Source organism: Actinocorallia populi (genome assembly GCF_002995495.1).
GTDB classification, from domain to species: Bacteria; Actinomycetota; Actinomycetes; order Streptosporangiales; family Streptosporangiaceae; genus Actinocorallia; species Actinocorallia populi.
The window spans coordinates 109916-220841 of record NZ_PVZV01000012.1 but is presented as its reverse complement, the minus strand read 5'-3'; the positions used below and the strand labels follow the sequence as shown (position 1 = coordinate 220841).

Below are 110926 nucleotides of genomic sequence, written 5' to 3'. Positions count from 1 at the left end.
TCGGCCGCCCTCACCACCCGCCGCCCCCTGCACGAGAGCGGAGCCCGCTGATGCTCATCGCCCTGCGCGTCACCGCCGTCGTCCACGCCCTCGCCTACGCGCTCCAGCCGGTCCTCGCCGGGATGTTCCTGTCCGGTCGAGACAACGCCATCGGCAGCCACGGCGACAACGCCGCCATCGTCTCCACCATCGCGCTCGTCCTCACCGCCATGGCCGCCGTCGCCCGCCGCAAGCGCCTCGTCGGGCCTCGTGCCGTGCCGCTCATGGCCGCGATCTTCGTCCTGGAGATCGTCCAGCTGACCGCCGGCATGGACCACCGCATGTGGCTCCACGTCCCCCTCGGCGTCGGCCTGTTCGCCGCCGTCATCGCCACGCTGCCGCTGCTCTTCGCCGCCCCGCCCGCCCAGGAGAACCCCGCATGACCGGCCCCACCCGCCGCGACCTGTTCAAGCTCGCCGGCCTCGCCCTGGCCCCCGCCGCGCTCACCGCATGCGCGGGCGGCGGCACGGTCGGGCCCGGCACCCTCACCAGCGCCGCACGACTCCCCCAGCCCTACACGCTGCCCCTGCCGATCCCCGTCCCCGCCAAGCCCGCCCGCTCCGGACCCGACGGCGACCACTACGACATGGCCCTCAGGGAAGGCACCGCCGAGATCCTGCCCGGCTACTCCACGAAGATCTGGGGCTATGACGGCGCCTTCCCCGGCACCTATCTGGAGGCCCGGTCCGGCACTCCGATGATCCTGCGCCAGACCAACCTGCTGCCCGTCCCCATCGCCACCCACCTGCACGGCGGGATCGCCCCGCCGTCACAGGACGGCTTCCCCACCGACCTGCTCTACCCCCGGAGCCTCGCCCGCCTCGCCGACGGCCACGCCTCCCACGGCAGCCACGGCAGCCACGGCGGGCACGGCGGGCACGGCGGGCACGGCGGGCACGGCATGATGCACGATCCGCACGCCCAGGTGAGCACCCACCAGCGCACCTACGCCTTCCCCATGCGGCAGCGCGCCGCCACCCTCTGGTACCACGACCACCGCATGGACTTCACCGGAGCCCAGGTCTGGAAAGGCCTCGTCGGCATGTGCGTCGTCCGCGACGACGAAGACGACGCGCTTCCGCTGCCGCGCGGCGACCGCGAGATCCCCCTGCTCATCTGCGACCGGGCCTTCGACACCGACGGCCAGCTCGCCTACCCCGCCACCGACCCCAGCCTGCTCGGCGCCCCGGGCATGGACGAGTCCATCATGGGCGGCGCCCAGGGCGACGTCATCCTCGTCAACGGCACACCCTGGCCCTACCTGGAAGTCGACGCCGCCCGCTACCGGCTCCGCCTCGTCAACGGCTCGAACGCCCGCAGATACGAACTCCGCCTCGACGGCCCGGCCGTCAGCGAGTTCACGCAGATCGGAGGGGACGGGGGCCTTCTGGCAGCGCCCGTCCGCCACACCACCCTGCGCATGTCACCGGCCGAACGCTTCGACGTCGTCGTCGACTTCTCCCGCTACCCCGTCGGCTCCACCGCCACCCTCGTCAACCTCGCCGACACCGGCGGGGCCGGACAGATCATGCGTTTCCACATCACCCGCAAAGCGGCCGACGACACGAAAATCCCCGATCGGCTGTCCGACATCCCCGCGCTCACCCCCGACGGCGCCCACCGGCAACTCGTCTTCTCCCGCAACGGCTCCCAATGGCAGATCAACGGCAAGCCCTTCAACCCGGCCGTCCCCCACCTGCGCCCCGCCTTCGGCGTCACCGAACGCTGGACCGTCCTCAGCGTCGAACGACACCCCTTCCACCTGCACGGAGCGTTCTTCCAGGTACTCGGCCGCGGCTCAGCCGGCCCAGGCCCCTACGACGCCGGATGGAAGGACACCGTCGAGCTCCCTCCAGGCGCCGAAATCCACCTCGCCGTCCGCTTCGACGCCTACCGCGGCCGGTACCTCGCCCACTGCCACAACCTCGAACACGAGGACATGGCCATGATGGCCACCCTCCAGGTCGGCTGACTCCGCACGACGGACACCAGCCGTCCCGAAGGTTCCGGACGTATGGATGGTCCTTCGCGTGGGTGTCAGCCCTCCAGGAGGCCCTTGAGAACGGCGCGGGCTGTGGAGACGCTGGACTGGGGGTTCTGTCCGGTGACGAGGTTGCCGTCGCGCACGACGGTGTCGCTCCAGGCCGCGCCGGTCTGGAGCACGGCTCCCCTCTCGCGCAGCAGGCTCTCCACGAAGTAGGGCGAGTCGTCGCCGAGTCCGCCCTGACGTTCTTCCTCGTCGGTGAAAGACGTCACCGTGCGGCCGGCGAAGGTGAAGGCCCCATCCTGACCGGTGGCGCTCAGCAGCGCCGCGACCCCGTGGCACAGCGCCGCCACGGTCTTGCCCTCGGCCTGCGCGGCGTTCAGCAGTCGGCCGAGATCGGCATCACCGACGAGGTCGGCCATCGGTCCGTGCCCGCCGGGCAGGTAGATCGCGTCGTAGTCGTCGCCGTTCAGCTGCGCCAGGGGCAGCGGGTGCGCGAGCCCGTCGGCGAGGCCGTCGAGGTAGGCGCGAAACGTCTGCGCGTCCTCGGAGGAGACCCCGCCGCGCTCGTCCAGGCTGAGTGCGTCGACGGTCGGCCGGACGCCGCCCGGCGTCGCGAGGACCACCTCGACCCCGGCCTCGGTGAAGACCCGGTGGGAGGCGGCGACCTCTTCGGCCCAATACCCGGTCGGGTGGACGGAACCGTCGGCCAGCGTCAGGCTGTCCGCGCCCGAGATGACCATCAAGACCTTCGACATGAGTGCTCTCCTCACAAGGGAAACTGCGGCGCCTGGCGCCCGGGTCGCGCGGCAGTCCTGCCGCGCTGCCCGTGACAACTTCCGGAGCTATGAGAAAAGTTCGCCACCATCCCGACCCGCCATAATTTTCCTTATGGCCAGGCGGTGGACACGCGGGACAGACCGGTGCGGGACGGCAGGAGAGGAAGGGCTGGGGACGATCGGCGTGGTGTACCGCCTGCACGTCGGCATCGGGAAAGCCAGCGGTGAAACCGTTACAGGCTGCCCCAGTCGCGCGCCGCCTGCTGGAGGTGGTCACGCAGAACGGTGACGGCACGGTTCGCCGGGGCGCCACGCCGTACGGCCAGGTAGAGGGTGTTCAGCGGCGCCGCTTCCGGCCGGTGCAGCTCGACCGCCGAGCCGGAGCGAAGCGAGGGCGCCGCAACGTAGCGGGGAAGGACCGAGATCCCGGCGCCCGCCACGACCGCCTCCAGGATCGCCCGGAGGTCGGCCACGACCATCATCACCCGATTCGGGGGCCGCCGACCGAATTCGCTGCGCCAGTAACGGCGCACGATCGACAGTTGTGCGTCGTAGGCGACCAGCGGCAGGTGCGCCAGCGCGGCCACCGGTTCGGCCGCGAGCCGTCCGGAGTCGATGGTGTGGGCCAGCGAGGGAGGGGCGATGAGGACGAACTCCTCGTCGATGAACGGCTCCGCCAGTACAGCGGCTTGCGTGGGGCGGACCGCCGAGACGACCAGGTCCAGCCGGTCCTCGGCCAGCGCGGACAGCAGGTCCCCGGCCAGACCGTGGGTGGCGTGCACGCGCACGCCCCTCCTGGCCAGGTCGGCCAGCACCGGGGCGAGGCGCAGGGCCGTGAGCTCGGCCGCGGCGCCGACCCGCACCGTGCCTCCCAGCGCAGGCCCGTCCGCGGAAAGGGCCGCCCGCAGCCCGTCGACGTGCGCCCCGACGTGGGAGGCCAGGACCACCGCGCGCTGCGTCGGCGTCACCCCTTGGGGCGTGCGCACGAACAGCGGCTCGCCGATCTGCTCCTCCAGGCGTGCGATCTGCCCGCTCACCGCGGGCTGCGTCACCTTCAGCCTCTGCGCCGCGGCCGACAGCGACCCGGCCCGGTAGATCTCCAGGAAGGTCACCAGGAGATCGAGGCTCGGCACCCCGCCACGTCTGTCATGCGCCACCGGCACAGCAAAGCATGCCCGGCACCCGCGTCGCACCCGGCGGACCGGGCCCCGGCCCCGTAAGGATCGGCATCGGGGCGGGTGGACGAGCCGGCACTTTTGCGAGGGGGGCCGAAGGCGTGCGGCCGACCGAGCCGGACCGCACGCCTTCCCGAGAGGGTCCGCTCTCCGAGATGGCCTCCGAAAACTACAGCGTCACGGAGTCAGGGTGTTGAGCGTGCCTCCCTCGACCTTGAGCGCCGCGCCGGTGGTGGCCGAAGCCAGGTCGGAGCTGGTGAACAGGATGAGATCGGCGACCTCGGACGGCCGGATGAGCCGCTGGATCAGCGAGGTGGGGCGGAAGCGGGCGATGAACTCTCGCTGTGCCGCGTCGAAGGACTCCGCCTCGGGGATGAGAGCGGTCACGTACTCCTCGATGCCCTCGGTGTGCGTCGGGCCGGGCAGGACGGAGTTGACCGTGACGCCGGTGCCGGCCGCGGCCTTGGCCAGGCCGCTGGCCACTGCCAGCAGGGCGGTCTTGGTGACCCCGTAGTGGACCATGTCCAGGGGCGTGTCGATCGCCGTCTCGCTGGAGACGAACACGACCCGGCCGAAGCCGCGCTCCATCATGCCGGGCAGGTACTGGCGGGCCAGCCGCACCCCGCTCAGCACGTTGACCTCGAAGAAGCGGCGCCACTCCTCGTCCTCGATCTCCAGGACCGGCGCGGAGGCGAAGACACCGGTGTTGTTGACCAGGACGTCCACCTCCGGCACCGCCTCCAGCAGCGCCTGCGCGCCCTCGGCGGTGGAGACGTCCGCGGCGACGGTCACGACGTCGGCTCCGGGCACCCGCTCCCGGATGCCCTCGGCCGCCGCCTTGAGCCGTGTCTCGTCACGGCCGTTGAGGACCGTGCGCGCCCCGGCGCGGGCGAACCCCTCGGCCGTGGCCAGGCCGATGCCCAGGGTCGAGCCGGTGACCAGGGCGGTACGCCCGGTGAAATCGATCTGCATGATCATCCTTGATGCCTGGAAGGGCGTCCGCCTGATGTGACGGAACGTTCTCGCACATGTTGTGACGGAACGTTCTCTCTGTCAAATTTGCAGAAGAGAACGTTCCGTCACATAATGGGGAGGGCGGGAAGTGACCGCGCAAGGAGGGGAGGCGCCGTGGCCAGGCGCTCGGCCGAGGAGACCCGACGGCACATCCTGGACGTCGCGGGAGACCTGTTCTACTCCCGGGGCGTACGCGCCGTCGGCATGGACCTGGTCATCAACACCGCCCAGGTGGCCAACGCCACGCTCTACCGCCAGTTCTCCACCAAGGACGAACTGGTCGCCGCCTACCTGGTGGACCGCAACACGGCATGGTGGGAACGCCTGAACCAGGCGACGTCGGCGCTTCCCGGTGCCCGCGAGCGCATCCTCGCCCTGTTCGACATGACCGTCACCGCCATGGGCCAGCCGGGCTATCGCGGCTGCGCGACGCTCAACGTCACCAACGAGTTCCCCGACGAGACCCACCCCGCCCACCGAGCGGCGTCGGCCCACAAGCGGGAAGTGCTCCACTGGCTGCGCGAACAGGCCGGCCAGGCCGGGTCCGCGGATCCCGACGCCCTGGCCGACCAGCTGTTGATCATTCTGGACGGCGCGCAGGTCCTCGCGGCGGCCATGGGCCCGGAAGGCCCCTCCCGCCGGATGATGCTGCTCGTCGAAAGCCTGCTGCCCGGCAACGGGAACGCGAGCCCCGAAACGGATGCGGCACGCCTCGAAGCACACACGCGCTGAGGGCAGCCACCCCTGTGCGTCCGGTGACGTCAAGGCAGGCCCGCCAGGCTCCTCGACGTCACCGGCCGTTCGGTCGACGCTCAACGGCTACGCGCCGGAGGAGGGGACTTCCTTGAGCTCGTCGACGGCCTGGCGGAGGGTGACGGCCTCGGTGTGGAGGACGGTGCCGGGCTCGATGAGGCCGGAGTCGCCTCCGTTGGGGCGGACCTGGATGGTGCGCTCGCCGAGGTAGGTGTAGGTCTCGGCGTCGAAGATCCATTCTGTGCGGGCGCCGGAGGTCTCGTCCAGGCGGGCGACGGCCACGCCGTGGCGGCCGGCGGCGTCGACGGCGTCCTTGACCTTGACGACTCCGGGGATCTCAGCGGCCGCTGAGTACAGAGCGGTGTACAGCTCGGCGGGCGGCAGGGATTCGTTCAGCAGGTCGCCGATGGTGGTGAAGGCCTGCTGGTCGCGGTTGTTCCCCATGCCCTCGGTCTCCCTGTAGATCTTCGCCAGGAGGGCGTCGGGGTCGGTCGGCAGGGTGGCGAGGTAGTCGTAGGTGGGCGCGTTGAGGTAGGCCGGTTCGCTCTCGCCCTTTTCGTTGGTCCGGTCGAGCCTCTCACCGCCGGGCGGGGAGACCGCCGGGTCGATCAGCCATCCCTCGGCGCCGTCGGGGGAGCTCCACACCTGGCGACGGTGGATCCCATCGCTGACCAGGGTGGTCTTGTCGTCGACCGTCTTCTCGTAGGTGGTGCCGACCTTGCTCTCGATGTACACGTACTGGTCCGCGCCGACGTGCACGCGGGGGCTCTTGGCCGAGGCGAGGGAGATCCGCTCCAGGAGCTGCGGAACGCCCGCGGGGGTGCTCGCACCGACCGGAGCGGTGAGCGCCGGTCCGGCGGCCGCCTCCTTGACGGTGTCGCCTCCGGTGACGGCGAGGAAGCCCGCGGCTGCAAGGGCCAGCGAGCACACGGCGGCGGGCAGGATGATCAGGGCGCGCGGAAGCCTGCGGCGCCCCGGCGGCGCGGCCGGAGAGGCGGCGGTCTGGGTGTCCTGCTGGATGCGGGTCATGAGTGCGTCCTTGTGGAAGGCATGGCGGCCTGCGGGAAGGTCGGCTTCCTCGACGGCGAGCAGGTGCTCGCCCTCGGGCCATTCATCAGGCGTGAGGCTGTGGTCGCTGAGCGGACGGGGCTGACGCATGTTCACCGGATTCCTTCCTGTGCGGGCCGGGCCGCGGTCGCGCGGTCCCCTCTTACCTGCTGGTTCGCCGGTCGGGGTTCCCGAAATGAGGCGGGAGTTTCTGCGTCGGCGAGTTTTGCCAGCTTCTTGCGGGCGCGGGAGAGCCGGGAGCGCACCGTGCCCACCGGGATCTCGAGGACCTGTGCGGCCGCCGCGTAGTCCAGGCCCTGCCACAGGCACAGGCTGAGCACTTCCCGTTCGGTGCGGCGCAGTCCTGCGAGCGCTCTCACGGTGGCGGCCAGGCGATGGCGGTCGTCCAGGCGGCCGACGACCTCATCGGCGTGATCGGTCACCGTCGCCTCTCCCCTGGCGCTCGCAGCGCGGGCGGCCGCCTTGTAGCGCCGGTTGCTGCGCGACTGGGCGCGTACGAGGTTGGTGGCGATGCCCAGCAGCCACGGGCGTACGCTCCCGCCTTCCGCCTCCAGGCGCCCTCGGCTTCGCCACGCTTCCAGAAAAGTCGCCGCAACGATGTCCTCTGCGGCCGACCAGTCGGCGGTCAGCCGGTAGGCATGGTTGTAGATGGTTTTCGCGTACTGGTCGAAGAGCTCCGCGAAGGCCTGCGGATCCCCCGCTCGAATACGCGCACGCAAGGTTGTCGTCACCTCAGTCAGCTGTCGATCCATGGACCGGGGTTCCCGAGACGTGCGTCACACCGTGCAACAGGCCGGTTGTCTCGGCGGCGTCACGCATACCGCTCCAAGGCGGCGTTCCCTCCCCCGCGTGTGTGAGTCGAGGGAGGGAGTCGCGTCCGCAAAGCGTCAGATCGCAGGCCGCCAGGCGCCCGGTGCACCGGGAGCCTCCGTTGGGGCGGCAGGAGTCTCGTCCGGCACTGGAGGACTCGGTGCCGGTATCCGTCTACTTCAGCTTGTCGTCGTACTCCGTCAGCCCGGCGTCGAGGAGCGGGGGCTGGTGGGTGCCGGCGGCCTTGGAGAGCCAGTGGAGGCAGTGGTAGCCGGTGAGCACCAGGAGGGTGCCGAGGGCGATGCCGTTGAGCTCGAAGTCGTCGGTGATCTTCAGGCTCACGCCGCCGATGCCGACGATGACGCCGGCGGCGGCCGGGATCAGGTTGATCGGGCGGCCGAAGTCGACATCGTTGCGGATCCAGATCTGGGCGCCGAGCAGGCCGATCATGCCGTAGAGGATGACGGTGATGCCGCCGAGGACACCGCCCGGGATCGCGACGACGAACGCGCCGACCTTCGGGCAGAGTCCGAAGAGCAGGGCGAAGAACGCGGCGCACATGTAGGCGGCGGTCGAGTAGACGCGGGTGGCGGCCATGACGCCGATGTTCTCGGCGTACGTGGTGGTGGCCGGGCCGCCGACCGCCGTCGAGACCATGGTGGCCGCGCCGTCCGCCGCGATGGCGACGCCCAGCTCGTCGTCCAGCGGGTCGCCGGTCATCTCGCCGACCGCCTTGATGTGCCCGGTGTTCTCGGCGACCAGGGCGATCAGGACCGGAAGGGCCACGATGATCGCCGACGCGTTGAACGAGGGGGCGTGCATGTCGGGAAGGCCGATCCAGGCGGCCTCCCTGACCGAGGTCAGGTCCAGGCGCCAGTGGTCGACGACGGCGCCGCTGCCGTCGGCGGAGTGGATCTTCCCCGTGGTGATGTCGAGGATCCAGGAGAGCGCGTAGCCGAAGACCAGGCCGAGGAAGATGGCGATGCGGGACCAGAAGCCGCGCAGGACGACCAGTGCCAGGCCGGTGAACAACATCGTGGCGAGCGCGGTCCACTGGTCCTGCGGCCAGTAGGTGCCCGCGGCCACCGGGGCGAGGTTGAAGCCGATCAGCATGACGACGGCGCCCGTGACCACCGGCGGGAGCACGGCGTGGATGAGCCTGGCGCCCATGAGCTTCACCACGACGCCGACGACGGCGAGGGCGAGGCCCACGACGAACAGCGCACCGGTCACCTCCGCCGGCCCGCCGCCCTGGCTGCCGATGACCGCCGCGACGCCGACGAAGGACAGCGACGAGCCCAGGTAGCTGGGCACCCGGCCACGTGTGATCACCAGGAACAGCAGGGTCGCGACGCCCGAGGCCATGAGGCCGAGGCTCGGATCCAGGCCCATCAGCACGGGGGCGACGAAACAGGCGCCGATCATCGAGACGACGTGCTGGGCGCCGAGCCCCATCGTCCGCACCCAGGTGAGCCGTTCGTCCGGCCGGACGACCTCGCCCGGCTCCAGATGCCGCCCGTCTCCGTGCAGCTTCCACCCAAAACCTGACATATCACACTCTCTATGAGGGAGATTCCCAACCGGGGGCGCAGAACGCCGGACCCCTGACGGCAAGGGTCGGCCGCCCCGCCCGACCGGCCGGACGGGACACACCGATGGTCGAGGAACCCGGACCTCCGGCAGAAGCGGTCTTGCCGGGACCGGCTTCGCGGCCGGAGACCCGTGCGCCCGCCGGTGCCGCCCGTACGGCACAGGGCGGAAGCGTAGCCCACCCGCCGCCACCACCACGGACGCGCTTCGCGCGGACACCTCGGTCGAGGCGCGTCCCCCGATCCTGCGCGGGGCGTGACGTGAAGAATCCGAGGGCCCGGCCGCCGACCGATCGATCGATCGAGGCGACCGTGCCCCTCATGGCGATCTCGCGCCACTCGAAACGCAGGGCCGCCGCCGGGCGTCCGGGCGCTTCGACTCGGTCGAAGCGGCGAAAAACCCGGCCGGTGGAGAGCTCGCCCGAAGGCGAAAAAGACCGGCGGCTCTCCACCGCGGAAAACGCCGTTCCAGGTGACAGAAATCCTTCTTCAGGCCACGGGTTCGAAACCGTTCGGCATCGTTCGACGCGGTTCGATGCCGTGCGTTCGCGCTGCTCGTGACGGATTTTCGAACCGTCCCGAACCCGGTCGAACTGCGCCGGACTTTTCCGGACGACCCCTGACAGGCAGCGCCTTCTTTCCAGATCATCACCGGTGCGACAATGAGGAACCCGTTCCGGCCGGTCCCTCCGGACCCCCTTGGAAAGCCCGTTTGATATGACTGATGAGTCACCCATGAATCCGCTGGAGTCGTTCGCGGCCGAATTGCGCGATTTTCGGGTGGTATGTGGTCGTCCGAGCACCCAGGCGTTGAACCTGATCATCAGGGACGTGCTGCCGGGCAGGCACCGCGACGCCCGGTACCGGTGGACGGCGCTGCCCAAGTCGAGCGTGTCGGAGATGCTCAACTGCAAGCGGAAGAAGACTCCGCCGCTGGACCGGCTGCGGACCTTCGTGCTGGCCTGCGAGTGGTACGCATGGCGCAACGGCGTACTGCAGCAGTACGCGACCACCGAACTGCGCAGCGGCCCCCCGGTCCTGGACCAGGTGATGGACTACTGGTTGCGGCGCAGGACCGAGGTCGACCGCGCGCTGCAGGCGCGGAAGAAGAACGGCGCCCATGACACCGGCGCTGCTCCCGCGACACGGATTCCCCCGGGCCCCGCCCCGGCGATTACGGGCGACGGGGCGGGTTCGTCTCCGGACCCCGCGCGGCCGAAGCCGTACCATCTGGAGCCGAAGCCTCCCCCGGCTCAGACGATGTCCCCCGAGTCGGTGTTCGCGCTGATCCCGGATGTGGTGCCCTCGCCCGGGTCGGGCGGCCCCGTTCTTCCCACCCTGGAGGAACTGGCCAAGATCGCCCGGCAGGACGCCGACCTGAAACTCGACAGCCCCGGGCCCGCCGCGATCAGGCTCACCACGGCCAGGACCACGGTCCCGCGGCCCGCGATCGGGGCGGGGTGGTCCACCTCCCAGGCGCGCATGTACGGCATCTTCGGCCTGGCCGGAGTGGAGCTGTACAACCGCGCGGAGAACGACGACTTCGACGCGGCCTACCGGCTGGGCGTGCTGCTGTGCACCGACGGCCGGCTGGCGGAAGCCGAGTACTACCTGGACAAGGCGTCCCAGAACCGCAACGGGGACGCCACGTCCCTGCTGAAGACCGCTCCCCACAAACGGCGACACCAGGCCATGACCTATGCCCGCGTCCTGGGTCAGGAGGCCGCTTCCGAGGCCGACCTCCCCAACGCCATCATGTACCTGACCGCCGCCGCGCGTTGCGACGACAGCCTTGCCGCCCTGCAGCTGGCCACCCTCCTGCGCCCCGGCCAGTCCGACAAGGCCGACCACTGGCTCCACGAGGCCACCGACGCCCACAACATCCGCGCCATCGCCCCCTTCGCCGCCTCCGGAAGACGCAGGGCGGCCCCCGAGGAGAACGACCAGGCCTGTACCGCCACCCAGCCCATCGACATGTGTCAGCTCATGCGGGCCCAGGACGGAATCGACGGCATGCAGGACGCCGGATAGCAGCCCGCGGCAAGGAGACCTCCGCGGCGGTCGCCGGTGCCGGCCGTTCCTTTTTATCTATAAATCCTACGGGTCCAGTGTGGGATATTTCACTTCAGGCGTTTTACAGCAGCCTGTCTGATTCAACCGCCTGGCTCCTGGTGCACGGAACGGTACGGAACAGCACCTCAACTGCCTATACGTCCATAGATCCCTAGATGAGTGCGATCATGTACTACGTGGTGTTGGGGCAACGTTGCCGCAGTTACGGGTATTTCTTGGGATTTGTATGAGTAGGCGTTCACATTTCGATCCGGTAAGGCTGCACGCTCTTATCACGGACCTCAATCAGTTGCGCATTGATTGCAATAACCCCTCGTACGGGGATCTGGAGCGCATCTCCCGGGAAATCCGTTCGGAGGTGGAAAGGAAGCAGGGCAAGGAGGCGGCCAAGGCCATCCGGGGCCTTCCCAAGGGGACCCTGCAGCCGGTGCTGACCCACCAGCGCCGGGTGCCCCCGAAATGGGACCTGGTGTCGAGCTTCGTGCGGGCGTGCCGGAGGTACTGCCTCCAGTCCCCCGATGCGCAGCTCACGGGACTCGGTGAGCGCACGATCGCCGAGTGGGCTCAGTTGTGGAAGGAGGTCTTCCGGGTCACCGAGGAGACCTTGGAGGGCACCGCGGAGCCTTGGGGTGAGGTCGGTGAAGACGTCTCGGCCTTCGAGGAGACCATGGTGCTCTCGGCACCGGACTCCGAGGAGACCTCTCCGCCGGAGCCCTCCGGCCCGTCCTGGGAGGGAGGGCTGTCGCTCTCCGAGGAGCGGTTCTCGATGCTGTACGGGGAACCGGGCCTCAGACTGTTCCGCAAGGCGGAGGGAGGCGACGGGGAGGAGTGCCGACGGCTGGGCGTCCTGCTGATCGTGGACGAGTACCTGGTGGAAGGCAGGGAGTGGGTCCGCAAGGCCCGGCTCCTGGGAGACGAACACGCACGCGTTCTCCTCGAGCAGGAGGATCTGCACGGAGCCGCCGTCGAGCTGGCGGTCAGGCTGGGGAGGGCGGAGTGCGGCCTGGCCATCACCGCGGCGGAGGAGTTCAAGCCGCTGAGCGCCCGCCATCACGGGGAACGGGCCGAGCTGTATCTGCAGCCTGCCGCGTACCGCGGGAGGGCTGACGCCGCATGGTTGATGGCCCACAACGCGCTGGGACGCGACGACTACCACAGCGCCCACTGGTGGTTCCTGAAAGCGATGCACCTGGACTACGGCGGAGACGGCAGGCTCGCCGAGGAATGGGTGCACAGAACCCACCAGGTCCTGCTCAGCAACGCTCCGGCCGACCCTCAGAACACTTCGCGGCCTCTTCTGCCCTCCCTGGAAGAACTGTGCGAAAAGGCATCAAAAGACATATACAACATTGAAGACGACGTCTAGGCATTCGGGATCGTTCGGAGTCCGGCGTAAGCGCAGATCGGCGCGGCTCCATAGGTCATCGTTGCAGTCTGCTCCCCGCGGGCAGACCGAACCGACTCCCCCCACCTCTGGAAACCGCGCCATGAAGAACCTTCGTTTCCTGACCGTCTGCGCAGTCGCCCTCGGGCTGGTGTCCCTGACGGTACTGCTGCTGCGATCCCCCCATCTGGCCCCCATCATCGGAGCGCTGGGAGCCATCACCGGAGCCGTGGCGGCCGTAGTGGCCGTGCTGCTCTCCCTGCGCTCCCAGCCGCAGACCGACACCCGGTCGGCCGGCGACCGGGAGGCCCCGCCCACGGCGACTCTCGCGCACACCGGCGAGCCCGGCGACCACGGCGAGGAGGGTGATGTACGTGAGGCAGGCGGCGGCCCCGGCGAAGGACCCCGGTAGCAGCCGCGCGGGGAGGCCGGCAGGGATTCCTCTCCGCGTGGCACGTCCGGGAATTCCGCCGCCCCCAAGATCGTTTGATCGGCATGCCACAGCGACAGAACGCCGGTTCCGTGCGTCCCATCACCGACGCCGACGTCCCCCTCGCCGTCGACACCCTCACCCGGGCCTTCGCCGACTACCCCTACATGCGGCACGTGATCGCCGAAGACGACCATGAGGGCCGGATCCGGCGCTTCCAGGAGGTGTGCCTGACCCGCATCGCCATGGTGTACGGCCGTGTGTGGGTCGCCGACGCGGGCCTCGCCGTCGCCGCCTGGGCCACTCCCGACCAGGACCCCTCACCCGCCTTCGCCGAGATCGGACCGCTGCTCGGCGACCTCGCCGGTGATCGGGCGTTCGCCTACGAGTCCGCGGACCAGGCCGTCGCCCCTCACCGGCCGAAGGAACCCGCCTGGTTCCTCAACACGGTGGCTGTCGCCCCCGAAGCCCAGGGGCGGGGTCTCGGCAGCGCGGTGCTCGCCCCCGGCATCGAGGCGGCGGCCCGCGCCGGGCACCCGGCGTTCCTCGAGACCTCCGGCGAACGGAACGTGGCCTTCTACGAGCGCCTGGGCTTCAAGGTCGTGGCCGACGTCCGGCTCCCCCACGACGGTCCCCGCACATGGTCTATGCGCAGGGATCCTCATTAGGACCCCGCGACACGAGCGCCGCCATCGCGGCGAGCGGCAGTGAGGCGTTGGCGGCCGCCGCTTCCGCCGTCCGCCAGTCGTCGTCGGTGAGCAGTTCGGTCATCGCGGAGATCGGCAGGGCCGGATGGCCGGCGGCGATGGGTCTTGCCTGTCGGTCGGACAGACACGCGAGCAGCGCCGCGCCGGTGGCGTTCGGATGGCGGGCGATCTCGCGGAAGGACTTCCGCACCGGCGGCCGGTGGCGGGCCAGGTCCTCCAGCAACTCCGGTGTGGCATCGGGATTCGTCGCCACTTTGGCAATGACCTGCGCTCCGTGCCGGTCGACCATGGACCGCAGCCCGGCTTCGGACAGACCCGGATGCGGGGCGATGGACTTGGCCACCTTCGCGTCGGCGTCGGCGGCGAGCGCGTCACGTACTTCGGGCGGCAGATCCCGCCGTCGGGCCACGAGCATGCGCAGGAGCGGCTCCGGCGACTCGGCGAGTTCCCGGACCTCGGTGGGAGAGGCGGCGACGATCCGCGGCAGGAGCGGTGAACCGAGCCTGGTGCCGCGCGCCAGCTCGGCGAGTACGTCAAGCGGCACGTCGGGATGGTGGGCGAGCGCGCGCCGCACGTCACGGTCCTGGTCCGCGGCCAGAGTGAGGAGCAAGGCGACGTCGACCGCCGGGTTCGCGGCGAGTTCGGATCGTACGCCGGGAATCGGATCATCGGCGAGGCGCTGGTACGCCCACGGCGGCAGATCCTCACGGGCGGCGAGTTGCCGACGCAGCGGCATGGACGGATGGCTGACGAACCCGACAGCGGTTTCGGCGGGCAGGGCCGGGTTGCGCAGCGCCCTCAGGCGCATCTCGTGAACAGTGGACTCGTGGGAGCCGTCGCAGGCGGCACCAGGCAGAAGATCACAGCCGATTCGCGAACAGTGCGGATCGTGGACGAACGGGATCTTCTCTCGGTCGCAGACCCGGCACCGCCGTGCCGGAGGGAGGCCCTCCCCGGAGACCAGCGCCGCCAGTACGGCCGGGGGCGTCGCCTCGTTGGCCGCCACCGCGCTTCGCACATCGGCGTGCGGATGCCCTGCGAGCCGGGCCGCCGTATCCGGAGTCGCCCACAACGCGAGCTCCTCGACGACTCGGACGTCGGGGTCCGCGGCGAGTGTCTCCGCCACGTCCTCGGGAAGGCCGTGGCAGGCGGCCAGCTTCTCCCTGCGTTCGACGGAGGGGTCCTTCGCGAGGATCCGCCCCCACTCCGGCCGTCATGCCGTCTCGGCGGGTGGTGGCCGGATGAGCCCGCCGGGTGCGGCTCGGCGGGCTCTTGGAGGGGTCGGCGGACGGCGGCCTCGGGCTCTGGTGAAGGCCGGGGCCGGGTCCGTCAGGGGCTGGTGATGGTCTGGGCGGGGCTCAGGACGTAGCCGGCGGTGTAGGAGACGGGGTCGCCGGAGCGCAGGAGGCCGAAGCAGCCGGAGACGTTCCAGACGTGGAGGTTGCCTCCGGTGACGGACAGGGTGTGCGTGGCGTTGTCGTAGGTGCCGTTCACCGAGCCGGGGCTGGAGGCGGTGGCGCCGCCGACGGAGGCGGTGCAGAACGGGCCGCTGAGGGTGGCGCTGATGTTGTCGAGCGTACCGGTGGTGACGCCCGCGCTGTGGGAGACGGCGTTGAGCTGGTACGCCACGTCGGTGGCGGCGACGTCGAACTTCAGGCCGAGCGGGCCGGAGCACTTGGTGAACGACGCCGACGTCACGGTCGCGATGGCCGTGCCGGACAGCCCGCTGCCGCCTTGGACGGTCGCGGCGGTGGTGGACGACGCGCAGGTCAGGGTCGCGCCGCTGCGGGTGTCCTTGAGGGTCGTGGTGCCGGCCGTGCCGGTGACGGCGCCGCCGGGTGTGACCGTCCAGGTGGCCGCGAGGGCGGGGGCCTCCAGGCCGACGACGAGGGATGCCGCGGTGGCGGCGAGACAGATGGCGGAACGCTTGCGCATGGTGTTCTCCTCCTCGAGGAGCGGTACGGGACCGCGCACCGCCGTATGGCCGGTGCGTCGGGAAAAGATGTGCGCGCGCGCTGATCGGGCCCTTGCCTTGCTATCGGCAGATTAAAGACGGAACGCGTTCGGCACAAGAAGCGGAAAGTCCGCCGCAGCCTTCTTGGAACGTTTTCGGATCAAGGATTCTCCAGGTGGGGGCGAGCACCGAAGAAATACCTATAATTCTCCGAGAAACTGTCCGAGGTCAATCATGTCGAAAGCGTCAATTTGTGAGTTGAATCGATAAACGAATCACTTGGAACGGGCCCGGACGGGGATTTGGTGTGCCCGGCTCCAGGGCGGCGTGCCCCGCCGGGCGCCGGCCTCGACCGGCGGCGGGATCACAACCAGTCGTGTTCGCGGGCGTAACGGGCCGCTTCGTGGCGGGTGCGGGTCTGGGTCTTCTGCATGGCGCTGGAGAGGTAGTTGCGGACGGTGCCTTCGGCGAGGTGGAGGCGGGCGGCGATGTCGGCGGCGGAGTAGCCGTCGCGGGTGGCGCGCAGGACGTCGAGCTCGCGGTCGGTGAGCGGGCAGTCGTCGATGACGGCGAGGGCGGAGACGTCGGGATCGATCCACCGCTTGCCCGCGTGCAGGGTCTGGATGACCGAGGTGATGTGGGCGGGTTCAGCGGATTTGCTGACGAAGCCCTGGACACCGAGTTTGAGCGCCCTGCGGAGCACGCCGGGTCTGGCGTGGCGGGTCAGCATGAGGATCACCTGGTCGGGGCGTGTCCGGCGGATCTCCGCCACGGCGCCGAGCCCGTCCGTCCCGGGCATCTCCAGGTCGATGACGAGCACGTCGGGCCCGTGCCGCAGCGTGGCCTGGACGGCCGCTTCACCGTCCTCGGCCTCGGCGAGCACGGTGATGTCGCCTTCGAGCGGCAGCAGCGCCGCGAGGGCCTTGCGCAGGAGGGCCTCGTCGTCGGCGAGCACCACGGTCGTCATGGTCTTCCCTTCCTGTTCCGCGGGCGGTGTACGGATGATCGTGCGGAGGCCCACGCGGCGTCGGCGTCCCAGTATTCTCGGCGTTCCCCCGAAGCCACCAGTGACGCTGCGTCATGGATTCCCCCACGGAAACGTCACGGTGAAGTGATGACGCAGCGGCACTGACCGGCGGGCGCGGAGCCGGATGGAATCGACGGCATGTCCACCACACCAGTGCTCGACGTCGACCGCCTCAACGTCGCCTACGACGGCTTCCACGCCGTGCAGAACCTGTCCTTTCAGGTGCGGCGCGGAGAGCTCTACGCGCTGCTCGGCACGAACGGGGCGGGGAAGACCTCCGCCCTGGAGGTCATCGAGGGCCACCGCAAGGCCGCCTCGGGCACCGTCCGGATCTTCGGACGCAGCCCGCGTGACCGGAGAGCCGTCCGGCCCCGGATGGGGATCATGCTCCAGGAGAGCGGTTTCGTCCCCGACATGACGGTGCAGGAGACCGTCCGGCTCATCGGGAGGCTCTCCGGACGCGCGGACACCGCCGAACGCGTCCTGGGCGTCGTCGGCCTCACCCGCAAGGCCGGGACCAGGGTGTCCCAGCTGTCCGGCGGTGAGAAGCGGCGCCTGGACTTCGCCACCGCGGCATACGGGACCCCCGAGCTGATGATCCTCGACGAGCCGACCACCGGCCTGGACGTCCGGTCCCGGGACGACCTGTGGGCGACCGTGGACCGGCTGCGCGAGGACGGGGTCACCATCGTCCTCACCACGCACTACCTCGAGGAGGCCCAGGAGCGCGCCGACCGGATCGGGCTCATGCACCGGGGCTCCCTCCACAGGGAGGGCACCGTCGCCGAGCTGACGCGGGCCCTTCCGGCCGAGATCCGCTTCCGCCTCCCCGCCCTCTCCCCCGCCCCGCCGCCCCCGGCGGCGCGGGACGGCGACGGGCGCTTCCTCATCGAGACCTTCGACCTGCCGCAGGACCTCTACTCCCTGCTCCGGTGGGCGCGGACCGCCGGAGTCGAGCCGCTCGACCTGGAGGCCGGGCCGACCCGGCTCGACGACGTCTTCCGCTCCCTCACCGGCCGCTAGAACACGGAAAGGCCCTCCACCATGTCGCCCATCGCCCGCGGCGAGCTGACCCAGATCCTCCGGAACCGGCTCGTGCTGGTCACCGGCTTCCTTCTGCCGTCCGTCTCCGCCGCCTTCCTCATCCACCAGCGCGAGCTCTTCGCCGGGATCGGCGGCGCCGGATACATCGCCGCGGTCCTGGTGTTCACCGTGGGAGCGCTCGGGCTCTACTCTTCAGCCGTGGTCACCCTGGCGTCCCGCAGGCAGAACCTCTTCCTCAAGCGGCTGCGCTCCACCGCGACGAGCGACGCCGGCATCCTGACGGGGCTGCTGCTGCCGATCACCGCCGTCTCGCTGATCCAGATCTCCGTCCTGCTCGCCGTCCTGGCCGTCGTCGCCGACGCTCCGGCCCACCTTCCGCTGCTGGCGGCGGCGGTCCTGGCCGTGATGGCCATGATGCTCGGCCTCGGCCTGGCGACGGCCGGGCTCACCGACTCCCCGGAGCACGCCCAGATCACCACCCTGCCCGTCGTCCTCGGCACCATCGCCGTGGCCGTCTGGGTCGGGACCACCGGCACCGGGGAGCTCACCGCGCTCAAGCTGCTGCTCCCCGGCGGAGCGGCCGCCGACCTGGCCGTCCGCGCCTGGAGCGGCGAGGCGGCCGCGGCCGACGTCCTGGTCCGGCTGGCGCCGACGCTGGCCTGGATCGCCCTCGCCCTCACGCTGGCCGTCCGGCTCTTCCGCTGGGAACCGCGCCGCTGACCGAACGGGGAAAAGGGTTACGCGCGGCGAACGCGGACACGAGCCCGGAAGGAGGCAGGGATGACATCCGAGTACACCGCGGAGGCGCAGAGCCGGTTGCGCCTCCTCAACCACGGCATCGTGTCCGGCACGATCGCGGCCGTCGGCGCGCTGCTGGTGGCGACCGACGCCGGCTCCTGGAAGGACGCCCTCCTGACGGGCGTGGGTCTGGTCGCGACCCTCGTGGTCGTCAACCGGTGGAACGCGAGCCGGTTCTCCCGCGCCGACCTCATCGGCCTCGCCGTCACCGGGGCGGTCTGGGTCTGCGGTGTGCTGGTCGCGGACTCCGTGACCGCGTCCTACGGCTTCGCCGTCATGGCGACCATCACCTTCTTCGAGCTGCCGCGTCACCGGCGGGCCGTGATCGCGGGGATCGCCGCGTTCGTCATCGCCGTGTTCGCGGTGAAGCTCATGACGTCGCCCGAGGGCACGGTCGACGTCCTGGTCCGGTACGTCCTGGTCTCCCTGTGCGTCGGCACGGGAGGCGCGGTCCTCATGATCCTGGCCTACGCGGTCCACGACCTCATCGGGGATCTGGAGAAGGCACGGGAGCGGGAAGCGGAGATGGCCGTCATGCGCGAGCGGGTGCGTTTCGCCGGCGACCTGCACGACATCCAGGGCCACACCCTCCACGTGGTGAAGCTCAAGGTCGCGCTGGCGAAACGGCTGCTGCACGCCGACATCGCACGCGCCGAACACGAACTCGACGAGGTGCACGACCTCGTCGGCGCGACCATCGCCCAGACCAAGGATCTCGCCTACGCCCAACGGCGGCTGAACCTGTCCGCCGAGCTGGAGAACGCCAAGAACCTCTTCGAGGCCGCGGGCATCCGCGTGCGCGTCGAACGGCAGGGCGAGGTCGACCCCCGGGTGAGCGAACCGCTGGGTCAGGTCCTCCGCGAGACGACGACCAACATCCTGCGCCACGCCGACGCCGCACAGGTGTGGATCACCCTGACCGAGACGGGCATCTCCGTCGCCAACGACGGCGTCCGCGCCGACCGCGCCCCCGAGCTCAGCGGCCTCGCCGTCCTCCACGACCGCCTCGCCGCCCAGGGCGGCGAACTGACGGTGGAACAGAACAACGGGATCTTCCGCACGAGTGCCGCCTTCCCCCGCTGACGCCGCAGCGGTACGGGCGTCCCGCCGAGGCCCTGCGGGGCTCGGAAGATCCGCGGTTCGACCCCGGTCCGTCAGCCGGAGGGCCAGTACATAAAGCCGTGCGATTCACGGTGGTCTGTGTTTGCATGAGGCCCATGGTGTCTGCTGACCGTCTCCTTGCCTTCGCTGCCATGTCGTTCCTCCTGATCGTGGTTCCGGGCCCCAGCGTGCTGTTCGTGATCGGGAGGGCGCTGGCACACGGGCGCCGTGCCGCGCTGACCACGGTCCTGGGGAACACGCTCGGCGCGTACGCGCTGGTCGTGGCTGTGGCCCTGGGGGTCGGGTCCATCGTGGAACGTTCTGTGCTCGTCTTCACGGTGCTCAAGTTCGCGGGCGCCGCCTACCTGGTGTACCTCGGTGTCAAGGCGTGGCGGGGACGTGGTTCGCTGCACGCCTCGGTCGCCGATGGCACGGCGGCGCAGGGAGGTCTCCGCACGTTCTGGGAGGGGTTCGTCGTCGGCGTGTCGAACCCCAAGACCATCGTGTTCTTCGCCGCCGTGCTGCCGCAGTTCGTCGACCGCGCCCAGGGCCACGTCGTGGTGCAGATGCTCGTGCTCGGCCTGGTCTTCAACGCCATCGCGATCGCCTCGGACGGCGTATGGGGTTTCGCCGCCGCCACCGCACGGAACTGGTTCACCCGCTCGCCCCGGCGCCTCTCCCTGGTCGGCGGGATCGGCGGCGTCACCATGATCGGCCTCGGCGTCACGGTGGCCGCCACCGGCCGCAAGGACTGATACCGCGACGCGAGGGTCTCGGCTACCGGCGTCCGCCGCTCCCTTCCTCCTCGAGGACCGGGACGAAGGCTCCGGCGAGGGCCGCGGCGAGGGCGACGCGGGCGGCCTGGTCGGCGGTGGCCTCGTCGACCGGATCGCCGGTGAGGAGGAGGCGCAGGTAGACGGGGGCGGCCAGCGTCTGCAGGAGGGCGACCGGATCGGTGCCGACGGGCAGTTCACCGCGTTCGACGGCTCGGGTGATCACGGGCGCGGCACGGGCGAAGCGGTCCTGGAAGACGTGGTGCCGGGCGGCGGCGAGCTCGGGGAGCCGGGCCGCGCCGGTGGACATGGCGGCCAGGATCGCCTGACCGGTGGGGCTGGTGAGCGACTTGACCAGCGCGCGGGCGAGGGCGCGCAGGTCCGTCTCGACGGCTCCGGTGTCCGGGGAGGGGATGTCCAGCGCCATGTGTCCGGCGAGGGCGTCGCCGATCAGGGCGTCGCGGTCCCCCCAGCGGCGGTACACGGTCGTCTTGTGCACGCCGGCGCGCTGCGCGACGGCCTCGACGGTGAGGGCGGCGTAGCCCTTGTCGACGAGTTCGGCGAGCGCGGCCGCGTGCACCGCGGCGCGTACTTTCGCGCCCCGGCCGACCGGGCGGGCGGGGGAACGTTCCGACTCCATTGCAACTCCAAGTTGCGATATCGCGGGGCGGGTGGCACGATCATCATATCGCAACTTGGAGTTGCGATATTTCTGCACGCGTCCCCCGAGGCGGTACACATGCGCGACCCATCCCCCTGGACCCTCGACACGATCCCGGACCAGTCCGGACGCCTGGCCGTGGTGACCGGCGCCAACAGCGGCATCGGCTTCATCACCGCCCGGGAGCTCGCCCGCCGCGGCGCGCACGTCGTCCTGGCCTGCCGGGACCCCGAACGCGGCCGCGCCGCCGTCACCCGGCTCCGCAGCGAGGTGCCCGCCGCACGGCTGGAACTGCGCCGCGTCGACCTCTCCAGCCTCGCTTCCATCCGGGAGTTCGCCGCCCGTTGGGACCACGACCGGCTCGATCTGCTCGTCAACAACGCGGGCATCGCGATGGTCCCCTTCGCCCGCACCCGGGACGGCTTCGAATCGCAGTTCGGGGTCAACCATCTGGGCACCTTCGCCCTCACCGGCCTGCTCCTGCCCGCTCTGCTGGCCGCGCCCGACCCGCGCGTCGTCACCGTCAGCAGCGAGGGTCAGCGCTTCGCCCGCTTCGACCTCGGCAACCTCAACGCCGAACGCTCCTACCGCACCGCCTTCGCCTACGTGCAGTCCAAGCGCGCCAACCTCTACTTCGCCGTCGAGCTCCAACGCCGGGCCGATGCCGCCGGTGTCCGCCTGGGCAGCATGGCCGTCGCTCCCGGCCTCACCCGCACCAACGTCCTCACCGGCGGCGCCAACGGCTCCCGAGGCGCCCTCTACGCCAAGGCCGTCGACCTCCTCGTCCGGGCCGCCTTCCGTCCCGCCCCCGAAGGCGCCAAGACCTCCCTCTACGCCGCGACCGTCCCCGACCTCCCGGGAGGCTCCTTCGTGGTCCCCGACGGCCCCTTCCAACTCCGCGGCGAACCCGTCCTCCGTCCCCGTGACCGAGCCCTCCACGACCTGCACACCCCCGCCCGCCTCTGGCGCCTCTCCGAGCAGCTCACCGGCGTCACCTACGCCCTCCCCGCTTCGCCCCCTCCCGCGGCGGCTCCGGACGACGCCGCGGGCAGAACACCGTGCAGGCCTTCGTAGCCGCGGGACGGGCGACGCGTCGGCTCCTGTTTCCGAAAGCGACCGGCTGACGACGCGCGCGGAGGCCGGAGGGCTCGAGCGGGCCGTCTGCCTCAGGCGGACGCGGTCTGCCACACGAACCCGTCGGGGTCGGTGAAGGGTCCGGCGTCGCCGCTGATCATGATCCGGTGGGATCCGGTGCCCTCCTGGGGGACGCCGGTGTCCTTGGCGAGGGCGCGGCGCGGGTAGAGCGCCAGCGTGACGGCCGACGACGGGGTGTCGAACTCGACGTACTTGCCGCCGAAGCTCTTCGCCACGGCCAGGCCGCGGTCGACGTAGAACCGCTTGCTCGCCTTGACGTCCGCCACGCCCAGCAGGAGCGCGACCTGGTCGAAGCGCGGGGCGGCGGGGCCGGTGTCCTTCTTCTTCGAGGACGCGATCTTGCAGATCGTCCCGTCCGGGGCGCGTACGACGCCGCCGTACCCCCAGAAGCTCTTCGTGGCCGGCTTCAGCGTCTCGGCGCCGGCGTCGAGGGCCGCGCCGATGACGGCGTCGACGTCGCCCGGCTGCGACGCCACGAGGGACAGCGCGAATCCGCGGAAGCCGCTCGTCGGCGCGTCCGAGGCGCGCACGTCCAGGTGGGCGTCCAGGCCGAAGGCCTTGTAGAAGGCCTCCGCGGCCGCGGTGTCGGGAACTTCCAGGGTGATGGACGTGAAGGGGGTCATGGCGGATCCTTTGGGTGAGATGGTTCGGCGGGTGGGGCGGGTCAGCGGTCCTGCAGGAGCCCGAGGACGTTGCCGTCGGGGTCGGTCACGGTGGCCACCACGCGGCCGCCGCCGACCTCGTGCGCGGCCTCCTTCACCGTGGCGCCCGCGGCGGTCAGCTCGGCGAGCTTGGCCTCGATGTCCGTGACGTGCCAGTAGGCCACCGGCGAGGTCATGCCCTGCGGCCCGCCGTCCGGCACCAGCCCGATGTGCTGGTCACCGGCCACGAAGCCGACGTAGTAGGCGGTGTCGGTCTGCGGCGGGACGCCGAGCAGGGCCGCGTACACCGCCTTGGCCCTGGCCAGGTCGGACACGGGGTGCAGCACGGTCTTGATCCCCGCGGGGGGAGAACCGGTCATGGTCGCTCCTGGAGTCGTGGGTCGCATCGACCCGCTGTGTTCGTGCCCTCAGCCTTCCGTCCGGCCCGTCCGTCCCACATCCGTGGTGACCACGGAACGGCGACACGGACCGGCGATACGGACCGTGCACGGGGCCGCTGCGCAGGGGATACGGCAAACTGGGACAGTGGTGACAGGAGTTGACATCTCACCTCGGGAAGCCGAGGTGCTGGAACTGGTCGGTGCCCATCTCAGCAACGCCGAGATCGCGGCCCGGCTGTTCATCTCGGTGCGCACCGTGGAGAGCCACGTCTCCTCGCTGCTGCGCAAGCTGGAGGTGCCCGACCGGCGGACGCTCGCCCGGCGCGCGCCCGCGCCGGGCGGCGCGGGCCCGTCCCGTCCGGCGCCGGTCCTGCCGGCCCCGCTGACCTCGTTCGTCGGCCGGGCGCGGGAGCGCGCCGAGCTGACCGGGATGATCGGGCGGCACCGGCAGGTGACCGCGGTGGGCCCCGGCGGGGTGGGCAAGACCCGGCTCGCGCTGGCGGTGGCCGCGGACGCGGCAGGCGAGTACTCCGACGGGGTGTGGTTCGTCGACCTCGTCCCGGTCACCGACGCGGCCCTGGTCGCGGCCGCGGTCGCCGGGGCGCTCGGCCTCGGTGAGCAGCCCGGCCGCGACATGACCGAGTCCGTGACCGCCGCGCTGGCCGACCGCCACGCGCTGCTGGTCCTGGACAACTGCGAGCAGGCGGTGGACGGGGTGGCGCTGTTCCTGGAGCGGCTGCTCGCCGCGTGCCCCCGGGTGACGGTGCTGGCGACCAGCAGGGCCCGGCTGATGGTGCCGTTCGAACGGGTGTATCCCGTCCCGCCGCTGTCGCTGGCCGCCGATGCCGGGTCGGACGCGGTCGCCCTGTTCATGGAACGGGCGGCGGCGGTCGGCTGGCCGCTGGATCCCCCGCTGTTCGCCCAGGTCTCCGCGATCTGCGAGCGGCTGGACGGAATGGCGCTGGCCATCGAGCTGGCCGCCGCCCGGTATCCCACGCTCGGGCTCGACGGCATCACCGCCGCCCTGTCCCACCCGCTCCGCATGCTCACCGGCGGCTCCCGTGCCGACGACCGGCACCGCTCGGTGCGGGCGGCGCTGGACTGGAGCCACGCCCTGCTGGAGCCGGCCGACCAGGCGCTGCTGCGCCAGGTGTCGGTGTTCGCGGCGCCGTTCACCGCCGCCGCGGCGGCGGAGGTGGCCGGGGCCGAGGAGGGCGTCGTCGTCGAGGGGTTGGCCCGCCTCGCCGAACAGAGCCTGCTGGTCGTGACGGCGTCTCCTCGCGGCACGGAATACCGGGCGCTGGAGACCATCCGCCAGTACGCGACGGAGCGGCTCGCCGAAGCCGGTGAGCTGACCGCCGTCCGGTCCCGGCACCTTCGCTGGTGCCTGGAGCAGGCCGCCGGTCTGGCGGTGGTGGGCCAGGACTGGCGGGCCCGGTTCGACGTGGTGGCCGACGACCTCCGCGCGGCGCTGGGGTGGGCGGCCGAACGGCCGGAGCAGCGCGCGGACGCGTACCACCTCGCCCGGCACCTGGCGGAGCTGGCCTTCACCCGCAATCTGATCGGCGAGTCCCAGCAGCGTTACGAGCAGGCGGCCGCGCTCGCCGAGGATCCGCGCTCCGCCGCGTCGGCGCTCGCACACGCCGCGGCCGTGGCGGGCTGCCGGATGCGCGGTGACGACATGTACCGCCTCCACCTCGCGGCCGCCGAAGCGGCCCGGCGTGCCGGGGACACCGCCGACGCCGCCCGCATCCTGGCGGCCGTCGCCACCAACGCGTACCGGTTCCTGGGCAAGTTCGCGCGGCGGCTGCCGCCGGAGGAGATCGCCGCGCTCATCACCCAGGCGCGGGAACTGGCCGGTGGTGACCCGGCGGCGCAGGCCGCGGTGGCGTCGGCGGAGGCCGGGCGGGCGCTCGGCGACGCGGTCGGCGCCGCCCAGGGCCAGCCCGACGGCTCCGTGCCGGAGACGATCGCGCGCGCTGAAAAGGCCGTCGAGCTGACCCGCCGCACGGGTGACCCCCTCGCCGAGTCCGCCGCGCTCGACGTGCTGACCGGCACCCTGAGCTGGGCCGGTGACGCCTTCGCCGCCGCCGCGACGACCCGGCGCCGGATCACGCTGCTGTCGTCCGCGCCGAGCACTCCGGCCGCCACCCACGAGTTGATCGAGGCGCTCGGCGAGGGCGCCGAGGCCGGTCTCGGCACCGGTGACCTGCCGGGGGCCCGCCGGTGGGCGCGGCGCCTCGCGGATCACCCGCTGCTGGCCGAGGTCGGGCACCGCGCCGTGAACTGGCTGCTGGTCGCCGACGCGTTGGCGGGTGACGTCGACCAGGTGCTCACCGGCGGCGTCCGGTTCCTCGACGCGTGGCGGCGGGCCGGCAGCCCCGTCAGCTCGGCCCTCGGCCCGGCGGTGGCCGCGGTGGCGATGGTCCACGGCCTCCGCGACGACCACGATGCCCGGCGCGAATGGGAAGCGGTCCTGGACCGGTTCGGCACCCCGCCGGAGCGCACCTACGGCTACGGGGCGGTCTTCGACACGATGCTTCTGCTGCACCGCGGGCAGGCGGCGGAGGCGTTGGAGCGGACGGCTCCCGAGCCCGGCGAGGTGTGGAAGTGGGTCACCTGGATCTGGCTCCACTGGTACGTGGCGCTACGCGCGGAGGCCGGTGTGCTCGCCGGGAGCCCCGACGCCCGCGACCGCCTGGCCGAGGCCCGGACCGTCACGGCCGGGAACCCGGTCGCCGGCGCCATCGTGGAGCGGGCCGAAGCCCTGCTCGACGGCGACCGGGAGCGGTTGCTCGCCACGGTGGACGCCTTCGACGCGGCGGGCTGCCGCTACCAGTCGGCGCGCACGCTGGTGCTCGCCGGGGGAGGTCACGCCGCCGCGGGCGCGGCCGCCCTCGCCGATCTCGGCCTCGCGCCCGTCCGGTAGCCGGGCGGGGCCGGCTCCGGCCCCGCCGTCCCGGCGTGCGCCTCAGCTCACCGCCTGCTTCACCAGCGCGGCGATCTTCGCCTCGACCTCGGCCGTCACCTCGGTCAGCGCGAAAGCGGTCGCCCACATCGTGCCGCCGTCCAGCTTCGCCGGGTCGTTGAACCCGAGCGTCGCGTAGCGCGCCTTGAACTTCGCCGCGCTCTGGAAGAAGCAGACGACCTTGCCGTCCAGCGCGTAGGCCGGCATTCCGTACCAGAGCTTCGGCTCGAGGACCGGGGCGCCGGCCCTGATGACGGCGTGGACGCGCTCGGCCATGATCCGGTCGGAGTCCTGCATCTCGGCGATCTTCGCGAGCACGTCCCGCTCCGCCGCGGCGGCCTTGTCCGCGCGCGAGCCGCGGCGCGCCGCCTTCTTCTGCTCCTGGGCGTGCTCCTTCATCGCGGCCCGCTCCTCGGCCGAGAATCCCTTGTACGTGGTGTCGGCGGTGCCGGTCATGGTCGCTCCTCAAGTCCTGGGTCATGATCACCCGGTGTGTGCCTCCGGGCCGATCGCCGTGGTCACAGCCTCTCCCGGCAGGGGTGCGGGCCGCCTCCGTGCTCACCACGGAACCCGCCACGGACCGCGGGTCGGTGCCGGCACCCGTACGGCCGCGTCGCTCGGCGGCTTGACCTTGACACAGTGACAAGGCCTTCACTGGAGCCCAGGAGGTGATCCTGATGGCCATACCGGACCAGGACACGAAGACGGACCAGGTGATCCAGGGGCTGGCGGGGAGCAGTTCGTCAGTGCGGCTGAAGGCGGCGCTGGCGGCCGGCACGGACCCCGACCCCCGGTTCGTCGACGAGATCATCGAACGGTGCGCGGTCGAACCCGACTTCTACGTGCGCGACATGCTCACGTGGGCGCTCACCCGCCACTCACCGTCGATGACGGTCCCGAGGCTCCTCGACGAGGTGCGCTCGGAACGCGCGCAGGCACGAAGCCAGGCGCTGCACACGCTGTCCAAGATCGGGGACCGGCGGGCGTGGCCGGCGATCACACGGGAGCTGCTGACCGACGCCGACGACGAGGTGGCGCGGAGCGCCTGGCGGGCGGCGGTCGTGCTCGTGCCCGAAGGCGAAGAGCCCGGGTTGGCCGCGGTGCTGGCGACACAGCTCGGACGCGGCGGGCGTGAGATGCAACTGAGCCTCAGCCGTGCTCTGATCGAGCTGGGTGAGATGATCGTTCCGGCCCTGCGCGCCGCGATGACCGATCCCGACCCCGGCGTACGCCGGCACGCGATCGCCACGGAACGACTGCTGCAGGACCCGGAAGCCGGCTTCGAGTTCGCGGTCGAGGAGGCGAAGCGCATCATGGTCCTCGGCACGAGCGGCCAGGAGGAGTGACGGACGGTGTTGATCGGTGATGTGGCGCGGCGGTCCGGGGTCAGCGCCCGCATGCTCAGGCATTACGACGCGCTCGGCCTGGTGCGGCCGACGGGCCGCACCGCCGCGGGCTACCGGGAGTACTCCGGCGAGGACATCCGGCGGATCTTCCACATCGAGAGCCTGCGGTCCCTGGGGTTGTCGCTGCGCGAGGTGGGGCGCGCGCTCGACGACCCCGGCTTCAGGCCCTCGGAGCTCGTCGACGACCTCATCCGCCGGACGCGGGAACGCATCGTGAGCGAGACGGAGCTGCTCACCAGGCTCCGCCGTATCGACGCCGCCGAACCCGCCGACTGGGAGGACGTCCTCCAGATCGTCGCGCTCCTGCACGCCCTGGGGTCGCAGAGCGCCGGCAAGCGCCAGCGGGCCGCGCTGTCCTCGGTCGAAGAGGACCCGGTGCCGGTGGAGGCGCTGGTCAAGGCGGCGTTGAGCGAGACCGACACGAACGTCGCCGGAGCCCTTCGATGGGCTCTGGCGCAGTCGGGCGGGGGCGCGCTGGCGCTGCTGGCGGAGGGCCTCGGCTCACCGGCGGCCGAGGTGCGCGAACGTGCCGTCCGGTCCATCGCCGAGATCCCGGACGGCGAGGCGACCGCCCTGCTGCGGGACGCCCTCGCCGACCCCGACGCCGCGGTCCGCAGGCGCGCGGCGCTGGCACTCGGGGCACGCGGAGTGCCCGACGCCGTCCCGGCGCTCATCGACATGATCGTCGAGGGGGCGAACGACGTCGACGCGGCCGACGCGCTGAGCGCGCTGGCGAACGATCCCGCGCTGGGAGACCGGATCGCCACCGGGCTCGTCGACCACCTGGCCCGCGGCGTCACCGCGGCGTCCGCACGGCGGCGGCTGGCACAGGCGCTCGCGGACATCCCTGGGACCACGGCGTCACGTGCCCTCGCGGACCTGTCACAGGACGAAGACCGCGCCGTCGCACTCACCGCGGCCTACATCCTCAAGCTGCGCGACGCGCGCTAGCGGAAATCCGGCGGCGGCCCTCCGCGGCCTCAGTCCGTGGACGGCTCCACGGTCATCCCGTCGGCGAGAAGCCTGCGGTGGGCCTGCACGGCCTTCTCGGCCTCGTTCTGAGCACGGTGCCAGGACGCCCCGACCTCCAGGGACCACTTCTCGACGTCCTCGGGACGGGTCAGCAGGCGGGCCGCTTGCGAACCGGAACGCGTGATGACCTCGACGAACAGCCGCGGGGACAGGCTCATCGACAACACGGCGGGCTGCGCGGCGACGACCTGTTCCGCGTACTCCTGCTCCAGATCGCGGTACCGGCGGGGCCTGACTCCCGACTGCGCGTCGCCGTCCATCCGGCCGAGCGCGTCGACGATGGAGCAGAACTCCGCCAGGTCCGCCAACCGTGCCGCGACGTGGTCCAGGCGCAGGAACTTCCATTCGCTCTCGGGGTCCACCCGATGGAACACGCAGTGCAGCACGGTGCTGTCGACCGGTCGCTTCGTCGTCATGAAATCGAACGTATCCCCCCTTGTCCTCGGCGGTGAAGGGTCGTCCGCGCGGTCTGGCGATCAGCGCGGGCGGCTGAGGGCGGCCTCGGCCAGGTCCGTCCATTCCCCGGCCGAGGAGTGGGGCACGACCACCCAGTCCTTGATCTCCCTGCCCCGCCCCGAGGGGTCGAACAGGGACGCCCCGGGCAGCTCGAGCGCGGCCGTGTGCTCGGGAGTGCCCTCGACCAGCCGGAACACCATCGCGTGGTCGCGCTGCAGGCTCGCGAACACCCTGCCCTCGCGATCTTTGAGCGCGGGCCTCCCCATCATGCCGGAGACCCATACGCCCAGGTCGGCCAGCTCGGCGCCGACCTGCTTGAAATCCTCTTCCGCGCCCAACGTCAGTCCCCCTTCCGTGGCGGCGTGGTCGAGCAGCTCGTCGCAACCCGGACACCGGCCGCAAAACGATCAGGCTAGCCATTCCGACGGCACCGATCAAAGCCGGATACGGAGGCGCCGACCATGCCGGATCCCCCGCCGTTCCTCAGTCCTGCGCGTCAGCCCCCCCGCACCGGCATCCGGGGCCACCGGCGCCGCGCCGGACGCGGCGAGCGAGTGGCCGGGGTCTTCGGCGGAGGATCCGGCCCCAATGGCCGACCAAGCGGTTGCTTGCGTAAGGTGGCGGCATGGGACTTCTGGACGGCCTGCGGGTGCTGGATCTGACGATGTGGCGGCCGGGGCCGTACGCGACGCAGCTGCTCGGACGGTTCGGTGCGGACATCGTCAAGGTCGAGCCGCCCGGCGGGGAGCCGATGCGCGTCTTCCGCGACCACTTCGACGTGCTGAACCGGCACAAGCGCAGCGTCGAACTCGACCTGAAGACGGAGGCGGGGCTCGCACGCTGCCTGGAACTGGCGGCGGACGCCGAGGTGTTCGTCGAGGGCTTCCGGCCGGGCGTCGCCGACCGGCTCGGCGTCGGGTACGCCCGGCTCCGGGAGGCCGCGCCCGCGCTCGTCTACTGCTCGATCTCCGGCTACGGCGCCGAGGGGCCGCTGGCCGACGTGCCGGGGCACGACGTGAACTACCGCGCCTACGCGGGCGCCCTCCCCCAGGACACCACGGCGGCGGGCGCAGAGCTGGCCGTCGCCGACATGGCGGCGGCGACGATGGCGGCGTTCGCGATCACGGCCGCCGTGCTGAAGGCCCGGGAGACCGGCGTCGGCGAGCGGATCGACCTCGGCATGGCGGACGTCCTGGCCGACTGGGTCGAGACGTCGCCCGTCATGACCGATGCCGACGCGCCCGTCCCGGGATACGGCATCTACCCGACGAAGGACGGCCGCACGCTCACCCTCGGCGTCGTCTCCGAGCAGGCGCTGTGGGCCGCGACCTGCCGGGCGCTCGGACTCGAACGCCACGCGGACGTCCCGTTCCTGCAGCGGTTCGAGCGGCTGAAGGAGCTCGACGGGGAGATCGCCGACGCGATCGCGGCCCTCCCCCGGGACGAGGCGGTCGCGCGCCTGTCACGGGAGGGCGCGCCCGTGGCGCCCGTCCTGACGCGGGAGGAGATGCTCGAGCACGAGCACTTCCGCGCGAGGGGCATCGGGACAGGACCGGTGCGGATGACGAACCGGCCGAACCCCACACGGGGAACGGCTCCCGAGCTGGACGAGCACCGGGGCGAGGACTGGCGCCGCGCGGACTGAAATCCGGACGCCCGGCCCCTGCGGCACACGTTCAAACCGGACCGTCGGCGACGACGGTGATGCGGTGGTCGGGCCGGTCGAGAACGACACGCCCCCCGAGGCAGTCGTCCGGGGTACCGGCGGGATGGGCTTCGATGCGCGGCCGGGGCCGGAAGCGGGGACCGTCGTTCCAGCGGCGCACCAGGGCTACGAGCCGGTCGGCGAGCTCCCCGCTTTCGGACCCGTGGGCGATGAAGGCGAGTTCCAACGGGGAACCGGCCGTGGCGTCGGAGGCGGCGGCACGGTTGGTGAGGTAGGCGAAGGAACCTCCGCAGTGGACGGCGAGCCCGCCCCACTCCATCGGGACTCGTGCTGCTCTCTCCTCCTGGCCGCGTGGGGTGAGGTTGAACTTGCACAGTCCCTGGTCGCCGATCTCGGCCATCAGCCACAGGTACAGGTGGTTCCAGCCGGGTTCGTCCTCGACCACGACCTCCGTCCAGCGCAGGACGGGCGGGTACTCCAGAGCGTCCCTCAGCGCGGCACCGTCGGCTTTCGCATCGTGCAGGCGAAGCAGCGGCTCCTCAAGGCCGATGCATGCGGTGCCGCCGGTCGGCGCACCCGCTCCCGCCAGCGGGATGAACCCCGCGGTGGCCGTGTCCACGCTCCGCAGCACCCCGTCGTCTTCCCGTTCGAAAGCGACCGTCATGTGCCAGGGCAGACATTGCAACGGCACCACGATCCGCCCGCCGGGCGCCAGCTGCTCCACCCACGCGCGGTGCACGTCATAAGCCCCTGCCGTCACGGTGATCATGTCGTAGGGAGCATGCGGGGCGTACCCGTACGCTCCGTCCCCGTGGACCACGGCGACCCGGCCGTGACCCGCCAGTGCCCGCCTGGCGCGGTCGACGACCTCGGGGTCGTGGTCGATCGTGGTCACCGAGCCGGTCGGACCGACGAGTTCGGCCAGCAGTGCCGCGTTGTAACCCGTCCCTGCACCCACCTCGAGGACACGGGCGCCGGGGGCGGGCAGAGCCTGGTGGAGCATGCGTGCGACGACCCAGGGAGCCGAGGCCGAGCTGAGTGCGGCGCCCTCGGCGGAGCGTTTGATGACGACCGCCTCGAACGGAGCGTAGGCGGCGGCCGGTTCCACTTCGGGCACGTAGGCGTGGCGCGGGACTTCGAGCATCGCCGTAGCGACCCGCTCGGAGAGGAACCCGCTCCCGCGGAGCCGTTCGACCATCGCGGTACGGAGATCTTCAGCGGAGGCGGAGCGGGCCCCGCCGGTAGTGGCGTCCATCCCGCCAGCCTTTCAAGGAGAGACGAGGCTCTCAGCCCGCTCCCGTGCGCGCCACGGTGAGATTCCCCTAACGGGCCGCCCGTCCTGAGGGAAAGCGCCGCCCTGTGACCCCGCAGGTGGGCTTGGTCGTCCAGGAGATCTGCGCCTCCTGGGCGTCCCCTGCGCGAACACGATCGCGCCGCCGCCCCGGGCATGACCCCCTTCTTCGCCACAGCGTTTCCGTCGTTCCGGATGCCGGGGCGCACCGGGGGTTCTCGGCCGGTACGGCATCGTTCCGGGGATCTACGATCCAGCGCATGGGGAAGGTGATCGAGTTCTGCGGAAGTCTGGACACCGGTGAAGAGGAGCCGGTGGCGGAGGTGCTAGGCGTCTGGCTGGGGGTGGGGCTGCGACTGCGACTGCGGATCCGGCTGCTGGGGTGGGAGGTCCACCACGAGGACAGGACGGTCGAGGTGTACGCGCAGGAGGCGCTGGGCCTCTCCCGTCCTTGCGCGCTGGTGTCGGGGACGGCGGCGGTCGGGCCGGAGGAGGCGCACGCCCTCTTCGGCGCGCTGCACGCGCTCTGCGTCGAACGGGGTCTCGGGCACACCCTGGAGTACCAGTGGACGGACGAGCGCGGGGCGCCGCTCGACGACGAGGTCCACGTCCTGACGCACCCCTGACGGGCGGAAGGGGTCCGCGCCCGGGGCCGGGATCGCGGTCGCGCGCCGTGCGGAGAGGAAGGACGCCGCACGCGCCGGGGCGACCAGACCAGAACGCTATTCTAGAATAATCCCGGCAAAGCGTATGTCGTCCCCCCTCACGGCGCGACCGTCACCAGGAGGTTCCGCTGGTCTCCGCACGCGACAACACCGCCGCGCCGACGGCCTCCGGCACCTGGCAGATCGTGGCGACGGTGAGCCTGGGGACGACGATGCTCGTGCTCAGCGGCACCGTCCTCAACATCGCTCTTCCGCTCATCGCCGGGCACTACGAGGCCGGGCCGCTGGCGGCGACCTGGGTCGTGCTGGGGTTCATGCTGGTCCAGACGTCCCTGCTGGTCGTGTGCGGCAGGCTCGCCGACCGCTTCGACCGGCGCAAGGTGTACCTGTCGGGGATCGCCCTGTTCACCCTGGCGAGCCTGGCGGCGGCCTCGGCGCCGACCATCGAGGTGCTCATCGCCCTGCGGACGCTGCAGGGGATCGCCGCGGCCATGGCCATGGCCAACGGCACGGCTCTCATCGCCGCCGCCGTGCCGAGGGAGCGCCTGAGCCAGAGCATGGGCGTGTACCTGGGCGCGCTGGCGGTGGCCCCGCTCCTCGGCCCGTCCCTGGGCGGCTACCTCGCCGACACGTTCGGCTGGCAGTGGGTGTTCCTCCTGGACGTCCCGGTCGGCGTCGCGGCCCTCGCGTGGGGCGCGTACTGCCTGCCCCGCGCCGCGGCCTCCTCCCGCGACCCGATCGACACGGCCGGCGCAGCGCTGCTGACCGGCTGGCTCGCCCTCCTCGTCCTGGTCGTCTCGCAGGCCGGTTCCGGGAGCTGGCTCGACGCGCCGCGGCTGGTGCCGCTGGTGCTCTGCCCGCTGCTGTTCGTCGTCTTCGCCGCGCACCAGCGGCGGTCCCGGTCCCCGCTGATCGACCCGGGCCTGTTCTCGACGCGCGCGTTCGTGCTCGGCAACCTCGCCGCGCCGCTGAGCGCCGTCGGCTCGGTCGGCATGGCGTTCCTCCTGGCGCTGTACCTGCAGAACGTGCAGGGCATGTCCACCGTCCAGGCGGGGCTCGCCGTCCTCGCCGGACCCCTGGCCGGGATGATCGCCCCGCCCGTCAGCGGCAGGCTGGGGTCGCGCTTCCCTCCCCACCGCATCGCGGTGTGGGGCACCGCCGCGGCCGCGGCGGGCCTGGCCCTCCTGGCGGTCTCCCTGGCCGAGGACACGCCCTACTGGCTGATCGCCACCGCGATGGTGCTGGTGTCCGCAGGCGGCGGCGTCTTCTACACCGCCAACACCACGATGCTCATCATGGGCGTCCCCGCCGAAAGGCTCGGCGTGGTCAACGGCGTGCGCCTCACCGTCCACTTCCTCGGAGTCTCGCTCAGCCCCGCCATCTGCCTCGCCGTCGTCTCCTCCCGCCTGGCCCCGGGCGACGGGCACGTCCTCTACGCGAGCGCGGATGACCGGCCATCGGCGGCGGTCCGCGACGCCCTCCTGTCGGGCTACCGGCTCAGCTTCTGGATCTTCGCCCTCGCCGCCCTGGCCTGCGCGTTCCTCGTGGCCCGCATCCCCGGCCGGACGGACCGGCGCCCGGCACCGGACGTGCCGGGCGTCGACGGCCCCTAGAACGTGGCGGAGCGTCCGGGGTTGACTTCAACCTTGCTTGAAGTTGCAGACTCGGAGGCGACGACGGAGGGAGAACGACATGGCGGTACTGCTCGACCACATCATCATCCCCGCGCGGGACAAGAAGAGCTCCGCGGAGTTCCTCGCCCGCATGCTCGGCGTGGAGGCGGGCGCACAGACGGGGCCGTTCGTGCCGGTCACGACCGGCAACGGCGTCACGCTCGACTACATGGACTCCCAGGACTTCCGGTGGCACCACTGCGCGTTCCTGGTGTCGGAGGAGGAGTTCGACGCCATCTTCGCCCGGATCAGGCAGGAGGCGGTCGCGTACCATGCCAACCCCGACGGCAGCGGAGCCGGTGAGATCAACCGCCGCGACGGCGGCCGGGGTCTGTACTTCAACGACCCCAACGGTCACAGCATGGAGATCCTCACCGTCCCCTATGGAGGATGGAGGTAGCGGACGGCGTCAGAGGGTGCGCAGGACCGACACGACGACGCCCAGCACGGCCGCCCGATCGCCGTCGATCACCTCATAGGCGGGGTTGCGGGGCTCGAGCAGGACGTGGCCGTCGCGGCGCCGGTACACCTTGACCGTGGCCTCCCCGTCGATCATCGCGGCCACGATCTGCCCCGAGTGGGCCTCCTGCTGCCGGCGCACCACGACGGTGTCGCCGTCGCAGATCGCCGCGTCGATCATCGAGTCCCCGCGCACCCGCAGCCCGAACACCGTTCCGCGGCCGGTCAGCCCGCGGGGCAGCCTCAGCAGGTCGTCGACGTGCTCGTCCGCCGCGATCGGGACGCCCGCGGCGATGTCGCCGACCATCGGCACGACCACCGAGTCGCCGTCCGGCTCCGACGGCCGGGCGGCCGGCAGGAACGCCCGCACGTCGATCGGCCGCGACACGCTCGCGCCGCGCCGCAGGAAGCCCCGCTCCTCCAGGCTCGCCAGATGCCGCGACACCGAGGACGACGACCGCAGCCCCACCGCGTCGCCGATCTGCCGCAGGCTCGGCGCGTACCCGTGCCGGGCGGCCCAGTCCCGGATCACGACCAGGATCTGCTGCTGCCGCACCGGCAGACCCGCCGCGTCCAGGTGTTCGAACAGGTCGGACTCGTCGTAGGCGCTCACCGGCCGATCATAGGCCCTGACCCGCGGGACGACCCGGAAGAACAGCAGGCGCCGGCGACCCTGACCCCGGGACCGGGATCCCGCATGTCCTGTCCCGGCCTCGGGCGGGCCGTGCTCTTACGTGCCTCCTGAGGCTACGTTGTACTCCCCCCAACGGAGGTAGTGACATGTCTGTTGCGTCGAAGGTCATCCTGGCGGGAACCCTCGCATCCGCGTCGGTCGTGGCGGCCTCCCCCGCCGAGGCCGCGAAGTCCTGCGTACTCGGCAAGTGGAAGAGCACCTCCTACACCATGCTCATCCAGGGAGCGGGCGCGGAGACCCACGGGAGCGGGTTGAAGGGGGTGCGGCTGACGGTCAGCCGAACGTCGCTCGCTTACGACTTCAACAAGTCCACGAAGGAAGAGCTCATCGGTTACAACCTCGGTGACCCCAGCTTCAGGAGCCAGGTGAAGTACGCCAAGAAGCTCAGCGTCAAGGCGACGGTGCGGGGAGCCAAGAAGGGTTCCGTCGTCCTGAAGCCCAGGACCGCGACCGGCGACGCCACCGGCGCCAACACCCGGACGTGGCCGGAACACGAGAACCTGAGCAAGTGGAAACTGGCCAAGAGCCTGCGCACCGGCACGCCGGAGTCCTTCGTCCCGGTGAAGTCCTCCTTCAGCTGCTCCGGCAAGACCCTCAAGTTCTTCTCGTCCTACAAGCACCGGGGCTACACCGTCTCCATCGGCCGTGTCTTCACCCGCGCCTGAAGCCGGGCCGCGCCGGCGGCTCGAGGGCTTCGCCTAAGCGGATGTGCGGTTCGTCAGGGTGCGGGCGAGGAGGGCGGTGGTGACGCCGGCCAGGACGACGGACAGCAGGCCGATGCGCAGGCTGGTGAGGTCGGAGACGAATCCGACGAGGGGCGGGGAGAGCAGGAAACCTCCGCGCAGCAGCCAGCTGACGATGGTCAGGCCGGTGCCCGGGGGTAGTCCGGGCAGCTCGTCGGCGGCGTGCATGGCCGCGGGGACGAGGGTGGCGACGCCGAGACCCGCCAGGGCGAACCCGGCCAGCGCGGTCCCCACGGACGGCACGGCCAGGGCGGCGCCCATGCCGAGAGCGGCGAGGAGCCCGCCGGCGCGGGTGACGGCGCGCGGGCCGAAGCGGTCCACGACGCGGTCGCCGGTGAGGCGTCCGACGGTCATGGCGGTCTGGAGCGCCACGACGGCCAGGCCCGCGGTGGCGGCGTCGGCGTGCAGGTCGTCGCTGAGGTAGATGGCGCCCCAGGACGCTCCTGCGTCCTCGACGAGCGCGCCGCAGGCGGCCAGCACGCCGAGCGCCGCGAGCATCCGCACCGCCGCGCCGGTGAAGGCGCGACGGCCTTCGCCGCGGGCGGGCGGGGCCGCCGCGTGTCCGTCGGCGGCGGCGAGGTTCTGGGCTTCGGCGGGGCGTTCGGCGTCTTCGGGGCCGGGCAGCAGGAACCGGTAGGCGACGAGGGCGATGAGGCTGAACAGGGCCGCGGAGACGCCCAGGTGGACCGCGAGGGGAATGCGCAGACCGGCGGCGGCCGCGCCCATCAGGCCGCCCAGGACCGCGCCGATGCTCCACACGCCGTGCAGCGAGTTGAGGATGGAGCGCCCGTAGAGGCGCTGCACCCGCAGGCCGTGCGCGTTCTGGGCGACGTCGATGATCGAGTCGAGGGCGCCCACGACGAACAGCACGGCGGCGAACACGATCCAGTTCGGCGCGACGGGGATGGCCAGTGTCGTGGCGGCGAGCAGCACGATCCCGAGCGCCGCCACGCGCGAGGAGCGGAACCGGCGGATCGCGGCGGCCGCGAGGAGCCCGGCCAGCAGCGCGCCGAGCGGGAACGCGGCGAGCGCGACACCCAGGGTGGCGTTGCTCAGGTCGAGGTCCGCCTTGATCTGCGGGTAACGCGGGACCACGTTGAAGAACACGGCGCCGTTGGTGAGGAACAGCGCGGCCACGGCGGCGCGGGCCAGGCGCGCCTGGCGGGTGGGCGCGTTGAGGGGGACGTCGACGGGCATCGGCTTCCGATCACGTGGTGCGGGAGGGGTCAGCGCAGGTGGCGGTGGATGGCGTGGCGGATCTGCTCGGGCGTCATCGGGTCGGTCGACAGGGCGCTGTGCAGGACGAGGCCTTCGATGAGCGCGTCCAGCTCGCGGGCGGTGGTGGCGTCGAAGTGGCGTTCCAGCGCCTGGCGGCTGCGCGCCATCCACGCCTGCGTGACGGCTCGCAGAGCCGGCTCGCGCGCCGCGGCCACGTACAGCTCCACGGTGAGGACGAGGTCGTGCCGGGAGCCGAGCAGGTCGTCGGCCACCAGCGCGATGACGGCCTCCGCGGCCGCCTCACGGTCCTTCGCGGCGCTCAGGCGCTCGTCGAAGACGCGGGCCACCGACTCGGCGTGCCGGGTGAACGCCTCGGTGAGGACCTCCTCCAGGGAGGTGAAGTGGTAGGTCATCGACCCCAGCGGCACGTCCGCGGCGCGGGCGATCTCCCGGTGCGTCGTCGCGGCGACGCCGCGCTCGGCGATGACGGTGAGCGCGGCGTCGATCAGCCGGTCCCGCCTTCCGGGGTCGTGCCGGCGGGGCCTTCGGGAGGCGGGCGGCGGGGCCGAGCCGCTCATGCCGTGTCCGGCCCGATCGTGCGGATCACACGGGCGGGGCTCCCGACCGCGACGACGTTCGCCGGCAGGTCGCGGGTGACCACCGCGCCTGCGCCGACGACGGTGTTCTCCCCGATCGTGACCCCGGCCAGGACGATCACCCCTCCGCCCAGCCACACGTTGTCGGCGATGGTGATCGGCCGGGCCGCCTCCCACTTGTCACGGCGGGGTCCGGGTTCGATCGGGTGCGTGGGGGTGAGCAGCTGGACGTTCGGCCCGATCTGCACGTCGTCGCCGATGGTGATCGGCGCGACGTCCAGGGCGGTGAGGCCGAAGTTGGCGAACGACCGGGCGCCGATGCGGATGTTGCCGCCGTAGTCGACGCGCAGCGGCGGCCGGATCTCCGTGCCCTCGCCGATCGCGCCGAGCAGCTCGGTGAGCAGCCTGCGCCGTTCCCGCCGGTCGCGGGCCGGCGTCGTGTTGAAGGCGTCCGCCAGGTCCATGGCCCGCAGGCAGTGCTCGGTCAGCTCCGGGTCGTCGGCGAGGTACAGGTCACCGGCGAGCATCCGCTCGCGCATCGAGCGGTCGTCCACGTCAGCCATACGTACAAGTGTACATACCGGGCGTACGCTTGTACGTAACGAAAGCGGAGGTCATCCGGCGGGGCCGGAGCGGCCGGTGGCGATGCGCCAGGCGTCCACGGTCAGCGGCCACCACCGGGCGGGACCGGTCAGGTCCGCGGCGGGCGCCCGGTCGGCGGAGACGTAGGCCCTCCACGTAGACCAGGCCACCCCGGCGCGCCGTGCCGCCTCGGGTCCGGCCAGCGCGCTCTGGCCGACGTTGACGTGCTGCTCGTCGATGGCCCGGGTGATTTCGGACCGCGAATTCAGATAGGCCTGGGCGACCTCTCTCCAGGAGCCCAACCGGCGAGACTGGACGTAGCCGAAGCGCGGCTGGTGCGGGTCGCCCTCCAGCAGCCAGGTGTACTCCTCCCACAACCGGCGCGTGACGTTCGGGGAGAAGTTGCGGGGCAGGACGGCGGCGTCCTTGAGCAGGCGTCCGGCCGCCTGCACGAGGGTCTCCTCGCTGGCCCACTCCATTCCGTGGCCGAGCTGGAGCGCCAGCGCCATGGCGGCGACCGGCTCCAGTTCCCGTACCGCCTCCTGCCGTCCGCGCAGGCCCCCGAGAAAGTTGTAGGCCCCGAAGAGCAGGTGCCGGAACACGGGAGTGGGATCATCCCCGTCGGCCACGACGAGGCAGTCCTCCTGCGCCGCCGAGGCAGCGTGCTCTTCCAGGAGGCCGACGCGCCGCCAGGGATGGACCACACCCGCTCTGACGACCTCATAGACGGCCTGGCCGTCGACCACGTTCTCCCGGAAGTCGGCCAGAACGGCCTCGGCCACCGGCCGAACCTGCTCGATGAGCACTTCCAGCGTCTTCTGCTCCTTGTGGACCTGCTTGTCCAGCTCATGAAGCGGCCCGGTGAGTTTCTCCATACCACCAAATTACAGCACATCTGCTGCAAGTACAGCAGATGTGCTGCATGCGATGAAGTCCGCCACCGGCCAGCGCACTTCGCCGCTAACCGAGGGCTCCGGCGGGCCGGGCAACCTTTTCCCGGTGCTCGGCTGTCTTAGTCGCGGAACCTTGAGGAAGGCGGCTGACAGATGCGGGAACCCCCCGAATACGCGACCTACGTACGGGAGCGCTCACCACGGCTGCTGCACACCGCCTACCTGCTCTGCCGGGACCGGGCGATGGCCGAGGACCTGCTCCAGACCGCGTTGGCGAAGGCCTGGACGGCCTGGCGGCGGATCGAGAAGGACCCCGACCCGATGGGCGCATGGACCCTCAAGGTCTACGAATGACCCGGCCCCCGGCGCCGTCCGGCTCCTGGGTCAGCATGCCGTCCATGGTCAGTGCCACGAGCCGTTCCGCCTGCTCGGGGGACATGTGCTCGCGGACCCAGGCGGCGGCGTTCATCAGGGCGAAGATGTCGGCACCGGTCACGTCCCGGCGGAGGGCTCCGGCCGTTCGGGCGTCGGCGAGCAGCCGGTCGCTGATGTCGGTCATGCGCGTGCAGGAGGCGTGGAGTTCGGAATCCCGATCGCCCAGGCCGTCGGCCAGCACGGCGGCCAGCCCCTGGTAGGCGGCGGCGTGCTCGACCACCAGCCGCACCCACCGGGTGAGCGCCCGCGCGGGCTCGGAGCCGGCGAGCAGTTCCCGCCCCTGCTCGAAAAGGGCCTCGTTGCGTTCGCTCAGCAGCGCACCGATGAGGGCGCGGCGGTTGGGGAAATGTCCGTACAGCGTGCCGATCGCGACACCCGCCCGCCGGGCGACGCTCTCCAGGGACGCGTCGGTGCCCTCTCGGCGGAAGACCGCGTCGGCCTCCGCCAGCAGGCGTTCGCGGTTGCGCCGCGCGTCGGCACGCGGTCTGCGCCGCGGGGTTTCTGCCATCTTCACTCCGCTCGGCAATAAGTCGAGGTACCCTCAGATTGAATTACCCGAGGGCCCCTCAGGTTATCCCCTCGAGGCCCATGACACCGAAGGATGAACATGATCTTGGTGACGGGTGCCACCGGCTCCATCGGCAGGTCTCTGGTGCACCGGTTGCGCCGGGACGGCGCGGCGTTCCGGGCGCTGGTCCGCGACGAGGCGAAGGGACAGGCGCTCGGCTGCGACTTCGCCGTCGGCGACTTCGACGACCCGGACTCGATCGCCGCGGCTCTCCACGGCGTGGACCGCCTGTTCCTCAACGGCTCCGGCGCCCAGCCGCTGGACGGGGAGCAGCCGATGATCCGCCGGCAGAAGACCGTGATCGACGCGGCGCGCAGGGCCGGTGTCGCACACGTGGTGAAGGTGTCGGTCTGGCACGCCCGCCGGGAGTCGAGGCTCTCCCAGAGCGCGCACTGGGAGATCGACGAACACCTCAGAGCCTCCGGCCTCGCCTGGTCCCTGCTGCAGCCCGCCGGCTTCATGCAGAACTTCATCGCGCCCGGAGCGTTCACCCCCGACGGAGACCTGGTCAGCTCCTATGGCGACACCCCCGTCGCCCACATCGACTGCCACGACATCGCCGCCTGCGCGGCCACCCTGCTGGCAGGCCCCCAGGACAGGAAGGACGCCTTCGTCCTCACCGGCCCCGAGGCGCTCACCGACGCCGAGATAGCCGACAAGATCTCATCCGCGCTGGGACGGACGGTGCACCGCGCCGAACTTCCCCCCGACGCCCTGGCCGCCGCCATGACGTCCCAGGGCCTCCCGCGCCGGTTCGCCGAAGACCTCGCCTACCTGGTCAAAGAGGTCGCCGCCGGTTCCCAGACCGCGACCACGACCACGGTCCGCGACATCACCGGCCGACCACCCCGCACATTCGACGCCTTCCTCACCGCCAACCTCCAGCCCCTACGTGCCGCCGCCACCCCACCGACACCCTGAACACCCCGGATCAGACTCCGAACCCCGAAGACAGGAGTCCCCCTTCTGCCGCCCGGGTGCCCGCCACCGCTGATTCCTGTACCGGTCTCCTCGCGAAACCGCCCGCCCGATCTCACCGCCGCTAATCACAGAAGTCGACGTCGATCCTGCTGTCGGAGAGGATGTCGAGCAGGTCCTGCAGGGTGTTGGCCGGACCCCAGCTGCGTAGTGCGGAGGAGGGACGGTCATAGCCCGGTACGAGGTGGTGGCGTGCGACGTCGGCGTGGTGCCATAGGAGCCGGAAGGGCGGCGTGGCACCCCACCTGCCGCGCAGGCAGTCGTCGAGCGCGTCGAGGTTCCAGCCGAAGTATCCGCCGGGGCCGTTGATGGCCTCGCCCAGAGCACAGTAGAAGCCTTCGATGTCGGTGATGAACCGGCCGTCGAGGTGGTAGACGCGTCCGGGCGGCCGGTCAGGGCGTTCGTGAGGGTGGTGGGCCAGGGCCGCGCCGGACCATTCGTGACGTAGCGCCCGGTCGTAGTCGGCCCACAGGCCGGGGCGGGCCGGCCGACCTGTGTGCCATAGCCGCCAGATCGCCCGGGCGTCGGCGGGCAAGGGGTCGTCGACGCCGGCGTCGAGGGTGACGTCGACCAGTCCGGCGCCCAGCAGGGAAGGGCGTGTTCCGGTCACGGTGGCCGACACCGCTCGACCCGTGTTCACGGCGTGCCCGCTGTCGTCGATGGCGTGGATCGTCGCCTGCAGGGCACGCCTCCGGGCCGAGCGCCGCTCCAGCAGCGCCAGCAGTGGTGCTTGGGGCCGACAACCGACGAGCGTCACCGGCTGCACCGGTGGTCGCGGACGCTCGCGGAAGATTCCGGTGGTGCGGCGGCATCTGCCCAGAGCCTCCCCATCGCTGCCGGTCAGCAGGAATGCCTGCGCGGCGGGCGGCCGTGCCGGTGGCCATCGGGTCTCCGGGAGGATGCGCAGATACCCGCGCAGGTCGATGTCGACCAGTCCGGTTCCATCCTGCGACGAGCGCCGGTTGAGGACCGTGACGTCACACAATTCCTCCATGCAGGAGCACCCGAAGTCATAACGCTGGCAGCCGTCCGGCGACGGCTTTCGGGGATCGTGCACCGGATCCAACACGATCCCCGCCAGCCAGGCCCGATCGCTGTCGGCCCGCAGCAGCGCCTCGCGCAGGGACCCGGCCGGCTCGCAGCCGATCAGGGTGTAGTGCTCCGGAACCGGTGGAGGCTCGGGCTCGACGAACAGTCCATCGATCTCGGCGCAGAGCGCCACGGGAACGTCGGAATCATCCGCGCCGCCCTCATCGACCAGCAGCCAACGCAGCGGCACCTTCTGGTCCCAGGCCCGCACCTTATCCATACGGCCTCCGCGGGAAAGACGTCGTCACCGCGGACGACCCTACCGTCCTGCCTTATGAAGCCCGTCCGGCATCGAGCAACGCCCGCACCCGACTCAGCCGAAACGGTCACCGCCCATATCGATCACCGAACCGCCTCAGTGTTCCCACAGCTCAGACCGCTTTCCCTGGGAAATCTCCTACCGGGCCTTCAAAGCCCGAGCTCATGCCGGACCTTGGCGTAATACCGCCCGGGCAACGTCGAGGCGACGCTCCAGGGCAAGGTCTTCGGCAAACTGTCACCCGCGCGGGAGAGATGGAAACCAGCACGCTCAAGGTCGCCGCCGAAGTAGTGAACGGCACCGAGCAGGTGATGGGCTTCTCGGCCATGTGGGTGCGGGCGGGATTGCCGCGCCCACAGGTCGGATGCTTCGCGCATGAGAATGGCCACCGAGGGCGCACGGAAATATTCACGCAGGACCTGGGAGGAAGACGCCTCGGTGTCGTCCATCCGACGCCAGGCGATCTCCAGATGGGCTACGGCCGCAATCGCGACGACTTCCTCGAGTGCGGCGACGGCTTCAGCAGAAGCGAGCGGCGGCGCGCTTCTCCCTGCGAGCCGGCCTCGGATCCTGCCGATGATCTCATCGTCGGTCATGGTGCTCCATCGGCATCAGCGATGCTCTCCATCGCGTGTTCTCCAGCGCTATGAAGGAGATCCTGCCAGCTTGGTCGTGCAGGCTCATCCACCGCCTCGAACAAGGCGCCGAGGCCGAAATGCACCCCGCCCTCGCGTATGCCACCCTGCCTCGAACTCAGCATGGACGTGTCGCCGACCTGGGCGGCCTGGGCGGAAAACCGTCCGTCGGCGAGGGCATTCGATCCTCGTCCGCGAGGCTCGCCTAAGCTGCCGCAATGCCCCAGAAAGCGGAGTCCGTGCGGTCGCTCAATGTCTGGCGGAGCCTGTTGTTCCTGGCGTTGCTGCCCGGCCTGTACGTCCAGTACCTTCAGGTCTCCGCCGCCATCGAGTGGTTGCGCAGCGACAGGCCCGAAGATATTTACATCGGGCTTGCCAGCTTTCTCGAGCTCAACCGGGGATTCAATCTCCTCAGCCTGGCACCGGTGTTCTGCGTTCTGCCGGTCTGGGTGTTCCAGGCCCGGCGGAATGCCGAGGTCGGCGGTTTCATCCGGCATCGCTACAAACGGCGCTGGCTGCTTCTCGGCTGGATCGTGCCTGTCCTCAATCTCTGGGTCCCCCGTCGGATCCTCCTCGACATCAGTGACACCTCTCCCGGCCACCGCCGCCCCGGGATCCGCGTGGTCATCAACTTCTGGTGGCCCGCCTGCCTGGCCGCGCTCCTCGTAGGCCGGCTCGTCGACCGGCTTCCCGTCACGTCCGGATCGCAACTGACCGTGCAGGCCTGCGGATCCCTCGTCGAGGGCGCGATCATGATCACCGCGATGGCGCTGACCGTCTGGATGGTCCAGTGCATCACCCTGGCACAACGCGACGACCACGGACTGCGCTCGGAAACCTTCGCCCTCACCGGTCAGGCGGTGCAGTTGAACAGCCATCCCGGCAAGTAGGAGTCCGCGCCCCCGGCGCCCACGGTCATGCGGCGTTCCGAGCAGCCGGGCGTGGCCGGATGGTCGGGCGTCGCTGATCCAGCGGGTGCCGGGGGCGTGGCGGGGCCCGGAAGGGCCGGGTGGCGGGCTCTTATTGCGCGCCGGTTCTGAAGGCCGCGTCGAAGGCGGCCGCCGGGGCGTCGAAGAGCTTGCCGCGTACGAACCGCAGTGCGTCGGGGGCGCCGACGAGACGGTCCATGCCGGCGTCCTCCCACTCGATCGAGATGGGGCCCTTGTAGCCGATCGAGTTCAGTGCGCGGAAGCAGCGCTCCCAGGGGACGTCGCCGTGGCCGGTCGAGACGAAGTCCCAGCCGCGGTTCAGGTCGGCCCAGGCCAGATGGGAGCCGAGGCGGCCGTTGCGGCCGTTGCCGACGGCGAGCTTCACGTCCTTGCAGTCGACGTGGTAGATGCGTTCGGCGAAGTCGAGGATGAAGCCGGCCGGGTCCAGGTCCTGCCACATCATGTGGCTGGGGTCCCAGTTCAGGCCGAACGCCTCGCGGTGGCCGATCGCCTCCAGTGCGCGCCGGGTCGTCCAGTGGTCGTAGGCGATCTCTGAGGGGTGGACCTCGTGCGCGAAGCGGACGCCGACCTCGTCGAAGACGTCGAGGATCGGGTTCCACCGGTCGGCGAAGTCCCGGTAGCCGGCGTCGATGACCTCCTGGGTGACCGGGGGGAACATCGCCACGTACTTCCAGATGGCCGAACCGGTGAAGCCGACGACGGTGTCCACGCCGAGCCGGGCGGCGGTGCGGGCGGTGTTCTTCATCTCCTCCGCGGCCCGCCGCCGCACCCCTTCGGGGTCGCCGTCGCCCCAGACCGAGTCCGGCAGCATGGCGCGGTGCCGGCCGTCGATCGGGTCGTCGCAGACCGCCTGGCCCTTGAGGTGGTTGGAGATCGCGAAGACCTTCAGCCCGTACCTGTCCAGTACGGCGCGCTTCCCGTCGAGGTAGGCGTCGTCCACGGCGCCGCGGTCGGGGTCGAGGTGGTCGCCCCAGCAGGCGATCTCGAGCCCGTCGTATCCCCAGGACGAGGCGAGGCGGGCGACCTCCTCGAACGGCAGGTCTGCCCACTGGCCGGTGAAGAGCGTGATCGGGCGCGTCATCGGGCGCTCACCGCCCCGCGCAGAGCGTGCGCAGCAGGGCGTGCTGGCGGCGGACCTGGTCGCGGCCGCGGCCGGGCGCGCGCACGCCCTCGTACTCGCTGGACAGCCAGCCCGACCAGCCCGCGGTCCGCAGGGTCGTGATGATCTCGTCCCAGGGGACGTGCCGGTCGTGGAGCCGGTCGTCGATGTCGAAGAACTTGGCCTGGATGAAGTGCACGTGCGGCAGCACCTCGACCAGGTCGGCCATCGGCACGGCGAGCGGCCGCAGGTGCGCCGGCACCTCCTCGCCCTCCTCCACGTCGATCTCCTCGGCGTAGTCGCGGACCGGCTCGGTCTGGAAGATGCCGGTGTCGATCAGCAGCTTGAAGTGCTCGCTGCCGGTGCGCTCGATGAACTCGAGGTACCCCTGGGTGACGGGGTGCTTGATCGGCGTGGGGGCGTGGATCTCCGGGCAGATGACGACGTCGAGCTCCGCCGCGAGGTCCAGGGAGCGCTCGACGGCCTCCTCCCAGATCGGGTGGGGGTCCAGGTCCCAGGAGGTGACGCCGAACTTCGGCCGCACCGAGGTGAAGCCCAGCCGCGCGGCGAGCCGGAGGTCGAGCTGGATCTGCGCCGCTCCCTCCTCGACGGTGAGGTCGCGGTCCCGCCATCTCGTGGTGTCGACCCAGGAGCCGTAGTTGGTGGCCGTCAGCCCGTACTTCTCCAGCAGTCCGTGCCACCCGTCGATCCAGGCGGAATCGGGCGACGGGTAGCCCGGGATGTTGCCCTCGCCGAGGATCTCGATGCCGTCGGCGCCGAGGTCGGCGATGTCGGCGAAGACGTCCTCGAGGGTCATCGAGGTGTGGACGTCGCCGGAGTAGCTGTAGGTGGACACGCCGAAGCGCAGCCCGCCGGCGGGCGCCGGGGGGACGATCACGGCCTTGGCCGACGCGGTGAACGGCGTGCGCGCGACGAGCGGCGGGAAGTACGACCGGCGCAGCTGGACGACGGCCTCGAGCTCGTGGACCCCGGCCGAGAGGCCGCCCGGCCTGGGCACGGTGATCGTCGCCGGCTCGTCCAGCTGCCACCGCACGTCGGTGGAGGCCCGCAGCTCCTCGAGGGTGAAGGTGCGCCCCTGCAGCGTCCACAGCGGCACGTGGTCGGGGATGCGTTCTCCGTCGACGAGCACCTCGACGCCGTCGAGCAGGCTGGCCGCGAACCCGCGGTAGTTCGGGTTGCGCAGCTGGAAGGCGAAGCCGGTCACCCGGCCGCCCTCGACGACGTTGCGGAAGCCCCTGCCTTGGATGATGGGGAAGTCGAGCATGTCGTCAGTTCCTCTCGGTGGTGAGCTTGGCGGCGATGTGGCGGGCACCGCCGACGGCGAGGCCGACCGCGGTGAGGGTGGGGTTGCAGGCGGTGGCGGTCGGGATGACTCCGTTGCCGGCGACGTAGAGCCCGTCGACGCCCCAGACCTGCGAGTCGGGCGAGCACACCGACGTGCCGTCGTCGGCCGCCCCCATCCGGACGGTGCCCTGGTAGTGCAGTGAAGCGCCGGGCGGGAACGTCAGCGGCTCGTCGTCCAGGGGGTCGCCGAGCGCCTCGGCGGCCCGGCGGACGGCGGCCCGGGAGGCCTCGATCGATGTGCGGTCGCGCTCGGTCAGGCGGTAGTGGATGCGCATGGCCGGCATGCCGTACGGGTCGGTCTCGTCGTCGAACTCGACGCGGTCGGATTCCTGGAGGTCCTTGGCGCAGAACCAGCCCAGGCCGACGATGGACCCCGGTACCGGCACGTCGTCGGCGGCCAACGGCACCGGGCTCGCGTCGAGCTGCATGACCTGCCCGTGGAACGGCTCCTCGTCGGTGTAGGGCACCCAGTTCACACCGCTGTGCCGCACGATCTCCGGCCGGTCGCGCGGGACGGCCTGCTCGTCGGGCCCCGGCTCGACGTCGCGCAGCCGGACGGCGAAGACCGTCTGGGGCTGGTCGTTGAGGTACCTGCCGAGGGCGCGGGGGCGGACGCCGGAGGCCCACAGCAACTGGGGGGTGCGCAGGGAGTCGGCCGCGACGACGACGAACCTGGCGCGGACGGTGTGCTCGCCGCCGCTGCCCATGTCGCGGACCCGCACGCCCGCGGCCCGGCCGTCCGTGATGACGACCTCGGTGACGAGCGCCTCCGGGATGAGAGTGAAGTTCGGGTTGGCGCGCGTGACGTCACCGAAGACGACATCGGACCCGGACCAGGTGACCCTGCCGTCGTCGTGCCGGACGACCGCCAGCGGCATCGGCGCGACCCTGCGGTCCTCCTCGCGCCCCGCGTCGAGCGCGGTGCTCAGCCGCTTGCGCACCTCGTCGGCGAAGGGAGCGTCGTCGAAGGCGTGCGTGTCGACGGACAGCAGCCGCTCCCCCTCGGCGAGGAGTTCGTCGAGGTCGGGCAGGAAGGCGATGCGCTCGCTGTCGCCGGGACGCGGGCAGGCGCCGGTCCAGTGCGCTCCCATCCCCCCGACGTTGCTGGACATCGCGGCGCCGGGGAGCCCGTCCTCCCCCGGCTGCCGGTATCCGGTGGCGAGCAGGAAGGTCCCGGGACGGACCAGCCGGAACGACTCGTCGGCGTACCCGTCCATCGTGTCGGTGGAGGTGTCCGCGGCGAGCGGTGCCGGGCCCTCCGAGCGGCGCTGTGCGAGCGCCCGCTCGTCGGGGTCTGCGATGTTCTTCACGTGCACGCCGGGCGGGTCGGCCAGCAGCGGCCCGACCTCGAAGGCCGCCACGGTCGCGTCCGGGCAGCGCTCGCTGAGGATGCGTGCGTACGCCGCGCCGCAGGGTCCGCTGCCGACGATGGCCACGTCGACGGTGTCGGGGAACGTCCGGGTCATGGGGGTGGTAGTCCTTGTCTGGTGGGAACGGCCGGCCGGGGTCACGCGGGCACCTCGACCCAGCCAGAAGTACGGGAGGAGTCGAGGACGGCTCGGGTGATGCGCGCGGCGCGCAGGCCGTCGGCGAAGGTGGGCAGTCCGTCGGGGGCCTCGCCTGCGATGGCGGCGTAGGTGTCGGCGACGAAGGCGTCGAAGCTGTCCTGGTAGCCCTGCGGATGTCCGGACGGCACGACCGCGTAGCGGGCGGCGGACGGGTGCTCGCCGGTGCCGCGCATCAGCTGCCGGTTGACGTCGCGGCCGCCGATCCACAGCGAATCGGGGTTCTCCTGGTCGAAGCACAGGCTCTCGTCGGCGCCGTCGACGGACAACCACAGCCGGTTCTTCCGCCCGGGGCTGATCTGGCTGACGGTCACCGTGCCGAACGCGCCCCGGTCGGTCTCGAACAGCACGGCCGCGACGTCTTCGGTCGTCACCGGGCGTCCGCCGCGCTCCGGGACGGCGACGACGGTCCGCGCCGTCAGCCGGGTGATGCGGTGGCCCGAGACGAACTCCACCAGGTCGCACCAGTGCACGCCGATGTCGGCGAACGCCCGTGAGGCACCACCGGTCGCGGCGTCGACCCGCCAGTTGTCGTCGGTGTCTCCGGCCAGCCAGTCCTGCAGGTACGAGCCGTGCAGCAACCGCACCGGCCCGGTGCTGCCGTCGGCCACCCGGGCCCGCGCCTCCCGGACGGTGGGGTAGAAGCGGTAGACGAACGGCACCGTCGCCGTCACCCCGGCCTCGGCCGCCAGATTCACCAGCTCCTCGGCCTCGGCGGGGTCGACCGCGAGCGGCTTCTCGCACACCACGTGCTTGCCGTGCCGGATGGCCTCCCGGACCAGGGATCCGTGGGTGGTATTCGGTGTGCAGACGTGGACGACGTCGATGGCGGAGTCCTGGAGCAGCTCGTCGAGGGTCTCGGTGACCCGCTCGGCGTCGACGAGACGCGCACCGGCCCGCGAGGACTGCGGTGTGGAGCCGACGATCCGGGCGACGGTGCCGCCGGAGCGCCGGATCGCCCGGGCGTGGACGGTTCCCATGAATCCCGTGCCGATGATGCCGGCTTGTCGACGATCGGCCATGGCCTTCTCGCTTTCGTGTGTTGGGGCATGCGATTCCCGGGCCGTGGCGGATCGGCGACGGCCTGGTGCGCTGTTCTCGTTCCGGATCAGCCCGGTCGGGTCGGCCGGCGTCCCTCGCCTAGACGGCCTGCTCGGCGAGGAACCGGTGGCGCTCGGCGCGGCGCTGTGCCTGGCGGGCGGGGTCGGGGACCGGCGCCGCGAGGAGCAGTCGCTGGGTGTAAGGGTGCGCGGGGGCCGAGGTGACGACGCCGGCGTCACCGTCCTCGACGATCTCCCCGCGGTACATGACGGCGACCCGGTGGCTGATGTGGCGGACCACCGACAGGTCGTGCGTCACGAACAGGTAGGCGACGCCGGTGCGCTCCTGGATTTCGATGAACAGGTCGAGGACCCGCGCCTGGGTGGACAGGTCGAGCGCGCTGACCGGTTCGTCGCAGACGATGAGCTTGGGGTCGCGGGACAGCGCGCGGGCGATGGCCAGGCGTTGCCGCTGCCCGCCGGAGAACTCCCGCGGCAGCCGATGCGCCGTGTCGGCGGGAAGGTGCACCTCGTCGAGGAGGCCGCGAACCCGCCGCTCGGCGTCCGCCCTGCTGGTTCCGGCGACGAGCAGGGGCTCGGTGAGGATGTCCCCGACCGTCATCGCGGGGTTCAGCGAGGTGTAGGGGTCCTGGAAGACGACCTGGATGTCCTTGCTCAGCGCGCGCCGTTCGCGTTTGCCCAGCCCGGAGACGGTCCGGCCCGCGAAGCGGATGTCGCCGCCGGTGACGGGAGCGAGCCCGAGGATGGCCCGGCCCAGCGTCGTCTTGCCCGAGCCCGACTCTCCGACGAGGCCGAGGGTCTCTCCGGGGTCGATGGTGAGCGACACTCCCTTGAGCGCCCGGAACGGCGGCCGCCGCCAGCCTTTGACGGGGAATTCCACGATGACGTCGCGGGCCTCGAGAAGCGGATTCATGCCGGTCATCGGGTCCCTCCGAGGTTCTGGACGGGGTGCGAGCGGGCGGCCCGGGGTTCGCAGTCGTCGAGGGTCGACGCGAGGAGCATCCGGGTGTACTCGTGCTGCGGCTCGGCGAACAGCCGCGCCGCCGGCGCCGTCTCGACGATGCGGCCGGTCTGCATGACGGCGACCGTGTCGCACAGGTCGGCCACGACCCCGAAGTCGTGGGTCACGAGGATGACGCCCATGCCCCGCTCGGCCTGGAGCTCGCGGATGAGGTCGAGGACCTCCGCCTGGACGGTCACGTCGAGCGCCGTCGTGGGCTCGTCCGCGATGAGCAGTTCCGGGTCGCATGACATGGCGCCCGCGATGAGCACGCGCTGCGCCATGCCGCCGGAGATCTGGTGCGGGTAGGAGGCGAAGACGCGCTCCGGATCGGCGACGCCGACCCGCTCGAGCAGGTCGAGCGCCCGGGTGCGCGCCGCGTTGCGGGACAGGCCCAGGTGGTGCCGCATCGGCTCGACGAGCTGGTTGCCCACCCGGAACGACGGGTCGAGGTTGGACATCGGCTCCTGCGGGATGTAGCCGATCCGCTTGCCGCGCAACCGGTTCATCGCCGCCGGGGACAGGCCGCGCAGGTCCCGGCCGCCGAACTCCATGCGGGCGGCGGAGGTCCTGGCCAGGGGCGGGAGCAGGCCCAGCACCGAGAACGCGGTCTGGGACTTGCCCGAACCGGACTCCCCTACGAGGCCGAGGATCTCGCCCTTGCGCACGGACAGCGAGGCCCCCTTCACGACGACGGCCTGGGAGCCGTCCGGCCGCGGATAGGCGACGTGCAGGTCCTCGACGGCGAGGAGGACGTCCGCCTCATCGCTCTCGTCCGCTTCACCGGCCGGGGACGGCGAAGCCGCCACGACGGGACCGGACGGCGCGGCCTCCGCCCGCGAACGCACGTGGACGGCGGTCCCGCCGACCCCGAGCGCGTCCCGCAGGGCGTTGCCGATGAGGCTGAAGGCGGTGACGGTGAGCACGATCGCCAGGCTCGGCCAGAGCAGCAGTCGCGGCGCGCTGTAGATGTTGGCGAAGGCGTCGTTGAGCATGCCTCCCCAGCTGGCCTGGTTCTCCGAGCCGAGCCCGAGGAACTCCAGCCCCGCCTGGAGGACGATCGCGATGCCCAGCAGCTGCGACACCTGGATCACCGTCGGCGCCACGACGACGGGCAGGATGTGCCGGCGCATGATGCGGGCGTCTCCCAGGCCGGACACGCGGGCGGCGTCGACGTAGAGCTCCTCGCGGACCGCGACGACGGACGCCCTGATGAGCCGGAAGATGCCGGGCGCGATGAGCAGGCCGAAGACGGCCATCGCGAGGCCGGTGCTGCGGCCCCACTGCGCCAGGACGACGAGCAGCACGATGATGGCGGGCAGCGCCATGACGAGGTTGCTCAGCCAGCCGGCCACGCCGTCGAACCAGCCCCGGTAGTACCCGGCCGCGATGCCGGCCGGCAGGCCCACGGCCAGCGACACGGCGACGACGATGAGCGCCCCGGTGAGGCTGGTGCGCCCGCCGTGGAGGAGCTGGGCGAGCACGTCGCGTCCGACTCCGTCGGTGCCGAGCGGGTGGCCGTCCCCCATGGGCAGCAGCGCGTCGGCGATCTTGGACGCCGTGGGGCTCTGCGACGTCAGAAGCGGTGCGAGCACGCTCGCCACGACGACGATCGCAACGTAGGCGAGGGCCGCCACGGCGAGCGGGTCGCGCAGAAGGCGGCGCAGGACACCCGCTCGCGGCGCGACGGGCTCCGAGGGCCCGTGGGCGGGGTTCGGTTCGTTGGGGACGCTCATGACATGCGCACTTTCGGGTTGAGCCAACCGAGGAGGACGTCGGCCAAAAGGTTGACGATGACGACCAGGACGACCGTCACGACGACGACGCCGAGGACGAGCGGCACGTCGCCCTGGCTCGCGGCGGACGTGGCGCGCTCCCCGATCCCGGTGAGGCCGAAGACCTGCTCGATGACGACGGCGCCGCCGATGAGCGCGATGAACTGCAGCGAGAGGACCGTCAGGGAGGCGGGGGCGGCGTTGCGCAGGGCGTGCTTGAGCAGCACGCTGCGGGCGGGCAGTCCGCGGCTGCGCAGGGTCCGGATGTAGTCCTGCCGCAGGACGTCGATCATGGAGCCGCGGGTCTGGGCGGCGACGGTGGCGATGGCGCCGATCGCCAGGGCCAGTGCGGGCAGGGTGATGGAGGCCAGCCAACCGGCGGGGTCCACGCTCGGCTTCACGTACCCGATGGCCGGGAACAGGCCGAGCTGGACGGCGAAGACGAGCGCGAGGATCATCCCCACGAGGAAGTTCGGGACGGCGAACGCGACGACGGACACCACCTGCAGCACCCGGTCGGCCCAGCCGCCGCGGACGGCGGCGGCCACGCCGAGCACGATACTCACGGCGGCGGTGAGCAGGATCGCGGCCAGCACGAGGGACAGGGAGACCGGCAGTGCCTCGCCCACGACGCGCGAGACGGGCTGGTTGGTGAACCATGAGGTTCCGAGGTCGCCTCGGACGGCGTGGCCGAGCCAGTCCGCGTACCGCTCGACCAGCGGACGGTCCAGCCCGAGTTCGTGCCGCTTGGCGGCGACCTGGGCGGCGCCGGCCTGGGTTCCGGCGATCCGCTGCGCGGGGTCGGAACCGGTCAGGCCGGTGAGGAAGAAGGTGGCCGTCGCGATGACGAAGACCAGGACGACGCCGGCGGCGAGCCGGCGGAGCAGGAAAGTGATCATGGTTCGGCTCCGTGGCGGATGGTCGGCCGTGCCGTGCCCCGCGGCCCGTGGGCCGCGGGGCACGGGCGAAGGTCAGGCTGCGGGTGCGAAGCCGGACAGCGGCGGGACGCTGACGCCGGGGACCGTGGTCACCTCGACGCTCTTGCCGAGGGCGTAGGCCCCCTGCTGGAAGGCCCACGGCGCGAACCACGCCTGGTCGACGATGTGGGCGTTGAGCCGCTTGTAGGCGGCGTCCTGTTCTGCGGAGTCCGAGGTGCGGATCGTCTCGAGCAGCTCGGTGACCTTCGGGTCGGTCACGTGGAAGGGGTTGAAGGCCGCCTTCGGGTCGAGTGTGAGCTGGGCGAACGCCCACGGGTTGCTCGACGTGAGGTTGAAGTAGTTGATCGGCCACCTGCCGCCGATGATGCTGCCGACCGCCTGGTCGGCCGTGATGGGGGTGTACTTCACCTTGATGCCGATGGCGGCGAGCGACTCGGTCATCGCGGCCTGCTCGTCGGGGTAGACCGGCGAGAAGTCGGCCACGGTCAGGGTGAAGCCCGAGGCGTAGCCCGCTTCGGCCATGAGCCGCTTGGCCTTGGCGACGTCGTAGGGGTAGGCGTCGTCCAGGGCCTTGTCGTAGCCGCTCGTGGTCGGCGCGAAGATCTGCGCGCTGGGGGTGGCGAGGCCGCCCTTGACGTTCTCGACGATCGTCTCCCGGTCCAGCGCGTGGTTGATGGCCCGCCGGACGCGGAGGTCGCCGAGCGCCTTGGTGTTCTCACCGGCCCGGTCCCACAGGAAGATGCCCTCGATGGTCCCGTTGTCGTACGTCGCGACGGTCAGGCCCGCCTGCTTCGCCCCCTGGACGATGTCCTTGCTGATGGCGGAGACACCGAGGATCTGGCCCGAGCGCAGACCGTTGATCGCCGCCGTCGTGTTGTCGAGGTGCTTGATGTCCACCTGGTCGTACGGGTAGGCGGACTTGTTCCAGTAGGACTCGTTGCGGGTGAAGACGTAGGCGTCTCCGGAGGTGCTGCGGCTCTTGTCGAGTCGGTAGGGGCCGCTGCCGACCGGGGCGGTCTTGATCTCCGGGCTGCCGAGGGCCTTCGGGCTGGCCAGGTAGCCGGCGCTGCGGGCGAGGCTGGGGACCAGCGAGGGGTCCGGGGCGCTGAGCACGATCTCGGCGTGGGCGGCATCGGTGACGTTCACCTCGTCGACGGCGCGCAGGGCGCTCGCCGCCTCTCCGGTGCCCTTCTTGGCGTGCTCGAGGTTGGCCTTGACCGCGGCCGCGTCGAGCTTCGTGCCGTCCGTGAAGGTCACGTCTTCGCGCAGGGTGAGGCTCAGCCTGGTGTTCGAGGGGTCGTAGCTCCATGCCGTCGCGACGTTGGCGGCCGGCTTGCCGGCGGCGTCGAGCGCCAGCAGCGTGTCGTAGACCGCCTGGTAGTAGTGGTCCTCCGGACCGCCCATGGCCATCGCGCCCGGCTCGAACGAGGTGGGCGGCGTGACGATGGCCAGGGTGAGCGTCTGGCTCCCTTCCGCCGACGACGAGCCGCCGCCGCAGGCGGAGAGGCCGAAGAGGAAGGCCGCGGCCGAGGCCGCGACGATTGACCTGCGCATATGCACTCCAGGGGGACTGAGGACCGTGGTCGGCCCGGGCGCCGTGCGGGCGCCGGTCGGAGATGAGGCGGGGCAGGGCCGTTCCGGTCAGGAGTACCCGGAGAGCTCCGCGGGGCGGGCCCGCCTGCGCCGACTTTAGTCCCAATGGAACATATGTCAAGGGTCACAGCAGAGACAGGCGCTGCAAAGGCGCCGCGTGGCCGACCGGCGAGCCGTTCTCGATCCAGAGCCCGACCGAGGAGGGGCCGAACAGGTGCTCGATCGCCAGGATCGCCGCTCCCGTCACCCCCTCCCTGAAGTCCAGCGAGGCCGGCCGCACCGCGAGCCTCCCCCCGGCGAGCCGGCCGACGCCGGCGCGGACGGTGTCCTCGAACGTCTCGAGCACCCAGTCCCCGACGCGCAGCGCGCCGCCGCCCAGCACCACCGTGCCGGGGTTGACGAAGTTCACCAGGTTGGCCGTGGTCCGCCCCAGCAGGCGCGTCGCCCGGAGCACCACCTCGACGGCCAGCGGGTCGTCCGCGGCGGCGGCCAGGCCGACGTCCTGGGCGGTGAGCCTGCCCTCCTGCGCGAGCCGCGCCGCCAGCCGGGGGCTCTCCCCCGTCCGCTCGGTGACCTGCCGGATGATCCCCCAGCCCCCCGCGAGGGCCTCGAGGCAGCCGGTGCGGCCGCACCGGCAGACGACGTCCGAGGAATGGCTGACCTGGATGTGCCCGATGTCGCCCGCGGCGCCGGTGTCGCCGCGGAAGACGAGCCCGCGGGACACCAGGCCCGCTCCGATGCCCTGGTCCGCCAGCACGTACAGCAGGTCGCGGCCGTCATGGGGAATCCCCTTGTGCCACTCGCCCAGGGCCATGAGGTTCACGTCGTTGTCGACCCAGACCGCCGCGTCGTAGCGGTCGCGCAGCCAGGAGCGGACGCTGTAGCCGTCCCAGCCCGGCATGATCGGCGGGTCGACGAGGCGGCCCGTCGCGAAGTCCACCGGTCCGGCGACGCCGATCCCGAAGGCCCACGGCAGGGTGCGGGTCCTGCGGGCGAGCCGGGCGAACAGCCCGTTCAGCAGCTCCATGGTCTCGTCGGGGCGGTCCGCGGCGTCCCAGTCCTCGTGCAGCGAGGCGACCAGCGTGCCGTCGAGCGTGGCGACCGCCGCGGTCATCTCCGTCGCCCCGACGACGCCGGCGTAGACGTGCCCGGCCTCGGCGCGAAAGCGCAGCTGCCGGGACGGGCGGCCCCCGCCGGACGGGACGAGGGCGGCGTCCTCGAGCAGCCCGGCGTCGATCGCCTGCTGGACCCGCTGGGCGACGATCTTGCGGCCCAGGCCCGTCTCCTGCTCCAGCGCGGGCCGGGTCAGCGCCCGGCCGGTCCGCACCAAGTTGATCAGCCGCCCGTGGATGAAAGCCTCCTGGGGCGAGGGAGTCGAACCGCTCATCGCGACCTCCGGGGGTATGGGAATGACATAAGTTCTAATGGAACATTAGGCTAGGTCTTCGCCGCGGCAGGCGACAGCGGACGCGCCGCACCGGCGGGCATCATCCTGCCGCCGAAACGCCTGTGCCGCGCATCGCTCCCCGGAGGTGTCCCCTTGTCCCATGCCGTGGTCTCGGACCTGCGCGCCGGCCGCCGACGCGACGGCGCGTCCTGGACGGACGGCGCGGCGCCCGCCGTGTCGTGGCGCACGGACACCCCGGCTCCCGGCTGGCGGCAGGCGTCCGCCCGGCTCACCCTGACCCGGCCGGATGACGGCGGTCGCACGGAGACCGTCGATCTGGACGGCGGCGACTCGGTGTGCGTCCCGTGGCCGTTCCGTCCACTGCGCTCCCGCGAACGCGTCCTCCTCCAGGTGTCGACCACGGGTTCCGACGGAGTCCGTTCCGAGCCGGCGGAGATCGACGTCGAGGCGCCGCTCCTGGAGGCGTCCGACTGGTCGGCGTGCTGGGTGGCGCTGCCCGCCGGGACACCGGACGACAGGCCCGGACAGTTCCGGCACACCGTCGACCTGGGGCCGGGCGTGGTCCGCGCCCGCCTGCACGTGACCGCGCTCGGGGTCTACGAGGCCGAGCTGAACGGGGCGCGCGTCGGATCCGACGTCCTGGCTCCCGGCTGGACGAGCTACCGGGACCGGGTGCTCTTCCAGACCCACGACATCACGGGGCTCGTGCGCCCCTGCCGCAACACGCTCGGCATCTGGCTGGCGGGTGGCTGGTTCACCGAGCGCTACGGCTTCTTCGGCCGCGCCCGGCGCGCCTACGAGGGCCCGGCCGCCGTCCTGGCCCAGGTGGAAGTGACCTACGAGGACGGGCGTCATGCCGTCGTCGGGACCTCTCCCGACTGGCGTTGCAGGCCTTCGGACGCTCTGCTCTCCAGCGGTGTCTACGCCGGTGAGCGGTTCGACGCCAGGGGCCACGATCCCGCGTGGTCCACGCCGGGCGGCGGCGGGGAGGGCTGGCTGCCGGTCGCCGTCCGGGACGTCCCCCATGAGCTGCTGCGTCCGGCGGGCGCCGAACCCGTCCGCCGGGTCGGGGAGGTCGCACCGGTCGCGGTGCTGAGCTCGCCGTCGGGCAAGACCCTCGTGGACTTCGGGCAGAACCTCGTGGGCCGGGTGCGGATCCGGGTGGACGGCCCGCGAGGGCACACGGTCACGCTGCGACACGCGGAGGTCCTGGAGAACGGCGAGCTCGCCACCCGCCAGCTCCGCCAGGCCCACTCGGTGGACGCCTACACGCTGCGCGGCGGCGGCGTCGAGGAGTGGGAGCCACGCTTCACCTTCCACGGCTTCCGCTACCTCCAGATCGACGACTGGCCCGGCGCTTTCGACCCGTCGTCCGTCACGGCCGTCGTCTGCTCCTCGGACCTGCGCCGCACCGGCCGGTTCTCCAGCTCCGAGCCGCTGCTGGACCGGTTCCACGAGAACGTCGTGTGGAGCATGCGCGGGAACTTCCTGTCGATCCCGACGGACTGCCCGCAACGCGACGAGCGGCTGGGCTGGACCGGCGACCTCCAGGTCTTCGCGGGCACGGCCGCCACGCTGCACGACTGCGGCGCCTTCCTGGCGTCCTGGCTCTCCGACCTCGCCCTGGAGCAGGCGCGCCACGGCGGGGTCACCCCGCTCGTCGTGCCGAGCGCCATGCCCGAGGACACCGACGGCGTCGTGGCCGCCTGGGGGGACGCCGCCACCGTCGTCCCGTGGACGCTCTACGAGCGCCTCGGCGACATCGACCTCCTGTCCCGCCAGTTCCCGAGCATGCGCGCCTGGGCGGAGGCCGAACTGGCCTGCGCCGACCCCGACGGCCTGTGGACGCGCGGCTACCAGCTCGGCGACTGGCTCGACCCCAAGGCCCCCGCGGACCGGCCGAGGGAAGGGCGGACGCACCCGTCCCTCGTCGCGTCCGCCTACCTGTTCCGGTCCCTGGACATCGTCGCCCGCACGGCGCGGATCCTCGGGGACACCGCACTGGCCCGCCACTACGGTGGGCTCGCGGAACGGACACGGCTGGCGTTCCTCCAGACGTACGTGACACCGGCCGGCCGGATGGTCTCGGAAGGGCCGACGACGTACGCCCTGGCCCTCGTGTTCGGCATCGCCCGCGAACCGGACCTCCGAGCGGCCCTGGGACGGCGCCTCGCGGAGATCGTCCGGGAGGACGGCTACCGCATCGGCACGGGTTTCGTCGGGACTCCCCTGATCATGGACGCCCTCTGCGCCACAGGACGGCTGGACGCCGCGGCGCGCCTGCTCCTGCAGACCGAGGAGCCGTCCTGGCTGTACCCGGTGACCGTCGGGGCGACGACGGTCTGGGAGCGCTGGGACGCGCTGCTTCCCGACGGCTCGGTCAACCCCCACGAGATGACCTCGTTCAACCACTACGCCCTCGGCGCCGTCGCGGACTGGCTCCACCGGGGCCTGGCCGGCCTGGCTCCCGCCGAGCCGGGCTACCGGCGCCTCCGCGTCTCCCCCACGGTGCTCACCGGCCTGTCGCACGCCCGCAGCGAGCAGACCACACCGTACGGGAGGGCGAGCGTCGAGTGGACCGTCGCGGACGGCGCGCTCACCGTCTCGGCCCTCGTGCCGCCGAACACGACCGCCGAAGTCGTCCTGCCCGACGGTCCGCGACCGGACGCGGGCCCGGGCCGGCACCGCTGGGTCCTGCCCTGGACCCCCGCGGCACGGCCCGTCGTCGAGCACGGCCTCGACACCGATCTGGCCGACCTCGTCGACGACCCCGAGGCTCTCCGCCTCGTCCGGTCGATACTGGCCGAGCACGATCCGGGACGGGCCCGCGCCTTCGGCGGTGCGATCCGCTACGAGGCGGGCTCGACACTGCGGACGGCGCTGCTCTTCACCGATCCGGCGGCGCTCACCGCGATCGAGCGGGCGCTGGCCGATCTGCACCGCCGCCGGGACGGATCCCGGCGTACGCCGCCGTCCGGCGGTTCCAGGGCGTCCGGTTCTCCGTGACCGCCGAGCCGGCTATGGCCAAGGAGAGGCGCCCGTCTGGTCTCCGAGCAGGTAGCGGATGGCGGTCTGGGCGAGGTGGTCGGTGAAGGCCTGGTCGGTGGTCGCGGGAATGGCGAAGCCGGGGCCGTAGGCGGTGCGCAGCACGAGGGCGGAGAAGAGGGTCTCGTAACAGGCCAGGGCTGCGGCGCGGGGGTCGGGGTGGGTGATGTGCCGCTCGGCGCGCAGGAGGACGGCGGTGAACGCCTCACCGATGCGGCGGGCGTGGTGGGAGCCGCGGCGTTTGATCTCCGGGTGGGCCCCGGAGATCAGCACCACGGCGCCGAGGAAGCGGGCATGGCGCTGGAACATCCCGGCGAGCTCGGCGACGACCGCTCCGACGAGCCGTGCCGGTTCCAGGTCCGTCCAGCGCCCGTGGTCGGCGAAGACGGCCTCATCGACCCGGGCGCGGGCGATGCCGTGCTCGTAGACGGCCAGGAACAGGGCGTCCTTGGTGTCGACGCGGGCGTAGACGGTCGGCGGCGCCACTTCGGCGCGCTCGCACACCGCGGCGATGGTGAACGCCTCGTACCCGCCCTCTTCGACGATCTCCACTCCGGCGTCCAGGATCCTCGTCCACACCCGGCGGCTGCGCTCCTGCAGCGGCGGCCGGATCTGCAGATCAGCGCTGGTCGGAGGCTGGCTTTCGCTCATGGTGAGCATTGTTCCGCACCGCCGCCCCTTTCGTTCCCGCTCCCTTGACAACCGTGTGACGCGTGCTCCATCATCCTTCAAACATTAGCACGCACTAAAGTTTTCTCGGACGAGACGGCCGTCTACGACGCCCGCCCTGCGAACTGAGACCTCTCCCGCTCCCCGCCCCACCTGAGGAGGACGTCCCCATGGCATCCACCCCACGCGGCCGCGTCGCCGTCATCGGCGCCGGCCCCGCCGGCATGGCCACCGCCCTGTCGGTCCACCAGGCCGGCCATGAGGTCGTGCTCCTGGAGCGCTACCCCCGGGCCCGCGCGGCCGGCAACATCCTCAACCTGTGGCCGCCGCCCATCAAGGCCCTCGGCCTCATGGGCGTCGACACCGACGACCTCGGCTCCCCCTGCCACACCGAGTTCCGCAACACCGCCGGGCGCCGCCGCGTCTCGGTCGAGCTGCCCGACGACATCGTGCGCGACTACGGCGGCGGGTTCATCGGCCTGCTCCGCCCGGCCCTGTACGAGCGGCTCCTGGCGGCGCTGCCGCCCGGCGTCCTCCAGGTCGACCGCGCCGTCGAGCGGCTGGAGCAGGACGAGACCGGGGTGCGCCTGCACATGGCCGGCGGCGACGTCCACGAATGCGACGTCGTCGTGGGCGCCGACGGCATCGACTCCCTCGTCCGCCGCACCCTGTGGGGCGAGGCGCCCAAACGCGAGCACAACCTGCACATCTTCGGCGGCTTCACCCTCGCCGAGGACATCGACGCCCCCCGCAACCAGTGCGTCCTCACCCACAGCCGCACCGTCCAGGGCGCCTGGACCTCCATCCGCCACCAGGGCCGCGACGGCTACCAGTGGTGGGTGCTGAGCGCCCACGACGCCCGCGAGGAGTTCACCGGCGACCTGCACGCCGCCGCCACGGCCCTCGCCCGCGAGTTCCCCTCACCGCTCCCGCAGCTCATCGCCGCCACCGACCCCGCCAGCGTGCAGCGCTGGCTCCTGCGCGACCGCAAACCCCTCAAGCAGTGGTCCAAAGGCCGCGCCACCCTCGCCGGAGACGCCGCCCACCCCACCTCCCCGTACGCCGCCTACGGAGCCGGCATGGCCACCGAGGACGGCTACTTCATCGGCCGCCGCCTCGCAGGCGTCGACCTGCGCGACCACGCCGCCGTCCGCACCGCCCTCCAGGCCTACGAAGACCCCCGCAAACCCCACACCGCCCGCCAGTCCCAGCAGGCCTTCGTCCTCGGCAAGGTCTTCCACCACGCCCCCAAGCCCCTCCAGGTCGTCCGCGACCTGATCCTCGACCACACCCCGCTGCTCCAGAAGGCCGTAGGCGAGTCCTCCCCCGGCGAGATCATCAAGCAGATCACCGAGATCGACACCGCCGAACGCGCCTTCCGCACCGCCCTCGGCCGCACCGACGGCTGACCGGCCGTGAGCCGCTCACCGGTTCTTGGCGGGTTGGAGGATATCGAGCAGTAGTTCGTCGGCCTCGCCTACCTTCTCCTCCGTCCGATAAGGCCGCCAGGAGGCGTGGATGTCCTTCAGGTGGTTGCGGATCCGGCCGGAGGAGACTCCCACCAGGTTCTCGCGCAGGTCCAGCAGCGTTCGGGCGGCTTGTTCGGGGCGGCGCTGTCGGAGCTGGGCGTGGGCGAGCCGAACCCCTACGAGGGTGAGGGAGCGGCGTTCGGCCGGGTCCCTGGTGTCCATCGAGGCCTGGAAGTGTTTCTCGGCTCGGGACCAGTTGCCGAGTTCGCCCAGGGTCAGGCCGATCTGGTGCTCGTAGCTGCTGCGTTGGTAGTCGCCCGTCCATTCGTCCCGGGGCCGGGAGTCGGCCCTCTCCAGGTGGCTTTCGGCCTCGGCCAAGAGGCGGCGGGCACGGCCGTGGTCCTGGTCGGCGGCCGCGACGGCCTCCGCCCGCATGCCGGTCACCCACGCCCGGGTGCGCAGCGGCGCCCGGGTGCCGAGCATGCTCCCGGCGGCCTCGGCGAGCTCCAGGCCCTGGCGGCCGCGGCCCAGTTCGACGGCCTGCACGGACAAGGACCGCAGGACCGTGGCGCACTTCACCGGATCGTCGGCCTCCTCGGCGAGCCGGAAGGCCTGGATGTAGTAGCGCTGGGACAGGCCGGTCCGCAGGTCGTCGGAGGCCATCCAGCCCAGCAGGTAGGCGAGCTCGGCCGCGGCGGTGAACAGGTCGGGGCGGGCGGCGCCGGTGGTGCCGCGCAGGAGCGGCGCGACCTCCTGGGTGAGGTAGGCGGCGACGACGTTGCGGGCGTGACCGCCGCCGTGGCGGTCGTCCATCTGCTGGAAGAGGCCGGTCATCTGGCGGATGCGGGCGACGTCGCCGGCTCCGGCACGGGCGGCGGGGCCGGTCCGGTGCAGGACGGCGGACCTGGAGGCGGGTGAGAGGGCGGCGGCGGTCAGTGAGCAGGTTCCGGCGGTGAGCAGCGTGCGCCGATCGAGCATGTCGTCACGTCCCAGGACAGCGATCCGGGCGACCGGGTCACCGATCCGGGACCGCGGGGTCCCGGCGGGGTCTGGCCGGTCCGGCCCGGGTCGGCGGCGGTCAGGTGGGGGCGGTCCAGCAGCCGCAGGGAGTCGGCTGCCGTTGTTCCTGGTCTAGGTGTTCCCCCGTTGAGCCGTTCCCCCACCGACAAGGCGTCACAGGACAGATCGTCCTTCGCCATCCGGCAGATGTCCGGTCGGAGCCGTGCCTCCGGGCACCGCGGCGGCTCGTGCGCGGTGTTCTCCTTCGAGTGGTCCCGTGGAGAAGGCGGGGTCCGGGGGCGGCGACGCCCCGGACGCGGTTCAGCGCTCGCGGTACAGGACGAGGTGCTCGTGGTAGAGGACGCCGTCGCGGACGTCGCCGGTGGCGGTGAAGCCGAGGTCGTCGTAGTAGTCGATGTGGTCGCCGGTGACGGTGTAGCGGCCGGTGTAGGCGCGTTCGCGGCCGTCGCGGGCTTCCTCGTAGCGGCCGGTGGGCAGGAGTTCCTGGCGGATGCGGCCGTCGGCGGTGACCCACATGCCCACGTGCGGGTGGGGGCCGGTGGTGATGGTCTGAGCGGTCATGGGAGCCTCCCGGGCGGTGGTCGTGGTGTTCGTGGCGGTGGGGTCGGGGTGGTGGCAGGCGGCGGTGGCGAGGGCCGCGAGCAGGCCGGTGGCGAGCAGCGCGGAGCGGACCATGGCGGCGGCTTTCACTGAGCCGGGCGGGCCGGTCAGGCGCGGCCGGCGGCGTGCAGGACGCTGTCGCGGGAGGCGCGGACATCGTCGCCGAGGGCGGCCACGTCGACGTCCAGGACGGTGCCGGCCCATTTGCGGACGTGTCCGGCGACGAACACGGCGTCGATGTTGCGGGGGTCGGCTCCCAGGACGAGGGTGCCGATCGGGTCGTTGAGCGGCATGGTGTTGACGTCTTCCGCTCCGACGAGCAGGAGGTCGGCCTGCTTGCCCGGCGTGAGGGAGCCGGTGGTAGCGCCGAGCCCGATGCTGCGGGCGCCCGACAAAGTGGCGAAGTCCAGGACATCGGCGACGCCGACGCGCGAAGGCCGGGTGCCGGTGCCGTAGGCGGCGTTGACGGCGCGCATCCGCTGGATGGCGAGCAGGGCGCGCATCTGGGTGAACATGTCGCTGGACAGCGCGACTTCGACATCGATGCTGAGGCCGGGCCGGATTCCGGCGGCCAGTGCCTCGTCGATCGCGGGGATCGCGGTCTCCAGCCCGATCTGGGCGTCGGAGGTGGGGGCCAGAGCGACGTTGGCGCCGGTGGCTCCCATGGCCCGCCAGGCGTCGGCGGTCAGGCCGGTGCAGTGGATGAGGGAGACGTCGGGGCCGAGCAGCCCGGCCTTCTCCCACTGCATGACCGCGGCGGAGGACGGGGTGCCGAAGACGGCGTCGACGCTGACTCCGATGCCCAGTTCCCGGGCGGTCCGGGCGAGCCGGGGACCGTAGGCGAGGTCGGGGCCGGCGATCTCGTCGGTGGCCAGGGCGGCCAGGCGCAGGGTCAGGAGCCCGTCGTCGGTGGAGAAGTACTCGTCCTTCAGGCGGGCGAGGTCGCCCGGCCACTGGCCGTCCCAGTCGCCGAAGTGAGGGCGCATGGAGGCGTGCACGCCACGGATGCCGGTGTCGATGAGGGCCTGGATCGCGCTGTCGGAGTGGGCGGCGGTGCGCGAGTTGTGGGAGAAGTCGAGCAGGGTGGTGATGCCGCAGTCCAGGGCGGTGATGGCCGCCAGGCGGGTGCCGACGTACACGTCGTGCGGGGTGTAGGCGGGGGCGAGGCCGGCCAGGGTCGACATGACGTATTCGCCGAGGTCGTTGACGTCGGGCATGATCCGGCGCAGCTGGGCCTCCCAGGCGTGCCGGTGGGTGTCGACGAAGCCGGGGGCGAGGATGAAGCCGCGCGCGTCGATGACCACGGCGCCGTCGGCGGCGCCCTGCGCGGTCAGGTCGGGGGCGACGGCGGCGATGGTCTCGCCCTGGACGAGCAGGTCCGCCTGCGGCAGGGTGCCGAGCCGCGGGTCCATGGTGACCACGGCGGCGCCGGTGAGCAGGATGCGGCGGCCGGGGTCGGCGGCCTGGCGGCGCAGCGCGTCGAGGATCCGGGTACGGGCGGCGCTGGTGTTCATGGAGGTGTTCTTTCGTGGAAGGTTCCGGCGGGCTGTTCCCGCCGGTGGTGATGAGTCTGCGAGAAGCGGCCCGGGGCAGGAAGGCCGCCGGTTTCCTGGGAGTGCGGCACCTAGGCTTCGGCGCCGGGCGTGATGCCGGTCCGGGCGGCGAGCGTGCCGAGGAGGACCAGGGCGTCGGCGGAGGCGGAGCCGGGCTCGGCCTGGTAGGTGACGAGCCGCTGGCCCGCCGCGCGGGCGATGGCGAAGACCTCGGTGGTGAGGTGGAGTTCCCCGACCTCGGGATGGAACAGGCGCAGACGGCGGCGGGCGATCGTGGTCGTCTCCCGGGCCGCCCACAGACGGCGGAACGGGGCGCTGTGGATCGACAGCTCGCCCACCAGGGTGGTCAGGCGGGGGTCGTCGGGCGCCTCGCGTACCGCCCGGCGCAGGTCGGCCACCACGTCGGCGGCCGTCCTGTTCCAGTCGCCGAAGTGCTCGGCCGCGGCCGGGTCGAGGAAGACCATGTGCGGCACGTTGCCGTCGCGGGTGAAGCGCCCGTGCAGGACGGAGGCCGGCGCGTTGCGGGCCAGCACGTCCTGGGCGGTGTCGACGACGATCGCGGCGACGCCGTTCCAGCCGTCCATGAGCCGCCGGACCTCCGGCGAGACCCGTTCCCGGCGGGCGGGGCGGCTGCGGTGGGCGGCCGGGCGGGCCAGGCGGTACAGCTGCGCGGTGGCCTCGTCGTCCAGATGCAGGGCACGGGCCAGCGCCGCGACGGTCTGCCAGGACGGCCGCGCGGCGCGGTCCTGCTCCAGGCGGGCGTAGTGGCCGGTGCTGATGCCCGCCGCCCTGGCGATCTCGTCGCGGCGCGCGCCGGGCACCCGGCGCCGCGCGTCCGGCCGCCGGTCGGGCCGGAGCAGGTCCCGGTGCCGGCGCAGGAAGCCTCCGAGGGAGAAGTCGCCGCTGTCCACGTCTGGAGGCTAAAGCGGTGAGGGCCGCCGCCAGGGCGTCCAGGGTGGGTGTATTACCCCCTGGATGAATTGCCCGTTTTGAACTTCCCTATTTAATAATGAGGCAGATGAGTAGCAGTACGCCGCTGGGGGAGTTCCTCAGAGCACGCCGTGAGGGCCTGAAGCCACCGGACGTCGGCCTGCCGGAACACGGGCGCCGCCGGGTGAAGGGGCTGCGGCGGGAAGAGGTCGCGATGCTGGCGGGGATGAGCAGCGACTACTACATCCGCCTGGAGCAGGGCCGGGAGTCCAGCCCGTCGCCTCAGGTGATCGAGGCGGTGGCGCGGGCGCTGCTGCTGGACGAAGCAGCCGCCGACCACCTGCGCCGCCTGGCCCGGTCAGAACCGCGCCTCGGACGGCCCGCCCGGGACCGGGTCGGCCCGCAGCTGCTGCAGCTGATGGACGGATTCACCCACTCCCCGGCCTTCGTACTGGGGCCCGCGCTGGACATCCTGGCGGGCAACGCGATGGCCGACGCCCTGCACGAGCCCTTCTCCCCCGCCGACAACCTCGTGCGCATGGTGTTCTGCGATCCGGCGGGCCGTGAGTTCTACCGGGAATGGGAGCGCACCGCGCACTCGTGCGTGGCGGAGCTGCGCGCCGCCTACGGCCATGATCCGGAAAGCACGCGGATCGCCGAAGTGGTGGCCGACCTGTCCTCACGGAGCCCCGAGTTCGCCGACCTGTGGAGCCGCCACGACGTGAAGCCCAAGACCCACGAGGTCAAGCACCTGCGGCACCCGCACGTGGGCGACCTGCACATCCAGTTCTCGGCCCTCACCGTCAACGGCGCACCCCACCAGCAACTCATCGTCTACCAGGCCGAGCCCGCCGGCCCGACCGCCGCCGCCTTCCAACGCCTGGCCGAACGCATCGGCACGTCCCGAACGAAGAGGAACGTTCGCGAAGGCGTCCAGGAAGCCACGTACCACTGAGGCGAACCCGTCCGGGTCGCCGTGGACCCGGTGCCCACAACCGGTGTGAAGTCGCCGCCGCCCTCACCGCGATGGAGATCATGGTGGGGCCTGCGGGAGTTTAAATTTTTGCAGACACCGCATTTTTGCATACGATGCAACGCGTGATGGAGAAGGATGCCGCCGAGGGCGGTCTGCGGGAACGCAAGAAGCGGGCCACGCGTGCCGCTCTCGTGGACGCCGCGGTGCGGCTGGCGGCGGAGCATGGTGCGGAGAACGTCACCGTCGAAGCGATCAGCGAGGCGGCGGGCGTCTCCCCTCGCACCTTCTTCAACTACTTCGACACCCGTGACGACGCCTTCGTCATGATCGGTGCGGAGTCGGGCACCAGGATCCGGAGGGCCGTGCTCGAAGCGCCGTCCGGGCTCTCCCCCCTGGAGGCCCTGCGCGAGGCCCTGGCCGCGGAGCTGGCGGAGGTCGAGCAGCAGCACGAACTGTGGAGCCTCCACGCCGAGGTGCTGCGCAGGTCTCCGCACCTGCTCGTACGCGGTCTCTGCGTCCACATCGCCGACGAGATCGAGCTGGCCGATACGCTCGCCGAACGCATCGGCCCGCGTCCCGGCGGCCGTGCGGAGACCTCCGGGGAAGAGGACGGGCGGCGGTTCCCGGCGCTCGACCTGTATCCGCGGTTGCTGGCGGCCGTCGGGGCGACGGCCGTCCGGGTCGCCGTCGAGTACTGGTGCGCGCGGCAGCACGAACTCGTCTTCACGGACGTCTTCCGTGAAGTGTTCGCGCAGCTGGCCGCCGGGCTGCCCGTGCCGTCCGAAGACGTCGGGCGGCGCTGAAAGAAGCACCGCCCATCCCGCACGCCGTCGTGTGTCACGCTCCAAGGCGCCCGCGCGTGCCTGAAAACCCCTAGAACCCTTGAGAGATATGCAGTGAACACATCAACGGCGCCCGAGCAGGCGTCACCCGCCCCCATGTCCGAACGACAGATACTCCAGGCCATGTCCGGGCTGATGGCGGGCATGTTCGTCGCCATCCTGGCCGGTACCGTGGTCGCCAACGCGCTGCCCCGGATCATCGCCGACCTGGGGGCCGGGCAGTCCTCCTACACCTGGGTCGTCACCGCCGAACTGCTGGCCATGACGGCGACGGTGCCGCTGTGGGGCAAGCTGGCGGACCTGTACAACCAGAAGCTGCTGCTCCAGCTCTCCCTGGGCATGTTCGTGATCGGCTCGCTGCTGGCGGGCTTCTCCCACGAGGTGGGGCTGCTCATCTTCAGCCGGGTGGTGCAGGGCATCGGCGCCGGCGGTCTCACCGCCCTCGCCCAGGTCGTGATGGCGGCGATCATCCCGCCTCGCCGGCTGGGCAAGTACGCCGGCATCTTCGGCGCCGTCTTCGCCGTCGGCACCGTGGCCGGGCCGCTGATCGGCGGCCTCATGGTGGACACCTCGTGGCTCGGCTGGCGCTGGTGCTTCTTCATCGGCGTCCCGTTCGCGCTGCTGGCCATCGTGCTGCTGCAGCGCACGCTGAAGCTGCCCACCGTCCGCCGCGAAGTGAAGATCGACTACCTGGGCGCCTTCCTGATCGTCGCGGGTGTCTGCGCGCTGCTCATCTGGGTGTCGCTGGCCGGCAACCAGTTCGACTGGCTCTCCTGGCAGACCGCGGCCCTGACCGGCGGTGGCGTCGTGCTGCTGGCCGCCGCCGTGTACGTCGAGTCGCGGGTCGCCGAGCCGATCATCCCGCTGGACATCTTCCGCAACCGCACCGTGACGCTGACGACCATCGCGAGCCTGCTGGTCGGTGTGGCCATGTTCGGCGGCACCGTCTTCCTCTCGCAGTACTTCCAGATCTCGCTGGGCAAGTCCGCGACGGTCGCGGGCCTGATGAGCCTGCCGATGATCATGGGCCTGCTGGTCTCCTCCACGGTCGCCGGGCAGCTCATCAGCAAGACCGGCAAGTGGAAGATCTACCTCGTGGCGGGAGCCGCCCTCATGACCGTGGGCCTCGGCCTGCTGTCCACGATCGGTGCCGACACGCACTTCTGGGTGCTCAGCGTCTACATGGCGGTGCTCGGCGTCGGCGTCGGCCTGCTGATGCAGAACCTGGTACTGGCCGCGCAGAACGACGTCCCCGCTGCCGAACTGGGCGCCGCGACCTCCGTGCTGTCCTTCTTCCGCAGCATGGGCGGCACCATCGGCACCAGCGTGCTCGGCGCGATCCTGGCCAACCGCGTCGCGGCCGAGATCACCAAGAGCCTGGAGGAGTCGGGCGTCCCGGCGGGCACCGGCCAGGCCGCAGGCCACGGCGTCCCGGACATGACGACGCTGCCCGAGCCGATGCGGGTCATCGTGGAGCACGCCTACGGGGTGGCCACCGCCGACCTCTTCCTCGTCGCCACGCCTTTCGCGCTGCTCGCCCTGATCGTCGTCCCGTTCATCAAGGAGAAGCCGCTGAAGACCACCAGCGGCATGGAGCGGCTCGCCGAGGAGAGCGGCGGCACGGCCGGCGCCCCTGCTCCGCTCGCCGGTGCCGTCACGAAGACCGGCACCGAGACGCCGGCGACCCGAGACAGCTAGAACGCGAAGGCGGGTCCTCCGTCCCGAAGCACGCGGCTCGGGACGGAGGACCCGCGAGACCGCGTAGGAAACCAGTCGCCACCGCTCTTCCCTCGTCGGTTCGGCAACGGTTCCTCGGCAAGACGTGCAATGTGACCAAATGACCGATCAATCGTCTTAAGTTGGGGTTTCAGTACCTCGCCGCTCAGCGGGGTTTTCCATCGATCCGAGAGAATGAGACCCATGACTCAGCGGAACGTCGCGGTGTTCGGCGCCGGGTACATCGGACTGGTGACCGGCGCGTGCCTGGCCGATCTGGGCCACCGCGTGGTGGTGAGGGACATCCAGCCCGAGCGGATCGCCCGTCTGGAGGCCGGCGAGATCCCCATCTACGAGCCCGGCCTGGCCGAGCTCATCGCCCGCAACCGGCCGCGCCTGACCTTCACCCTGGACGCGGACGAGGCCGTGCGCGACGCCCAGGTGGCGATCATCGCCGTCGACACGCCGCCCACCGCTTCCGGGGACGCCGACCTCTCACGGGTCTGGGCGGTCGTGGAGTCCCTGAAGGACGCGGCCCATCTGAAGGCGCTGGTGGTCAAGAGCACGGTGCCGGTCGGCACGGGCGCGCGGATCCGGTACGCGCTGGACGAGGCCGGCCTGGAGCAGGTCGGTTATGCCTCCAACCCGGAGTTCACCGCCGAAGGCCGCGCGGTCTCCGACTTCCTCAACCCCGACCGGGTGGTGGTGGGCGCGTGGGAGGAGGCCACCGCCGACCTGGTGGCCGAACTGCACGAGGGCGTCAACGGGCCGGTCGTGCGGATGGACGTGGAGTCCGCGGAGATGGTGAAACTCGCCGCGAACGCCCTGCTCGCCACGAAGATCAGTTTCGCGAACGAGATCGCCAACCTGTGCGGGGAGGTCGGCGCGGACGTCGTCGACGTGATGCGCGCGGTCGGGCTCGACCACCGGCTCGGCACGCACTTCCTGGGCGCCGGCATCGGCTACGGCGGCAGCTGCTTCCCCAAGGACACCCGGGCGCTGAAGGCGATGGCGGACGGCAGCGGCTACCACTTCCAGCTGCTGTCCTCGGTGATCGAGGTGAACGCCCTGCAGCAGAGGATGCCGGTCGTCCGCCTCAAGGACCTGCTCGGCGACCTGCGCGGCCGCACCGTCGCGCTGCTGGGGCTGACGTTCAAACCGGGCACCGATGACATGCGCGAGGCCCCCAGCATCGTGGTGGCCTCCCGGCTGCTGGCCGAAGGTGCCCGCATCCGCTGCTGGGACCCGCTCGCCCCCGACCTCTCCTCAGTCGAACCCTGGACGGCAGCGACCCGGTGCGACAGCCCCCTCCAGGCCATGGAAGGAGCCGACGCGGCGATCGTGGTGACCGAATGGCCCCAGCTCCAGGACGTCGACTGGGACGGCGCCCTGCGGGTGATGGCCCGCCCCGTCGTCTTCGACGGCCGCAACGCCCTGGACCGCGAGAAGCTCACCGGGTCGGGATTCACCTACCTGGCCGTCGGACGCTGATCTCCGCCTCGCCGCCCGGCCCGGACGTCCGGACCGACGCCGGGCGGCCCGGAGCGGCTCAGCGCCGCCGGTGCCTGGGGGCGGGGCGCTTCTTCGCGGCTGGTCTGGGGGTGCGCCGCTCAGGGGCTCGGCCGCGGGAGCTGTTGGGGGTGCGGCCGCGGACGATGCCGATCAGTTCCTCCATGAGATCGGTCGTCGCGTCCTCGAGCCAGGCCAGGCCGATCTGGGACTGCGGGGCGTCCGTCACGGGCCGGTAGGTGAGGTCCTTGCGGTGGTGGAGGCGGGCCAGTGACTGCGGGAGCAGCAGTACGCCGGCCTCCGATGCCACCAGTTCGATCGCGTCCGCTGTGCTCTCGGGGCGGGTGAAGGCGGGCCGTCCGGGGCGGTCGGCCCACTCCAGGACGTCGTCGAGCGGTTCGAAGACGTCCTCGTCGGCGAGATCGGCGAGCTCCAGCTCGTCGACCGCGGCCACCGCGTGCTCCTTCGGCACCACGACGACGGTCGTCTCCACATAGAGCGGGATCACGTGCAGGGACTCGCGGTCGACGGGCAGGCGCACGAACGCCGCTTCCGCGCCGCCGTCCCGCAGGAGGGGGGCGGCCTCGGCGGCGGGCACCTGGATCAGCCGGAGAGGCACCTCACGCACCCGCTCGGCCCAGACTCCCGCCCATTTCGCGGGCGTCACCCCCGGCGCGTAGGCCAGCCGGAACTCGGTCACCTCCCCAGCCTAGCGGCGGTCGGACGGCCCTTTCACACTGGCTACCCTTGACCTCATGAGCACGTCCAAGTCGAAGACCCCGCAGACCATGAAGCCCGCGACCGCGGCCAAGAAGCTGGGGATCCTGCTGTCGGCAGCACCCGCCGAGTTCCAGGAGGGCACCGTGTCCCGGGACGAGCTGAACGCGCTCCAGGCCGATCCGCCCGCCTGGCTCGCCGACCTGCGCCGCGAGGGCCCCCACCCCAAGCAGGTCGTCGCGGCCAGGCTCCGCGTCTCCGTCTCGGGCCTGGCCCGCGGCGGTGTCACGGGCCCCCTCACCACCGCCGAGATCGAGGCCCTGCGGGCCGCGAAGCCCGAGTGGCTGAAGCGCGAGCAGGCGACCCAGGCCGAGGTCCGCGACGAGGCCCAGCGGCTCAAGCAGCAGCGCGCCGGGTCCTGATCCGAGGGGCGAGGCCCCGCGCGGTTTCGCGTCCCGCCACGGGGACGCGGCTTTACGTTGTAGATCAGTAAGAGGGATCGGGCGGCGGAAGGCCCCGGGCCCCTCCGCCTTCGCCGGGGCGGGCGTTCGCATCAGCCGACGAGGACGTCCGGTGTGCAGGATCTCGAACATCCGCCGCGGCCGCGAACGTCGAGCTTCTGCCCTCTTCAGAGCGATCCCGGGTCAGGCATAGATGTTCATGCCCGGGTCCGCTCCGAAGACGACGGGATCGGCTCGGCCGGTCGCGGCCAGGACGAAGTCGAGGGGGTCTCCGCGCAGTTCGGGGCCGCCTTCGCCGATCGAGAAGGCGTCCAGGCCGTCCAGCACCAGCCGGGCAGGCCCCCAGCCGCGCCGCTCGAGGACGATACGAAGCCAGCTCACCGTCGCCGCCAGGGCGGGGCCGCGTTCGGACGGGACGCCGAGCACGGCGCGGATGTCGTCGGCGTGCATGTACGTGTCGTGCCAGAGGTTGAGGACGCTCTCGCCAATGGCGTACCCGGGCACCGGGCCGGGACTCGACCATGCCTTCTCGTCCAGAGACTCCAGCAGCGCACGCAGCTTCGCCGCGGCCTCCCGCAACCGGAGCGCCACGGTTTCGGGGGCGAGATCGCGGCATGCCGCCGCCTGCTCGTCGGCGGTGCGGGTACCGACGCGGCCGGCCAGGACGTCCTCGGCGCCGCCGAGCACATGCCCGGCGACGTCGCGGACCTGCCAGCCTTCGCAGCGTGTGGCGGCCTCCCACTGGTGGGGCGGCAGCGCGCCGACCAGTTCGGCGAAGGCCGTGTACTCGGCGATCGTTCCGTCGATGGTGGAGGTACGGGGTGGCATGTTCACGCTTCTTTCGTCAAGGCCGCCGTCAATTCGGCGACCGGTTCCAGATGGCTGGTGAGATCCAGCGCGCCGACGGGCAGCGCGAGGTGCTGCGCATCCGCGTCGGCGTGTTCACCGAGTCGGGCGAGGTACTGCTCGGGAAGCTCCAGTAACGTCCGGTGAACGAGCCGGGCGGCTCCTCCCCCGCAACGCCCAGGTGTCGAGCAAGGCGAGAGAGGCCGCGCGTTCGGGCATCCGGTCGGCGGCCTCCCGGACGACGAAGCCCGCGCAGCCGTGGCCGACCGGTGTGATCGGCCGGGTCGGTGACGGTGCGGACGACCTTGCCGGTGGTGCGGCCGGTCGCGACGAGGTCGTACGGTGCCCCGGTCTCCACCAGGTGCGTCGTCTCGGTTCCGCCCGTATGTCCGGCCGTATCGCGTGCATCTCCCCCGCTTTCCGTCGAGTCGTTGATCTCAGGGAGATTTACATACATGCTGTATGCATGTCAATGATCGCATTGGCGCGAGGAGATGGTGAAGCCGTTGTCCATGAGGGCCCGCGCCGGTTTGCGGGAAGCGCACGACCGGCGGGCTCGCGACCCGCCTTCGACGTGCCCGGGGCCGGTCACCCGCGCGGGCGGGCCCCGGTCAGCTGTGGGCGCAGCCTGGCCCGACGCGGCCCGCGAGGCCCGTCAGCAGCGCTTCGAGCTGGACGGTGGTGTCCTCCAGCACCGCGCGGGGGTCCTCGGCGCCGGCGATGTCCAGCGCGCTCTCGCACAACGCCCCGTACAGCAGGGAGGTCATGGGATCCAGCGGGCGGGCGGGGAGGCAGCCCGCCTCGACGGACAGGGCCAGCCCGATGCGCAACTGCTCCTTGCAACCGGCCTGGATGCCGCGCATCACCGTCCAGCCGAGCGCGCCCGGCGCCTCGACCAGGGTGATCCGGCGCACCGCGGGCTCGAGGGACGCCTCCAGCATCGCGCGGCTGCCTGCGACCAGCCCGTCCCAGGGGTCGCGCTCGGCGAGGAAGGCCCGCCGCACCACGACGCCGAGCTCCTTCTGCTCGGCCGCGTACACCTCGCGGAAGATCTGCTCCTTGTTCTCGAAGTGGTGGTAGAACGCCCCTCGCGTCACCCCGACCCGATCGCAGATCGCACCCAGCGAGGTGCCCGCGAAGCCCTCCGCGACGAACAACTCGCGTGCCGCGGCCACCAGAGCCGCCGTGGTCGCCCTCGTCCGCTCCTGCTGGTTGCGACGCGAGCCCGTCCTCGTCCCCACCTGTCCGTCCCTTCCCCGCCTGCAACGAGAGTAAGGGAACCCCGAAGAACATGCCCGACGGCCTGTGGATACAACGGCCCGCACCGGAACCGAATGAGCGGCGGCTTCGCCCGCCTTGGCGACCTCTACAAGTCGCCAGACCGAACCGGATGACCGGCGGCATCCGCCGAGCGGCAAATGCACCTCATCCAGTCCGTCGTCCTGGAGGATCAGCACGCATCGGGGCAGTTCAGGGCTGCTCCCCGCATGAAAGGGCCTTCCTTCGACGGGCGCGGGCCAGGCGTGGTGCCGGTGGGGACGGCGCTGTCCGATCACCTGGCGGGGCATGAGCCGCCTTCGGCGGTGGCCCTCCGGGCGGCGGCATGCGAGGACGCGCCGTGCAGACCAGGCTTGTAGATCACGACATAGCATTGTCTGGTGGATATTTCCCGGCTCTCTGCGGATGCGCGGCAGCGGCGCAGTTCCGAGATGCGTGCGTTCCTCCGGTCGCGGCGAGCGCGGGTGACGCCCGCCGACGTGGGCATGCCGGCGGGCGGAGGCCGCCGTACGCCCGGACTGCGGCGGGAGGAGGTGGCGGTGCTCGCCGGCGTGGGGGTGTCCTGGTACACCTGGCTCGAACAGGGACGCGACATCAACGTCTCCGCCGACGTCCTGGACGCCGTCGCCAGGGTGCTGCGCCTGGAGCCCGCCGAACGCGAGCACCTGTACCTTCTCGCCGGTCTCAACCCGCCGCGGGCGGTGCCTGCCGAAGACCGGGTCCCCGATGCCGTGCGGCGGCTGCTGGAGGGCTGGCTGCCGCGGCCCGCGTACGTCATCGACCGGCACTGGAACGTCCTCGCGCTCAACCGCGCGGCCGAGATCGTGTTCCAGTGCAACGAGTACGACCACAACTGCCTGGTCAGCTTCTTCACCAACGCCCGCTACCGTGCGACGGTCGTGGACTGGCACGACGCGGCGCGAGCGATGGTCGGCCTGTTCCGAGCGGACGCCGCCCGCTACCCGGACGATCCCGAGTTCGGCCGCCTGGCCGCGGACATGTGCGCCGCGAGCCCCGCCTTCGCCGAGATCTGGGCGGAGCTCCCCGTCGGCGGTCCCACCCATGGCACCAAGGCCCTGGAGGTTCCCGGCCTGGGGACGCTGACCTTCGAGGCCACCGTCCTGCCGCTGCCCGAGCTGCCCGGCCACCGCCTGTCGCTGCACGTCCCCGCACCCGGGACGGGAACGGAGGCCATGCTGGAGCGCTTGGTGGTGGTGCCGGACCCAGGTTCAGCCGACACTGCCGCATAGGCTCGCACCGCCCGAGGATCGTCGTCATGAAGCGATTCACGAACAAAACGGTTCTGATCACCGGCGGCACGAGCGGCATCGGTTTCGCGACCGCGCGCAGGCTCCTCGACGAGGGCGCGTACGTCGTCATCACCGGCCGCGACCGGGCCCGCCTCGACACCGCGGCAGAACGCCTGGGCTCCGAGCGGGTCCTGTCCGTCCGCGCGGACGTCGGCGTCGACGCCGACCTCGATCTCCTCGTGCGACGCGTCGAGACCTGGCGCGGCACTCTCGACGCGGTATTCGCCAACGCCGGTATTGCGGACTTCAAGCCAAATTTCACCCCGAAGGACTTCGACCATACCGTCGGAACCAACTTCAAGGGGGTGTTCTTCACGATCCAGAAGGCGCTGCCGCTGATGGGCGACGGAGGAGCCGTCGTCATCAACGCCTCCTGGACCCTGCACCGCGGCCTCCCGGTGGCCTCGGTCTACGCCGCCAGCAAGGCGGCCGTGCACAATCTCGCCCGCACGCTCGGCACCGACCTCGCGCCCCGCGGCATCCGCGTCAACTCCGTCAGCCCCGGCTACATCGAGACCGAGATGTACCGGTCCGCCATCGACCCCGACGCGGAGAGCCGCATCCTGGCGGAAATACCGCTCGGCTCGCTCGGCCACCCGGACGACGTCGCCGCCGCCGTCGCCTTCCTCGCCTCGGACGACGCGTCGTACATCACCGGCCAGGACCTCGTCATCGACGGCGGCCTCGTGGGAGCCGCGCCCTTCGGGCTGCGCCTTTGACGGCCTCACCACGGCCACGGCAGACGAGTACACGGCCGGGTCGCGCCCACCGGCGCGACCCGGCCGGCACCCGCCATGCCGGTCAGGCGATGTGGTCCTCCGGTGGCAGGTAGGGGCTGAAGTGGTCGGCGACGATGTCGGCGACGGCCGCGGCGTCGCGGGATCCGTCGACCTCGATCACGCGGATGCCGAGGCGCCGGGCGGAGCGGACGGCGTCGTCGGCGACGAGGCGGTCCCGCTCCAGCCGGTTGCGCTGGGCTCGTTCGGGGTCGCTGACGTCATGGTCGATGGCGGCGGCTCGCGGGAGTCCGTGGAGCTGGTGGTCGCGGAAAGCCTGGGTGGGCACCATGACGACCATCTGCCGGGAAGAGCCGATGATCGGGGCGACCAGCTCGGGACGGAGCCCCCAGCCCTCGGCGATGACGGGACGCCCGGAGACCAGGCAGCGCAGATCGTCCAAGGCCCATGCGAACCGGATCGGAAAACCGGCCAGCGTTTCGGCGGCCATCTCCTCAGGGGTGGTGTTCACCCAGGTCCGTTCAGGGTCCGGGCCTTCGGGAGGCAGGCCGAGCCTGACGCGGCGAGCGATCCGGCGGTCATTGTGGCCGCGGGCATCGTGATGGTCGTAGTGGTAGACGGTCATCCCGTATCGGAGGGCCAGCAACCGGGCGACGGTGGACTTGCCGGCCCATTGCCCGCCGCCGATCCAGAGGGTCCGACGAAGCGTGCCGAAAGGATCCCATACCTGTTCTTCGGTGTCGTTCCCGGTCACAGGTCTCCTCAGGTACGGCGGCCGCCATCCGCTACACAGGTCATCCCGTCTCCGGAGGATACGCGTTGTCCTTGGAATGCGCCGTCGATGTGATCTCGTGCGAAATCCGATCCGGCTCGTCCTCGGGGAAGCCGATCGGGAGCTGGCAGGCATGGCCTGATACCGCAACGCCCGTCGGCTTCCCGACGTCCGCGCTCGGCTCGAACGTCAAAGGACTTCACCGATCCTGGACAGCTCACGTCTTCGGCCGCCGAGGCGCAGCGCGTAACAGCGTCAGAGCATGCCCACTCCGCCCAGGCCGGTGGCGGCGGTCGGGCGGGTGTCGTCGCCGCGCCGGGGGTGCCAGTCGGCGATGGGCACCACACCCGGGGGCAGCAGGGTCGTGCCGTCGAACAACCGGGTCACCTGCTCGGCGGTGCGCAGATGCACTCCAGGCGGGGTCGCGGCGGAGTAGATGTCGACCGCCTGGTCCAGCCGCTCGGAATCGGCGCCGCCCGGGGAGATGTGCGAGATCGCCATGGCCGAACCCGGAGCCAGACGCGCCAGGTAGGCGCGCAGGAGGCCCTCGACGTCCTCCTCGTCGGAGACGAAGTGCAGCACCGCGACGAGCATCAGCCCCACCGGGCGGGAGAGGTCCAGCAGCCCGCTCTCCTCGACCGCGGACAGCAGCTCGTCCACCTGGCGCAGGTCCGCGGTGATCACCTTGGTGTTGCCGTTCTTCGCCAGCAGCGCCTGGCCGTGCACCAGGACGAGCGGGTCGTTGTCGATGTAGAGGACCTTCGCCTCGGGGTTGAGCTCCTGGGCGACCTCGTGGACGTTGCCTTCGGCCGGGAGCCCCGAGCCGATGTCCAGGAACTGGTCGATGCCCGCCTCCTGCACCATGTACCGCACGACCCGGTGCAGGAACTCCCTGTTCTGCCGGGCCATCACCGGGATATCGGGGAAGAGGGCGAGCGTCTGCTCGGCGATCTGGCGGTCGACGGCGAAATTGTCCTTGCCGCCCAGGAACGCGTTGTAGATCCGCGCCGGATGCGGAACAGAGGTATCGATGGAAGAGGGAACGGCACCATCACCCATGGCGACTCCTTGAATCCGAGGGGAAGAAACATGATCGTTTCGGGATTTCCCGACCCTACCGACTGACGCACGCAAAAAGACGAAGTATGCGCCGAAGTCGCTCGGCGCGGCATGGCCGACCCGGTGGGCGGCCGTCGTGACGGGCACGGCACGAAGCCCGGCGGCCCCGTGTTCGGGAGTGACCGTGTTCCCGGGCGGTCAGCGTTCGATGTCGTGGCGCATGGCGACGAAAGTGCGGATGATCTTCTCCAGGTCCTTCTCGGAGGTGCCGCCGCTGGGGAAGGTGATGACGCCCGCGGTGTCCTCGTCGGACCAGGCGCAGGCCATGCCGCCGTCCTCGGGAGTGGCGGTCCAGCCGCAGAAGGACGTGCCGCCGAGGGGGCCGGGGGTGTCCTGGCCGGTCTGGCCGTAGAGGCCGAAGGAGTCCTCGCCCAGGACCTCTTTCAGGAAGTGGTCGCGGCGCGACTCCGCGAGGTCGGAGCCGGTCTCCGCGGCGATGACCAGGGAGAACCTGCCGGGGCCGTCCTCGACGTCCACCGAGGGCAGCCGGTAGTAGCCCGCGAGCGTCCTGCCGGCGAGCCGGGCAGGGCCCAGGTCGATGTGGTCGGGGAGGCCGAGCTCCGGGACCTTGATCAGGCCGCCCGCCTTCTCCGGTTCGAGGATGCGGCGCTCACCGGGCGCGGAGGCGGGGCGGTGGGGCTCGGGCGGCTCCGGGTAGGTGATGACGCCGCATCCGGTGAGCGCCGTGAGCGCGAGCGCCGCGCACAGCGGTCCGGCCGGCGTACGTGCGAGTCCCATCCCACCTCCTGCCTCGGGTTCCTGCGGGCCATCCCACCGGAGTCCCGGGCACGGGGACCAGGGACCGCTGTCCCGCCTCCCCGGGGACGGCTCGAAGCGCGCTGCGCGGGTCCAGCCCGCAACGGGACACCGGCCCCTGGCCGGTGGGATGCCGCGCTCCTACCGTCGGCCGCATGGAAGGAATGCTGTTGAACGTCGTGGACGTCGAGGCCACCTGCTGGCCGGACAGGATCGCGCCGCCGGGCGAGGTGGCCGAGATCATCGAGATCGGCGTCTGCGTGGTGGACCTCGCCTCCGGCACGCGAGCGGCCCGCGACCGTCTTCTGGTCCGTCCCGCCCGCTCCCGGGTGTCGCCGTTCTGCACCGCGCTGACCGGCCTCACCGAAGACGAGGTGGCGACTGCTCCGACGTTCGCGCAGGCATGCGACCGGCTCCGGCAGGTCCACGGGTCGGACTCCCGGCCCTGGGCGAGCTGGGGCACCTTCGACCTCGGGCTCTTCACGGTCCAATGCGCCCGCGACGGCGTCACCTACCCGTTCTCGGACGACCACATCGACGCCAAAGCCGTGTTCGCCGCCGCTCACGGCCTCACCCGCCGTCCGTCGAGGCCCGAGGCCCTTCGCCTCGCCGGTCTCTCCGGCGAGGGCACGGAGCACAGGGGCGCCGACGACGCCTGGAACGGCGCGGCCCTGGTCCTCCACCTGGCCGCGCTCGGCCGCTGGCCCGGCTGAGCCGCGGCTCTTCGTTCGAGGCCCGGCCCGTCCGAAAGGCACGAGCGAGCTCACCCGTCCGACGGCCACCTCGGTTCAGGCGAGCGCTGGGATCGCGGATGGCAGGGCCGACGGTCAGGGCGGGGTTGCTGCCAGGGCGTTGATGAGGGAGCGGACGGCCTGGCGGAAGTGGTCTCGGGCGGCGGGGTCCTCCCAGTGGGTGGTGGAACCGTCGGGGTGGACGATGCCGATGGTGAGGAAACCGTAGAAGGACCAGCCGAGGGCGTTGTGGAGCGTGAAACGGGCCCGGGGGTGCACGCCCGAGCGGGCGATCAGGTCGTTGATGCCCTGGACGACCGGGGCGGCGTAATCGCGTTCGATGCCGGCGAGGTCGGCGGCGTCCGACAGGCCGCGATGCTGCCACAGCGTGATCGCCTCGGGATGCACCTGGTAGAAGTCGAGGAACATGTCGACCATGCCGTGCAGGCCGGAGACGTCCGGGGGAAGGGTCCGGTGCATCTCCTCCACCAGCGCGACCTGCGCCTCAAGCACGCGGCGCATCACCGCTTCGTAGACGCCCCGCTTGCCGCCGAGCGCCGCCACGTCGCCCTCGGTGGCCCCGGCGGCCTCCGCGATCATCGCGGTGGTGACCCCGTCGTACCCGAGAGCGGAGAACAGCCTGGTGGCCGCCTCGACTACCTCGTCACCGCCCATTCCTCCAACCTAAGGTCTGTTTCAAAGTCGCTGAAACAGTCCGGTGCCCGATGGCGTCTGTCCGGCGGGGTCCCTTACGGGCCCCTGTCCGGGGTCGGCGCCACTGGCGTTCCGGAATCGGCCGGGCAGAGGCCGCTCACAGGTGAGAGCGGCTGCCTTCCTTCCCTTCCCCCCGTCAGTGCGGGATGGGGTCGATGAAGGTTGACCCGGCCGGGGCTCTTTGCAGCCCCACCACGAACCTTACACAGAGTGCTCACTTGGTCACAAGAAGTCGCCAAAGTTCTTCCGCAGAGAACTTGAAAATCGGCGCGGCTGCGGCCTCATGCCTCCAGGAACGCCGCGATGTCCCGCATGAGGGCTTGCGGAGGCCGCATCGTGCGGGCCAGCTCGCAACCGTCCTCCCGCCTGCTGTAGGGACGGCCGAGGAACCTGCGCCAGAGTTCGCCGAGCAGGTCCGTTCCCGGGATCAGTTCGGTCCAGCGTTCCGCCCACTCCTCGTCGGGGACGTGCGCGGCGCCGCCCGTCGCCCGCCACTCGTCCGCGAACGCGCGCGCCTCGGCCTCCAGCCGGTCCGGCGGTGTCACGATCGGCGGGCCGGGGAAGGCCGCGTCGAGGAGACCGGCGAGCGCACCGAAGTCGAGCAGCAGGTTGTCGAGGCTCCGCGCGCCGAGGAGGTGAACGCCGGAGGCGGCGGCCTTCGCCCGTAGGGCCGGGGTCAGACCGTCCGCCGCCCCCGCGTACAGCAGAGTCCAGGACGCCAGGAGCCCGCCGGCGTCGAGCCAGGCCTCGAGCAGCCCCGGGGCGTCCGGTTCCAGCACCACGCCGACGTCCGGGTCGTGCAGCACCTCGGGAATCCAGGCGCTCAGGATCCGCTCGTCCTCGGCGCTCTCCAGGACGATGATCCGCCCGCATCCGGCGACGTCGCTCAGCCGCAGCCCGGTTCTTCGGACGGCGTCCGCCGTGCTCGCGTCCAGTTCGGCGACCGTGGAGATCCCCTGGCGCCGCCGCACCGACAGGACGCGGGAGCCCTGCCCCGTCAGGGCGCGGTCGATCAGGACGGGGGCGTGGGTGGTGACGACGAAGGTCCGCTCGCGGCCGTGCTCACGCAGCAGTTCCAGCACCGCGCGCTGCGCCGCCGGATGCAGCCCCTCCTCGGGCTCCTCCAGGACGACGACGCGCTCCGGCCGCGTCAGCAGGCAGGCGAGCAGGGCCAGGACGCGTTCGGCCCCGCGCCCCGCCTCGTCCAGGCCGATGCGCACGTCCGCGCCGTCCCAGCCTTCGTCGAGCAGACCGTCCTGGGAGAACGCCACGGTGAACGTCTCCCCCGTCACGGGCGTCACCGGCGAGCCGGTCTCCGGCAGTATCTCCGCGGCCCGGCGCCGCAGCTCGGCCCAAAGCCGCGGCTCTCCGGTGCTCAGCCCGAGCAGCACGGTTCCGAGATTCCCGCCGTCCTCGGCGAGCCTGCCACCGACGTCCCGCACGGGCAGTTCACCGGCCGCCGTGCCCGCACCGAAGCGGAAGTGCGCGTACCCCTCCCGAAAGCGCCGCAGCGGCTCAGCGACGCCATGCAGCCGACTCTCCGCGACCGCCTTCTCCAGTGCTCCGGGCGGCGCAGTGCCCTCCCCGCCGCAGACCCGCTCGAGGACTCCCGGCTCCCCGTCCGCCAGCTCGACGTGCCAGGCGCCGTCCGTCTCGACGAGCCTTCCCACCACGTCTCCACGTCCGTCGCCATGCCCCACCGCCACGGCCTGCGCGCGCATGCCGTCCCGGCTTCCTTCGGCGAAGGTCCACTCGGCCCAGGCGCCCACCGGGTCGACCGAGATCTCCCACGCCGTCCTCACCACGAGCCCGAACCTGCCGCGCACCAGACCGCTACCGGACCCCAGATGCCCCGTCCGGCCTTCCGCGCGACGGCCCGCGACCACGTCCAACGCCGACACCAGCGCCCCTTTGCCGGTCCCGTTCCCGCCCACGACCAGCACCACCCCGTCCGCGCGCACCTCCAGCGCCCCCTCGACGAACCCCCGGAAGTCCTCGACCTCGACCCTCATACCCCCTCCTTTCCACTCATTCTCCTCAACCCGTGCCGGGAGCGGCTTCGTTCTGCTCGGGCGGGCGAAGCCCGAGCCGTGTCCGCGTCGCGGGGCGGCGGGGCCGCCTCGGGATGTTCTCGCCCGGGTGGAGCGGAGCGGTAAAGCCCGGCGGGGTTCACCGGTCGGGGTCGGCCAGGTGGTGCAGGAGTTTGCGGGCCAGGCCGTCCAGGGTGGCCAGTTCCCCGGGGGTGAGGCCGGACAGCAGGCCGGTGACGTTGGCGGTGTGCCGGGTCATGGCGGCGTCGACGGTGGCGTGGCCCTGGTCGGTGAGCCGGATCTGGAAGCTGCGGCGGTCGGCCCGGTCCAGGGTGCGTTCGACCATTCCGGCGGCTTCCAGCCGGTCCAGCCGGTTGGTCATCCCGGCTCGCGAGAGCATCAGCAGGGCGGACAGCCGCGAGGGGCTGAGGACGTAGGGGGCGCCTGAGCGGCGCAGGGCCGCCAGGACGTCGAACTCGCCGCGCTGCAGGCCGAATTCGGTGAACACCCGCTCCTGGGCGGGACCCAGGAGCAGGCCCACCCGGCCCAGCCGGCCGACCACCGCGATCGCGGCGAGGTCCAGGTCGGGGCGCTCCCGCTGCCAGGCGGCGACCACCGCGTCCACCGCGTCCGGGGCGGCGGGGTCGTAGGGGGTGCCGGCGGGAGCCGGGACGTCGTCACGGGTGCGCGGAGTGCTCATGCCCCCAGTGTAGTTCGAGGTCAAGGATATTCACCTCCTTATAGTTTGACGCCGTACTATCAATCGTGAAATCATCTCGGCATGAGCGAGACGCACACACCGGAGTTCGAGCCCCTCGTGGTACGCCGCCAGGACACCGAGCTGCTCGGCGCCGGACCCGACACCATCGCGCTGCTGGCCGACGCGTCGGCCACCAACGGCCGGCTGGGCGTCATCCGCACCTCCCTCGGACGGGGGAAGGACGGCGCGACCCCGCACTACCACCGCGGCTCGGCCGAGATGTTCTTCGTCCTGGACGGTCGGCTGCAGGTGCTGGCGGGCGAGGAGGTGGTGACCGCCGAGGCCGGCGACACCCTCGTGGTCCCCCCGCGCACCGTCCACGCCTTCGCGGCGGCTCCCGGATCGGGCGCCGACGTACTGATCGTGATCACCCCGGGCGTGGAGCGGTTCGACTACTTCCGCCTGCTCGACCGCGTCCGCCGCGGCCAGGCCGATCCCCGCGACCTGCTGGCCGTCCAGGAGCGCTTCGACACCCACTTCGTCGGCAGCGACCCCTGGCAGCGGACCCGCGCCGCCGTCTGACCGCACCGACACATCCGCTACGCACACACCCTCCGGGAGACACCATGCGCAAGATCATCGCCTCCACGTACACCACGCTCGACGGCTTCATCGACGACCCGCACGAGTGGTCCCTGAGCCACAACAGCCAGGACGCCATGGCCTACGCCTTCGCCCTGACCACCGGCTGCGACGCCCTGCTGCTGGGCCGCGTCACCTACGAGGGCATGGCCCAGGCCTGGCCGAACATGGGCGGCAACCCCTACGCCGACCACGTCAACGCCATGACCAAGTACGTCGTGGCCTCCCGGCCGGTCGACACCACCGCCTGGAACCCCACCGTCGTCATCCCCGGCGACGATCTGGCCGCCCGGACCGCCGAACTCAAGAAGCAGGACGGCGGCGACATCCTCATCTGGGGCAACGGCCGCCTCACCGACGACCTCGCCCGGCACGGCCTGCTCGACGAGTACCGGATCTGGATCTATCCCGTCCTCAAGGGCCGGGGCGAGCCGCTGTTCCGCCCCGAGAGCGTCACCGGCATCGAGCTCGCCGACAGCACCACCTTCGCCTCCGGCGTCACGGTCCTGACCTACAGGCCGACCACCGCCTGAACGCCCTCACCCGGCGCTCCCGGGACACCCGGCGAGGGCACGGACTCCTCTCCGCCGTGGCGGGCGATCCGGCTCGGCGGGAGGCCGTGCGCCTCGCCCCGTAGGACGAAGAGGCTCACTGGTCCTTACGCATCGCAGCCATCTGGGTGTTTTCGTCCCGGCATGCCCAGCGGTTGACCGCTTCCAGGGGGACCCCTCCTATTTGAGCGGCCCGCTGGGCCGAGACGCCTTCGGCGCAGGCGGCCTGGACGGCACGGCGGACCCTCTCGGCCGTCGCCTCCAGGCGGAACTCCGCGTCCTGGTGTTCGAAACCCGCCTCGGCCAACTCGTTCAGCACGGCGGCCTGATGCACCTGCTGCCGGTTTTCAGAGCCCGCCCGCGCCCGTTCTCGCGCCTCTGCCGCGGCATGCTCCTTCTCGGTGCGATCGGCGACCCCGGCCATCCCCTCTATCACCTCCAACGCGTCGCTCAACGCCGCTGCGGCGTCCAGCGAGGCCCTGTAATCGGCGTCTACCTCCCACAAGGGATCGGTCGGTCCCAGCCCATGACGGCGCTCACCCGACTGGCGCACCCGGTCCGACCACATCCCCACAGCCATCTGAGCCGCCTTCACCGCCTGCACGACCTTCTCGTAATCGCCCATCCCGACCTCTCCACCCGATACATCAACGAAGTACATCCTGTACGGCATCAGCGCACCTCTACAGCCTCCCCTTCCCCTGCAGGGAAGCACCACGTCACCGCTTCCGGTTCGAAGCGATCGCCACCGGGTCACGGACGAGCGCGGGTGTTCGGGATGCGGACGGTGTGGATACCGGATGGCCAGACGGCACCCCGGGCCATCCGGGCAGGGGCACGATCTGGGCCTTCGAGAGGCCTGGTACTGCAACGACAGGTTGTGATCATTACCTGTCGTTGCAGTACCAGGCCCGGAGGTCAGGTGACGGGGACGATCTCGGCGGAGAGCAGCCGTCCGGCCTCGATCGTGAGGAGCCCGAGGGTTCCGTGCGGCTGGCGGCGACGGTCGGTGGGCGAGCCGGGATTGAAGACGCGCAGATGGCCGTCGGTCTCGTTCCACGGAATGTGCGAGTGGCCGAAGACGACCAGGTCCGCGTGGGGAAAGGTGCCGCGCAGACGGGCGAGACGCCCCTTGGAGGCGCCGCTGTCGTGGATCATCGCGACGCGCAGGCCGTCCAGGTCCAGCTCGAGCCGTTCGGGCGCGCCCCAGGCGGCCACGTCGGGACCGTCGTTGTTGCCGAGAACGGCGTGGACCGGCGCATAGGCGGACAGCTCGTCGAGGACCTCGGCGGTGCAGACGTCCCCGGCGTGCAGGATCACGTCGGCCGTGTGCAGATGCTCGGCGACCGCAGGCGGACAGGACCGCCAGCGCCGCGGCGCGTGCGTGTCGGAGATCGCGACCACCCTCACCCCGCCATCCTCTCTCACCGTCGCCCCGTCGCGCGATCGGGAGGCCCCGAACGGCCAGATCGGCTTCCGGCCGGCCTCCATGGTCCTTCTGCTGATCGGGCTCGGCACGCTCCTGCTCCGGCTCTAGATCCCCCGGTCGCGCTCCCCGGTGCGCGGTCCGGTCGAGGCCGGACCGCGCGGGCTGCTGCACGCACCGGTCACCGATCTCCCCTGCGCGTGGTGGGAGGTCGTCTCCCACGAGACCAAGGAGGGTGAAACCGGCTGCCCTGACATGGACTCCACTCTGTGGTCGAGCGGTCTGGGCGATGAGCCACGCTGCCGACGACGCGGCCTGAACGCACCGGCCAGGTGCGGTGAAGAGCTGTGAGCTCGGCCCTTCAGGGCCGAGAAGCTGACGGGTAGAGGTCTGCGATTCCCAGAAGGATCGGTGTTTCCGGGGAATCGGCGAGGTCACCGGTGAAGCTGGCACCGCTGTAGCAGACGAGTCTGGTATCCGTGGTGTCGTAGCCGCGTTCGGTGAGGAGCTCGCGGGCTCGAGCCAGCCGTGCGACGTCGGACGGCCCCATCGTCTTGCCCCACTTCGCCTCCCCGATGGACAGGACCCGGCGCCGCTCCCCCGGGTCTGCCTGGGCGAGGACGACGACGTCGAGCTCGAGTTTCGCCCGCATCTTGTGGTCGGTGAGGACGCCCGAGCCCACTTCGGCCGGCAGGTCTCCCCACAGTTCGGTGGCTTGGTCGGTGACGGCGAACCGCCGGCAGAGCTCTTCGAAGTGCGGGCCGGCCACCTGCGAGGCGAAGCGGGCCTTGGCCGCATTCCAGACGAGGGCGGCGCGACCGCTCTCCAGCAGGCCCCACTGCGGGCGCATGACGACCTGGTAGAAGGTGATCAACGGCTCGGCGATGCGGTAGTGCGATTTCCCGGAGTGGAAGAGGTCAGGGTCGCGGCGCAGCAGCCCGCAGTCCTCCAGCACGGTGAGCGGGTGGCCGATGTCGGTGCTCTTGCGCCCGATGTAGTCCGCGATCCCGCCCCGAGACGAGCGGCCGTGGGCGACGGCGGACAGCACCGAGTGGAACAGGCCGGGATCGCGTGCCTCGGTCTCCTCGTCCAAGAGATAACGGGCCTCACGGAACAAAGGAGTTCCGGGATCCAGGACGGTGCGCAGCACCCAGTCGTCGAAATCGGCGAGATCCGTGGGCGCGTCGTCGTTGACGAAGCGCCGGTAGGCCGGGGTTCCACCAACGACGGCATGCAGCCGAACCGCCAGGGCCGGGTCATCGGCTCCCCAGAATCCAGCGGCCATCTGGTAGTCGAACGGCCGGACGACCAGCTCCAGATTCGCGCGCCCCCGCAGCGGTGCGGTCCCCGCCAGCAGCCGGCCCATCACCGACATGGCCGAACCGCACAGCAGAAGCCTGATCGGATTCCGGCGCGACACCCCCCGATCGATCTCCCGCTGCAAGATGGACGGCAGAGCAGGCGCCACCTTGCTCAAGTACGGAAACTCATCGATCACGATCGGTCCGGGTCTCTCGGCACCCACCGAGAACAGATGCACGATGGCCTCGTCCCAGCTCGCGAACCGCAGAGGGGTGGGCGCGCCCACGTACTCCGTCAGCGCCTCGGCGAACAGCAGCAACGACTCGGTCTCCGTCGCCTCGGTCGCCCCGAAATAGAACCCGCCCGCCTCCCGGGCCAGCGCCTCCAACAGGAACGTCTTGCCCATCCGCCGCCTTCCGCTCACGACCGCGAGCTGAGGACGATCACTCCTGCGCTCCACGAAGGCCGCCAGGTGCCGCCACTCGAAGTCCCGATCGAACACCTGCCCGGGTTTGATCACACTGCCTCCAGTATGAGAACTGTAGTCCTTATAACCATACCTCTAATGCCGGAGCCGCAGTTGGCGATACCCGGCCCGGTCCTTGCCGGCCCCGGGCATGGCGATGACGCGCAAGGTCTGCGTCTCCTCGTCAAGGAGGAAGGTCCGCCTCCTCTGGCCCGTCTCAGCGCCTCGGGGATCGCAGCCGGGCCGTCACAGGACGCCGCCCGCCTCGTCGTGGAAGACCTCCGGCCAGTACCGGTAGTCGTCCGGGCCTTCGGCCGGGCGGCAGGCCACCGGGTCGACCGAGGCCAGCACCTCGACCATGGTGTCGGCGAGCTGGTGGTAGAAGTCCTGCGTGAAGTCGTGCTCCTCGTCGAGCTCGCGTTCCCGCCGGTGCAGCCAGAGGGTGAAGACGAGTGTGGAGATGTCGGCGTTGACCGGGACGATCTGGCCGGAGCCGAGGCTTGTGTGGAACAGTGCGCCGGTCCTGCCGTCGATCAGGACGGTGAAGTCGTGGACGAGACCGCCGAGCACCACCAGATGCTCCGCCTCCAAAGGCAGCCGCTCGTCACCGCGCCACAGGTGGGCGTGCTCGGGCCTGCTCTGCGAATCGGCCCAGTCCTCCGGGAGCGTGGGAAGCGGTCCGGGGTCGGGTCCGTAGAACATGAACCCGTCCTCGGGCAGGCCCACTTCGGTTAGGAAACGGCGAGTCTGCGGGTGGACGAGGACCGGAGGCAGCCGATCGTCCGTGAGCCGCACCTTCTCCTCGGCGTCGAACAGCTCGTCCGGCAGGTCCAGGGCCAGCCCGCGCCCGGGTCCGGCGATCAGGCCGAGCGGTCGTATCACCGCCGCGATCCGCCACAACGCCGGCAGCGGGTGCTCCCAGCCGGACCGCGGACCGGCCGGGCCCCAGCCGTCCTCGCCCCACTCCTCCTCGGTGAAGGCCTCGGTCAGCAGCCGCTCCGCCTCGCGTACGGCCTCGGGGCCCGTCCGCCCGGCCAGCGCGGCGAACCTGCCGCGCAGGCGGCGGAAGTCGTCCACCGCGGCGAGGAACCCGAGCAGCGCCCCGACCGACGGGGCCAGCGGGAACAGCTCCGCCCCGTCCGGCGACTTCGCGTAGAGCCACATGCTGAACACCCGGCCGGTCCCGCCGTCGAGGACGACCTCCTCGCCCTCCTCGTCCCCCTCGACGATCAGGTGGCCGATCAGCAGCAGTTCGGCGAGGTCCTCATCGAGTTCCGACGGATCGCCGTCCAGCGCCGCCACCCGTTCACGGACCGTCGACAACGACGGCCCGCCGAGCGGGTGGAAGCTCACCAGGCCGCGGCCGTCCAGCCGCTCCCCCGGCGCCAGGGCGCGGCGGGTCGGCTCATGGACGATCAGCGGATGCGGTGCGCACCCGGACACGACGGCTCCGGTCTCCGACATGGCTCTCCCATGCAGTACGAATGCGGATATCTCCCCCAACCCTAGATCGAAGTGCTCCGGGTTCGGCGGAGACGCCGGCCCGCCCCGGGCGGCCGGGGCTCAGTCGTGTCCGAGGCCTGCCTCGCGGGCGCGGAGGATGGCTTCGGCGCGGTCGTGCACCTGGAGCTTGGCGAAGATGGAGCCCGCGTGGTTGCGGATGGTCTTGTCCGCGATCACGAGTCGCCTGGCGATCTGGCGGTAGGTGAGCCCCCGGGCGAGCAGGTCGAGGATCTCCCGTTCCCGGGTGGTGAGGGCGGGGAACGCCTGCCGGGCGGAGCCGGTGTGGCGGGCGGTGAGCAGTGTGGTGATGCTCCGGGTCATGCCCGGGCTGAAGACCGCTCCTCCCTCGGCCACCGTGTGCAGGGCGCGGAGGGTCTCCTGGCGCGGTGCTCCTTTGAGGATGTATCCGTGCGCCCCCGCCCGTACGGCCGCCAGCAGGCTGTCGGTGTCCTCGGACATCGTCATGACCAGGATCCGCAGGCCGGGGCGGTCGGACAGCAGCGCGCGCGTCGCCTCGATTCCCGACAGGCCGGGCAGGCCGAGGTCCATGACGACGACGTGGGGCCGGGTGCGCCGGGCTTCGGCGAGGGCTTGGTCGGCGGTCGCGGCTTCGGCGACGACGGTGAAGGCGTCGTCGGCGTCGATGGCGGCGGCCAGGCCCTCTCGGAACAGAGGGTGGTCATCGACGAGCAGGACGCGCCGCGGGAGCTCGGCCGCGGACGGCACGTCTTCTTCGTTCAGAGGGGCCGTCGGGGGTGTCGGCATCGTCACCTTCCATCGGTGATTCTTCTGCTTCTGTGATGGCGGGATGCTGTACGCGGACAGCCCTCCTCGCGTTGGGTCAAGGCTACAGAGCGGAGCGCGATCGCCGCTGGTGATGGCGTCGAAGGACACGCGTGATGTCTTTTCCAGGACTCGCCGGACCAGTGGTGCTCTGCATCCTCAGATCGTGATGGGCAGGACGGCGCGGACGCGGACTCCGTCGGAGTCGCTGCTGATCTCGCAGGAGCCGCCGATCTCTTCGGCCCGTTCGGTGAGGGAGCCGAGACCCGTACCGGGCACCAGGTCCTCGGAGAAGCCGCTCCCGTCGTCGCTGATGGTGACCGCCAACTCTGCCGCAGAGGCCTCGATGGTGACGCGGACGTTCGCGGCCTGGGCATGTCGGACGGCGTTGGTCAGCGCTTCGGAGACGATCCGGTAGGCCGCGGTCTCCACGCCGGGAGACAGGGCGGGAAGCGGTCGTGCGGGGACGCCGACGGTGATGGCGGTGTGCGGAGTGTTCAGGCGGTGGGCCAGGTCGTTGACCGCGCCGGTCAGGCCGCGGTCGACCAGGGCGGTCGGAGCAAGACCGGCGGTGATGCGCCGCACCTCGGTCAGGGCCTCGCCCAGCTGGTCGGCGGCGGTCTGCAGTTGCCGATCGGCGGCCGCCGGGAGTGAGCGGTGGTCCTGCGCGATGCCGATCCTGAGCTGGACGGCGGCGAGCTGGGGGCCGAGTCCGTCGTGGATCTCGCGGCGCAGGCGCCGGCGCTCCTCCTCGCGAGCCAGGACCAGGCGTTCCCGGGCGGCTTGTGCCTGTTCGGCCAGGCGGAGGGCGGCGAGGGCCGGGGCGGCCTGGTCGGCGAGCAGGGCCAGCAGGTCGCCGTCGCGGTCGGCGGGGGTGCTGGCGGCGTCGCGGGCGACGGTCAGGCGGCCCACCAGCAGCCCGTGGTGGTGCAACGGGAACTGCTGCTCCCAACCGGTCAGCGGCGCTCCGGCGGTGGCGAGCAACCGGGGACCGGCCATGGTGTCGACGCTGATCGCCGCTCCCGACAGGCCCAGGTCCTCGACCACGGTGCGGCAGATCTGCTCGGGCACCTCGGCGGGCCCGGGCGCCTGCCGCAGTCGTGTCGCCAGAGCGTGCACGGCCTCGCGCGGACGGGCTCTGGGGCCGTACAGGACCCGCTCCACCCGCAGAGTCGTCCACCGCAGAAACGGGCGGGCCAGCCACCCCGTCACCAGCGCGCAGCCTGCCACCACCGGAACGAGTGTCTCCTGCGGGGCGAACGCCCGGAACAACACGGTGGCGCCGAGAAGTGCCGCGGTCATCCCCGTCGCCACGAAGCCCACTGCCAACCGGTGCCCGGTGACGCGGTCCAGGCGCCACAGCCCGGCGCGCACCACGGTCACGCAGATCACCGCGGCCCACAGCACGACACCCGTCAACCGGGCCGCCATGACGACCTCGTCCTCGCTCCAGGACCTCGTCATCAGCAGGTACACCACGAGGGGGTACACCACGGCCAGCAGCCCCCGCCCGTACCGTTCCCGCGGGCTGCCCGCCGCGTACGCGGCCGCCGACAGCCCTGCTGTCACCGCCACGGTCACCCCGCCCCACACCCACGGCTCCCACGCATCGGCCACGTCCAGCAGGACGCGGGCGCGATCACTCAGCCCGGAGTTGCCCCACGGGCTGGGGAACGGGGCGGCGCCCGGAGTCCCGACGGCCCACACCACCGCGTACGCCCCGTACCAGACGGTGGCGACCGCTGCCACGCCGCGGCGCCACGGCCGGGAAAACCCGCCGGCCAGCACCAAGGGGAAGAGCAGCACGCTCAAGGAGCGTCCGGCGATGCCGACGGCCCTGAGCACGACCGCCGTCCCGGCCGCGACCGTCCCTCCTCCTACCGCGGAGAACACCTCCGGCACCGCTGCGGGAACCAGCCACAGACCTCCGGCGGCCAGCACCACCCCGCCCAGCCGATGGGCGAACCGGTCGGCCAGCAGCATCACGCCCAGGACGCAGATCGGTACCCCGACCGCGATGCGGGTCGTCTCGGCGAACCACCTCGGCCGGGAACTCAGCGTGTCCGTCCACGGGCCGTCGACGCGCAGCAGGACCGCCAGCCACAGGACCAGGACGCCCACGACTCCGGCCGCCGCCCCGCCGGCGATCCGCGCCGCCCGATCGTGAGAGCGGACCGTCGCGAACCCGGCCGCCCCGCTCATCTCACCCAAAGCGTGACGTACCTTGAGCTCCAGGAGTCGCAGCGCGCCTCCTTGAACCGGTGGCGCAGCACGTCCTCGCGCACGTCCTCGCACTCCTTCTTCGTGTGGTACTCGCCGTAGACCTTCCACTTGCCCCCGGCGGACTCGGCCGCGAGAGCCGCCGACGGCCACAGCACCCCGGCGGCGGCCACGATCACCGCACCCGCTCGGGCAGCACGCGTCTTCTGCGACACGGAACCCATGTTCATCCCCCCTGGGCGGTTCAGAGGCGTACGACCATGGATCACGCGCCCATGGCCGTACACCTGTCGTCCAGCGTGACGGCCGGCGGGAGGAACCCGCCGGACCGCCACGCCGCGAGCGGGTCGCTAGACGAGGCTCACGATGACCTCGGCGATGGTCCGGGCGGGACCGGCCGGGACCCCCATCCGCTGCAGGAACCCGGCGATCTCGTTCACCGCCCAGTGCTCGGCCGCGTCCAGGAAGTCCCCCAGCGCCGTGGCGTGCCTGAGGACGTAGCCGGCGGCCTCCTCGCTGAAGTACCGCAGCAGCCAGGCCAGGGCCTTGCCTCCGTAACGCAGGGCGTAGACGATGGCCGTCCTGGTGAACCCGGCGCGCTGCTCGGCCCGGATCTGCCGGCCCCCGCTCAGGACGGTCTTGAACTCCTCGATCTCCCGGGGGTCCTGACCGGCCTCCCGCATCCGACCGATGAGGTCGTCGAGCTCGGAAACCGTGATGTCCCTCTGCGCGTCCACCATGAGAATTCTCCTTCTGGTCGTCCCCGCCGCCCCTTTGGCCGGCGGGCATGAGAACACCATCGGCCGCCCGGCAGCCCAGGCACATGAGTCATCCGCCTCACTCCCGCCCGCCCGGACCACCGGGACCTCCTGGACCCGTGCCTGGAATGCTGCGGCATGGCCGAATTCACGCAGGTTCTCTGGCGCTGGAGTGAAGCCGCCGACCTCGCGGTCGCGGAGGTCTTCAACGTCCTCCTGCACCTCGCCGAAGCCGTACCGCGCTGAGCGCGTTCCACGGCTGCTTTTCGGGGGACGGCCGAGGGTGCGTCGCCGCGGCGACGGGTTGGAGATCAACCATTCACACGATGCGGAGGCACGGCCGGTCTCAGGAGGATGACATCGATGCCACGAGAGAACCTGGAGACGTCGGATGCCATGCGTACGCGATGAGAAGACGGTGGAAGCCAGCGAGCTCAACGGACCCGAGGAACGGGTCCTCATCGGCACCTCCCTGTTGAAGGTGACGGCCTTCAACAGGGTTTCCGGCCTGCGGTTCCACGGTGACGTCGACATCTGCACCATCGACCACGTCTCGGCGGCCGTCGCCGAGGCGGTGAGCGGGGACGAGCGGGAGGTCTATCTCGATCTCGCCGGACTCGACTTCTGCGGTATCGAGGGGCTCCGGCTCTTCGTGGACACCGCGCAGCGACTCGGCAGGCAGGGCCGCGGGCTGGTGTTGTGCTCTGTCGCACCGCATCTGGTGCGCCTCCTGCAGCTCATCGGCTGGGACCGTGTGCCGGGATTGTTCGTCGTGCCGCGCCGTCCCGCCGCCCCGCCGACCCGCGATGGCAGACCGGGCGGCGTGAGGCCGCAGGATGTGCGGCCTCCCCGCCGGAGGCCCGAAGGCGCCCTCCGCTTCCGCTGACGGGTGCCGGGCGGCCGCGTCCCGGCCGGACGAGTCCCCGCAGGCGGCCGCCCGACCGGACGGCGACTTCGGAACCGGCCTCAGGAGGTGAGGCTGATCGTGGTCGGGATCCCCTGGCCGGTCATCTTCGCGTAGGGGCAGAGCGCCGCCGCTCTCGCGAGCAGCCGGTCCGCGGTCGCCCGCGAGACCCCCGGCCAGTCCACCACCAGGTCGGCCTGGAGCCGGTAGCCGCCGGCGGACGGGTCGCGGCCGACGGCCACGGTCGCCTCGACCGTGATCGGGGCGGGATCGAGCATGTGCTGCCGTGCCACCAGGCTGAGCTCCCCGTGCAGGGACGCGGCGAATCCGGCCGCGAAGAGCTGTTCGGGGTTCGGGCCGGCGGAGTCGCCCCCCAGTTCCCCGGGCATGCGCAGGTCCAGCCGCAGGATCCCGTCGGAGGAACGGGCCGTGCCGGTCGCGCGGCCGTGGGCGAGGCCGCCGCCGCCCATGGAGACGCGCGCGGTGTAGAGCGGTTTGAAAGTCGCGCCGCCGTCGCGGCCGCCGTCCATGGACCGTGCGGGGACCGGGTCGTTCACGGTTCCGCCTTTCGTTCCGGGGCCGCGGGGGGCCGGTGGGGGGTGCGCGGTCCGGGGACGCCGCCGGCGCCGGGCTGCCAGCGCCGCAGTTTGTCAGGGTTCAGCACGATCCACAGGGCGGTGGCCCTGCCGTCGGCGACGCTCATGTCGACCACCGCCGCGACCTGGTCCTCCGAGCGCAGGAGCAGGCCCGCCCGGCCGTTGACCGGTTCGACGGTCAGGGCGGGTGCCTGCTCGCCGGCGAGCAGGTCCGTGACGAAACGGGCGACCGCGTCCGCCCCTTCGGTGGGCTCCGTCGCGGCGCGCACCTTGCCGCCGCCGTCGCTGACCACGATCGCGGCCGGGGCCAGGACCGCCTTCAGGGCGGCCGGGTCCCCGGTGCGGCAGGCCGCCGCGAACCGGTGGACCACGTGGTCGTGCCGCGCCAGCAGCGCCGGGTCGGCGTGGTCAGGACGGGGATCGTTCTCGAGCCAGGCGGCGACGGGATCGGGTTCCCGCCGGGGACGCGGCTCGCGGGCCGGTCCGGTGCGCCGGGCCGGGGAGCCCGGCTCCTTCGCGCCGGCCGCGGTGGTCGAGGCGAGCAGCTCCAGGCAGATGCCGCCCGCGACCCGGGTCAGCCAGGCCCGGGGCACCGCGATGTCCGCACGTTCCGCCTCGTCGAGGGCATACCACCGGCGGTAGGTCTCGTGCACGATCCCGTCGGCGGTGGCCTCGCTGAACATCCACGTGGCGATCTCCAGCAGGTGCCGCCGCTCGTCGAGCATCTCCGCCAGCGAGGCGGCCGCGCTCGTGCCGGTCACGGCCGGCCGTCCCGACCGCGCGGCGGGGAGGCCGGGCGGGCGGGACCGCCCCTCATCCGTCTCCGGCGTTCGGCGTGGCCGCAGGCTGTCGAGATCGTCCGCACGTTGTCCTCACTTCGTTTGGTTCGTCACTTTGACCGGACAGGTCACCCTTCTGTGACCTCCGCAGTATCACCGAAGAGGACGCGGGGCACACGGCGCGGACACCGCGGCGATCTTGTCAGGGTCCATCATCCCCATGACCTGGTCGATGCGCCCGCCCGTGGGCGAGAGCCGCTCCGGGAGGAGCAGGACCGCGAGACCGAGGGCCTCGCCGCGTTCGGCGCCGAGGTACGGGTCGGCACCGGTGGTGACGGGTTCCGGCAGCCATTGGCCGACGTAGGCCTCCCGGCGGACCCGTGCGGACTGCAGGAGGTTGATCGCGAGCCGCGTGGTCGCCGTCGTCAGGAAGGCGGCCGAGGCGGCCACGGATCCGCGGTCGTACGCCTGCCAGCGCAGCCACACGTCCTGGAGCAGGTCTTCGGCTTCGGTGACGCTGCCCGGCATGCGGTAGGCGATACCGAACAGGCGCGGCCGGATCTCGGCGAAGGCCCTTGCCGCCTCGCCGGGATCCCCCGTCCCGTCCGCAGGGTCCGCCGGTCCGGCGTCCGCCATGGTGATCGCTCCTGTTCCGCCGGTCACCGCGTTCTTCAGGCCATCGCCTGGCCTCGGACAGCATTGACCGGACAGCAGGGTGATCTGTGACAGCCCCCCGCCATCAGATTTTCGCGAGGTTCCGGGAACGCGACCACTCGAACGCGTCGAGCTTGGCGGGGCTGACGATCCACATGAGGTGGTGGATGCCCTCCGGCGAGGCCTCGAGGGTGAGGAGCGTGAAACCCGAGGGGCGTGGAAGGATCACGCCGGGCCGCCCGTTCACGTCGACCCAGGCGACGTCGGCCGGCGATATGTGCCTCGAGCCGTACGCCGCGACGAAGCGCGCCACGCGGTTGGCGCCGGTCAGAGGGAATCTCGCGGCTCCGCGGATGCCGTTGCCGTCGGAGGAGCTGACCACGTCCGCGGCGAAGAGGTCCTCGAGGGCCGCGACGTTGCCCGCCTGCGCGGCGTCGAGGAAGGCCGAGAGGAGGTGCCGGTGCTCGGCCGCGTCGATGGACTCGCGCCGCTCGTCGTTCAGGTGCCTGCGGGCGCGGCTCACCAGCTGGCGGACGTTGGCCTGGCCGAGCTGGAGGACCTCGGCGATCTGCTCGTAGGGGTAGTCGAAGGCCTCGCGGAGGACGTAGGCGGCCCGCTGGGCGGGAGTGAGCTTCTCGAGCAGCAGCAGCAGGGCGAATTCGAGCGCTTCACCCCGTTCGGCGCCGAGGGCGGGGTCGGCGCTGGTGTCGACGGGTTCGGGGAGCCAGGGACCGACGTAGGTCTCGCGGCGGGACCGGGCGGACTGCGCGGAGTTGATGGACAGCCGCGTGGTGATCAAGGACAGGAAGGCCGCCGGGTTGACGACGACCGAACGTTCGGTGTTCTGCCAGCGCAACCAGGTCTCCTGGACCACGTCTTCGGCCTCCACCGCGCTGCCGAGCATCCGGTAGGCGATGCCGAAGAGGCGCGGACGCACCTCGATGAAGGTGGAAGCGGCCTGTTCTAGGGAGTTCTCCGGTTCTTGGCCGTCTAGATGCATGTTCATCCAAGCCTTCGCTCTGTTGATGTCATTCCGCCAACCTGTTCGCGGTCGTCCAGCCGCCTTCACCGGGACGATCCGCCGATGACCCGGTGGGCGCGACGCCCACCGGGTCATCGGAGCCGTCGCGCGATCCCCCGAACACCGCGCGACGTGGCCGTCACCTGTCAGACGGCCTTCCCCGCGGCCTCCAGGACGGCGGCGGCCACGGCGTCCGGCCGGGACGCCGCGATCGCGTGCGAGGCGCCCGCGATCTCGCGGGTCCCGCGCGAGGAGGCGCGCTCGGCCATGAACCGCAGCACCTCGGCCGGGATGTTGCGGTCCCGATCACCGAAGACGAACCAGGACGGGATGGTGCGCCATCCCGGCTCGCCCGCACCGTCGGTCAGCGCCTCCGCGGTCACCGGGCGCTGGGTCGCCGCCATCAGGGCGGCCTCGTCGGCTTCCAGGTCCGCGCAGAACTGGTGGTGGAACCTGTCCTCGGCGATCCGGAACTCGTTGCCGCCCGCGGAGAGCGGATAGGCGACCAGCGCCTCCTCCAGGGTGCTGCCCGGGAACTTGCCGGACAGCAGCAGCGCGCTCTCGCCGAGCTCGGGAGCGAAGGCCGCGACGTAGACCAGGGAGCGGACCGCCTCGTTGCCCGCCGCCGCCTGGCTGATCACCAGACCGGCGTAGGAATGGCCGACGAGGACGACCGGACGGCCCAGACCGCTGATCACGTCGCGCAGGTAGGCGGCGTCGTTCTCCAGGCCGCGCAGCGGGTTGGCCACGGCGAGGGCCCGGAGGCCGCGGTCGTTCAGTCGCGAGATGACGCGGTTCCAGCTGGCCGATTCGGCGAAGGCGCCGTGGACGAGGACGGCGACGGGCTGCTCAGTGGTGCTCACGAGTTGTCCTTCCCGGTGTCGAAGGCGTGCTTGAGGGCGGCGATCGCCTGCGCGGTGGCGGCCCGGACCGCCCGGGTGCCGCACAGGGGGTTGAGCATCATGAAGTCGTGGAGGGTGCCGTTGTAGCGGACGCTGGTGGTGGGGACGCCCGCCTCGGTGAGGCGGCGGGCGTAGGCCTCGCCCTCGTCGCGGAGCACGTCGTTCTCGTCGACGATGACGAGCGCGGGCGGCAGGCCGGCCAGGTCCTCGAGGGTCGCGCGCAGCGGCGAGGCGGTGATCTCGGCGCGCTGGGCGGGGTCGGTGGTGTAGGCGTCCCAGAACCAGGCCATGGCCTTGGCGGTCAGGTAGGGGCCGTCGGCGAACTCGCGGTAGCTGTCGGTGTCCTGGGCCGCGTCGGTGACCGGGTAGTACAGCGACTGGTGGACGAACGTCACGTCGCCGCGCCGCTTGGCCATGATCGTCAGGGCCGCGGTCATGTTGCCGCCGACCGAGTCACCGGCGACCGCCATCCGGGAGACGTCCAGGTTGCCCTTCGCGCCGTTGGCCGTCAGGAACCGGGCGGCGGCGTACGCCTGCTCGATCGCGACCGGGTACCTGGCCTCGGGCGAGCGGTCGTACTCCACGAACGCGACGGCGGCGTGCGCGCCGACGGCCAGCTCGCGGACCAGCCGGTCGTGGGTGGCGGCGTTGCCGATCACCCACCCGCCGCCGTGCACGTACAGCACGACCGGCAGGATCTCCTCGGCCGCCCCGGCGGGCTTGACGATCCGCACCCGCACGTCGCCCACCTCGGCCGGCACCGTGAGCCACTTCTCGGTCACCTCCGGCAGCGGGACCGGGGCCGCCTGAAGGTCGTCCAGGACCTTGCGGGCGCCCTCGGGGCCGAGCTGGTACAGAAACGGAGGCTTGGACGTGGCGTCGGCGAGTTCCTGCGCCGCGGGTTCGAGCACATGCCTGTTCATGAGCGGTTCTCCTTCTCTTCGTGCCTCTCGGCGGCCGTCCCCCGTTGGTCCGGCCGCTCGTGCGGCCCCGCGATCACTCGCGGAAGCCGGTCTCTCGGTGGGTTCCGTCGCACAGCGGTTTGCGGCCGGAACGGCCGCAGCGGCACAACGTCACCCTGTTGCGGGTCTCCAGAAGCCGGCCGTCGGCGTGCAGGACCGGCACTCCGCCGGTGACCCACAGCGCGCTGGCCAGGCCGTGCTCCTCCTCGAGGACCGAGACGGCCTGGGGCAGGTCGGCCTCGACGGTCTCGCCGCCGCGCTCCAGGGCGTAGCTGTAGGACCCGGAGGGGCAGTGGTCGATGCGGCCCATGATGGTGGAGCGCATGTCGGGGTCGTCGGTGTCGTCGAGCATCTTGGCGATCGGCCTGGTGCTGCCGATGCAGAAGGCGGCGTGCATGCACAGCTCGCCGACCCGCTGGGCGGAGATGCCGACCCCGTCGTGGACGTGCTGCATCTCCTTGTAGGGCCGGAGATCGGCGGCCTCGGCACCGTCGAATCCGACGACGGCATGCGTGCCGTCGCAGAACGGCTTGCTGCCCGACCGGCCGCAGCGGCACAGCGCGTAGGTGTCCTCGGTCTCCAGGTCCTCGCCGGTCCTCCAGGTCAGCGAGTCGTCGTTCTCCGGGCTGACGATCTTGAGCTTGCGCCGGAGCGGGAGCCCGCCGTACACCAGGTAGGGCCCGTCGGCGAGCACCACGATCCGCCTCCGGTCGCCGACGCTCCACCGGCGCAGCTCCGGCGCGACGTAGTCGAAGGTGGGACCGGCCGTCACGCCCTCCCCGTCGGGCATCTCCATCAGGGCCTGCGCCTGGGCCTTCAGCCCGTACATGGTGCCGGTGGCGACCGCGAGCAGCCTCGGGCTGCCGTTGAACGCCCGATCCAGCAGGTGCAGCACCGCGCAGTAGGTGTGGTTGAACTCGTCCTGGGCCACGCGGATCGGGTGGCTCGGCTCGTGGTCGGAGAGCCGCGGGTCATGCCGCATCGGGTGGACGCCGGAGAAGTCCACGCTGATCGGGTCGCCGGTCGGGCCCGACTGCGGGGTGTCACCGCGCCGGTAGCGCCGGCCGGACCGCAGCTCCTGGAAGCGGTAGTAGTGCGCGACCTCCTCCCGCTCGGGGTCGTGGACGTCCTGGTCGCCGTCCCAGACCTCGCCTCCGGCCAGGCCCTCGCCCTGCTCGACGATCTCGGCCAGCGCGGTCAGCGCGGAGGCCAGATCGCGCACCTCGACCAGCCGGCCGCCGGTGTGCCGGAAGTGGCCGTCGCGGACCTGGCGGGCCGGGTCGCCGCTGAAGACCGCCCGCTCGCCGAGCCGGTCGCACAGGTCGCGCAGCCCCGCCTCGATGGCGGCGTAGAACTGCCCGATCGTCTCGTAGCGGTCGCCCTCCGGCGGAGCGCCCGCCGGGGCCGGCCGCTCGAGCCGGAGGAACAGGTCGAGCGCCTCCGGGCCGAACGGGAGCAGTGACAGCTCCAGGGACGGGTCGCCGTGCGGCAGCCGCCGCGGATGCGGCGGCAGCATCCGCGGCGTGTCCAGGCACGGCCGGCCGCCGACGGCGTTCAGCAGGTTCGCGGCCAGGGCCAGGTGGAGCATCTCCTCGACGAAGACGCTCGCCACCAGCTCGGCGGCCTCGGCGTTGCGCTCCCGGTCCAGCGAGTAGAGCGCGCACAGGTACGGCGGCAGGGTCGCGTGCTCCAGCTCGATCGCCCACTGCAGGTGCTCGCGCAGGTCGTCGAGCGTGGTGATCCCCGCCGCCGCGGCGGAAGCGGCATGACGCCGCTGCTGTACCGGCTGATTCACTGGTCTCCCGTTCCTACGTTCGGAATGCGGTGGCTCTCGGGCGCCCGACGGTCGTGCCGGGCGTCGCCGTTCAGTTCCCGGACCGCCCCGAGGAGGCCGCGAAGGCCCACCTCGTACTCCTGCTCCTCAGCCGGGTCGAACAACCATTCCGAGGCCGGCAGGTCGGCGGGCTCCTTCACGCTCCCGGACCCGGCCAGCCCCTCGCCGGTGAGCGTGTCGACGCCGGTGTCCGGTGCGGCCGGCACCGCCACGTGGCCGTGCTCGCCCGGCCTCGTCACGAGCTTCGAGCCGATCAGGCCGGTTCCTCCGACAAGCACGATCTTCATGAGGAGCCCTCCTGTTCGCCGGGGCCTGGTCGCCGCCCGGTCGCCAGCTAAGACCGGGCACCCCTTTCTCCTGTGACAGATCCGGCGAAAGGTCTTCAAAGTCTTTGATTCCGGCGCCTGCTGTCACAAGCGGAGGAGCCGCCCTGTCTCGTCAGCGGAACGGACCGACAGGAGGGCGCTCGCGGCGCCCTGGCGGGCGCCCACCACCTGGCATCCGCACCACATCGCCGAGCGCTATGGCCTGTCCATCATCATCCTCTTCGGCGAGAGCGGCCTCACGAACGCCGCCACCGCGCATACCTGAAGCAGAACGAGAGCACCGGCTGACGACGGGAAATGAAGGCCGGGACCGTTCCTCGGGGATGGACCGGATTTCGCATGCCCGCCGAACCTTGCGCAAATCCCTTGACCGATAAGGCGAAAGACCGGCCTTCCCTTCCTTTCTGCAAACCTCATTCATTCGTGTCATGTCCTGTCCGGGCCGATGCGGGATGGTGAAGAAAGAGGCCCGGTGGTTCCGGGTGAAACGCCTGACCCCGAGGAGGCGGCATGTCGTACCTGAAAGTCGGCGAAGAGAACGGAAAGGCGATCCGCATTTACTACGAGGACCACGGAACGGGAACGCCCGTGGTGCTCATCCACGGTTTCGCGCTGAACGGGGCGTCCTGGGAGAAGCAGGCGGCGGCGCTGCTGGGGGCGGGATACCGCGTCATCACCTACGACCGGCGCGGGTTCGGCAGGTCCGACCGGCCGTCGATCGGATACCACTACGACACGTTCACCGCCGACCTCAGCGCTCTCATGGAGAAGCTGGACCTGCGGGAGACCGTCCTCGTCGGGACCTGCATGGGCACCGGTGAGGCGGTCCGCTACGTGGGCTCCTACAGCTCGGCACGGGTGGCCAAGGTCGTGCTGATCGCCCCCATCCCGCCCTGCCTCGGCTGGGACGACGACAACCCCGAGGGCATCGACTGGTCCGTCTTCGACGCCATCCGGCGGGAGATCCGCGCCGACCGGTTCGCCTACCTGAAGACCTTCCTCGAGGACTCCCACAACGCCGACATCCTGGGCGGGACCCGGATCGGTTTCGACGCGCTGCGTGCGTCGTTCGCGGTCGCCACCGCGGCCGGCCCGATCGCCACGCACAACAGCGTCGCCAGCTGGACCGCCGACTTCCGGGACGACCTCGCGAAGTTCGACGTCCCCGTCCTCGCCGTCCAGGGCGACAACGACCGCATCATGCCCATCGCCGTCACGGGAGACCGGCTGAAGGAGCACCTGCACGACCTGCGCTACGAGGTCATCGAAGGCGGTCCCCACGCCATCCACTGGACCCATGCGGAGGAGGTCAACGCCGCGCTCCTCGACTTCCTCCGGTGACCTTCTCACCGCCCTCATCGAGAAGGCCGCCCGCTGATCCGCGACCGCCTTCGACGACACCGACGAAAGGACGACCATGACCGGCACGAACGACCGGCCGCAGTCGGACGCCTGGAAGACGGCGCTCACCGTGCTCCAGGAGGCGCGGCCGCCGGCCGTCCCCGACGGCGTCCAGGTGATGACCGTCGTCATCGAGTACCCGCCCGGCGATCCGGGCACGCCCCCGCACCGCCACCCCGGCCCGGCCTTCGGCTACGTGCTGGAGGGCGAGATGCGCCTCGAGCTGGAGGGAGAGCCGGAGCGGACGGTCCGCGCCGGGGAGGCGTTCTGGGAGCCCGGCGGTGACGTCATCCACTACCAGGACGGCAACGCCCGCGCCGACGTGCCCCTCCGCTTCCTGGTCACCATGCTGTGCGCCCCCGGCGAGCCGATGCTCACACTCGTCGAGGAGGCCGAACTGGCCGAGCGGGCGCGCCTGCGCGCACCGCGGCCGCCGGGCCCTCCCCCGCGGGAACGAAACCCCGTCGGCGAAGGAAGATGAGCGGTCCGAGCGGCGGATCTCCGCCCCGGTCCTGGTGATCGGCATTGGAGAGGACGCAGCTCCGTAGTGCTGAACATGCCGCGCATCGCCATGACCTCGCGAAGGTGCCACCCGTGGTCCAGATCCTCCATCGTCCTTCGGTCCCCTTTCGTCTTCGGTTCACATGGAAGGTGCTCGGAGACCGGATACGGGCTCATGCAGCCCGGGAACCGTCCCGCATCCGTATCCGTGATGTCCCTGGTGCGGGATCAAAGACCGCCCCAGAGGGCGAGGTCGGTGACGTCGTGCAGGCGTTCCTGCGTGGGCTGGTCGCATGCCTGCGGGTTGGCCGCCGCCGGGGTCCGCTCGTCGTAGTAGGCGCCGTTGTCGCCGCGCAGCGAGGCGACATGGCGGATATTGGCCGCCGCGTGCTCGGGCCGGTCCCCGGCGGCCCGGTACATGGCGTGCAGGAGCGGTGTCGAGATCACTCCGGGATGCATGCTGACGACGTCGAGGCCGCGCCTGGGCCGGTGGCTCGACAGCCACCGGGAGTAGGTGACGAGCGCGAGTTTGGAATGCGCGTACGCCGCCGGCGCCGAGTACCGGTGCCGCACCAGGCAGAGATCGTCCGTGTGCAGTGTCGCCGTGAGATGCGTGGCCGAGGCGACGTTGACGATCCGCCCGTGCGAGCGGTCGCCCATCAGGTCGATGAGACCGGCCGTCAGCTGGACGGGGGCCAGGTAGTTGGCCCGGAGGGTCATCTCGGTGCCGGCCTCGTTCACGGTACGGGTGGGCGCCCCGGGGCGTCCGGCGTTGTTGACGAGCAGGTCGATCCGGTCGGTCACGTCGTGCACCCGCCGGACCAGCCGCGCCACGTCGACGGGGTTCCCGTAGTCGGCGGAGAAGTAGTCGAGCCGGGTTCCGGGGCGCATCTCCGCGCTCACGGCGCGCAGGAGGCCGGTGACCTCGTCCTCCCGCTCCAGCCCGTGCAGGATGAGGTGGGCCGCCCTGCCGGCGAGCGCTGACGCGGTAGCCCTGCCGATGCCGGCCGTCGCGCCGGTCAGCACGATGGTCATGGCGCCTTCGGCGCCGTGTTCCCTTTCGGATGTCTGCTCCATGCCGGATCCGTTCGTCATCGCAGTCCTGAGAGGCGGTCCCCCTGAGGACCGCCCGGCGACCACCATCCCCGGGAACGGGCGCCGTTCGCATCCGGCATGACCCTGGTCCGCCCGCCTGGGGATCCCCCGGTGCCTGACCGTGCTTCATGATCCTCAAGGGGCGTCTCCCGCATCGCCGACGTCCCCTATAGGATCCTGCGCACATGGAGAGTCACTACGCGTCGGCACTTCCAGCGAAGGTGGCATCGTGGCAGAGACCGCACCGCTGCGGGGACGGCATCGCGAGCTGGCGGAGCTGAACGCGCTGGTGGACCGCGCGAGGGCCGGCCACAGCGGTGCGCTCGTCGTCTCCGGCGAGGCCGGCGTCGGCAAGACCGCGCTCTTGGACCACATGGCGGCGCGCGCCGCGACCGACGTCCGGATCGAGCGGATCGTCGCCTCGGAGTCGGAGATGGAGCTGGCCTACGCCGGTCTCCAGCAGCTGTGCGGGCACCTGATGGGCTCGGCCGGGAGCCTGCCCGCCCCGCAGCGCGAGGCGATCGAGGCGGCGTTCGGCCTGCGTGAGGCATCCGCGCCCAGCCCGTTCCTCGTGGGACTGGCCCTGCTCGGGCTGCTCACCGAGGTCGCGGGCGGTGGAGCGCTGCTGTGCGTCGTCGATGACGCGCAGTGGCTCGACGAGGCGTCGGCACGTGCGGTGGCGTTCGTCGCCAGGCGTCTCGACGCCGAAGGGGTCGTCATCGTGCTCGCCATGCGCACCGTCGACGAGAGGTTCGCCGGGCTTCCGCGGATGGCCGTCGAAGGGGTGGGCCACGAGGACGCGCGCGAACTCCTGCGCCTCGCGGCCCCCGGCGGCCTCGACCGGCGGGTGCACGACCAGCTGATCGTGGAGGCGCGCGGCAACCCGCTCGCGCTGCGGGAGCTGCCCCGGGCGCTGAGCCCGGTCGAGATCGCCGGCGGGTTCGCGCTCACCGGCGCGATGCCGCTGGAGAACCGCATCGAGCAGAGCCTGGTCGTGCAGCTCGAGTCCCTGCCCGGGTCGGCGCGCCTTCTTCTGCTGCTGGCGGCCGCGGACCCGACCGGGGATCCCGGCCTGCTGTGGCGCGCGAGTGAGGCGCTGGGCCTGGACTCGGCGGACATCGACGCCGCCGAGGACGCCGACGCGCTCGTCGTCGACACACGCGTCAGCTTCCGGCATCCGCTCGTGCGATCGGCGGTCTACCAGGCCGCCTCGCCGGAGGACCTGCGGAGCGTGCACGCCGCGCTGGCCGACGCCACCAGCGCCGACTTCGATCCCGATCGCCGGGCGTGGCACCGAGCCAACGCGACGCTGCGCCCGGACGAGGGCGTCGCCGCCGACCTGGAACGGTCCGCGGTGCGGGCGCGCACCCGTGGCGGCGCGGCCGCCGCGGGCGCGTTCCTCGAACGGGCCGCCGACCTGACGCCCACGTCGGCCCTGCGCGCGCAGCGGCTGATCGCAGCCGCCGAGGCCAAGCACGACGCGGGCGCGCCCGCGTCGGCCCTGCGCCTGCTCGACACCACCCGCGGCCATCCCCTCACCCCGCTGCAGGAGGCGCTCGTCGCCCGGCTGCGAGCCCGCGCCGAATACGCGCTGCGGCGCGACGGTACCGGGGCAGGGCTCCTCCTCACCGCGGCGCGCGGACTCCAGGAGTTCGACCCGGTGCTCGCTCGCGACACCTACATCGAGGCGCTGGCAGCCGCGCTCTACGGCGGTCGGCTCGGTGACGCCGAACAGGTGACCGCGGTCTCGAACGCGATCCTGGAGGCGACCGAAGGCGAGGAGTCCGGCCGCGCGCGGGACCTGATCCTGCGAGGTCAGGCGTTGCTCGCCGCCAAAGGCCAGAAGGCCGCCCTCGATACGCTGCGCCGGGCGCAGCGCGCGTTCCTCGAGCAGGCCCCGGACTCCCTCGAACTGCACTGGATGTGGTTCGCCTCACGCGCGGCGCAGGACCTCTGGGACGCCCGCGGGCTCCGCGCCCTCGCCGACCGGCAGGTCGAGCTCGCCCGTGCCGAAGGCGTCGTGACGGTACTGCCGATCGCCCTGAGCCTGCTGATGGTGGCGCAGACGGTCGACGGCGAGCTGGACGCGGCGGAAGCCTCCTGCGACGAGATCGACGCCATCAAGGACGTCACCGGCCACCCGCTACCGCAGTACGGACGGCTCTTCCTCGCCGCCTACCGAGGGCAGGCCGACGAAGCAGAGCGCTGGGCGGAGCAGATCCGAGCCGACGCGCAGGCGCGGGGCGAAGGGTACGGGCTGAGCGCGGTCAACTTCGGTGAGGCCATCCTCTACAACGGCGTGGGCCGCTTCGCCGAGGCGGTGGCCTCCGGCCGCCGTGAGCTGCCCTACACCCACGAGCTGAGCCACGCGATGCGCACGCTGCTCGAGCTCGTGGAAGCGGCGACCCACACCGGCGAGCGCGATCTCGCCGTGCAGGCCTTCGAGCAGCTGGCGGACGTCACGCGGCCGGTGGGGACCAACTGGGCGCAGGCCGTGCTGGCGATGGCGGAGGCGCAACTACGTGAAGGCGACGAGGCCCGCGCCCTGTTCCAGGACGCGATCGAGCGCTTCGAGCGCGAGCGGATCTGGATCATGGTGGGGCGGTGCCGTTTGCTGTACGGGGAGCAGCTGAGCCGCGCAGGCCGGCGCGCCGATGCGCGCGAGCAGCTCCGGACCGCGTACGAGGTGTTGTCGGGCATCGGTTTGAACGGCTTCGCCGGACGCGCCGGACGCGCGTTGAGCGCGCTCGGCGAGACCCCGCAGGTGCGCGCCCAAGGGTCTGCGGCGCAGCTCACCGCCCAGGAGCTCAATGTGGCGCGCCTCGCGCGTGAGGGACTCACCAACCGGGAGATCGGCGGGCGGTTGTTCATCAGCGCGCGCACCGTCGAGTACCACCTGCGGAAGGTCTTCATGAAGCTCGGCGTCAAAAGGCGCTCCGACCTGATGGCCTCGCTCTCCGAACTCGACCAGGCGGCGTCGGGCAAGGCAGAGGCCGTGTCCTGACCGCCCCCGGGGATCCTGACGGGCGCCGGCCGTATCCAGGCGGCTCTGACGGCGCCTTCGAGCGCCTCGCGTCTCCGCGCGGACGGGACGCCCCGCTCACCATGATCGACGCGTGGAGGAGCCGGTCGCGATCAGCACGCCGGGGATCCGGGCGGCCGCGAGGTGCGGCCGCCCGGTCGCAGGAGACCGCTGTCAGCGGTCGGCGCAGGTGAAGTTCCCGGCTTGGTCGATGTCGCCGCGGCCCTTGTACTTCGGCCACAGCGGGTATTCGCACAGCGGGAGGGTGCGGCCGTGCGTGGCGGGGTTGGCGTCGGTGGCGACCGGGTCGGCCGGCGGTGTGTTCCGGGTCGTCCAGGCGTCCAGGGCGGTGAGGGAGTCCCACGCCGGGTCGAAGCGCCCGGTCCCGTGGCCGAAGCCGGGCTGCACGTAGTAGCGCACGGAGCGGCGGATCGACGGCCCGTAGCGGTCGGCCATCCGCTCGTAGTAGGCGTCGGTCAGCGTCTCCGGGACGAGCATGTCGGTGGTGCCCTGGAGGATGATGAGCTTGCCGCCGCGGCGTACGAAGCGGTCCATGTCGGGATCCGTGGTGTCGATGAGCCGTGACAGCTCCCTGATGCGCTTCCTGTACTTCAGATAGTCGAAGTTCGCCGTGGACCCGTCGGCGTTCTGCTCTATGAAGTAGCGGATCTCCGGGTCGATCAGGTTGTAGTAGACGGCGGCTTCGGCCTTTCCCGCGCCATCGAGCAGCAGCGGGGCGAGCTCCGCGCCTCGCAGCACAGGGAAGGGTCCGATGCCGGTGACTCCGTTGGCCATCGGGAAGGCGAATGTGAAGCGGGAGGCCGCCGTCCGGAGGGTCTGTATCTGGGCCGGGGAGAGGCAGGCGTCCGAGCCGTCGATCACGTCGGGGCAGCGTAGCGCATCGACGGAGAAGGCGCCGTCGCAGCCCCGGACATGGGAGATCACTCCGTCGGCGGCGCCGTCGAGGCCGTCGCACGTGCTGTGGACCGCGTCACTGACCAGCCGCTGTTCGGCGGGGTTCAGGTAACCGCCGGGACTGCCATAGGCCTGCTGCCACATGCGGTGATATCCGAGCACCATCGCCTGGTTCGCGATGGCCGGGTAGTAGGCGATGATCCCGTCGTAGTCGTCGCCGTAACGCTGGGCGGCGACGAGTCCCTCGTGTCCTCCCTTGGAGGCTCCCACGTGGTACTGCTCGTCGGGTCGTCCGCCGTAGTACCTCTTCAAGACGGTGATGGCGGCGTCACGGGTTCGCTTGACGCTCTGCCCGGACCAATTGGCGAGCGCCTCCTCGTTCGAAGCGAACGAGCCTACGGCTCCGGCACCCACGGATGTGCCTCCGTCACTTCCGAACGTCGCGTAGCCGCGGTCGATCGGCGGCTGTCCCTGCGCGGGATCCGTGTTGCCGAATCCGGGAGCGACGCCGAGCCCGGTGATGACGGTGCCGTTGAAACCGGCACCGCCGAACTGCACCGACTTCCTGTTCCATGAGGTCGGAAGATTGATCTGGAAGTTGATGTCGGGTGCCTTGGTGTCGAAGCTGTGTACCTTTCCACGGACCAGGCAGAACTCGGGCCGCCCGCTCGCCGGATCGGCGCGGTTGAGCGTCGCGGAGTCGATCCGGCCGCCGCGGGTGGGCAGGCCGATGTCCGCGGCGGCCATGCGGAACTCCGCAAGTGACGCGCACCTTTTCGCGGCATGGGCCACGACCGTCCGGTCCGGGCCCAGGGCTGCGGCGGCCGGAGGAAACCCTTGGAGCATGCCGAGGCCCGCCGCGGTCAGCGCGGTGAAGGCGGTCACCGAGATATGTCTTTTCATATGTTCTCCGGGGGGATTCGTATCTTCCTGCCTGGGGCGGCAGGGCGGGTTCCGCCGCCTTACAGGGTCTGGTCGGTCGGGCGGATGAGGATCTCGTTGACCGCGACGTGTTCGGGCTGGGTGACGGCGTACACGACGGCGTTGGCGATGTCTTCGGGCCGCAGGGTCCGCATGGACGCGGCGATGCTCTGGGCGGCGGCCTGCATCGCGGGGTCGGTGATGTGCCCCACCAGCTCGGTGGCGACGAAGCCGGGCTCGACGACCACGACCCGCACCCCCTGGGCCGTCACCTCCTGCCGCAACGCCTCGGAGAACGCGGTGACACCGAACTTCGTCGCCGCGTAGACCCCGCTGTTCGCCGAAGCCACCCGTCCCGAGGTCGAGGACACCTGCACGACGCAGCCCTTCCGTTCCAGCAGGTGCGGCAGCGCCGCATGGACGGCGTACATCGACCCCAGCAGGTTCGTCTCGACCATCCGCGTCCACTCCGTGGTGTCCGCTCCCGAGATCGGCCCGCTGAGCATCACCCCGGCGTTGTTCACCAGCACGTCCAGCCCGCCGAACCGCTCCACGGCCCCCGCCACCGCCGCCCGCACCGACGCCTGATCCGTCACGTCCAGCTCGACCGCCGCCACCTCACCGGCCGCCCGGTCCACCAGATCCTTCAGCCGTCCGACCCGCCTCGCCCCGGCGACGACCCGGGCCCCCTCCGCCGCGAGCGCCAGCGCGGTGGCCTCACCGATCCCCGACGACGCCCCCGTGACCAGGACGACCTTCCCCTTCAGAATGCCGCTCATCTTCATCCTTTCCCAGGACTTCCGCGGGCCCCGCCACTCCTCGGTGCCTCAGCCTCCAGTCAAGACCGGACAACCCCCGGATTTGTGACAGCAGGCCACCCGCGACTCCGAAGACCGTGCACCGCCGCCGGGACCGCGGGACGGGAGCCGCCTGCCTGACCTCGCGGAGGACGGTCGGGGCGGTCAGCAATAGCGCCACGGCCGGGTGCAGGACGCGCAGGGGGCGATACCGCGTGGGATCCCGTTCTCTCGGTGAGATCGCGGGTCCTTTCCTCTCTCCCGGGGCCAGATTCCTGATGTGGATTCGGGGAGGATGTCTTTCTCCGCGTCGGTGATTCGTCATCACCATGGAGGCCGCGATCCGCGCCTCCGCCCCGTGAGGAAGGACCATGATGCGTTACTGCCTGCTGTTGCACAGCCCGGAGCCGGCGGAGGGTGAGATCCCTGCAGAGGAGATCGCCGCGTTCCAGCACGCCTACCAGGCGTACGCCCGGGACCTGGAGACCGCGGGAGTGCTGCTGTCCGCGGACGTCCTGCATCCGAGCACCGCGACCAGGACCGTCACCCTGCGCACGGGAGCCCTGCAGGTGCAGGACGGGCCGTTCGCCGACACCAAGGAGGCCCTCGCCGGCGTCTTCGTCATCGACGTCGACGGGCCCGACGCCGCGCTGGCCTGGGCCGAACGCTGCCCCGGCGCGCAGTACGGCACCGTCGAGGTGCGTCCGACGGCCACCGCGGTCCTGGACGGGCAGTGGTCGAGCTAGCCACCGCGTGGGTACGGGCGGAGTCCGCCGCCCGTACCTCCTACGGCAGGCTGCTGGCCCTGCTGGCGGCACAGGACGGCGACATCGCCGCGGCCGAGGACGCCCTGGCGGAGGCGTTCGAGCAGGCACTGCGGCGGTGGCCGGACGCCGGGGCGCCGGACAACCCGGAGGCGTGGCTGCTGACCGTGGCCCGCAACCGCCGGCGCGACCGGTACCGTTCGGCCGCCCACCGCACCGGCGTCCCGCTCGAGGAGGCCGCGCACCTGGCCGTCGGCGACGACACCGATCCGGAATCCATCCCCGACCACCGGCTGGCGCTGCTGTTCGTGTGCGCACACCCGGCCGTCGAGGCCACGGTCCGGACCCCGCTGATGCTGCAGACCGTGCTCGGCGTTCCCGCACAGGACATCGCCGAGGCCTTCGCCGTGCCGGCGACCACCATGCGGCAACGTCTGGTCCGCGCCAAACGGCGTGTCCGCGACGCCGGTGTCCCGTTCGCGCTTCCCGACCGGGACGCCATGCCCGGCCGGCTGGCCGGGGTGCTGGAAGCCGTCTACGGCGCGTACACGATCGACTGGCAGGGCATCGCCGGGCCCGCCGAGCGCGGTCACCTGGCCGGTGAGGCGCTGCACCTGGCCCGGATCCTGGCCGGTCTGCTCCCCGACGAGCCCGAGGCGCTGGGCCTGGCGGCCCTGGTCTGCCTGTCGGCCGCGCGCAGCACCGCACGGACCGGCCCCGACGGCGGGTTCCTGGCCCCCGACGAGCAGGACACGGCCGACTGGGACGGCGGGCTGATCGAGGAAGGCGAACGCCTGCTGCGCTCCGCGTACCGCCTGGGCCGACCCGGGCGGTTCCAGCTGGAGGCCGCCATCCAGTCCGTGCACTGCGCCCGGCGCGTCACCGGTTGCACCGACTGGCCCGCCCTGCGCGCCCTGCACCAGGCCCTGCTGTCCGCCGCGCCCACCCTCGGCGCCACGGT

The 110926-nt window shown here is 71.5% G+C and carries 108 protein-coding genes (1 of these 108 only partly in view); 42 read left to right on the top strand and 66 right to left on the bottom strand.

The genetic code is table 11. The annotated features are described in order from the left end of the window. Positions 1-50: 50 nt before the first annotated feature. Positions 51-422 (top strand): hypothetical protein, encoded by a 372-nt coding sequence (locus C2865_RS36750; RefSeq protein WP_106403344.1) that lies wholly within the window; start codon positions 51-53, stop codon positions 420-422. Continuing rightward, the gene (locus tag C2865_RS36745) at positions 419-2011 is read left to right on the top strand and encodes a multicopper oxidase family protein (RefSeq protein ID WP_198653857.1); all 1593 of its coding nucleotides are present in this window, start codon (positions 419-421) and stop codon (positions 2009-2011) included. The genes C2865_RS36750 and C2865_RS36745 overlap by 4 nt, the downstream gene beginning before the upstream one ends. Positions 2012-2076: 65 nt before the next feature. On the opposite strand, the gene C2865_RS36740 is transcribed toward C2865_RS36745, so the two are convergent. The 3 genes from C2865_RS36740 to C2865_RS36730 all read right to left on the bottom strand — a co-directional run bounded on the left by C2865_RS36740 (position 2077) and on the right by C2865_RS36730 (position 4949). Continuing rightward, on the bottom strand, positions 2077-2781 hold the full coding sequence (locus C2865_RS36740; protein ID WP_106403342.1) for a type 1 glutamine amidotransferase domain-containing protein: 705 nt from the start codon (positions 2779-2781) through the stop codon (positions 2077-2079). A gap of 254 nt (positions 2782-3035) precedes the next feature. Beyond that, positions 3036-3959, bottom strand: coding sequence for a LysR family transcriptional regulator (locus C2865_RS36735; RefSeq protein WP_198653856.1), 924 nt, complete (start codon positions 3957-3959; stop codon positions 3036-3038). A gap of 195 nt (positions 3960-4154) precedes the next feature. Then, on the bottom strand, positions 4155-4949 hold the full coding sequence (locus tag C2865_RS36730) for an SDR family NAD(P)-dependent oxidoreductase (protein ID WP_106403339.1): 795 nt from the start codon (positions 4947-4949) through the stop codon (positions 4155-4157). A gap of 156 nt (positions 4950-5105) precedes the next feature. Here C2865_RS36730 and C2865_RS36725 point away from each other — a divergent pair, with 156 nt between their 5' ends. After that, positions 5106-5723, top strand: coding sequence for a TetR/AcrR family transcriptional regulator (locus C2865_RS36725; RefSeq protein WP_106403337.1), 618 nt, complete (start codon positions 5106-5108; stop codon positions 5721-5723). Positions 5724-5810: 87 nt separating this feature from the next. On the opposite strand, the gene C2865_RS36720 is transcribed toward C2865_RS36725, so the two are convergent. The 3 genes from C2865_RS36720 to C2865_RS36710 all read right to left on the bottom strand — a co-directional run bounded on the left by C2865_RS36720 (position 5811) and on the right by C2865_RS36710 (position 9173). Further along, positions 5811-6902 (bottom strand): CU044_5270 family protein, encoded by a 1092-nt coding sequence (locus C2865_RS36720; RefSeq protein ID WP_106403335.1) that lies wholly within the window; start codon positions 6900-6902, stop codon positions 5811-5813. A 2-nt stretch (positions 6903-6904) separates the two neighbouring features. Continuing rightward, positions 6905-7564 (bottom strand): RNA polymerase sigma factor, encoded by a 660-nt coding sequence (locus C2865_RS36715; RefSeq protein ID WP_198653855.1) that lies wholly within the window; start codon positions 7562-7564, stop codon positions 6905-6907. A 232-nt stretch (positions 7565-7796) separates the two neighbouring features. Next, positions 7797-9173 (bottom strand): uracil-xanthine permease family protein, encoded by a 1377-nt coding sequence (locus C2865_RS36710; protein ID WP_106403333.1) that lies wholly within the window; start codon positions 9171-9173, stop codon positions 7797-7799. An 848-nt stretch (positions 9174-10021) separates the two neighbouring features. On the opposite strand from C2865_RS36710, the gene C2865_RS36705 reads away from it, so the two are divergent. From C2865_RS36705 to C2865_RS36690, 4 genes are all read left to right on the top strand, one after another. After that, on the top strand, positions 10022-11242 hold the full coding sequence (locus C2865_RS36705) for a hypothetical protein (RefSeq protein ID WP_106403331.1): 1221 nt from the start codon (positions 10022-10024) through the stop codon (positions 11240-11242). A gap of 400 nt (positions 11243-11642) precedes the next feature. Beyond that, on the top strand, positions 11643-12650 hold the full coding sequence (locus tag C2865_RS36700) for a sel1 repeat family protein (protein WP_106403329.1): 1008 nt from the start codon (positions 11643-11645) through the stop codon (positions 12648-12650). Between the two features lie 121 nt (positions 12651-12771). Then, positions 12772-13080 (top strand): hypothetical protein, encoded by a 309-nt coding sequence (locus C2865_RS36695; protein WP_106403327.1) that lies wholly within the window; start codon positions 12772-12774, stop codon positions 13078-13080. An 83-nt stretch (positions 13081-13163) separates the two neighbouring features. Further along, positions 13164-13766, top strand: a complete 603-nt coding sequence (locus C2865_RS36690) for a GNAT family N-acetyltransferase (protein ID WP_106403402.1) — start codon at positions 13164-13166, stop codon at positions 13764-13766. Here the strand turns inward: C2865_RS36690 and C2865_RS36685 are convergent. The 3 genes from C2865_RS36685 to C2865_RS36675 all read right to left on the bottom strand — a co-directional run bounded on the left by C2865_RS36685 (position 13744) and on the right by C2865_RS36675 (position 16726). After that, positions 13744-14931: a hypothetical protein gene (locus C2865_RS36685; protein WP_157964064.1), complete on the bottom strand. Its 1188-nt coding sequence runs from the start codon at positions 14929-14931 to the stop codon at positions 13744-13746. The two genes, C2865_RS36690 and C2865_RS36685, sit on opposite strands and share 23 nt — an antisense overlap. Before the next feature lie 203 nt (positions 14932-15134). Beyond that, positions 15135-15740, bottom strand: coding sequence for a hypothetical protein (locus C2865_RS36680; RefSeq protein ID WP_106403323.1), 606 nt, complete (start codon positions 15738-15740; stop codon positions 15135-15137). Positions 15741-16123: 383 nt separating this feature from the next. Continuing rightward, positions 16124-16726 (bottom strand): response regulator transcription factor, encoded by a 603-nt coding sequence (locus C2865_RS36675; protein ID WP_106403321.1) that lies wholly within the window; start codon positions 16724-16726, stop codon positions 16124-16126. A gap of 198 nt (positions 16727-16924) precedes the next feature. Here C2865_RS36675 and C2865_RS36670 point away from each other — a divergent pair, with 198 nt between their 5' ends. The 4 genes from C2865_RS36670 to C2865_RS36655 all read left to right on the top strand — a co-directional run bounded on the left by C2865_RS36670 (position 16925) and on the right by C2865_RS36655 (position 20484). Beyond that, positions 16925-17809, top strand: a complete 885-nt coding sequence (locus C2865_RS36670; protein ID WP_106403319.1) for an ABC transporter ATP-binding protein — start codon at positions 16925-16927, stop codon at positions 17807-17809. 21 nt (positions 17810-17830) lie between these two features. Then, complete coding sequence (locus C2865_RS36665) at positions 17831-18550, top strand: ABC transporter permease (protein WP_106403317.1); 720 nt, start codon at positions 17831-17833, stop codon at positions 18548-18550. A gap of 60 nt (positions 18551-18610) precedes the next feature. After that, the gene (locus C2865_RS36660; protein ID WP_106403315.1) at positions 18611-19711 is read left to right on the top strand and encodes a sensor histidine kinase; all 1101 of its coding nucleotides are present in this window, start codon (positions 18611-18613) and stop codon (positions 19709-19711) included. A 170-nt stretch (positions 19712-19881) separates the two neighbouring features. After that, the gene (locus tag C2865_RS36655; RefSeq protein WP_232836011.1) at positions 19882-20484 is read left to right on the top strand and encodes a LysE family translocator; all 603 of its coding nucleotides are present in this window, start codon (positions 19882-19884) and stop codon (positions 20482-20484) included. A 22-nt stretch (positions 20485-20506) separates the two neighbouring features. On the opposite strand, the gene C2865_RS36650 is transcribed toward C2865_RS36655, so the two are convergent. Further along, positions 20507-21142 carry a TetR/AcrR family transcriptional regulator gene (locus tag C2865_RS36650; protein WP_106403312.1) on the bottom strand — a complete coding sequence of 212 codons (636 nt, stop codon included), beginning with the start codon at positions 21140-21142 and terminating at the stop codon, positions 20507-20509. Between the two features lie 99 nt (positions 21143-21241). Here C2865_RS36650 and C2865_RS36645 point away from each other — a divergent pair, with 99 nt between their 5' ends. Beyond that, entirely contained in the window at positions 21242-22237 is a 996-nt protein-coding gene (locus C2865_RS36645) for an oxidoreductase (protein WP_106403310.1), read from the top strand. Between the two features lie 92 nt (positions 22238-22329). On the opposite strand, the gene C2865_RS36640 is transcribed toward C2865_RS36645, so the two are convergent. Both C2865_RS36640 and C2865_RS36635 read right to left on the bottom strand, forming a co-directional pair. Further along, positions 22330-22941 carry a VOC family protein gene (locus tag C2865_RS36640; RefSeq protein WP_106403308.1) on the bottom strand — a complete coding sequence of 204 codons (612 nt, stop codon included), beginning with the start codon at positions 22939-22941 and terminating at the stop codon, positions 22330-22332. A gap of 41 nt (positions 22942-22982) precedes the next feature. Next, the gene (locus tag C2865_RS36635) at positions 22983-23339 is read right to left on the bottom strand and encodes a VOC family protein (RefSeq protein WP_106403306.1); all 357 of its coding nucleotides are present in this window, start codon (positions 23337-23339) and stop codon (positions 22983-22985) included. A gap of 166 nt (positions 23340-23505) precedes the next feature. On the opposite strand from C2865_RS36635, the gene C2865_RS41675 reads away from it, so the two are divergent. After that, on the top strand, positions 23506-26289 hold the full coding sequence (locus tag C2865_RS41675; protein WP_106403304.1) for an ATP-binding protein: 2784 nt from the start codon (positions 23506-23508) through the stop codon (positions 26287-26289). Between the two features lie 42 nt (positions 26290-26331). On the opposite strand, the gene C2865_RS36625 is transcribed toward C2865_RS41675, so the two are convergent. Then, a complete protein-coding gene (locus tag C2865_RS36625) occupies positions 26332-26784 on the bottom strand; it encodes an iron chaperone (RefSeq protein ID WP_106403302.1) in 453 nt (150 codons plus the stop codon). A gap of 221 nt (positions 26785-27005) precedes the next feature. Between C2865_RS36625 and C2865_RS36620 the strand changes: the two genes are divergently transcribed. Then, positions 27006-27674 carry a HEAT repeat domain-containing protein gene (locus C2865_RS36620; protein WP_106403401.1) on the top strand — a complete coding sequence of 223 codons (669 nt, stop codon included), beginning with the start codon at positions 27006-27008 and terminating at the stop codon, positions 27672-27674. A gap of 6 nt (positions 27675-27680) precedes the next feature. Next, on the top strand, positions 27681-28685 hold the full coding sequence (locus C2865_RS36615; protein ID WP_106403300.1) for a HEAT repeat domain-containing protein: 1005 nt from the start codon (positions 27681-27683) through the stop codon (positions 28683-28685). A gap of 29 nt (positions 28686-28714) precedes the next feature. On the opposite strand, the gene C2865_RS36610 is transcribed toward C2865_RS36615, so the two are convergent. Together C2865_RS36610 and C2865_RS36605 are read right to left on the bottom strand one after the other, a co-directional pair. Further along, positions 28715-29182: a hypothetical protein gene (locus C2865_RS36610; protein WP_106403299.1), complete on the bottom strand. Its 468-nt coding sequence runs from the start codon at positions 29180-29182 to the stop codon at positions 28715-28717. A 60-nt stretch (positions 29183-29242) separates the two neighbouring features. Further along, on the bottom strand, positions 29243-29560 hold the full coding sequence (locus C2865_RS36605) for a hypothetical protein (RefSeq protein WP_106403297.1): 318 nt from the start codon (positions 29558-29560) through the stop codon (positions 29243-29245). A 287-nt stretch (positions 29561-29847) separates the two neighbouring features. Here C2865_RS36605 and C2865_RS36600 point away from each other — a divergent pair, with 287 nt between their 5' ends. Further along, positions 29848-30867 (top strand): CaiB/BaiF CoA transferase family protein, encoded by a 1020-nt coding sequence (locus C2865_RS36600; RefSeq protein ID WP_106403295.1) that lies wholly within the window; start codon positions 29848-29850, stop codon positions 30865-30867. Positions 30868-30898: 31 nt separating this feature from the next. Here C2865_RS36600 and fxlM read toward each other — a convergent pair whose 3' ends face one another. Then, positions 30899-32143 (bottom strand): methyltransferase, FxLD system, encoded by a 1245-nt coding sequence (fxlM, locus tag C2865_RS36595; RefSeq protein ID WP_106403293.1) that lies wholly within the window; start codon positions 32141-32143, stop codon positions 30899-30901. Between the two features lie 296 nt (positions 32144-32439). On the opposite strand from fxlM, the gene C2865_RS36590 reads away from it, so the two are divergent. From C2865_RS36590 to C2865_RS36580, 3 genes are all read left to right on the top strand, one after another. Beyond that, complete coding sequence (locus C2865_RS36590) at positions 32440-32805, top strand: hypothetical protein (protein ID WP_106403291.1); 366 nt, start codon at positions 32440-32442, stop codon at positions 32803-32805. 251 nt (positions 32806-33056) lie between these two features. Further along, positions 33057-34457 (top strand): DHA2 family efflux MFS transporter permease subunit, encoded by a 1401-nt coding sequence (locus tag C2865_RS36585; protein WP_106403289.1) that lies wholly within the window; start codon positions 33057-33059, stop codon positions 34455-34457. Between the two features lie 79 nt (positions 34458-34536). Then, entirely contained in the window at positions 34537-34917 is a 381-nt protein-coding gene (locus C2865_RS36580; RefSeq protein WP_106403287.1) for a VOC family protein, read from the top strand. Between the two features lie 9 nt (positions 34918-34926). On the opposite strand, the gene lexA is transcribed toward C2865_RS36580, so the two are convergent. Next, positions 34927-35589 (bottom strand): transcriptional repressor LexA, encoded by a 663-nt coding sequence (lexA, locus tag C2865_RS36575; RefSeq protein WP_106403285.1) that lies wholly within the window; start codon positions 35587-35589, stop codon positions 34927-34929. A gap of 167 nt (positions 35590-35756) precedes the next feature. Between lexA and C2865_RS36570 the strand changes: the two genes are divergently transcribed. Then, a complete protein-coding gene (locus tag C2865_RS36570; RefSeq protein WP_106403283.1) occupies positions 35757-36335 on the top strand; it encodes a hypothetical protein in 579 nt (192 codons plus the stop codon). Positions 36336-36368: 33 nt separating this feature from the next. Here C2865_RS36570 and C2865_RS36565 read toward each other — a convergent pair whose 3' ends face one another. From C2865_RS36565 to C2865_RS36550, 4 genes are read right to left on the bottom strand one after another with little or no spacing between them, the layout of a single operon-like run. Next, complete coding sequence (locus C2865_RS36565) at positions 36369-37610, bottom strand: MFS transporter (protein WP_106403281.1); 1242 nt, start codon at positions 37608-37610, stop codon at positions 36369-36371. A 29-nt stretch (positions 37611-37639) separates the two neighbouring features. Next, positions 37640-38209, bottom strand: coding sequence for a TetR/AcrR family transcriptional regulator (locus C2865_RS36560; RefSeq protein ID WP_106403279.1), 570 nt, complete (start codon positions 38207-38209; stop codon positions 37640-37642). Then, the gene (locus C2865_RS36555) at positions 38206-38790 is read right to left on the bottom strand and encodes a sugar O-acetyltransferase (protein WP_106403277.1); all 585 of its coding nucleotides are present in this window, start codon (positions 38788-38790) and stop codon (positions 38206-38208) included. Before C2865_RS36555 ends, C2865_RS36560 begins: the two co-directional genes overlap by 4 nt. Positions 38791-38841: 51 nt before the next feature. Then, positions 38842-39684, bottom strand: coding sequence for a hypothetical protein (locus tag C2865_RS36550; RefSeq protein ID WP_106403276.1), 843 nt, complete (start codon positions 39682-39684; stop codon positions 38842-38844). Positions 39685-39855: 171 nt separating this feature from the next. Between C2865_RS36550 and C2865_RS36545 the strand changes: the two genes are divergently transcribed. After that, on the top strand, positions 39856-40056 hold the full coding sequence (locus C2865_RS36545; RefSeq protein WP_106403275.1) for a sigma factor: 201 nt from the start codon (positions 39856-39858) through the stop codon (positions 40054-40056). Here the strand turns inward: C2865_RS36545 and C2865_RS36540 are convergent. Further along, the gene (locus tag C2865_RS36540; protein WP_106403274.1) at positions 40040-40645 is read right to left on the bottom strand and encodes a TetR/AcrR family transcriptional regulator; all 606 of its coding nucleotides are present in this window, start codon (positions 40643-40645) and stop codon (positions 40040-40042) included. The two genes, C2865_RS36545 and C2865_RS36540, sit on opposite strands and share 17 nt — an antisense overlap. Before the next feature lie 99 nt (positions 40646-40744). On the opposite strand from C2865_RS36540, the gene C2865_RS36535 reads away from it, so the two are divergent. Next, positions 40745-41626 carry an NmrA family NAD(P)-binding protein gene (locus C2865_RS36535; protein WP_106403272.1) on the top strand — a complete coding sequence of 294 codons (882 nt, stop codon included), beginning with the start codon at positions 40745-40747 and terminating at the stop codon, positions 41624-41626. Between the two features lie 121 nt (positions 41627-41747). Here C2865_RS36535 and C2865_RS36530 read toward each other — a convergent pair whose 3' ends face one another. Further along, on the bottom strand, positions 41748-42992 hold the full coding sequence (locus tag C2865_RS36530; protein WP_106403270.1) for a barstar family protein: 1245 nt from the start codon (positions 42990-42992) through the stop codon (positions 41748-41750). A gap of 188 nt (positions 42993-43180) precedes the next feature. Continuing rightward, complete coding sequence (locus tag C2865_RS36525) at positions 43181-43627, bottom strand: hypothetical protein (protein WP_106403268.1); 447 nt, start codon at positions 43625-43627, stop codon at positions 43181-43183. 257 nt (positions 43628-43884) lie between these two features. On the opposite strand from C2865_RS36525, the gene C2865_RS36520 reads away from it, so the two are divergent. Then, the gene (locus C2865_RS36520) at positions 43885-44556 is read left to right on the top strand and encodes a DUF4328 domain-containing protein (RefSeq protein WP_106403266.1); all 672 of its coding nucleotides are present in this window, start codon (positions 43885-43887) and stop codon (positions 44554-44556) included. A gap of 130 nt (positions 44557-44686) precedes the next feature. Here C2865_RS36520 and C2865_RS36515 read toward each other — a convergent pair whose 3' ends face one another. From C2865_RS36515 to C2865_RS36475, 9 genes are all read right to left on the bottom strand, one after another. After that, on the bottom strand, positions 44687-45697 hold the full coding sequence (locus C2865_RS36515) for a sugar phosphate isomerase/epimerase family protein (RefSeq protein ID WP_106403264.1): 1011 nt from the start codon (positions 45695-45697) through the stop codon (positions 44687-44689). A 7-nt stretch (positions 45698-45704) separates the two neighbouring features. After that, complete coding sequence (locus C2865_RS36510; protein WP_106403262.1) at positions 45705-47000, bottom strand: C-glycoside deglycosidase beta subunit domain-containing protein; 1296 nt, start codon at positions 46998-47000, stop codon at positions 45705-45707. A gap of 4 nt (positions 47001-47004) precedes the next feature. After that, positions 47005-48546: a GMC oxidoreductase gene (locus tag C2865_RS36505; protein WP_106403260.1), complete on the bottom strand. Its 1542-nt coding sequence runs from the start codon at positions 48544-48546 to the stop codon at positions 47005-47007. A gap of 41 nt (positions 48547-48587) precedes the next feature. Next, positions 48588-49667, bottom strand: coding sequence for a Gfo/Idh/MocA family protein (locus C2865_RS36500; RefSeq protein WP_106403258.1), 1080 nt, complete (start codon positions 49665-49667; stop codon positions 48588-48590). 118 nt (positions 49668-49785) lie between these two features. After that, entirely contained in the window at positions 49786-50619 is an 834-nt protein-coding gene (locus C2865_RS36495) for an ATP-binding cassette domain-containing protein (protein ID WP_198653854.1), read from the bottom strand. Positions 50620-50624: 5 nt separating this feature from the next. After that, on the bottom strand, positions 50625-52442 hold the full coding sequence (locus C2865_RS36490; RefSeq protein ID WP_106403254.1) for a dipeptide/oligopeptide/nickel ABC transporter permease/ATP-binding protein: 1818 nt from the start codon (positions 52440-52442) through the stop codon (positions 50625-50627). Then, positions 52439-53380 carry an ABC transporter permease gene (locus C2865_RS36485; protein ID WP_106403252.1) on the bottom strand — a complete coding sequence of 314 codons (942 nt, stop codon included), beginning with the start codon at positions 53378-53380 and terminating at the stop codon, positions 52439-52441. Before C2865_RS36485 ends, C2865_RS36490 begins: the two co-directional genes overlap by 4 nt. Before the next feature lie 72 nt (positions 53381-53452). Then, complete coding sequence (locus C2865_RS36480; protein ID WP_106403251.1) at positions 53453-54973, bottom strand: ABC transporter substrate-binding protein; 1521 nt, start codon at positions 54971-54973, stop codon at positions 53453-53455. A gap of 163 nt (positions 54974-55136) precedes the next feature. Continuing rightward, positions 55137-56399 carry an ROK family protein gene (locus tag C2865_RS36475; RefSeq protein WP_106403250.1) on the bottom strand — a complete coding sequence of 421 codons (1263 nt, stop codon included), beginning with the start codon at positions 56397-56399 and terminating at the stop codon, positions 55137-55139. A gap of 153 nt (positions 56400-56552) precedes the next feature. On the opposite strand from C2865_RS36475, the gene C2865_RS36470 reads away from it, so the two are divergent. After that, entirely contained in the window at positions 56553-59426 is a 2874-nt protein-coding gene (locus tag C2865_RS36470; protein ID WP_198653853.1) for an alpha-L-rhamnosidase, read from the top strand. 12 nt (positions 59427-59438) lie between these two features. Here C2865_RS36470 and C2865_RS36465 read toward each other — a convergent pair whose 3' ends face one another. Further along, complete coding sequence (locus C2865_RS36465) at positions 59439-60116, bottom strand: TetR/AcrR family transcriptional regulator (protein WP_106403400.1); 678 nt, start codon at positions 60114-60116, stop codon at positions 59439-59441. A 188-nt stretch (positions 60117-60304) separates the two neighbouring features. On the opposite strand from C2865_RS36465, the gene C2865_RS36460 reads away from it, so the two are divergent. After that, entirely contained in the window at positions 60305-61543 is a 1239-nt protein-coding gene (locus C2865_RS36460; RefSeq protein WP_110554903.1) for an FAD-dependent oxidoreductase, read from the top strand. A gap of 15 nt (positions 61544-61558) precedes the next feature. Here C2865_RS36460 and C2865_RS39795 read toward each other — a convergent pair whose 3' ends face one another. The 4 genes from C2865_RS39795 to C2865_RS36435 form a co-directional block, all read right to left on the bottom strand. After that, positions 61559-62581, bottom strand: a complete 1023-nt coding sequence (locus C2865_RS39795; RefSeq protein ID WP_157964063.1) for an NsdA family TPR-like regulatory protein — start codon at positions 62579-62581, stop codon at positions 61559-61561. A gap of 342 nt (positions 62582-62923) precedes the next feature. Then, a complete protein-coding gene (locus C2865_RS36450) occupies positions 62924-63298 on the bottom strand; it encodes an Atu4866 domain-containing protein (protein WP_232836009.1) in 375 nt (124 codons plus the stop codon). Between the two features lie 32 nt (positions 63299-63330). Beyond that, positions 63331-64737 carry an amidohydrolase family protein gene (locus C2865_RS36440; RefSeq protein WP_106403248.1) on the bottom strand — a complete coding sequence of 469 codons (1407 nt, stop codon included), beginning with the start codon at positions 64735-64737 and terminating at the stop codon, positions 63331-63333. Between the two features lie 110 nt (positions 64738-64847). Continuing rightward, on the bottom strand, positions 64848-65687 hold the full coding sequence (locus C2865_RS36435; protein WP_106403247.1) for a helix-turn-helix transcriptional regulator: 840 nt from the start codon (positions 65685-65687) through the stop codon (positions 64848-64850). Positions 65688-65794: 107 nt separating this feature from the next. On the opposite strand from C2865_RS36435, the gene C2865_RS36430 reads away from it, so the two are divergent. From C2865_RS36430 to C2865_RS36415, 4 genes are all read left to right on the top strand, one after another. Next, positions 65795-66661, top strand: a complete 867-nt coding sequence (locus C2865_RS36430; protein ID WP_106403245.1) for a helix-turn-helix transcriptional regulator — start codon at positions 65795-65797, stop codon at positions 66659-66661. A gap of 146 nt (positions 66662-66807) precedes the next feature. Next, positions 66808-67485 (top strand): TetR/AcrR family transcriptional regulator, encoded by a 678-nt coding sequence (locus C2865_RS36425; RefSeq protein ID WP_232836017.1) that lies wholly within the window; start codon positions 66808-66810, stop codon positions 67483-67485. A gap of 162 nt (positions 67486-67647) precedes the next feature. Further along, the gene (locus C2865_RS36420) at positions 67648-69222 is read left to right on the top strand and encodes an MDR family MFS transporter (protein ID WP_232836008.1); all 1575 of its coding nucleotides are present in this window, start codon (positions 67648-67650) and stop codon (positions 69220-69222) included. Positions 69223-69444: 222 nt separating this feature from the next. After that, positions 69445-70731, top strand: a complete 1287-nt coding sequence (locus tag C2865_RS36415) for a UDP-glucose dehydrogenase family protein (RefSeq protein ID WP_106403239.1) — start codon at positions 69445-69447, stop codon at positions 70729-70731. Between the two features lie 58 nt (positions 70732-70789). Here C2865_RS36415 and C2865_RS36410 read toward each other — a convergent pair whose 3' ends face one another. Then, positions 70790-71449, bottom strand: coding sequence for a LysR family transcriptional regulator substrate-binding protein (locus tag C2865_RS36410; protein ID WP_106403237.1), 660 nt, complete (start codon positions 71447-71449; stop codon positions 70790-70792). 55 nt (positions 71450-71504) lie between these two features. On the opposite strand from C2865_RS36410, the gene C2865_RS36405 reads away from it, so the two are divergent. Further along, positions 71505-71888: a DUF5997 family protein gene (locus C2865_RS36405; protein WP_106403235.1), complete on the top strand. Its 384-nt coding sequence runs from the start codon at positions 71505-71507 to the stop codon at positions 71886-71888. Between the two features lie 222 nt (positions 71889-72110). Here the strand turns inward: C2865_RS36405 and C2865_RS36400 are convergent, their stop codons facing one another. Both C2865_RS36400 and C2865_RS36395 read right to left on the bottom strand, forming a co-directional pair. Continuing rightward, on the bottom strand, positions 72111-72755 hold the full coding sequence (locus tag C2865_RS36400; protein ID WP_106403233.1) for a maleylpyruvate isomerase family mycothiol-dependent enzyme: 645 nt from the start codon (positions 72753-72755) through the stop codon (positions 72111-72113). A 629-nt stretch (positions 72756-73384) separates the two neighbouring features. Further along, entirely contained in the window at positions 73385-74014 is a 630-nt protein-coding gene (locus C2865_RS36395) for a TetR/AcrR family transcriptional regulator (RefSeq protein WP_198653851.1), read from the bottom strand. A 468-nt stretch (positions 74015-74482) separates the two neighbouring features. Here C2865_RS36395 and C2865_RS36390 point away from each other — a divergent pair, with 468 nt between their 5' ends. After that, positions 74483-75301, top strand: coding sequence for a helix-turn-helix transcriptional regulator (locus C2865_RS36390; protein WP_106403230.1), 819 nt, complete (start codon positions 74483-74485; stop codon positions 75299-75301). Positions 75302-75327: 26 nt separating this feature from the next. Next, positions 75328-76080 carry an SDR family NAD(P)-dependent oxidoreductase gene (locus tag C2865_RS36385; RefSeq protein ID WP_106403228.1) on the top strand — a complete coding sequence of 251 codons (753 nt, stop codon included), beginning with the start codon at positions 75328-75330 and terminating at the stop codon, positions 76078-76080. An 82-nt stretch (positions 76081-76162) separates the two neighbouring features. Here the strand turns inward: C2865_RS36385 and C2865_RS36380 are convergent, their stop codons facing one another. The 3 genes from C2865_RS36380 to C2865_RS36370 form a co-directional block, all read right to left on the bottom strand. Next, complete coding sequence (locus C2865_RS36380; RefSeq protein WP_106403226.1) at positions 76163-76852, bottom strand: hypothetical protein; 690 nt, start codon at positions 76850-76852, stop codon at positions 76163-76165. A 273-nt stretch (positions 76853-77125) separates the two neighbouring features. Further along, positions 77126-77929: an SAM-dependent methyltransferase gene (locus C2865_RS36375; protein ID WP_106403224.1), complete on the bottom strand. Its 804-nt coding sequence runs from the start codon at positions 77927-77929 to the stop codon at positions 77126-77128. Positions 77930-78127: 198 nt separating this feature from the next. Next, positions 78128-78727, bottom strand: coding sequence for a hypothetical protein (locus tag C2865_RS36370; protein WP_106403222.1), 600 nt, complete (start codon positions 78725-78727; stop codon positions 78128-78130). Between the two features lie 173 nt (positions 78728-78900). On the opposite strand from C2865_RS36370, the gene C2865_RS36365 reads away from it, so the two are divergent. Beyond that, positions 78901-79458, top strand: a complete 558-nt coding sequence (locus C2865_RS36365; protein ID WP_106403221.1) for a 3'-5' exonuclease — start codon at positions 78901-78903, stop codon at positions 79456-79458. Between the two features lie 114 nt (positions 79459-79572). Here the strand turns inward: C2865_RS36365 and C2865_RS36360 are convergent, their stop codons facing one another. From C2865_RS36360 to C2865_RS36350, 3 genes are all read right to left on the bottom strand, one after another. Further along, positions 79573-80151, bottom strand: a complete 579-nt coding sequence (locus C2865_RS36360) for a TetR/AcrR family transcriptional regulator (RefSeq protein WP_106403219.1) — start codon at positions 80149-80151, stop codon at positions 79573-79575. Positions 80152-80471: 320 nt separating this feature from the next. Further along, positions 80472-82202: an AAA family ATPase gene (locus C2865_RS36355; RefSeq protein WP_106403217.1), complete on the bottom strand. Its 1731-nt coding sequence runs from the start codon at positions 82200-82202 to the stop codon at positions 80472-80474. Positions 82203-82359: 157 nt separating this feature from the next. Continuing rightward, a complete protein-coding gene (locus tag C2865_RS36350; RefSeq protein ID WP_106403216.1) occupies positions 82360-82920 on the bottom strand; it encodes a MarR family winged helix-turn-helix transcriptional regulator in 561 nt (186 codons plus the stop codon). 81 nt (positions 82921-83001) lie between these two features. On the opposite strand from C2865_RS36350, the gene C2865_RS36345 reads away from it, so the two are divergent. Next, complete coding sequence (locus tag C2865_RS36345) at positions 83002-83502, top strand: cupin domain-containing protein (RefSeq protein WP_106403214.1); 501 nt, start codon at positions 83002-83004, stop codon at positions 83500-83502. 44 nt (positions 83503-83546) lie between these two features. Next, a complete protein-coding gene (locus tag C2865_RS36340; RefSeq protein WP_106403212.1) occupies positions 83547-84095 on the top strand; it encodes a dihydrofolate reductase family protein in 549 nt (182 codons plus the stop codon). A 115-nt stretch (positions 84096-84210) separates the two neighbouring features. Here C2865_RS36340 and C2865_RS36335 read toward each other — a convergent pair whose 3' ends face one another. From C2865_RS36335 to C2865_RS36300, 8 genes are all read right to left on the bottom strand, one after another. Then, positions 84211-84738, bottom strand: a complete 528-nt coding sequence (locus tag C2865_RS36335; protein ID WP_157964062.1) for a hypothetical protein — start codon at positions 84736-84738, stop codon at positions 84211-84213. 293 nt (positions 84739-85031) lie between these two features. After that, complete coding sequence (locus tag C2865_RS36330) at positions 85032-85523, bottom strand: metallophosphoesterase family protein (protein ID WP_106403208.1); 492 nt, start codon at positions 85521-85523, stop codon at positions 85032-85034. A 377-nt stretch (positions 85524-85900) separates the two neighbouring features. Continuing rightward, entirely contained in the window at positions 85901-87361 is a 1461-nt protein-coding gene (locus C2865_RS36325) for an AAA family ATPase (protein WP_106403206.1), read from the bottom strand. 192 nt (positions 87362-87553) lie between these two features. After that, positions 87554-88771, bottom strand: coding sequence for an SUKH-4 family immunity protein (locus C2865_RS36320; protein WP_106403204.1), 1218 nt, complete (start codon positions 88769-88771; stop codon positions 87554-87556). Between the two features lie 99 nt (positions 88772-88870). Then, on the bottom strand, positions 88871-89575 hold the full coding sequence (locus C2865_RS41670; protein ID WP_106403202.1) for a response regulator: 705 nt from the start codon (positions 89573-89575) through the stop codon (positions 88871-88873). A gap of 177 nt (positions 89576-89752) precedes the next feature. Continuing rightward, positions 89753-91795, bottom strand: a complete 2043-nt coding sequence (locus C2865_RS36310; RefSeq protein WP_106403201.1) for a sensor histidine kinase — start codon at positions 91793-91795, stop codon at positions 89753-89755. Then, positions 91792-92028: a hypothetical protein gene (locus C2865_RS36305; protein WP_157964060.1), complete on the bottom strand. Its 237-nt coding sequence runs from the start codon at positions 92026-92028 to the stop codon at positions 91792-91794. Before C2865_RS36305 ends, C2865_RS36310 begins: the two co-directional genes overlap by 4 nt. A gap of 135 nt (positions 92029-92163) precedes the next feature. Beyond that, positions 92164-92553, bottom strand: coding sequence for a hypothetical protein (locus C2865_RS36300; RefSeq protein ID WP_106403198.1), 390 nt, complete (start codon positions 92551-92553; stop codon positions 92164-92166). A 436-nt stretch (positions 92554-92989) separates the two neighbouring features. On the opposite strand from C2865_RS36300, the gene C2865_RS36295 reads away from it, so the two are divergent. Further along, positions 92990-93457, top strand: coding sequence for an STAS domain-containing protein (locus C2865_RS36295; RefSeq protein WP_157964059.1), 468 nt, complete (start codon positions 92990-92992; stop codon positions 93455-93457). 80 nt (positions 93458-93537) lie between these two features. On the opposite strand, the gene C2865_RS36290 is transcribed toward C2865_RS36295, so the two are convergent. The 8 genes from C2865_RS36290 to C2865_RS40380 form a co-directional block, all read right to left on the bottom strand. Continuing rightward, complete coding sequence (locus C2865_RS36290; RefSeq protein ID WP_198653850.1) at positions 93538-94032, bottom strand: Ohr family peroxiredoxin; 495 nt, start codon at positions 94030-94032, stop codon at positions 93538-93540. Further along, the gene (locus C2865_RS36285) at positions 94029-94832 is read right to left on the bottom strand and encodes a nuclear transport factor 2 family protein (protein ID WP_106403195.1); all 804 of its coding nucleotides are present in this window, start codon (positions 94830-94832) and stop codon (positions 94029-94031) included. Before C2865_RS36285 ends, C2865_RS36290 begins: the two co-directional genes overlap by 4 nt. 171 nt (positions 94833-95003) lie before the next feature. Continuing rightward, positions 95004-95486: a sigma factor gene (locus C2865_RS36280; RefSeq protein WP_106403193.1), complete on the bottom strand. Its 483-nt coding sequence runs from the start codon at positions 95484-95486 to the stop codon at positions 95004-95006. 103 nt (positions 95487-95589) lie between these two features. After that, a complete protein-coding gene (locus tag C2865_RS36275) occupies positions 95590-96504 on the bottom strand; it encodes a sigma-70 family RNA polymerase sigma factor (protein WP_106403396.1) in 915 nt (304 codons plus the stop codon). A 167-nt stretch (positions 96505-96671) separates the two neighbouring features. After that, positions 96672-97388 (bottom strand): alpha/beta fold hydrolase, encoded by a 717-nt coding sequence (locus C2865_RS36270; RefSeq protein WP_106403192.1) that lies wholly within the window; start codon positions 97386-97388, stop codon positions 96672-96674. Then, complete coding sequence (locus C2865_RS36265) at positions 97385-98350, bottom strand: alpha/beta hydrolase (RefSeq protein WP_106403190.1); 966 nt, start codon at positions 98348-98350, stop codon at positions 97385-97387. Before C2865_RS36265 ends, C2865_RS36270 begins: the two co-directional genes overlap by 4 nt. Before the next feature lie 73 nt (positions 98351-98423). Continuing rightward, the gene (locus C2865_RS36260; RefSeq protein ID WP_106403188.1) at positions 98424-100184 is read right to left on the bottom strand and encodes a ferritin-like domain-containing protein; all 1761 of its coding nucleotides are present in this window, start codon (positions 100182-100184) and stop codon (positions 98424-98426) included. Continuing rightward, complete coding sequence (locus C2865_RS40380; protein WP_198653849.1) at positions 100181-100510, bottom strand: hypothetical protein; 330 nt, start codon at positions 100508-100510, stop codon at positions 100181-100183. Before C2865_RS40380 ends, C2865_RS36260 begins: the two co-directional genes overlap by 4 nt. A 79-nt stretch (positions 100511-100589) precedes the next feature. Between C2865_RS40380 and C2865_RS41665 the strand changes: the two genes are divergently transcribed. The 3 genes from C2865_RS41665 (at position 100590) to C2865_RS36245 (ending at position 102431) form a co-directional block, all read left to right on the top strand. Continuing rightward, positions 100590-100814, top strand: coding sequence for a low temperature requirement protein A (locus C2865_RS41665; protein WP_110554904.1), 225 nt, complete (start codon positions 100590-100592; stop codon positions 100812-100814). Between the two features lie 245 nt (positions 100815-101059). Continuing rightward, positions 101060-101890, top strand: coding sequence for an alpha/beta fold hydrolase (locus tag C2865_RS36250; protein ID WP_106403187.1), 831 nt, complete (start codon positions 101060-101062; stop codon positions 101888-101890). A gap of 76 nt (positions 101891-101966) precedes the next feature. After that, positions 101967-102431 (top strand): cupin domain-containing protein, encoded by a 465-nt coding sequence (locus C2865_RS36245; RefSeq protein ID WP_106403185.1) that lies wholly within the window; start codon positions 101967-101969, stop codon positions 102429-102431. Positions 102432-102679: 248 nt separating this feature from the next. Here C2865_RS36245 and C2865_RS36235 read toward each other — a convergent pair whose 3' ends face one another. After that, the gene (locus tag C2865_RS36235; protein ID WP_157964058.1) at positions 102680-103528 is read right to left on the bottom strand and encodes an SDR family NAD(P)-dependent oxidoreductase; all 849 of its coding nucleotides are present in this window, start codon (positions 103526-103528) and stop codon (positions 102680-102682) included. A 247-nt stretch (positions 103529-103775) separates the two neighbouring features. Between C2865_RS36235 and C2865_RS36230 the strand changes: the two genes are divergently transcribed. Beyond that, positions 103776-106550 (top strand): AAA family ATPase, encoded by a 2775-nt coding sequence (locus C2865_RS36230; RefSeq protein ID WP_232836006.1) that lies wholly within the window; start codon positions 103776-103778, stop codon positions 106548-106550. 192 nt (positions 106551-106742) lie between these two features. Here the strand turns inward: C2865_RS36230 and C2865_RS36225 are convergent, their stop codons facing one another. Both C2865_RS36225 and C2865_RS36220 read right to left on the bottom strand, forming a co-directional pair. After that, entirely contained in the window at positions 106743-108386 is a 1644-nt protein-coding gene (locus C2865_RS36225) for a tannase/feruloyl esterase family alpha/beta hydrolase (protein WP_106403181.1), read from the bottom strand. A gap of 59 nt (positions 108387-108445) precedes the next feature. Then, entirely contained in the window at positions 108446-109183 is a 738-nt protein-coding gene (locus C2865_RS36220; RefSeq protein ID WP_106403394.1) for an SDR family NAD(P)-dependent oxidoreductase, read from the bottom strand. Positions 109184-109572: 389 nt separating this feature from the next. Between C2865_RS36220 and C2865_RS36215 the strand changes: the two genes are divergently transcribed. Both C2865_RS36215 and C2865_RS36210 read left to right on the top strand, forming a co-directional pair. Further along, positions 109573-109947, top strand: a complete 375-nt coding sequence (locus C2865_RS36215) for a YciI family protein (RefSeq protein ID WP_232836005.1) — start codon at positions 109573-109575, stop codon at positions 109945-109947. Next, a protein-coding gene (locus C2865_RS36210; protein ID WP_106403179.1) for an RNA polymerase sigma factor crosses the window boundary here: on the top strand, positions 109935-110926 show its 5' portion. It continues 244 nt past the right edge of the window; 992 of the gene's 1236 nt are visible here — the first part of the coding sequence; its start codon is at positions 109935-109937; its stop codon lies off the right edge, out of view. Before C2865_RS36215 ends, C2865_RS36210 begins: the two co-directional genes overlap by 13 nt.

What these genes read in the sequence shown, in the direction of transcription:
- C2865_RS36510 (WP_106403262.1), bottom strand. Translation starts at nt 47,000, where the DNA reads ATGCTCGACTTCCCCATCATCCAAGGCAGGGGCTTCCGCAACGTCGTC.
- C2865_RS36250 (WP_106403187.1), top strand. Translation starts at nt 101,060, where the DNA reads ATGTCGTACCTGAAAGTCGGCGAAGAGAACGGAAAGGCGATCCGCATT.
- C2865_RS36610 (WP_106403299.1), bottom strand. Translation starts at nt 29,182, where the DNA reads ATGACGACGAAGCGACCGGTCGACAGCACCGTGCTGCACTGCGTGTTC.
- C2865_RS36710 (WP_106403333.1), bottom strand. Translation starts at nt 9,173, where the DNA reads ATGTCAGGTTTTGGGTGGAAGCTGCACGGAGACGGGCGGCATCTGGAG.
- C2865_RS36690 (WP_106403402.1), top strand. Translation starts at nt 13,164, where the DNA reads ATGCCACAGCGACAGAACGCCGGTTCCGTGCGTCCCATCACCGACGCC.
- C2865_RS41670 (WP_106403202.1), bottom strand. Translation starts at nt 89,575, where the DNA reads ATGCCGACACCCCCGACGGCCCCTCTGAACGAAGAAGACGTGCCGTCC.
- C2865_RS36265 (WP_106403190.1), bottom strand. Translation starts at nt 98,350, where the DNA reads ATGAACAGGCATGTGCTCGAACCCGCGGCGCAGGAACTCGCCGACGCC.
- C2865_RS36215 (WP_232836005.1), top strand. Translation starts at nt 109,573, where the DNA reads ATGATGCGTTACTGCCTGCTGTTGCACAGCCCGGAGCCGGCGGAGGGT.
- C2865_RS36440 (WP_106403248.1), bottom strand. Translation starts at nt 64,737, where the DNA reads ATGAACACCAGCGCCGCCCGTACCCGGATCCTCGACGCGCTGCGCCGC.
- C2865_RS36485 (WP_106403252.1), bottom strand. Translation starts at nt 53,380, where the DNA reads ATGATCACTTTCCTGCTCCGCCGGCTCGCCGCCGGCGTCGTCCTGGTC.
- C2865_RS36415 (WP_106403239.1), top strand. Translation starts at nt 69,445, where the DNA reads ATGACTCAGCGGAACGTCGCGGTGTTCGGCGCCGGGTACATCGGACTG.
- C2865_RS36655 (WP_232836011.1), top strand. Translation starts at nt 19,882, where the DNA reads ATGTCGTTCCTCCTGATCGTGGTTCCGGGCCCCAGCGTGCTGTTCGTG.
- C2865_RS36545 (WP_106403275.1), top strand. Translation starts at nt 39,856, where the DNA reads ATGCGGGAACCCCCCGAATACGCGACCTACGTACGGGAGCGCTCACCA.
- C2865_RS36535 (WP_106403272.1), top strand. Translation starts at nt 40,745, where the DNA reads ATGATCTTGGTGACGGGTGCCACCGGCTCCATCGGCAGGTCTCTGGTG.
- C2865_RS36340 (WP_106403212.1), top strand. Translation starts at nt 83,547, where the DNA reads ATGCGCAAGATCATCGCCTCCACGTACACCACGCTCGACGGCTTCATC.
- C2865_RS36360 (WP_106403219.1), bottom strand. Translation starts at nt 80,151, where the DNA reads ATGGGCGGTGACGAGGTAGTCGAGGCGGCCACCAGGCTGTTCTCCGCT.
- C2865_RS36220 (WP_106403394.1), bottom strand. Translation starts at nt 109,183, where the DNA reads ATGAGCGGCATTCTGAAGGGGAAGGTCGTCCTGGTCACGGGGGCGTCG.
- C2865_RS36320 (WP_106403204.1), bottom strand. Translation starts at nt 88,771, where the DNA reads ATGTCGGAGACCGGAGCCGTCGTGTCCGGGTGCGCACCGCATCCGCTG.
- C2865_RS36375 (WP_106403224.1), bottom strand. Translation starts at nt 77,929, where the DNA reads ATGGGTGATGGTGCCGTTCCCTCTTCCATCGATACCTCTGTTCCGCAT.
- C2865_RS36355 (WP_106403217.1), bottom strand. Translation starts at nt 82,202, where the DNA reads ATGAGGGTCGAGGTCGAGGACTTCCGGGGGTTCGTCGAGGGGGCGCTG.
- C2865_RS36370 (WP_106403222.1), bottom strand. Translation starts at nt 78,727, where the DNA reads ATGGGACTCGCACGTACGCCGGCCGGACCGCTGTGCGCGGCGCTCGCG.
- C2865_RS36245 (WP_106403185.1), top strand. Translation starts at nt 101,967, where the DNA reads ATGACCGGCACGAACGACCGGCCGCAGTCGGACGCCTGGAAGACGGCG.
- C2865_RS36300 (WP_106403198.1), bottom strand. Translation starts at nt 92,553, where the DNA reads ATGGTGGACGCGCAGAGGGACATCACGGTTTCCGAGCTCGACGACCTC.
- C2865_RS36640 (WP_106403308.1), bottom strand. Translation starts at nt 22,941, where the DNA reads ATGACCCCCTTCACGTCCATCACCCTGGAAGTTCCCGACACCGCGGCC.
- C2865_RS36280 (WP_106403193.1), bottom strand. Translation starts at nt 95,486, where the DNA reads ATGGCGGACGCCGGACCGGCGGACCCTGCGGACGGGACGGGGGATCCC.
- C2865_RS36660 (WP_106403315.1), top strand. Translation starts at nt 18,611, where the DNA reads ATGACATCCGAGTACACCGCGGAGGCGCAGAGCCGGTTGCGCCTCCTC.
- C2865_RS36475 (WP_106403250.1), bottom strand. Translation starts at nt 56,399, where the DNA reads ATGAGCGGTTCGACTCCCTCGCCCCAGGAGGCTTTCATCCACGGGCGG.
- C2865_RS36365 (WP_106403221.1), top strand. Translation starts at nt 78,901, where the DNA reads ATGGAAGGAATGCTGTTGAACGTCGTGGACGTCGAGGCCACCTGCTGG.
- C2865_RS36530 (WP_106403270.1), bottom strand. Translation starts at nt 42,992, where the DNA reads ATGGATAAGGTGCGGGCCTGGGACCAGAAGGTGCCGCTGCGTTGGCTG.
- C2865_RS36225 (WP_106403181.1), bottom strand. Translation starts at nt 108,386, where the DNA reads ATGAAAAGACATATCTCGGTGACCGCCTTCACCGCGCTGACCGCGGCG.
- C2865_RS36580 (WP_106403287.1), top strand. Translation starts at nt 34,537, where the DNA reads ATGGCGGTACTGCTCGACCACATCATCATCCCCGCGCGGGACAAGAAG.
- C2865_RS39795 (WP_157964063.1), bottom strand. Translation starts at nt 62,581, where the DNA reads ATGCTCGATCGGCGCACGCTGCTCACCGCCGGAACCTGCTCACTGACC.
- C2865_RS36335 (WP_157964062.1), bottom strand. Translation starts at nt 84,738, where the DNA reads ATGGGCGATTACGAGAAGGTCGTGCAGGCGGTGAAGGCGGCTCAGATG.
- C2865_RS36450 (WP_232836009.1), bottom strand. Translation starts at nt 63,298, where the DNA reads ATGGTCCGCTCCGCGCTGCTCGCCACCGGCCTGCTCGCGGCCCTCGCC.
- C2865_RS36420 (WP_232836008.1), top strand. Translation starts at nt 67,648, where the DNA reads ATGTCCGGGCTGATGGCGGGCATGTTCGTCGCCATCCTGGCCGGTACC.
- C2865_RS36515 (WP_106403264.1), bottom strand. Translation starts at nt 45,697, where the DNA reads ATGACGCGCCCGATCACGCTCTTCACCGGCCAGTGGGCAGACCTGCCG.
- C2865_RS36235 (WP_157964058.1), bottom strand. Translation starts at nt 103,528, where the DNA reads ATGGAGCAGACATCCGAAAGGGAACACGGCGCCGAAGGCGCCATGACC.
- C2865_RS36405 (WP_106403235.1), top strand. Translation starts at nt 71,505, where the DNA reads ATGAGCACGTCCAAGTCGAAGACCCCGCAGACCATGAAGCCCGCGACC.
- C2865_RS40380 (WP_198653849.1), bottom strand. Translation starts at nt 100,510, where the DNA reads ATGAAGATCGTGCTTGTCGGAGGAACCGGCCTGATCGGCTCGAAGCTC.
- C2865_RS36460 (WP_110554903.1), top strand. Translation starts at nt 60,305, where the DNA reads ATGGCATCCACCCCACGCGGCCGCGTCGCCGTCATCGGCGCCGGCCCC.
- C2865_RS36275 (WP_106403396.1), bottom strand. Translation starts at nt 96,504, where the DNA reads ATGCATCTAGACGGCCAAGAACCGGAGAACTCCCTAGAACAGGCCGCT.
- C2865_RS36695 (WP_106403327.1), top strand. Translation starts at nt 12,772, where the DNA reads ATGAAGAACCTTCGTTTCCTGACCGTCTGCGCAGTCGCCCTCGGGCTG.
- C2865_RS36675 (WP_106403321.1), bottom strand. Translation starts at nt 16,726, where the DNA reads ATGACGACCGTGGTGCTCGCCGACGACGAGGCCCTCCTGCGCAAGGCC.
- C2865_RS36425 (WP_232836017.1), top strand. Translation starts at nt 66,808, where the DNA reads ATGGAGAAGGATGCCGCCGAGGGCGGTCTGCGGGAACGCAAGAAGCGG.
- C2865_RS36495 (WP_198653854.1), bottom strand. Translation starts at nt 50,619, where the DNA reads ATGAATCCGCTTCTCGAGGCCCGCGACGTCATCGTGGAATTCCCCGTC.
- C2865_RS36730 (WP_106403339.1), bottom strand. Translation starts at nt 4,949, where the DNA reads ATGCAGATCGATTTCACCGGGCGTACCGCCCTGGTCACCGGCTCGACC.
- C2865_RS36480 (WP_106403251.1), bottom strand. Translation starts at nt 54,973, where the DNA reads ATGCGCAGGTCAATCGTCGCGGCCTCGGCCGCGGCCTTCCTCTTCGGC.
- C2865_RS36525 (WP_106403268.1), bottom strand. Translation starts at nt 43,627, where the DNA reads ATGACCGACGATGAGATCATCGGCAGGATCCGAGGCCGGCTCGCAGGG.
- C2865_RS36600 (WP_106403295.1), top strand. Translation starts at nt 29,848, where the DNA reads ATGGGACTTCTGGACGGCCTGCGGGTGCTGGATCTGACGATGTGGCGG.
- C2865_RS36345 (WP_106403214.1), top strand. Translation starts at nt 83,002, where the DNA reads ATGAGCGAGACGCACACACCGGAGTTCGAGCCCCTCGTGGTACGCCGC.
- fxlM (WP_106403293.1), bottom strand. Translation starts at nt 32,143, where the DNA reads ATGGACGCCACTACCGGCGGGGCCCGCTCCGCCTCCGCTGAAGATCTC.
- C2865_RS36620 (WP_106403401.1), top strand. Translation starts at nt 27,006, where the DNA reads ATGGCCATACCGGACCAGGACACGAAGACGGACCAGGTGATCCAGGGG.
- C2865_RS36550 (WP_106403276.1), bottom strand. Translation starts at nt 39,684, where the DNA reads ATGGAGAAACTCACCGGGCCGCTTCATGAGCTGGACAAGCAGGTCCAC.
- C2865_RS36625 (WP_106403302.1), bottom strand. Translation starts at nt 26,784, where the DNA reads ATGACCGGCACCGCCGACACCACGTACAAGGGATTCTCGGCCGAGGAG.
- C2865_RS36560 (WP_106403279.1), bottom strand. Translation starts at nt 38,209, where the DNA reads ATGAGCGGCTCGGCCCCGCCGCCCGCCTCCCGAAGGCCCCGCCGGCAC.
- C2865_RS36670 (WP_106403319.1), top strand. Translation starts at nt 16,925, where the DNA reads ATGTCCACCACACCAGTGCTCGACGTCGACCGCCTCAACGTCGCCTAC.
- C2865_RS36635 (WP_106403306.1), bottom strand. Translation starts at nt 23,339, where the DNA reads ATGACCGGTTCTCCCCCCGCGGGGATCAAGACCGTGCTGCACCCCGTG.
- C2865_RS36430 (WP_106403245.1), top strand. Translation starts at nt 65,795, where the DNA reads ATGAGTAGCAGTACGCCGCTGGGGGAGTTCCTCAGAGCACGCCGTGAG.
- C2865_RS36465 (WP_106403400.1), bottom strand. Translation starts at nt 60,116, where the DNA reads ATGAGCGAAAGCCAGCCTCCGACCAGCGCTGATCTGCAGATCCGGCCG.
- C2865_RS36310 (WP_106403201.1), bottom strand. Translation starts at nt 91,795, where the DNA reads ATGAGCGGGGCGGCCGGGTTCGCGACGGTCCGCTCTCACGATCGGGCG.
- C2865_RS36500 (WP_106403258.1), bottom strand. Translation starts at nt 49,667, where the DNA reads ATGGCCGATCGTCGACAAGCCGGCATCATCGGCACGGGATTCATGGGA.
- C2865_RS36490 (WP_106403254.1), bottom strand. Translation starts at nt 52,442, where the DNA reads ATGAGCGTCCCCAACGAACCGAACCCCGCCCACGGGCCCTCGGAGCCC.
- C2865_RS36505 (WP_106403260.1), bottom strand. Translation starts at nt 48,546, where the DNA reads ATGACCCGGACGTTCCCCGACACCGTCGACGTGGCCATCGTCGGCAGC.
- C2865_RS36720 (WP_106403335.1), bottom strand. Translation starts at nt 6,902, where the DNA reads ATGCGTCAGCCCCGTCCGCTCAGCGACCACAGCCTCACGCCTGATGAA.
- C2865_RS36740 (WP_106403342.1), bottom strand. Translation starts at nt 2,781, where the DNA reads ATGTCGAAGGTCTTGATGGTCATCTCGGGCGCGGACAGCCTGACGCTG.
- C2865_RS36540 (WP_106403274.1), bottom strand. Translation starts at nt 40,645, where the DNA reads ATGGCAGAAACCCCGCGGCGCAGACCGCGTGCCGACGCGCGGCGCAAC.
- C2865_RS36745 (WP_198653857.1), top strand. Translation starts at nt 419, where the DNA reads ATGACCGGCCCCACCCGCCGCGACCTGTTCAAGCTCGCCGGCCTCGCC.
- C2865_RS36350 (WP_106403216.1), bottom strand. Translation starts at nt 82,920, where the DNA reads ATGAGCACTCCGCGCACCCGTGACGACGTCCCGGCTCCCGCCGGCACC.
- C2865_RS36680 (WP_106403323.1), bottom strand. Translation starts at nt 15,740, where the DNA reads ATGCGCAAGCGTTCCGCCATCTGTCTCGCCGCCACCGCGGCATCCCTC.
- C2865_RS36385 (WP_106403228.1), top strand. Translation starts at nt 75,328, where the DNA reads ATGAAGCGATTCACGAACAAAACGGTTCTGATCACCGGCGGCACGAGC.
- C2865_RS36715 (WP_198653855.1), bottom strand. Translation starts at nt 7,564, where the DNA reads ATGGATCGACAGCTGACTGAGGTGACGACAACCTTGCGTGCGCGTATT.
- C2865_RS36390 (WP_106403230.1), top strand. Translation starts at nt 74,483, where the DNA reads ATGCGTGCGTTCCTCCGGTCGCGGCGAGCGCGGGTGACGCCCGCCGAC.
- C2865_RS36555 (WP_106403277.1), bottom strand. Translation starts at nt 38,790, where the DNA reads ATGGCTGACGTGGACGACCGCTCGATGCGCGAGCGGATGCTCGCCGGT.
- C2865_RS36590 (WP_106403291.1), top strand. Translation starts at nt 32,440, where the DNA reads ATGGGGAAGGTGATCGAGTTCTGCGGAAGTCTGGACACCGGTGAAGAG.
- C2865_RS36650 (WP_106403312.1), bottom strand. Translation starts at nt 21,142, where the DNA reads ATGGAGTCGGAACGTTCCCCCGCCCGCCCGGTCGGCCGGGGCGCGAAA.
- C2865_RS36520 (WP_106403266.1), top strand. Translation starts at nt 43,885, where the DNA reads ATGCCCCAGAAAGCGGAGTCCGTGCGGTCGCTCAATGTCTGGCGGAGC.
- C2865_RS36665 (WP_106403317.1), top strand. Translation starts at nt 17,831, where the DNA reads ATGTCGCCCATCGCCCGCGGCGAGCTGACCCAGATCCTCCGGAACCGG.
- C2865_RS36750 (WP_106403344.1), top strand. Translation starts at nt 51, where the DNA reads ATGCTCATCGCCCTGCGCGTCACCGCCGTCGTCCACGCCCTCGCCTAC.
- C2865_RS36400 (WP_106403233.1), bottom strand. Translation starts at nt 72,755, where the DNA reads ATGCCACCCCGTACCTCCACCATCGACGGAACGATCGCCGAGTACACG.
- C2865_RS36570 (WP_106403283.1), top strand. Translation starts at nt 35,757, where the DNA reads ATGTCTGTTGCGTCGAAGGTCATCCTGGCGGGAACCCTCGCATCCGCG.
- C2865_RS36565 (WP_106403281.1), bottom strand. Translation starts at nt 37,610, where the DNA reads ATGCCCGTCGACGTCCCCCTCAACGCGCCCACCCGCCAGGCGCGCCTG.
- C2865_RS36585 (WP_106403289.1), top strand. Translation starts at nt 33,057, where the DNA reads ATGCTCGTGCTCAGCGGCACCGTCCTCAACATCGCTCTTCCGCTCATC.
- C2865_RS36645 (WP_106403310.1), top strand. Translation starts at nt 21,242, where the DNA reads ATGCGCGACCCATCCCCCTGGACCCTCGACACGATCCCGGACCAGTCC.